The organism is Bacillus sp. TL12, assembly GCF_022625245.1.
In the GTDB taxonomy this organism is placed as follows: Bacteria; Bacillota; Bacilli; order Bacillales; family Bacillaceae_G; genus Bacillus_A.
In genome coordinates, this window is sequence record NZ_JAJJBY010000001.1 from 113,107 (window position 1) to 228,449 (window position 115,343).

Sequence of the window (115,343 nt, forward strand, 5' to 3'; positions counted from 1 at the left end):
CGTAATAACTGCTCTTCATAATAATAGAATCCAACTGTTCTCCCGCCGTTAATAACTCTTCAATTCGAGTGGCTTCACATTGAAAGAACGGGTGATGTTTTTGTTCAATCATTAACGTTAAAGCTTCGAGTACCGATAATCCGCCTTGTAATAGGCCGCTTAATTGAACAGAGAAATAATGAGAGTTTGTTAAAATAAGAAATGTTTTGATAAGGGGAATACGCACCATAATACTTACCCTTTGAATGGGAGGAAGCTTTCGTAGATAAAACACATATACGCATACTCCTAGTAAAATAACGAGAAAAAATCCGCCAATGATATATGGGAGCATTTGAATAAAGGACATAATTTGATCTGAAAAGGAAGCTGAAGTTGCACGTAAAGAACTGTACAATGTCTCAAATTGAGGAAGCAAAACAAGGTTGAATACAGCAAGAATTCCTAGTAAAAAAAGAGATAAAAAAATCGGATAACGGAGAACTTTCATCATATCCTTTTGATGCTTATCTTTCCTATAGAGGAGTACACTTCCTTGCTTTAAAGCAAAAGAAACATCACCATGTTGCTGGGCATAAAATAAATAACTTAATATGTCCGGATGAAACATCATTTGCTGAAAAGCATCATGTAAACTTTGTCCATTTTTCAATTCTTCGATAATATGCTGCAGTTGTAACTTTTTTGCAGAAGATAATTGAAACTGTAAAAATTCTAGCGCCTGTAAGAGCGGATAACCTTTTTCTAACAATTCACCAAGCCTTTTTAATAGCAAGACTTGCTCATGTAATCTCCACCCTTTTCGTTCAAACATAAACATCCTCTTCTAAAAATCCTAAGGCATACCCTTTTCTTACACACGATTGCAATGTTTCATAATGATAGGTTACATGCTCTCCATTCGCTTCACGAATCGCTTGTTTCAATTCAAGGCCATATAACAACTCATAAATGCTTGCTTGTCGCACTTTCCTCATCGCTTTACAAAGCGGCGAACATTTCCCTTTACAAAATGGACATTTCAATTCCACAAGGCGCTGCGCCGCTACAGCAAGCAATGATTGTTCAATTTCTTGCGGTGTAATTCCGAAATCCATCAACCGCAGTACAGCCCCTTTTGCATCGTTTGTATGTAGCGTTGTCATAACTAAATGTCCTGTTAAACTTGCACGCACAGCTACTTTCGCTGTTTCCTCATCACGAATTTCACCGACTAAAATAATATCAGGATCATGGCGCAAAATCGCTTTTAAACCTGTTGTATACGTGATACCTGCTTTTTCATTAATTTGAATTTGTAATAAACCATCCTTTCGCTTTTCAATTGGATCCTCCAGTGTAACAATGCGGCGCGTTTGCCCCTTTTTAGCTACCTCTAGCAAAGCATACATTGTTGTTGTTTTTCCAGATCCTGTTGGCCCAGTAAATACGAGTAATCCATGAGAATGATGTAAAAAAGAGAGAAGTGTTTTCGCCGAGCTTGGAAATAAAGAGAGATGGGAAAGTGGTTGAATCGATGCTTGCAAGTGTAAACGGATGACAAGGCTTTCGTGATATACAGTTGGAAGTGTAGAAAGACGCAAGTGAACTTCTTGCCCATCAATTTGTAAATACAATGATCCATTTTGTGGCTTGCGCCTTTCCCCTATATCCATAGACGCTAAAAATTTAAAATGCGAAACAAGTCTTTCTCCAAATTCTTTTCTAATACAATGCTTCGTTACTAAATCTTTTCCAATACGTAATTGTATAACTGCATCCTCTTGCCGCGGCACGATATGTAAATCGGATGCCTGTAATGCGCATGCTTCTTTCATAATTGTATTAGCAAAATGTTCAACACCATTCATCATTATCGCCCCCTCACTATGTTTATATCATGAAGAGGTGCGCAAGAAAAATCGCAACTTTCACGTTTTCTCTATCCGAAAAAGGAAAAATATGTTTGTGAAAATATGAACATTTTCTGAATTATTGACTAAAATTACCTATATGCAACTTTATCTGTATTATAATGTTAATATCTTGGATAAAGTGATAAAGGTGGAGATCCTCATGGAGCAAGCTTTAAAAATTACAGGTGTACTATCTGATCCAACTCGTTATTATATTTATAAATATATTTCTCAAAAGCATAGTTACGTAACTGTACAAGAAATTGCAGATGAATTTAATATCCATCCAAACGTGGCACGTCTACATTTATCAAAATTAGAAGATGTTAATATGCTACGATCTGAAACGAAGAAAACAGGAAAAGGCGGAAGACCAAGCAGGTTATATGTATTGTCTGAAGACTTAATTCAATTACAATTCCCATTTCGCGATTATCAGTTATTAGCGAAAATCGCTTTTAATTCATTACTGAGCCTTGGTGCAGCTGGTGAAAAGGCACTATATGAAACAGGCAAACAATTTGGTAAAGAATTAATGGAACAACATATGCAGCGTTTAAATGTTAATGAAAATTCATTAACATTAGAACACAAAGTTCAAATTGCAAAAGAAGCGTTATTAACTGCTGGCTTATCCCCTTCATTTGAATTAAGCACAGATGGCACACAAATTTTCTATGATGTGTACAATTGTCCATTTAAAGAAGTTGCTGTTCATCACCCTGAAGAAATTTGCAATATGCATAGCGATATGATGAAGGGGATTTTTGAAATCCTATTCCCGAACATGGAATTAACACGACATGATAACTTATTAGACGGATGTAAATCTTGCAACTACAAAGTTCATCTATAATTTCCTCATATGAAAATGTGTCAAAAAGAAGTCAATTATATTTGGCTTCTTTTCTTTTTTCGCAAATATTTACAATAATAAGAAAAATAAACTATAATGAAGAGAGGTTTACTTTTTTAGAAAAGGAGGGAGATTGCATGGAGCGCATGTTTCGCGTTCTCGGCTTCTGGACTGGAATTTTCTCAGTTATGTTTTACTTAGGGGATATGCATGCAACTGCACTATTATTTTTAGGACAAACAGGATTTTTCGTACTTTTAAGTTATTTAAAATTAACAGAGCGTATGTATATATACGTATTTGGGGCATATTTAACCGTGTTCTTCATTGGATTTACATACTATACAACATTCCTACTTGTCCCTGGGGCTGGACATTAAAAAGATGGCAATTGCCATCTTTTTTTATTTTTTCAATCGCCTAGTTGACTTATATGTTTTGTTTGAATATAGTTTATATAACAGATCGGAATTAGGGGGAATCGTCATGAATACACTGCTAGTTGGTATTAACGTTGCGGTCATGCTCATATTGGTTGGCATATTATATTATATGCAACGCAAGCATGTATCTTTTAATAAACGCGTATTTACTGCTTTAGGGGTCGGAATTACATTTGGTCTTATTTTACAATTTATCTATGAACCTACTTCTAAAGTTATTATCGATTCAAATAACTGGTTTAGCATAATCGGTAGTGGCTATGTAAAACTGCTACAAATGATTGTTATGCCACTGATTTTAGTTTCTATTATCTCAGCATTTACGAAGTTAAAATTAACAAAAAACCTTGGTAAAATTAGCGGACTTATTATCGGAGTTTTAATCCTTACAACTGGAATCGCTGCCGCTGTTGGTATTGCTGCAAGCGCAGGGTTTGATGTTCAAGCAACGGGTTTACAACAAGGTGATTCAGAAACAGCTCGCTTAAAATTAGTGGAAGAAAAATTTAGCTCCATTGAACAAACACCAGTTCCACAAAAATTATTGGAATTATTACCTACAAATCCATTTCTTGATTTAACGGGCGCACGTCCAACTTCAACAATTTCTGTTGTAATCTTTGCGGCGTTCATCGGAATAGCCTTTATCGGTGTGAAAAGAAAATATCCAGAACAAGCAGAGTTATTTAAGAAAATGCTTGATGCTGTTTATGCAATTGTAATGCGCATGGTAACATTAATTTTGCGCTTGACTCCATACGGTGTATTAGCTCTTATGACAAAAACAGTCGCTGGTAGTGACGTAAATGCCATTTTAAAACTTGGTAACTTTGTTTTAGCATCTTATGTAGCACTTATCGTTATGTTTGTGATTCACTTATTATTAATTGCTCTATCTGGTTTAAATCCGGTTCAATATTTGAAAAAGGTATTCCCAGTCCTAACATTTGCCTTCACTTCTCGTTCTAGTGCAGGTACAATGCCATTAAATATTGAAGCACAAAAAGAAAAGCTCGGTGTTTCTGAAGGAATTGCGAACTTTGCTGCTTCCTTCGGGGTATCTATCGGTCAAAACGGTTGCGCAGGTATTTATCCAGCTATGCTGGCTATGATGGTCGCTCCAACGGTAGGTATTGATCCATTACAGCCACAATTTATTTTAACTTTAATCGCCGTTGTCGCGATTAGCTCATTCGGCGTTGCCGGTGTTGGTGGCGGAGCAACATTCGCAGCATTAATCGTACTTTCTACAATGAACTTACCAATCGGAATTGTCGCTCTTGTTATCTCTGTTGAACCATTAATCGATATGGGTCGTACAGCTCTTAACGTAAGTGGATCAATGACAGCAGGTCTTATTTCTAGTAAATGGCTTGGTGAATTAGATCATGATACGTATAATCAAAATGATGTAAAAAGTGAGGAAGCTGCTTCATAAGAAGTGACCTTCATAAAAAAGGAATGCTAATTGATATAGCATTCCTTTTTTATTCCTTATACTTGTTTTAAAAATTTTAATACTATTTTAGGAACATCCTCATTTATTTGAATTCCTTGAACAGAACTTTTATCTACATCTTTTGCGATTATAATGTTATTTTTATCATCTATCCAGACTAACAAACTTTCTTTAGTATCATCATTAAAAATGACTTCCATATTAGCATGTACAGCATCCCTTACTTTTTTATCTAAAGATATTTTTTTAGATGTACCAGCTTTGATTGCGGTAACAATTTGATTTATTAGATCTTCACTATCCGTTCCTGCTTTAGAAATATTATCTTGATCTATCCTCACTAAATTCATTTCTTTTATTTGTTTTTTCTCAAATACTATTGATGTTTCTTTTTCCTCTTTTTGTTCAGTTGATGAAGAAATTTTTGAAGAACTTGCAATATTAGAACATCCAATTAAACTCAAAAACACTAGCATTATCATAAACAAGCACAGAGTTTTTCTCATTTCACTCACCCCTTCATACAATTTTCAATACTGAATATCAGTATAAATCGATTCCTCAACTCCCGGAAGAAATCTGTATACACTTATTCCGATTAACGCTTCTATTTCTTTTTTTATTTTATAAAATCCTTTCCAATGAGAAGAAGTATGAGCATTGGTGCCGTGTCTCAATCCAACTGAGATCAATCTTTTTTCAAGTGTAGTAAATCCTTTATCATCAGCTAAAGCATCACAAAGAGTAATAACTTTATCGTATAAATCATAGTTGCTGTTTTCATTTAATATCTCTATAAGCTTCACTTTCATGTTTAGAGGAACAAGCTCCCAAGCAGCTGCAACTTCTATGTCTTTATTCCCACAAGGAAATGAATGCGTTACACATTTAATCGCATTCCCTCTAAATCCTAATTGTTCTAAGTACATGTATCCATCATAAGAATGTATAACAGATTTTGTGAAACCTTTATACCTACCAATATCATGAAGCAACCCTGCATTGTAAGCCAAATCATGATTCACATCATATCCTTGTTTCATAAATTCTAAGATTATGTTTTCAGTAGCCTGGGCAACATGTATCGAATGTTTATACCAAGGGCCAGAGTTTTGTTTATATGCACGTTCAAGTAGCTCTCTTGCATATACTCTATCCATGATATATTCCATAACACCATCCCCTACAATCATTATTTTGCATAACTAATCTGTTTCTTTTGCTCTGAAAGATCCAATTCCGGAAATTGTTTCTCCACCAAAATCAATACTTCTTCGACTAATAATTCCAATTCCTTTACACTGTTTTCTGGATTTCCTATCAGGATATTGGTCATTCGCTCATAAAGGTTTTCAGGTTTTATTGTCATTCGTTCAATATTATAAGGCATCCATTTAAATGCAGGGTGATGTACATACATTTTATTAAGACCGAACAAAACACCAAGTACATTCTTCTGCACTTCGCAAATTACATCGTATAACATAAGCCAATCTTGGCGTGTTAAAAGTGCTTCGCGGTTATTCCATCGATTACTTAGTAAAAGATTCTCTGTAATCATCGGTTTGGAAAGTTCTAACGGATATTCTGCAATTCTATCTTTTAGCTTTCTAATTGTTTCTTTCCCATGCAAGCTCACACCATCCTGAACGGAAGCCACAATACATTGTTTCTCATAATCAATTTCATACTTGTCCACTACATCAGAAATAAAATGTTCAACTGTTATAGATAAAAAGTTACTTATTTCTAATTTAATCCCATCTTTCGTTGCATAAGATTCCGACCACTCTTCCTCTTCATACGGATGATACGCCAAAATGGTACCACCAACATTTTTAATAGGCCCTTCGCGATCTTCATCTTCTGGCGGTGCTGACCATAAAATATGCAACTCTATATCTGAATTTTTATCTTGCCAGTTTCTTGATACGGATCCTGCCAAAAGAATTGCTTCTACTTTTGGATTTTGTTTATAGATTTCTGCCATATCTATTGCTTTCTGCATTAGGTTCATTTGGTTTCCTCCATGTTTGATTGTCCATTTGAATATTTTATTGTAGCATTATTACACTGTTTCTACTTATAGATTAATGGAAATTTATTACTATATCAACTAATTATCTTTTATTTCTAAATATTATAAATAAAACTTTTATTTGTTACCAAATGTATAAACAGAAAAAGGATATATGCCCCTATATTGAGCATAATATCCTCATCATCATTCTCTATTATATAATTTTCAAATACATAATAAGAATAAAAGTTCCTCTTCACAGCCCGTCCCTTTTACAAATAGCCATTTTGCTCGCACCATTCATGAAATTGCCCTACATCTACTCCTACTAAAACGATATCTTTTAATTCTACATCGATTATTTGATCATCAATAACAATAATAAAACTCGTTCCTTCCGTTTTTTCTTTTTGCTTTACAATTCCAATTCGATTCCGATACGGTCCATCTTTTACATATGCTTTTTGTCCTGTAATATCAAAATTCAAGATTCTCACCTCTTTTACTACACTCAACTTGAAAATACGTTTCCTTTCATTGCACTATTTATGTATATATATGATGAAAAAGTAAAAGAGTCCTTCCTTTATTACAATTATTTTTTCTTTATTTCATTTTGATAAATTATACGTAAAAATTGTGCAAACAAACACTTGGAAGCGTTTTCTTAGTTTTTTTTCATGTTATAATAGAAAAGCAGAACTGCGTAAAGAGGGAGAAAAATGGATATAACAATTATTACAAAAGTAATCGAAGCATTAAAATCATACGGATTTCAAGATGTAACATACTGTGAAGAAACAAAACAATTTTCATTTCATAACCAAACTGATATCATGAGCGGCTATGCAGAAATAACATACAGCAGCCAATTTGAAAAATTTAACGTGCAAATTCATCCGATTGAAACCCACCATCAAGCAGAGTTACAAGAAGTTGAAAAACACATTCAATCTTGCATCCGAAAAGTCGAGTATTTAAATGCACTTCTTACAGGACAGAAGAAATTAACTGACAAAGTTATTATTATGTAAAAAAAGAACGTGATTATCTCACGTTCTTTTTCATTATTGTATATTCATCTTCTCTTTCAATTGTAAGCTCGTCACAGCTTCTAATACATCCATTGCTTCTCCAATTGTCATATCAAAAACTGTCTTATCCTCTATATACGGGAACTGTCTAAAACGTTTTTCCAGCATTTTTACTGCATCCGCTGAAAACACTGCACTATCTATACCAAATTCTGTTTCAAGAAGAACAATCCAATCTAAAATATGAAATCCTAATCCATTTACAAATGAAATGAGTTTTTCTTCCGGTTGCGAAGATAGAAATACATAACGTTCCATTTCACTAAAGAGTTCTTCACCTAAAATTTCTGCGAGTTCTTCATCATGTTCACGAGTTACAATTTCATCATATCCATAATCATCTGCAAGTTCTTCTACTTCTTCTCCGTCCGTACAAAGTAGCTGGCTACGCAGTGCACCTTTTTTGAATTCACTTTTTTGAACAACTTCTAAGAAGCTTGTTTCCCATCCTTGTTCTAAATTCATGTTTATAGCTCCTTTATATCTTTTTTATTTTTAAATATATATTTCACTAAAAACTCTCTTTCACTTTTTGATTGCACACCCTTACATATTTCAATAAACTAGATGCCTTATGTATTTTACCATTTATATAGACAGAGGAAGTCGTATTACCTCATTGACGCAGATCCTCTGAGTGTTTTCATGCAAAAAATACATTGAGCGCAGGGTAATTTTGTATAAATCGCAGGAATAATCAAAAGAATATGGAAAGGTAAAACAGAACTTATTGTAGTAAGTATTTTCCTAATATCAGATTGAGATCTATATTCCCTACAATAGTATGCAATTAAAAAGATATACTGCATACACTAAATCCAAAAGAACCGGAGGAAATATGCATGCTAGATAATTTTTTGGAAGGTCTAGTGACAATTTTAAACGGAATGCCCTTAGGTACAGATCAATATCCAACAGAAGAGAAAATTTCTGGGAATATAAAATGCTTACGGAATGAGCAATGGTTTAAGCCCATGTTTGCTGAACACATGACCCTCTTTTTAGAGAACTATGATATACGTCTTGTAATTGGAGCAGCTAAACTTGATATCATACTCGCTAACGAAAAAAAGAGGAAAGATTTCGCAGACACTCTCGCCTATCTCATTACACTCAAAAGTAAAAAAACAAAGTGATAATCTATGGTAATTATCTAGAATAAGATTTTTTCTTAATCTAGGCTATGTTTTCCCCCAGTATAACACAATTTCTTCTTCTACTTATATGGTTACCTTGTTTGACTTTTGTCAAACATTCCCTTTGTTATTAGCGATAGAAACCTGTCAGGTTAAAATTCCTTTTTAACATAATATTTTTTTGGTAATACAACTCGCAAATAGAATACACTTAAAAACACCGTTTGAACAGGTTCTCCTTTTATATACACTTAGCTCCTTATTTATGCAAACAGAAGGGAAACTCCTTTTTAGCGCTCACGATAATAATAGAAGAGGAATCTTGTAAAAAAGGCCCCACCTTCAAAACTTATTTTACGTTTAAGTGGTGGGGGGCCTGATGGTCCTCTTTTATTTTTTGTTTTTTATCACTTTCACCGGCTAACATTTCTAGCTCAGCTGTTATTTCCGATTTTTCTAAGTTTCGTTCTTGTGAAAATTTTCTTGAAATGTAAACAATAACACTACCAACATACAAAACAAAACATATAATCAGAGCAGTATTTTCAAAGAGACTTAGCTCCAACACAGTCACTCCTAATCCATTCGTATTTTCACGCTCAAAGAACTGGAATTTCCCTATTAAATCTCTGTTATTGTAACATAAATACAGCAATTCTTCGAACCTTTCATTCTACTTAAAAAGACATGATTTTTTAGAAATCATGCCTCTGTAATACATTTTATAATGGTCTGTACTGCTTCTTTCCCACTATACTTCTTTAATTCTTTTTTATACTTCACACAATTATGATTTAGCTCTTCTACATGCGCTAAAAGGGATTGTACTGTTATATCTTCTTCATATAAAACGGATGCATATCCTTGTCTTTCAAACGATTGTGCATTCAAAATTTGATCACCGCGACTTGAAGCTTTCGGTAATGGAATTAAAATCATCGGTTTTTGCAGTGTTAAAAATTCAAAAATTGCATTTGATCCAGCACGTGAGATGACAAAATCCGTTGCCCCTAATACATCTGGTAATTCACCGTGTACATATTCAAATTGTCTATACCCTGTCACGCCTTGTAACGTCTCATCTAGATTCCCTTTTCCGCATAAGTGAACAACTTGATAATTTTTAAGAAGATCTGGCAATGCTTCTCGTACTGTTTCATTGATTTTCTTTGCTCCTAGGCTCCCGCCCATAACTGTGATGACTGGTTTTCTAGCATGGAACCCTAGAAAGTGTAACCCTTTTTCACGATTCCCACGCAACACTTCTTCCCTCACAGGTGATCCCGTATACATCACCTTTTCTTTCGGCAAATGCTGCGCAGCTTCTTCAAATGTAACAAATATTTTCGAAGCAAAACGGAGTGCAATTTTATTCGCTAGTCCTGGTGTCATATCCGATTCATGTAACAAGACTGGAACACGATTTAGCCATCCGCCAATTACTACTGGTACAGAGACAAAACCACCCTTTGAAAAAATAACATCTGGTTTTAACTTTCGTATTCGCACATAGGCATCCATAACGCCCTTCATAACAAGAAAAGGATCTTTTATATTTTTCAAATCAAAATAACGGCGTAACTTTCCGCTCGCTATACTATAGTACGGGATTCCTTCGTTCTCGATAATTGTTTTTTCAATTCCTTGATGGGAACCAATATACGAAATATCCCAACCCTTTTCTTGTAAATGTGGAATAATCGCCAAATTAGGTGTCACATGTCCAGCTGATCCACCGCCTGTAAAGACTATTCTTTTCATACTCCTCCCCCTTCTACACTATAGTACACTAAAATACCGTGCTTCGGGGTGAGCAAATACCATTGCCGTTACAGATGCTTCCGGCTCCATCATAAATCCTTCTGTTAGTGAAATTCCAATTTCTTCTGGTTGAATTAAGCGAAATAGTTTTTCTTGATCAGCAAGCTCTGGACAAGCTGGATAGCCAAAAGAAACGCGAATCCCCTGATATTTCGTACGGAATCGTTCTTCCATCGTCATCTCCGGTGAATCTGGAATTCCAAAGCGATCACGAATTAACATATGTGTTTTTTCAGCAAGACCTTCTGCGAGTTCCAATGCTAGTGATTGGATAGTATGACTGCGTAAATAATCCCCTTTCTCTTTCCACTCCTCCGCAATATCACGAACACCTTGCCCAACTGTAACAGATAAAAAGGCGACATAATCCATTTCATCTCCGACTGGCCTTAAATAATCTCCTAATGTACGGTACGGTGCTTTCCCTTGTCTTGGGAATGAAAAACGCTCTAACACACGTGTATGGTCTTCTGGATTATAAATAATGATCGTTTGTCCATCACTTTGGGCAGGGAAAAATTGATAAACAGCTTTTGGCTTTAGCCAAGACTGCCCTTCTTGCAACAATTCATCAATTAAATTGTTTAATTCATGCGCCCTCTTATCACCTTCTTTTAATAACTTTTTCACATTTCCTTTTAAGCCAAGGTGATGTCCAATTAACATTTGTCTATTTAAGAATGGTGCAAGATGCGAAACTGGGATATCACGAAGTACGACCCGCTTTGTTGAATCTGGTATCATAACTTTCGCTTGTGGCAACGGTTCAATGACTGTTGGTATAACCTCTACTTTTTTCTTCTCTTCTTTCACAATATGAAGATGGCGATTTTTTTTATCCAACTTCATCTGTTCTCTCTCTTCTTCTTTTTGTAATCGATTGATCAGATCAAGCCCTGACATTGCATCGCTTGCATACATTACAAGTCCACCATAGGAAGGTGAAATACGATTTTCTGTAAATTTTCTCGTTAGCGCCGCCCCCCCAACAACAATTGGAATATCAATATTTGCCGCTTGTAAATCTTCAGCCGTTGCTACCATTTGTTGCGCTGATTTTACTAATAATCCAGAAAGCCCGATAATATCTGGTTTCTTTTCTTTCACTTCTTGAACAATGCGATCAGAGCGGACATTGATTCCTAAATTGACAATATCATAGCCATTATTAGATAAAATAATTTCTACCAGGTTTTTCCAATATCATGTACATCACCTTTTACAGTTGCTAGCAATACTTTTCCTTTTTTCGCACTATCACTAGATTCCATATAAGGCTCCAAATATGCTACAGCTGCTTTCATACTTTCTGCACTTTGCAAGACTTCAGCAACAATTAGCTCATTGTTATTAAACAAACGACCTACTTCATCCATCCCGGTCATAAGCGGACCATTAATAATATCAAGTGGCTTTCTTCCTTCTGTTAGTGCGAGACTTAAATCTTCATGCAATCCCTGCTTCGTTCCTTCTACAATGTAATTTGCTAATCTTTCATCAAGCGTTAATGTTTCTTGTATGACCGTTTCTTTTTTCTTCGCAACCCGATAAAAGTTTGTAAATTCTTCTAGTGTTTCTTTCGTTGTTTCGAATAAGAGTGCATCTGCGAGCTCTTTTTCCTCTTCTGGAATGGATGCATAGCGCTCTAGTTTTTCAGTATTTACAATCGCATAATCAAGCCCAGCCTTTGTTGCATGATATAAAAAGACCGAGTTTAGCACTTCTCGACCAGCTGGCGGTAACCCAAACGATATATTACTTACTCCTAAAATCGTTAAGCACTCTGGCAAAGCTTCTTTAATAAGGCGAATTCCTTCAATCGTTGCTGCTGCTGAACCGATATATTCTTCATCACCAGTTCCGACCGGAAAAACAAGCGCATCAAAAATAATATCCGATGGGCGTATACCGTATTTCTTCGTTAATAAATCGTAACTTCTTTTTGCGATTTCTAACTTTCTTTCTGCACTAACTGCCATGCCATCTTCATCAATCGTCCCAACTACAATTGCCGCACCATATTTCCGGAGAAGTGGCGTCACTTTCTCGAATCGCTCTTCTCCGTTTTCTAAATTAATAGAATTAATGACACCTTTCCCTTGTATGTACGTGAGAGCTTTCGCCATTACATTTTCATCCGTTGAATCTATCATAATGGGAACCTTTAATACTTTCGTTACTTCTGCCAAAAAACTCTCCATATCTTCCACTTCATCACGATCTGGATCAGCCATACAAATATCAATAATGTGAGCATTTTTCTTCACTTGCACCCTTGCAATCTCAGCAGCCTCCTCAAAATTCCCTTCAGCTACTAATCGTTTAAACTTTCTTGACCCAATAACATTTGTTCTCTCACCAACGAATAACGGCCTCATAGAATCATCATATTGCAATGCTTCTAAACCACTAATCCCATGACCTTCTCGCTCATGATTTTCACGTGGTTTGAGAGACTCAAGTGAATCTTTTATCGCTCGTATATGATCAGGTGTCGTCCCGCAGCAACCACCAATAATATTAATCCAGCCTTCTTCAGCAAACTGTTTCACCTTCTCTGCAAGTGAAGTTGGTGACTCATGATAATGTCCATCCTCGTCTGGAAGACCGGCATTTGGATAACAAGAAATATAACACTCTGAGAGATCTGATAAAGAACGAATATGTTCACGCATAAATTCTGGTCCTGTCGCACAATTTAATCCGACAGATAATGGTTTCATATGCTCAACTGATAAATAAAACGCCTCGATTGTTTGCCCCGCTAACGTCGTCCCCATCGGCTCAATCGTTCCTGAAATCATAAGCGGGACCGTATGATTCGCTTCTGTGAATGCTTGTTGTATCCCTAAATACGCCGCTTTCACGTTACGCATATCTTGGCTCGTCTCTACAAGCAATACATCAACGCCGCCCCGTAATAATCCCCTAGCTTGCCTAGTGTATGCCTCAATTAATCCTTCGAAGGTTACACCACCAGTTACACTAATTGCTTTTGTCGTCGGCCCCATAGCACCAGCTACATATATTTCTTTACCACACTCCTTTACCGCTTGTTTTGCTAGAAATGCCGCTCTTTCATTCAACTCTTCATCTAAATGAGATAACTCGTAATCATGTAATACAATATTCGTAGCACCAAACGTATTTGTTTCAATAATATCCACTCCTGCTTCAATATAAGCTTTATGGATATCTAAAATAACATCTGGTCTTGTTTTTACTAAGTATTCATTACATCCTTCATATTCTTCGCCGCCAAAATCTTCTGCAGTTAAATCTGCCTGCTGAATCATCGTTCCCATGGCACCATCTAATATTAAAATATCATTTTGTAATCTCTCTTCTATCGGTCTCATCAGTTGACTCCTTCTTTCACTTCTTGCTTTTCTTTTACATACTTAACGAGATTTTCTGTAATTTCATATTTCAAAAATGGTGTAATGAGATAAATACCGTTAAAGTATTTCATCGCAGCGTCAATTAACTCTTGTGAAATGCGAATCCCTTCTTCAATTGCAGATTCTTGCGTATCGTGTCCATCCATTCGTTGTCTCACTTCTTCGGGCAATGTAATGCCTGGCACCTCAAAATGAAGAAAGTCAGCATTCCGCTTACTTACTAAAGGCATAATACCAATAAAAATCGGCTGTTCTAAGTGATTTGTCGCCTCGTATACTTCTTCAATTAAATCTACATCGTAAATGGGCTGTGTTAAGAAATACTCTGCACCAGCTGCAACTTTTCTCTCCATCCGCTTCACCGCTGCTTTTAAATGCCTCACATGCGGGTTAAAAGCTCCTCCAACAGAGAATCTTGTCGCAGAACCAATCGATTTCCCTAAAATAGAACGTCCATCGTTCATTTCCTTAATCATTTTAATTAATTCAATAGAAGATAAATCATATACAGACGTCGCTCCTGGAAAATCACCAACACGAGCTGGATCACCTGTTAAAGCTAACACTTCTTCCATTCCTAAAGCTGATAAACCAAGTAAATGGGATTGTAGGCCAATCACATTATGGTCACGGCACGTTAAATGCGTCAGCACTGGAATATCGTGCTTCGTTAATAATGCCCCCATTGCCATATTTGAAATGCGCGGAGATGCTAACGAGTTATCTGCTAACGTAATCGCATCTGCTCCCGCTCTTTTCAATGCCCTTGCCCCTTCAAAAAAACGCTGCGTATCTAATGTTTTTGGGGGATCTAGTTCAACAACAACTGTTGTTTGCTTCTTCGCTTTTTCCGCAAGAGTAACATGGGTGCTAGCACGTTTTGTTTGCATAGGAACCACTTGTTGTCTTTGAGCGATTTGTTTTTCTGTAACAGGCGTTACATTTGTAATCGCACGCTTCATCGCTTCGATATGTGCTGGCGTTGTACCACAACATCCCCCTAACAAGCGAATACCTTGTTCAATAAATTTCGGTGTCATCTCTTCAAAATAAGCAGGACTTCCTTCATATATGTAACGCCCTTCTACATAGTTTGGAAGGCCTGCATTTGGATAAGCTGACAAATACCCATTTTTCGGAATCGATATCATTTTGAAAGCTTCCGTCATATGAAGCGGTCCTAACTGACAGTTTAAACCGACTACATTTGCACCGTAATCTAAAAGCTGTTTTAATATTTCATTTACATCATTCCCATTTTGGGTTGTGCCTGCTTCATGAAGAGCTAACTGTGCAATAATTGGAATATCTGTTTGTTTTCGCAGTACTTTCACCGCATGTAGCAATTCGAATTCATCATAAAATGTTTCTAATAATAATCCATCAACCTTTTCTTCTAATAATGCCTCGGCCTGCTCAAGTAGCATAAATTCCCGTTCCATATCAGTCGTTGTAACGGCTCCAATATGCTTCATACCACCAATCGTCCCTAAAATAGCATTCTTGTCTGTCACGGCTGCTTTTGCAAGCTTTACTGCTGCTTTATTAATTTTGGTAACCTGATTTTCTAAACCATACATGCGCAATTTTGCTTCATTTGCACCATATGTATTTGTTTGAATAATATCTGCACCGGCAGCTACATATTGTTTATGAATAGATATAATTAAATCTGGATCTGATAGATTTAATTCTTCAAAACTACTTTGCAAACCATGAGAATGTAATAATGTACCAACTGCTCCATCACCGATAATAATCCCTTTTGATAATAAATCTAGAATTTTCACTTGTCTCCCTCTTTTCTATCAATATAAAAACCCCCTCTTCACCTTGAAGAGGGGGACATCATCAATCCTCCTCTTATCATGCAAAACAAATTGTTCTGCAGGTATTAGCACCGTTTCAAACATTTCGTTTGAAGGTTGCCGGGTTTCACAGGGCCTTTCCCTCCACCGCTCTCAATAAGAGTTTATCTTAATTATTCATTTATTTTTTAAAAGGAAATACGTGTACCTTTTAACAATCTTTGTTAATTTTCTAATAAACTTATCATGGGACAAACTAAAAGTCAATGAAATTAAAAGGAAAATAAAAAACATTTAAAATAAAGTTGCAATTCAATTATCTTTTATTGTAAAGTTAAAAGCATAATAAAATTTCATACAAATTATTCTTATCTAGAGAGGTAGAGGGACTGGCCCTATGACACCTCAGCAACCATTAACATGTTCGTTAATAAGGTGCTAATTCCAGCAAATTGTGAAAAGATTTGACAGATAAGAAGAAGACTATATTCGCATGAAAGCCTTCTTCTTAGAAGGCTTTTTTTATTTTTTATCAAGGAGGAATTCAACATGTCAACAATTGAAACAAAACTAGCTCAAATCGGGAATCGAAGCGAAACGACTACAGGAACGGTTAATCCCCCTGTTTACTTTTCAACAGCTTATCGTCATGAAGGAATCGGAAAATCAACAGGTTTCGACTATTCACGAACTGGAAACCCAACACGCGGCCTTTTAGAACGCGCAATTGCTGATTTAGAAGAAGGGGAACAAGGATATGCCTGTAGTTCGGGAATGGCAGCGGTTCTTCTTGTTCTGTCTTTATTCCGGTCTGGAGATGAACTTATCGTATCAGAAGACTTATATGGGGGAACCTATCGGTTATTTTCAGAACATGAGGAGAAATGGAATATTCGATGTAGATACGTAAATACACAATCTATAAAACAAATAGAACAAGCCATTACTTCTCAAACGAAAGCTATTTTTATAGAAACTCCAACCAATCCATTAATGCAAGTTACTGATATCGCAGCTGTCGCAACTGTTGCCAAACGACACGGAGTCCTTCTTATTGTAGATAATACTTTCTACACTCCCTATATACAACAACCATTAACAGAAGGAGCAGACATTGTTCTTCATAGCGCCACAAAATATTTAGGTGGCCATAATGATGTATTAAGCGGACTTGTCATTGCAAAAGGTCAAGCGCTTTGTGAAGAACTTGCCCACTATCATAACGCTTCTGGTGCTGTATTAAGTCCGTTTGATTCGTGGTTATTAATTCGCGGGATGAAAACATTAGCTCTTCGTATGAAACAACATGAAGAAAATGCAAAGAACATCGTTTCTTATTTAAACGAGGAAGATGGTGTAACCGATGTTTTTTATCCAGGAAGAGGTGGCATGATTTCATTTCGTCTTCGCGATGAAAAATGGATAAATCCTTTCTTACAATCTTTATCCTTAATTACCTTTGCAGAAAGCCTTGGCGGAGTTGAAAGTTTAATGACATATCCAGCAACACAAACACATGCAGATATTCCAGAAGAAGTGCGTACAGCACGCGGCGTATGTAATCGTCTCCTCCGTTTTTCTGTAGGTATTGAAAATGGTGATGATTTAATTCAAGACTTAAAGCAGGCTATTAAACATGTAAAAGAAGGTGTGAGAATATGAGTTATTCTTTAGATACACTCTTACTTCATAACCACTATAAACATGATTCACAAACAGGCGCGGTTAACGTTCCCATCTATAATACATCAACATTTCATCAATTTAATGTAGATACATTTGGTAAATACGACTATAGTCGCTCTGGAAATCCAACACGTGAAGCACTTGAGGACATAATCGCTTTATTAGAAGGGGGAACAAAAGGATTTGCCTTTGCATCTGGAATTGCAGCGATTTCTACTGCCTTCCTCCTTCTTTCACAAGGTGATCATGTTCTCATTTCAGAAGATGTATATGGGGGAACGTATCGTATTGTAACAGAAGTTCTGTCTCGTTACGGAATTTCACATACATTCGTTGACATGACGAATTTAGAAGAAGTAAAACAAAGCATTAGACCAAATACAAAAGTCTTTTACATTGAAACACCATCTAACCCATTGTTAAAAGTAACCGACATTCGTGCCGTTTGCGAATTAGCAAAATCTTCCGGGGCACTTACGTTTGTTGATAACACATTTTTAACACCATTATTCCAAAAACCACTTGAACTAGGAGCGGATGTTGTACTTCATAGCGCAACAAAGTTTATTGCTGGTCACAGTGATGTTACAGCCGGATTAGCGGTTGTAAAGGATAAGGAACTCGCTCAAAAACTTGGTTTCTTACAAAATGCATTTGGCGCTATATTAGGGCCACAAGATTGTTCTCTCGTTCTTCGCGGCCTGAAAACATTACACGTACGCCTCGGACACTCAGCAACAAATGCAAATAAAATTGCTCATTACTTACAAAAACACTCAAAAATTCAAAATGTGTATTACCCTGGATTGCAATCACACCTAGGCTATGACATACAACAAACACAAGCCCAATCTGCCGGTGCTGTTTTATCTTTCACGCTTCAATCTGAAGATGCTTTGCGACAATTTTTATCTCAAGTTAAACTTCCTGTCTTTGCAGTAAGTTTAGGAGCTGTGGAATCCATCCTTTCTTACCCTGCAAAAATGTCACATGCAGCACTATCACAAGAAGCACGTGATGAAAGAGGGATTTCTAATTCATTGCTCCGTTTATCAGTTGGCCTTGAAAATGTAGATGATTTAATTGCTGATTTTGAAAATGCACTTTCTTATGTCGAAGAACCTGTGAATGCATAAAACAATTCCCAGCCAATATCACATAAAAAGGATAGACTGATTACATCCATCTGGTCTATCCTTCTTTATTACTTAATTCATATATGCGTCCTTCTGTTAAAGATAATACGCCATTAATATGTCATCTCCATAGGAACCGTCTTCATATTTCACTTACTTTCTCTGCCTACCTTCTTCTCTAAAACCCGTGCGCTCATAGACTTTAATGGCCCGATCATTAACGGAAACAACCCCTAAACAAATTTTCTCTAAACCTTCCTGCCTTTTTGCCCAATGAATAAGAAATTGTATGAGTTTCGTTCCGATTCCTTGATTGCAATATGTTTCTTTAATCCCCATTCCCATTGTTCCTGCATGTTGTAAGCGTTCTTGTTTGTAGCGACTAAAAATAAGAAAACCAACCACTTTATTCCCCATCTCAATCACTATATAAAGATTACCTTCTTCAACACTTTTCTGTATTTTTTCTCTTTCTTTGTTGATATTACGAGGATTTCACTTGGAGAAGATATAAAAAATTTTGTCGTAGCTGCCGATAAAATAATTTCTTTTCGAATATTAATAATTGATTCAGCATCAGATTGTTTCGCTAACGGTATCATATCATCACCACTTATCTTTTTTGTATATCTCCGAACAGGTTATACTAAAATATGCCTGCTTTCCATCCAAAATCTATGTTCTATATAAGAGTACAAAACCCTTTTTCTTATTATTTTAAAAATTTAGTATATTTATTTGAAAGAACAAAAAAATCATGATAAAATCGTGTTATAAATGTATCTGTATCTTCAAACATATAGTAATTTTTATCAAAAATTTCTTGTTACAAAACGTACAAATTTTGCGAAGTTATTTACATCACGTTCTCTTTTCTTACAATTTCTTTACTTTAGAACATTTTTTCTGCAACAACTATTTTCTTTTCTTTAGATTTTTGGTATTTATAGTATGGGTATAACAGCTCGCATGGAGGTGGAAAAAACATGTTAGAAACCTTTCAAAAGGAATTGGAACTGTACGAAAATAATGCAGAATTATTGAAAGTTCTTGCTCACCCTGTTCGTTTATGTATTGTAAAGGGATTAATCGAACGCGGTCCAAGCAATGTTTCGACAATGTACACAGGCTTAAATATGCCACAATCCACAATTTCACAGCATTTAGCAAAATTAAAAAGCGCTAAAATTGTGTCTAGTGAAAGAAAAGGATTAGAAATTTACTACAAAGTAGAAAATGAAACAATCATTCAACTTGTTCGTGTATTACTAGGTTAGGGATAACTAAACAGAAAAGGGCGTATTCTATATTTTCTATCTCATATCTTTAATATAAATATATATCATGAGAGAAAATATACAATACTACATATCCTAAAGTCGTATCAAAAAAACAAGACGCAGAACCATTCTGCGTCTTGTTTTTTTCTATATATGTAAATACCGCTTTACATCAAAATGTAACATTCCTTTTTTTTGCATAACAACATCAAACGCATCGCTCATCCCCCCATGTAAAATCATAGAACGAATCGCTCTGTTTTGTTTCTGTTTCGCAGAAAAAGGATCGGAATCTTGATGACTAGCAAGCTGTTCTAATATACCTGCTGCAAGTAAAAACTCCCTTTGTTTTGTATGCCACACTGTATGTAGAGCACTCTCTTCTCCTACTTCCTTCAATTCATCCCAATGAATATGTGTTGTTATATCCATTTCACCTGGATACTCGAGCGGATCTCGAATGAGTCTATGGTTATAATACCCTCTTAAACTCCCTTCATGATGCGCAGGGTGCATCCACTCCGCCATTGTATATCCATAATCAACCGTGATGAATAAACCTTCCTTGAGCCATCTTGCAACTTCTTGCACATAGCGTTCCATTGCTATTGGTACTTCAAATCGCTGTCTTTCAGAAAGCTGAATATGACGTCTCCGGAGGTAATTACTTATTCTTTCTCCTATCGGTCTTAATACTTCAGCAAGCTTTCCTTCCTCTGTATACGTAATCCGTACTTCATACAAACTTCCATCTCGCTTCTCAACCACTTTAACAGGAAATGCATCAAACAATTCATTTGAAAAAACAACTCCCGTAAAAGCCTCACCTAGCTCCTCATAGGACTTATACTGCGAAACATTTTGAAATGAATCAAGTTGACGTTTTTGCAACTTTCTATGGAAAGGACTCACTTCAACGATAGAATACTGCAAATCTGCAAAAGTCTCCGGTGAGAACTGCTTCCATTCTTGTAAAACAGCATAGGCAAGTCTCCCTGTCCCTCCACCAATTTCACAGATATTTGGAGGAATTTCTCCATTTTGGACAAGGCTAATAAAAAAACGTGCGAATGTCTTTGCAAATACAGAAGAAATATTACTACTTGTAAAAAAGTCACCATTTCTTCCAATCTTCTCACGTTCTTTCATATAGTATCCGCACTCCTCATCATACAGCGCAAGGTTCATGTATGTACTATATGAAATCGAATAATCCTGTTCTTTCTCCATCCATTTTCTTAAAATGAACTCCATCCCCATATGGCTCCTTATTGTAAAAATGGATTATTTTCTTTTTCGAAACCAATATTTGTTTCCGGCCCATGTCCGCATAATACTACTGTTTCATCTGGCAGTATAAATAATTTTTCTTCAATACTTCCAATTAATTCTGCAAAACTTCCTCCTGGTAAATCTGTTCGGCCAATACTCATTTGGAATAATACATCTCCTGAAAATACAGCATTTGCCTCTTTACAGTAATATGAGATACTACCTGGAGAATGTCCTGGTGTCTCAAACATTTCAAATGTAAAAGATCCAATTGTTAACATTCCTTCTCCTTCAATAATCTGATCAGCTGGTTTCGCTGTAATACTCCGATTCATCATAAAGATTTGTGAACCATTGATATTCCCATCACCTAGCCAATCCGCTTCCTCTTTATGTACATACACCGGAATATGAAAAGCATCTCTCACAGTATCAACTGCACCAATATGATCGAAATGAGCATGTGTTAATAAAATCGCTAATGGTTTTAATTGTTCTTCTTGTAAATACGTTACAAGCTTCTCTCCTTCACTACCTGGATCAAAAATAATACATTCTTTTTGATCATTGCTTAAAATATATGCATTTGTCTGTAATGGCCCTAATGGCATTTGTATCCATTTCATGTTTTAATCTCCTCCAGTTGTTAAACTTACTTTTATGATACAGCATTTCCTTCCCTTAGGAAAAGAAACGATGCTGTCTCGACAATCATTTCTAAAACATGTACAATAAAAAAGAAGAAATATTGCAAAAACTCAAACGAAAGAATGAGAGAGCAGAGGGGGATCATATATGGGTCTTGTTATCATTTTTGCGCTAGTCACTCTGTTAGCTGTATTCGCAACCCTTAGAACATTACGTGAAAAAAATCTACTTGCGGGCGGCTTTGCTATTGCAACCGTACTTGTTTTCGGATGGTTTACAATTATGACTGTCCTTAATAGTGGGTACCCACCTGCTACTTAATTCACTTACAGTTCTATTCTTCATCAAGATTATGCATAAAAAGAGGAAGGGGTCTCCCTTCCTCTTCTCATTATCGTACAAATATCGGTAGCCGCATCTTAATTTCGATTCGTCCTCACCGATTTTCTTCTTTTTATTTCATAACTTCATATTTATGCTTCTTCACAAGCCAAGCTCCGCCGATTACACCTGCATCATTACCAAGCATTGCAATCGCTAACTTCGTACTCTTAACAGCACGCGAAAATGCATATTGTTCAAAGTAGCACTGAATTGGCTGTAATAATGCATTTCCAGCCTTAGATACACCACCGCCAATTACAATCTTTTCTGGATTTAACGTACTAGAAAGATTCGCTACAGCTAGCCCTAAATAAGAAGCTACTTTTTCAACAATTTTCTCCGCTAAAGCGTCACCTTGTTCAAGTGCTTCAAACACATCTTTAGATGTAATACGCCCCTCTTCTTCTAACATTGAGCGAAGTACACTTGGTTCATCTGTATTTTGTAATTTTTGCATAGCAACACGTACGATACCTGTTGCAGATGCTACTGTTTCTAAACATCCAGATTTTCCGCAATTACAAGGGAATGCATTTTCTGTTTCGACTGTAATATGCCCGATTTCACCAGCAGCACCACTTACACCATGCACGATCTCACCATTTGCAATTACACCGCCGCCAACACCTGTTCCAAGTGTCATACAAATTAAATCTTTTGCACCTTCTCCAGCACCTTTCCACATTTCACCAAGCGCCGCTAAGTTTGCGTCATTATCAACCACAACAGGTAATCCTGTTTCTACTTCTAACAAATCTTTCAATGGATAGTTTTTCCAGCCTAAATTAACCGCTTCATAAATCATACCAGAAGCGACATGTACAGGCCCAGGAGCTCCCATACCAATACCAATTAACTTACTCTTTAATTCTCCTAGTTCCTCTAACTTTTTATCAATTGCTTTCGCTACATCTAATGTAATATGTTTTCCTTGTTCACTTGTATTCGTTGGGATTTCCCACTTATGTAAAATTTCACCGTACACATTAATAAATGCTAATTTAATCGTTGTCCCGCCAAGGTCAACACCAACTAACCACTTTTCTTCCATTTTTGCTAACCTACCTTTTTCTAATTCTTGCTTATCTCTTTTTGAATCTCTTGCTTCAATAAAAATAAAGCTGTTTGATAGTCTTTTGGCTCAATCAGCTGTGATTGATTTAATTCACGCAATTCATCTTGCATCAATTGTAAATCAGCGATTCGATCACCTGTGTAAATGATTGTTCCAAATTTTTTTAGCAATTGCTGAATATCATAAATCGATATCATTTTATCACCCTCTATGTCCACTTATTATGGAAATATAATAAGAAAACGTTCACATATTTTATTATAATCAACAAGAAAAAGTCTCGTCAATTTTTATTTGTCTATACAAGTCCATTTTAATCAATTGTTTCTTTTTCTGTAATAATTTTTTGTACGTTTTGATCAAAAGACTCTGTTGGAATATAACTAACAATTTGAAAATCAAAAGCTAATGATAGCGTTTTCCCTTCATACTGCAGCAAATAACGATCATAATAGCCACCGCCGTACCCAATCCGTTCTCCTCGTCTTGTATACGCAACTCCAGGCACAAAAAGAAGATCAATTTCATTTGCCTCTATTTCTACTGTTAACGCAGGAATGGGTTCACGCAAGCTCATATATACTGTTTCTAATTGATCGAAATTTGTAATTTGACGAAACGTCATTGTTCTTGTCTCTCTATTACACTTTGGTACAACAACCTTTTTACCTTCTCGCCATGCTTGCTCAATAATAACATATGTATTGACTTCATGTTCCATCGAAAGAGTAATCCCGATTGTTTTTGCTTCTCTCCACTCTTGTTGTTCATATAAAGAAAATACGATTTGTTCTGATAAAGTTTTGTGCTGTTCTTTCGATAAAGAATTCATTTGTTTTACTATTTTCTTACGTAAACGTACCTTCTCCTCTTTCACACGCTTTTCCCCCTATAAGATGATTCTTATGATCATAAAATGAATTACGTTCTTATGAACAGTCTATCATTTTTTACATGTAGCATCACTTTCAATAAGGAATATTACCATAGTAAAAAAAGAAACAGTAGGAAATATTCCTACTGCTTACTTTGTTTCACGGTGTAACGTAGACTTCTTGTCACGCTTGCAATACTTTTTAAGCTCAAGGCGCTCCGTGTTGTTACGTTTATTTTTCTTTGAGATATAGTTACGATCTCCGCATTCTGTACATGCTAGAGTAATATTCACACGCATTCTTATTTCCCTCCAGTCACTAATAACTTAAATCAGACTATACTATAATACCACTTTTAAAATAAAAATTCTACACCTTTTGATATTGTCTAATTTTTTCTATAAGAGTTTGCATATTTTCCTTTGCTATTACTGGGTTTCTCGCATGTGAATACACAAGAAATTTTGGATGTTTTGCATCAGAAACAATATAAGACCACTCTTTTTCTGTATATTTAAACTGGATTCCCTCTAATACTTCGACCTCCCTTTTTTCCATATCTTTCAATAACATTCCCATTACCTTCCCTTTCTCTTTCCATGAACAAACAACTTCATCACATAATAAGTAAAGAGGCGGTGATTGTTCTAACATCATCGACAAAGTGTTTCCTTGCCTAGCAGTTAGTTCGAATAATTTTCCAATTCGATATAAAGTATCTTGTTGCCATCTCATCTGAAAATCACTCTGCTCACTATACATATAAAAAAGAAGGTAGCACTCTCCTAATTTTAACGATAATGGATAAACATTTTCTGTTGTTTCAAATAATAAATCAGGCACATCGATTTCTTCATATTTTGTACTTCGGTAAATTCCACCATGAATATCATATAATTCAAATTTATTTCCGTGTTCATAGAACATAAGAGCCATATGAGCTCGACTGGATTTCATTAACAATTTAATATGCTCTTTTTGCTCATTAGCATAAACCCACGTAATCGTACAACCAAGTTTTTTCAAGAAGGATATAAGTACGGGCTGAATCATTTCATCTCTTTTATTAATGAGAAGGTGAAATGATTGCTTTCGTATCGTTTCGATATCTAAATGTGCTAAGACAGATTCAACATATTTTTCTAAACAAACATGTACCGTTTCATTTCGCCCCATGTCTTTATCATATACATAATGAAATGCTTCTGATGTATACAAATGTTCCAGTTCTTTTTGTTGTTTATACGATAGCCGTATACCACCCTTACCATATAGTTGCATGACAATTCCTTCTCCTTGTTCAAAGCGAATAAAAACGCCCCCTGCACACCCTAGTTCATGAATTGCATATTGAAAAACCGAATCATTCATTTCTTGACATTCCATCGTGTACAAGCCAACACCATGGATTGCATGTAGAAATAGCTTTTTAAAAATATCAACTTCTACACCTTCATATCCCCCAACCAATATGCGCTCCCCTTTTGAAAAAAGGGAACCATATGCCATTGCAACTTTTACAACAACTTGAGGTGTCATTTCTATATTTCCTCTACCTACTACCCTGCTTTTTTGTAACCAACCTGATGTTTTTTCATTTTCAGTAATTCCTGACGAAGCAATAATAGAATGACTATCAATCACTTTACCCGGCCATAGTTTTCCATTTTGTTGTATCACTGTGTTTTTTCCAATCTGGCAATAATCTGCTACCACACTTTTCTCATATAAAGTAACAGCATCTTTAATCATCACATTTTCTCCAACAGTCGCTTCTACTAATTCACAACATTTCCCTACATACGTATTGGCGAGAACAATACTTTTTTGAATGTGCGTATAATCTGATATAGTGCTACGCTTACCAATAATTGAATATGGCTCAATTATCGCCCCTGCTCCAATGGTCGCTCCTTCTCCAATGAAAGATGGCCCACGCATTTTTGTTCCCTTTTCAATCGTTACTCCTTCCCCCATCCAAACCATCGGTAGTACTTCCGTATATGAAATTGGTACCTGCACTTTCTTTGTAAGTAAATCAAACTGAGCCTGCCGATATTGATCTAACGTACCAATATCTAACCAGTATCCTTCCGCTTCATATCCAAAGAGCGCTTTTTTATTTTCTAACAAAGGAAATACATGCTGACTAAAATCAAAAAACTGTGCTGGTGAAATATAAGAAAAGACTTGAGGATCCATAATATAAATGCCTGTATTTACAGTATTTGAAATCACTTCATTCCAACCTGGTTTTTCCATATAACGTATAATTTCATGCTCTCTATTCATAACAACTGAACCAAATGACAGTGGGTTTTCCACTTCCTTCACAAACATCGTGACCAACCTATTCTTACACTGATGAAATTCAATTCCTTTCGATAAATTAAAATCCGTCAATGCATCCCCACTAATTACAACAAATGGCTCATCTAAAAACGCTTCTGCTTGTTTAATGCTTCCTGCCGTACCAAGCGGTGGTGAATCCTCGAAATAGTGTAATTTCACTCCCCATTTACTTCCATCACCAAAATATCGCTCGATAGCCGCACCCATATATTGAACTGTAATTGCAATCTCATAAATGCCATGCCGCTTTAGCAACTCAATATTGTATTCCATAACTGGTTTTTCAAGTAATGGTAACATTGGCTTTGGAAGATTACATGTTAATGGTCTAAGACGCCTTCCCTTTCCTCCAGCTAAAATAACCCCCTTCATATACATTCATCCTCCACTTTTATAATGTTGAACGACTTTGTATATCATATGTATGTCACTTATGTAGAAATTAACCTTTTCAATTCACTACGCCTTAATAGCAAACGCTTACTTTTTTATTTAATAACGAAAACATATATTATTAAAATTCCAGCATTCGGTATTCTTAAAAAAATAAATGACCCTTATATTGTTTTATTTTTCCATATTATGATACATCTTATCATCATAGATGAAACAAAACAACGAGGTTTTTTTGTCATGTTTTGACAAAAAAAGCAAGTGATATTGCATCACTTGCTCACATTTTCTTCTTATTCATTTAACAAATAATGTTTCCCTTTCACTAAATAAAAAACATTCTCGGCAATATTCGTAATGTGATCTGCTACACGTTCAATGTATCGTGCAATAAAAGATAATTGTGTAATTTGCGTAATCGCTTCAGGATGCTCAGGGATAGATGAAATAAACTCACGAATCGCTCTCCCGTATATTTCATCAACAGAATCATCCATCTCTGCAATTTGTTTTGCAGAGGTTAAATTTTCTTCTTGATATGCTTCTAACGATAACTTTAACATATTCGTAGCAATCGTAAACATTTGCTCTAAACTCTTTAAGTTGACAGATACATCTTTTTCTCCAAGCCGAATTGTTGATTTCGCAATATTTACAGCATGATCTGCAATACGCTCTAAATCTGTTGCCGTTTTAATCGAAACAAAAATTCTTCGTAAATCACTCGCAACTGGTTGCTGCTTTGTAATTAACATAAGTGCAAGGTCATTAATTTCTTCTTCTAAATTATCCATACGGTAATCACCATCAATGACTTCTAACGCTGTCTCTACATCTCTCTTCCGAAGTCCTTCCATAGAACGAGAAAGGGCTTCTCCTGCCAATTCTCCAAGTTCAATCACCTTTTGCTGTAATGTTTGTAAGTCATAATGAAATTGCCCCCTTACCACGTTGTTTCCCCCTTTAACTGTTGCGTATATATAAAGTAATAAAAGCCCCTTGCAAGAGGGGCTTTACTCCCAAAAATATTAACCAAATCGTCCTGTAATATAATCTTCTGTTCGTTTATCTGTAGGAGTCGTAAATAATTTATTTGTATCTGTATATTCAACAACCTCACCGCTTAGGAAGAAAGCTGTCTTATCAGAGATACGTGCAGCTTGTTGCATATTATGCGTTACAATGACAATACTAAAATCTTTCTTTAACTCTTGAATTAATTCTTCAACTTTTAATGTAGAAATCGGATCCAATGCTGATGTTGGTTCATCCATTAAGATGACATCCGGCTCAATCGCTAAACAACGAGCAATACATAAACGCTGTTGTTGTCCACCCGACAAACCATATGCATTATCGTGCAATCTATCTTTTAATTCATCCCAAATCGCCGCACCACGCAAACTTTTTTCAACAATTGCATCAAGTGTTTTCTTATCACGAATACCATGGATTTTTGGACCATAAGCCACATTTTCATAGATAGATTTCGGAAATGGATTCGGCTTTTGGAATACCATTCCAACATGTGTACGTAATTCTTCAACAGGATATGACTTATCAAAAATATTTCGATCACGATATTCAATTACTCCCGTCGTACGAACGATCGGTACTAGCTCTACCATACGGTTTAACGTTTTTAAATATGTTGATTTCCCGCAACCACTCGGTCCAATGATTGCCGTTACCTCATTCTCATGAATACTTAAATTCACGTCTTTTAATGCATGATCTTCTCCATACCATAAGTTTAAATTTTTTGTATCGAATACACCCTTCTTCGTTGCTGACTCAATTTTTGTTTCATTTTTCACCTGTACATTTACTACTGTTGCTACCATCTTGAATTCCCCTTTCATCCACTACTTACGATTTCGTAACCATAAGACAACCGCATTCATAATAAGCAACAATCCTAGTAAAACAATCATACCGGCTGCTGCCACATGTTGAAATTCCTCTTGCGGTCTACTCATCCAATTAAAAATTTGAATTGGTAAAACTGTAAATCTATCAAACATGTTAAATGGGATATAATTAGCAAAAGCGAGCGCACCAATGACTAATAGTGGTGCTGCTTCTCCAATTGCCCTCGATAACGCCAAAACACATCCCGTTAAAATTCCTGGCAAGGCAGTTGGCAATACAATCTGATACATCGTTTGCCATTTGGTAGCACCAACGCCATACGAGGCTTCTAGCAGAGAACTCGGTACCATACGAATCGCTTCTTGACTCGAAACAACAACAGTTGGTAATACAAGAAGACTCATTGTAAATGCTGCTGTTACGATACTCTCCCCTAACTGAAGACCATATACAAAGATGGTTAAACCAAGCAATCCAAACACAACAGATGGCACACCCGCTAATGTTTGAATATTTAATTCTATGATCCTTGTGAATACAGAGTGCTTTGCATAATTTTCTAAATAAAGAGCTGTACCTACCCCAAATACAAAGGAAACTGGCACTACTATGCTCATAAATAAAATTGTTCCTGACAATGCAGCGGCAATACCAGCTTGCATTGGATTACGCGAAGCAAAGTTCATAAAAAAATCTATTGAAAGATAACTTACACCTTTTTCAAATATTTGATAAAGCAATACAATTAGTATGCAAATAGAAAATAGCATTGTCATATAAGAAATCGACTTATATATTTGATCCTTCCAAAAACGAGATGCCATATTTTCTTTTATTTTCTTATGATTCAGCATTCGCATCTTATATCGCCTTTCTAAAACGGCGCATAATCTGCTGTGAAATCATATTCATCATGAATGTAAACATAAGTAACGTCGCACCTACAGCATACATGCTATAGTACGTAATCGTTCCATGAGGAGCATCACCTAAACTTACTTGCACAATATAAGCCGTTAACGTTTGAATAGAGTGCGTCGGATCTATCGATACATTTGGCGTTGAACCTCCAGCAATAACCACAATCATTGTTTCACCAATTGCACGTGAAGCCGCTAATAGAATTGCAGCCATAATACCGGTAAACGCAGCTGGAAATACAACCTTTCGCACAGTTTCAAAACGTGTGGCCCCTAGCCCAAGTGAGGCTTCTTTTATTCCTTTAGACACAGCTCCCATCGCATCTTCAGAAAGAGAAGCAATTGTTGGGACCATCATAATCCCTATAACAACCCCTGGACTAATCGCATTAAAAAACTGTAAATCTGGAATGATACGCTGCAGGGCTGGTGTGACAATTGTTAAAGCAAAAAAACCATATACAATTGTAGGAATTCCTGCTAGTAGTTCTAAAATGGGCTTTAACACTTTTCTAACAAAGTGTGAAGCATATTCATTTAAAAATATGGCACATCCTATTCCAATTGGAATTGCCACTATCATAGCAATTGTTGTTACAAGTACGGTCCCACATATGAGAGGAAGTATTCCAAACTTCGGCTCTTCAAAAAATGGTAGCCATTCTTTTTCAGTGAAAAAAGAATATATTGATATTTCATGAAAAAACATAATCGTTTCATTCGCTAACGTAACAATAATTCCGATTGTTGTTATAATCGATACGCTAGCAATTGCCTTTAATAGTAACGGAACCATTCGATTGATTCGCTGCGTTTTTTTTCTTTTGATTGTATTTCTTTCAATCAAATGTTGCACAGAAAATGTAATTTGACTTTTGTCATTTCGAGCCAAAGATGAAAACCCCTTTCCACCCTGACATTATCTTTTTATTTCTGTTAACATTCGCAGCTGTTCATTATATTTTTGTGGGGGTAACTTAACATATCCGACTTCTTCAGCAAGTCTGCCCGCATGTTGCATCATAAATGTCACATACTCTGCCACACTGCTTTTATTTCGAATAGAATCATGATTTACATAAGCAAATAATGATCTTGACAATGGCTTATAGGCACCTGATTGAATGGTTTCTTTCGTTGGTCGTACACCATTTACTTTTATGGCCTTTACCTTATCCTGATTTGCCATATAATACGCATATCCCACAAATGCAATTGCATTTTTATCATTCATTACCCCTTGCACAATGACTTGATCGTCCTCAGATAAAGAAACTGTTTTTGCAAGACGATTGTTTTGCAAGATAGCACTTTGAAAATAATCATATGTGCCAGAATCCACACCCGGCGCATAAAATTGTACTTTTTCGCGTGGCCACCCTGGATGAATATGTGACCATCTTTTCGTTTTTCCATTTTCACTCCATAATAGACGTAATTCCTCTGTCGTCATATTATCTGCCCATGTATTTTGACGATTCACAATGATTGTGAGACCATCATAAGCAATTTCAAATGGTGTAAACTGGATGGAGTTTTTTCTCATAAAGTCTTCTTCTACTTGTTTCACCTTTCGTGAAGCATTATTAATGTCTACTTCACCTTTTCCAAAACGGTGAAATCCTCCCCCTGTCCCAGATATACTAATAGAAATTTTTACACGCGGATCTTTTTTTGTGTACTCTTCCGCTATCGCTTCCATAATGGGAAAGACGGTTGAGGATCCATCAACTCTCACTTCCCTCACATCATTAGCAGCAGATGTAGTAGACGCATACGAAAACGCAAGGCATATCGATATTGCGAAAATCTTGATACATTTCCTTGTCCACTTCACGTGTAGTTCCTCCTAGAAGTATCCCGAAGTAACAGGATTACAGATATAAGAATACTGCCGAACTATTAATCCGGTTTTAATAATTTGTAAAAGTTTTGTAAAGTTCAACTTAACATGAAGGAATACGATGCTCTTTTCTCATTTTCACTTCTCTTCTCAAAAGTAAATATATGACCGGTCAGACTATGAGAGTGTTCATTTTTTCAGCATTTCATTTTTCGCATATGATACGCTTGTCCACAATTACTATACTCTATGCATAAAATACAAAAAAAGCACACTATCTTTTGAGATAGTGTGCCAAATTTACATATTTTTTATTCTTCTTTTTTACCTTTTTCGTCCTTAGGTGCTTCCCCTGTAATTTCTTGTTTCTTCAGTTCAAAGTAAGCATCCGTAATGGCACGACCGATATCTCCGTTAACTCCAGACTTATCGTTGTGTACCCATGGAACAACAACAGAGAATGCAACTTCAGGGTTATCAAGCGGTGCATAACCTACTAATGTTAAGTTATAAGTTGGTACAGGCTCGCCTTTTGCATTTCTTCCGATGTCTTTATTACCGCCATAAAATGTTTGCGCTGTCCCTGTCTTTCCAGCAGCTTTATATGGTGCGTTACTAAAGTATTTTGCTCCTGTACCACCTGACTCATTAAATACTTGTCTAAATCCTTCTTGAACACGTTTGATTTGATCTTCAGGCATATCAACACGATTTAACACTTTCGGTTCCATCGATTGAATCACTTTTCCAACTTCATCTGGTTTAGATGTCGGTTGACGAATTTCTTTTACAATTTGTGGTTGCATACGATAGCCACCATTTGCAATTGTTGAAACATATTGTGCAAGTTGAAGCGGTGTATACGTATCATATTGTCCAATCGATAAGTCTAATAAGAAACCTGGTTGGGATCCTAATCCCCTCTGACCGGATATTTCATTTGGTAAATCAATTCCTGTTTTCACTCCAAGTCCAAACTGTCCAAAATAATAACGCATCTCATCGAATGCTTTTTTCTTAATATCTAATGTACCACCTCGAACATATGGTACTCCAGCAATATTCATAGCTGTTTTAAACATGTATACGTTAGAAGACATTTTTAAGGCAGTGAGGTCATTAATATAACCCATCGTTTTCCAAGAAGCTTTTACTGGTGTACCTTTCAATTTAATCGGCTCATCCAATAATGTTGTCCCAGGCTGAATTGCGCCTGTTTGATATCCCGTTAGTATCGTAGCACCTTTCACGGTTGAACCCATCGGATATGCACTTGTCATCGTTCCTAGTGCGTAGTCTTTTATCTCTTTCGTTCCATTTTCCTCTACGATTTGTTTCCCAGCCATAGATAAAACTTCACCATTTTTCGGATTCATCATCACAACAAATGCTCTATCTAAAAGTGGCTCTGATCCTGCATATTGTTTTAAACTCTTTGTAAGAATTTCTTCTACACGTTTTTGCAGTTCCATATCAATTGTTAAATTCAGGTCGTTGCCTCGTTGCCCTTTGGATACATTTATCGTTTCTAAAATATTTCCGTCTTTATCTGTAATATTTCTCACTTCTGCTTTTGTACCGTGAAGTGTATCCTCATATTGCTGTTCAATATAACTTTTACCAACGCGGTCGTTACGATTATAATCTCGAACAAGGAAATAATCTAATCGTTCCCTTGGTAACCCTTCATCTGAGCTTGTCACACCACCAAGTACACTGCGGAACATATCATCATAAGTGTATTTACGATCCCAATCAACTGTCGTATCGATACCTGGTAACAACGCTAAGTTTTCACTAATGATTGCATATTCTTCTGGTGTTACATCTTTTTTTATGATTTGCGGCGTCATTGCATATCCGCCGTCCATCTTACTCTTAATTGCAAGTATTTCTAAATCTTCCGCTGTTAATTGATTGATTTCCGCCTCTGTCACACGATTACGCTGACGCTCTGCAATTTCTTTATCATCAATTTTCTTTGCTTTAAATTCTGCTTGGTCTTTCTTTGTAATCTTTTCTTTCGCTTCCTCTTCATGTAACGAAAGCCAATAATCTTTTTTATCACGTTCTGTTAATTTATCTGGCGATACTTCAATTAGCTTTGCCAATTTTTTCGCCGTCTCTAAACGTTCTTCTGAAGTTGAACCCTTCATTCTTGTAAACGTAATTGTACGAACCGGGTTATTATCCACAACAGCTCGACCATATCTGTCAAAAATTTTCCCGCGTGGAACCGGATTGCTTACTGTTGAGTTTTCCTTTTTTTCAACCTCATTTTTATAATCTTCACCATGTACAATTTGTACCATTCCAAGCTTCACAATGATTGCTGAAAACATTAAAAACACACAAAAAAACAACACGTTAAGCCGGAACGGAACGTGGGTCTTCTTTTTTTTCTTCTTTTTACTCATACGAACCCCCTCTACCAACAGCTATGTAATAGGAAAGGGACACCTAGTTACAGGTGTCCTCACTGCTGTTTTACATGTCTTTTTATTCTAGCATAAAACCCGGAAGAAGTTAACCTTCTCGTTCGGTATGATTTTGTGTTGTTTCAGGTGCTGGAATCCTTGTTTTATTTGGATTCCCTTCTCCATATTTGACATTTCTAACAGCAAAATAAATAAGTAAATGTCCAGCTCCAAGAATACATAATAAAACAGGTAAGCTTTTTTCTGGTGGAAAAAATGATACTGCACATAAGAAACTTAAAACAGAACATATTCTCCCGCTGTTCAGCCATAGCTCTCGTACAACAATATACTCAACACGCCACTCTCTGGCTTGCTTTGCTCTTCCAATTACATCATATGTCATAGAACCATATGGAACGAGTAAAATTGGGTAAGCAATAGCGATACATGCTGCATAAATGAGTAATTTTACATATGTAACGTGAAAAATAACTAAAAATACGACGACATACAAAATAATCCCACCAAGTAAAATCGCTTTTTTTCTCCATTCCTTTCTTAATATACGCGCAACCAAATAGTAGCATATAAAAGATACAGCTGAATTGACTAAACTATATTTCCCTAGCCCAAATTCACTTCCTGATGCTAAATAGACGTATACAGAAATAACAAAAACAAACGTTCCTTCTCTCAATCCTTGAAAAAAATGTGCGCGTGTAATCCTTCCCCAGTTTTTATCGATCTTACGTTCTTTCAAAACTTGAACAATTTCATAGCGTCCTTCACATTCTCTTTTCGATAAAAAGAAACTTATGACAACAGCAATTGCAAATAAAGTTAATGAAAGAAAAAAGATAATCGTATACCCAGTCCACTTCTCCATACGCGAAATCGTATACCCAGCTGCTATTGGCCCAATCATTCCAGAGAAAGATGTTAACAAACCGAGAAAACCGTTAAAAAAGTCACGTGTTTCAGGCTCTGTAATTTCAAACGTCAACAAATTAAATGCCAGCCAATAAAAACCATATCCAATTCCTAGAAGACCACCAAGTAATAGAATATAATGTGAAGCACGTGTTCCTGCGAGTAAAACAACAACAAAAAAAGTCGCTAATGTTCCTACACCAATTCGCAGTAAAATAGCACGATCTATCCGCTTTGCCAATTTCCCTGCAAAAAGAAATGTTAATGGCTGCAATACAACGCTTGCTAAATTATACACTCCAAGGTTCACATAATTTTGTGTTTGTTTCCATAAATAAATGTTAACAAACGTGTTGGATAAAGAAATCGCGAGCGTATATAATCCCCCCATAACAAGTAACAATACTAAATCACGATTCACCTCGACATCGCCAATTACATGTTTCCACTTCATACATAACTCTCCTTTACTTCATGTTCTAGTCTTCCAAAGACCGACGCAATTATGTAAAAGAAAGCATACAAAAAAGCTAGGAGAATATTCCCCTAGCTTCTTCAATATCGACTTAAATAAAACGGAATAAGCGATATTACTTAGCTTCTTGGTAACGTTTTTCAGCCGCGTTCCAGTCTACAACGTTCCAGAATGCACCGATGTAGTCAGGACGACGGTTTTGGTAATGCAAGTAGTACGCATGTTCCCAAACGTCTAAACCGATAACTGGAGTTTTACCTTCTGTTAAAGGAGAATCCTGGTTTGGAGTGCTTGTTACTTCTAGCTCACCATTGTTTACTACTAACCAAGCCCAACCAGAACCGAAGCGAGTTGCACCAGCTTTTGCGAACTCTTCTTTGAATGCATCAAAGCTACCGAATTTCGCTTCAATTGCAGCTGCAAGTTCACCTACTGGTTGTCCACCACCATTTGGAGATAGAATTGTCCAGAAGAAAGTGTGGTTCACATGTCCGCCACCATTGTTACGTACTGCAGTACGAATTGCTTCTGGTACTTCATTTAAGTTTGCAACTAATTCTTCAACACTTTTGTCAGCTAGTTCTGCATGACCTTCTAACGCAGCATTTAAGTTTGTTACGTAAGTGTTGTGGTGTTTTGTATGATGGATGTTCATTGTTTCTTTATCAAAATGAGGTTCTAAAGCATCATACGCATAAGGTAAATTTGGTAATTCATGTTTTGCCATTGTTACATTCCTCCCATTTTATGTATTGCCAAAATAATTTAGCATACAACTTCATTTTACCCTAATTGCCATAGGGTGAAAACAAATTAAATCACATTGTCTTGCTATCACTAACGTAGCAAAATTCCCATTTCTTTTCAAACAAAATGCTCATATATTTCGTAAAAAAAAGCTCCCTTCTACAAGGAAGCTTTTCGTCTACATGATAAACATATGAAATGGATATGGACCCTGTAGGACTCGAACCTACGACCGGACGGTTATGAGCCGTCTGCTCTAACCAGCTGAGCTAAGGGTCCAAAATTATGTATATAGCGGTGATTAAAATTCAGATTCACCACCAAATCTCCAAAGAACATTCATAAAAGCTGAAAACTGTAAGATATATCAATTAAGAAATGTAAGATAAATTTACCATATAAAAAAGAAAAGTGTCAATTATATTTTTACCTTTCTGCTACGCAGAACAAAAAATAGCCTACACTCATTTCCTCCCTTTGTTTTCATTTCGCACAGGGCAGGAAAAAGATTTAATCGCTTCAGACGGATGCTCTCCCCACCTAAATTTATAAGTAATAAATCCTCTATACAGTCCAACTACCAGAACATTAACCTTATTTCATACGATATAGCTTGTGATTCACTAGATGCGTACGTTACAATGACTTTATGCATCAATCTATCATACATATAGCAAAGGAAGTGAATAGATGTCCATCTTTACACAACTAATAAAAAGTTTATATTCGCCAAAGGATATGGCCCTTTTTCGTTTTCAAAAAATGGGAAAAACAATTCTATACGTCATGTTATTGTGTTTCATCGCAACGATCCCTAAAACTTTCATATTCGGAAACTTCGTACAAGATGTTGTTTCTTCTGTACATCAATCCATTGAAAAAGATCTCCCCGATTTTAAAATTGAGAATGGTGAACTTCACGCTGACGTCAAAGAACCTATTATAAAAGAAGATGGAAATTTTGTTTTTGTATTTGATCCTAATGCAACAGATACGAATGCGTATGCAAATAAACAAGGTGTATTCGTTTTAAAAGATAAAGTTGTATCTATGAATAACAATCAAACACAAAGTCAATCTTACAGCGACTTCGGTAATGGGACATTTGAGAAAAAGGATATCCAAGGCATTGTATCAGCCATTGATAATGTCTATCCATTTCTCATGTTTGGTGTTGGAATAGCCATCTACCTGTTCCAATTATTCATTTCGTTCTTAGGCACAACTATTTTAGCCTTTATCGGTTCAGCAATGGTTGGTCAGCGAAAAGTATCTTACAAACAAGTTTGGACATTAACAGCTTACAGCTATACGATTCCAACTATTTTCTTTATGATTATGAATGCATTAAACATAAATGTGCCAGGAACATTCTATCTGTACACTGCCATCATTTTAATCGTGCTGTATTTAACAATTAAAGAAATACCAAAACCTAAAGAAAAACACGAACTATAAAAAATGCCATTTTGGCATTTTTTTTTTGGACAAGCATATATTTCCTAACAAAGGAGTGAGGAATATGAAGAGACTTGGTGCACTCTTACTTGTGCTTGTTCTCGGTTACGTGTTTTATTACGATATTAAAATTGGTACTTTACCAATGTTAAGTTCATACAAAAAAACAACAGCTGCCCAAACTGTAAAAAAAGAAAATGTTGATACAAAAGCAAAAAAAGAAACAGATGTACAGTATAAAGCAATTGAAGTAAAAACAGGAGATACCGTTTTATCGATTACAGAAGCGATTAATAAGAAAAAAATTCCTTCTATTGAAAAGGTCATCGGTGATTTTAAACAGTTAAATAAAGATACGTCTGCAACAAAAATACAGATCGGAAAATCTTACAAATTTCCGTTATATCAATGAGCAATCACTTAATCCTTGTCAATTACATAAAGGCGCTGATACAATAGTAAAAGTGAAACCGAGCATATAGGTTTCTATTGCTTCATATCACATATACTATATTTGATATGAAACACAAAATAAGAAACTTCTTTTATAAGGAGAGCGATCTATTCGTGAATGAAATGACTCATCGTACAAAAACACGTCCTGTTAAAGTCGGTAATTTAACAATTGGCGGTAATAATGAATTAATTATACAAAGTATGACAACTACAAAAACACATGATGTGGAAGCAACTGTTGCTGAAATCAAACGTTTAGAAGAAGCGGGTTGTCAAATCGTCCGCGTTGCTGTTCCAGACGAACGTGCAGCAAACGCAATTGCTGATATTAAAAAACAAATTAACATCCCACTTGTTGCTGATATTCACTTCGATTATCGCCTTGCATTAAAAGCAATTGAAGGTGGCATTGATAAAGTACGTATCAACCCAGGCAACATCGGGCGTCGTCATAAAGTAGAAGCTGTTGTAAACGCTGCGAAAGAACGCGGTATTCCAATTCGTATTGGTGTAAATGCTGGTTCATTAGAACGTCATATTTTAGAAAAGTATGGATACCCTACTGCAGATGGTATGGTTGAAAGTGCTCTTCATCATATTAAAATTTTAGAGGACTTAGATTTCCATGATATTATCGTATCAATGAAAGCCTCTGATGTTAATTTAGCAATTGAAGCATATGAAAAAGCAGCTCGTGCTTTTAATTATCCACTGCACTTAGGTATCACAGAATCCGGAACACTATTCGCCGGAACAGTAAAAAGTGCTGCCGGTCTTGGTGCTATTTTAAGTAAAGGTATCGGAAATACACTTCGTATTTCATTAAGTGCTGATCCAGTTGAGGAAGTAAAAGTGGCTCGTGAATTGTTAAAATCATTCGGTCTTGCATCGAACGCTGCAACACTTATTTCTTGTCCAACATGCGGTCGTATTGAAATTGACCTTATCAGTATTGCAAATGAAGTAGAAGAATATATCTCTACGCTGAAAGTACCAATCAAAGTTGCCGTACTTGGCTGCGCTGTAAACGGTCCTGGTGAAGCTCGTGAAGCCGATATCGGTATTGCTGGTGCACGCGGAGAAGGTTTATTATTCCGTAAAGGAAAAGTCGTTCGTAAAGTACCGGAAGAAACAATGGTAGAAGAACTGAAAAAAGAAATTGATGTAATTGCTGCTGAAATGGCTGCAAATCAAGAAAAAGAAAAACAAGAGCAAAAATAATAAAAAGCTCGTCAGTTTCATAACTGGCGAGCTTTTACTTTACACATTTTGGGCAACGCCCATATATTTCAAACTTATGTCCTGTTACTTCATATCCCTTAAAATCTTTATTCATAAAATCCATTGGACAGGAAGTAATTTCTTTTGTACCACCACAATCCAAACAAATAAAGTGATGATGATGTTCCATAATAGAGCATGTAAAACGAAAATGCTTTTCTCCATTTAATTCAGTTTGCTCCAAAACACCAATTTCAGCAAATACGGTTAAATTACGATAGATGGTATCAAAACTTAATCCTGGATAATCATCCTTCATATGCTCTAAAACATCTTTTGCAGTTAAATATCGATTATGGGCTGCAAATAAACGTAACATTTCTTCCCTTTTTCCAGTGTGTTTATAGCCTTTTTCTTTCATAAGGCGTAAAGCTTCTGTCAGATTCATAACTATCCCTACTTTATGCAGTTTTTTTCTTCTTCCATAAGATTGCACCGATTAAAATAAGAACCGCTAGCATAACAATTGTACCACCTGGAGCTAAATCAAGCTGATAAGAAGCGAACAGCCCACCTATCACGGAAATTTCACCAAATAAAATGGAAAAGAAAATCGTTTGTTTAAATCCTTTTGCAATGCGGATACTTGCTGCAACTGGTAATGTCATTAAAGATGACACGAGAAGAACCCCAACAACACGCATAGATATCGCAATGACAAGCGCCACTAAAATAATGAAAATAAAGTGAATCCATTTTGTACGAAGCCCTGTTGATACAGCATATTCTTCGTCAAATGATAATAAAAATAACTCTTTATATAATAAAATAATTGTTGCAATAACGACGATTGCTACAATACCAATAAGAATTAAATCCGTACTCGTTACAGCGCTCACGCTACCAAATAAATAACTAAATAAATCCGTATTAAATCCATTAGCAAGCGAAATGAAGATAACCCCTATTCCCATTCCTGCTGAGAGAATAATCGGAATCGCCAACTCTTGGTAATGTTTATATACAGTACGCAACTTTTCAATCAATAGCGCCCCGCCCATTGAAAAAATCATCCCCATATATAACGGATTTAAAAATCCACCAGTAAAAATCGTTTTTTCAAGTAACAAACTTGCGGCAATTCCTGATAATGTCACATGGCTTAAAGCATCTGCAATTAGTGACAAACGGCGAATAACAACAAACACACCGATTAACGGCGCAACAAGCCCTATTAAAATACCAGCGTATAAAGAATTACGCAAAAAGTCATATTGTAAAAAATCCTGTATCATTATATCCTCCCGTGATGCTCATGGTCATGCTCTAAACGATGAACATGATGTCCATATAAAATCGACATTTCCGCATCTTCTAACTCTCGGAATTTCTCAACATTTCCATGGAAATGTAAATGCTGATTTAAACATGCAACATGCGTCACCTTCTCTGTTACAGCTCCCATATCATGTGTAACCAAAATCAATGTGATCCCTAGTTTTTTATTTAAATCTTCTAGTATCTCATAAAAGCTCTCCACACTCTTTACATCAATCCCAACTGTAGGCTCGTCCAAAATCAATAATTCCGGGTTACTTACAAGTGCACGTGCAATAAATACACGTTGCTGTTGTCCACCGGAAAGCTCTCCTATATTACGATTTTGAAATTCGCTCATTCCTACATCTGCAATTGCCTTTGTAACCTTTTCTTTATCCTCTTTCTTCAAGAAACGAAATAGGCCCTTTTTTGAAACAAGTCCCATTGAAACAACTTCAAAGACAGTCGCTGGAAAACCAGAATTAAAACTGTTAGCCTTTTGTGAAACATAACCAATTTTATTCCACTCTTTAAATTTCTTACTATCAATATCAAATAACCGAATACTTCCTTTCTTCGGCTTCAAAACACCTAATATACACTTTAATAAGGTCGATTTACCAGACCCATTTGGCCCAACCAAACCTAAAAAAGCCCCCTTAGGAACTTGCAAATTAATATTTTCTAACACATTTCGATCTTCATACCGAAATGTCAATCCTTCTATTTCTAACATATTTTTCATAGTATCTCACCTATTTTAATTCAGAATGATTCCGATTTACTTCTATATAAATTATAGTATAGCTTATTATAGTTGTAAACCAATCTGCCTAAAATATATTCTTTATTTAAAGCAACCTTATTATTATAACAAAAAGCAGAGAAAATCTCTCTGCTTTTTAAGGATATTCAAAAATCACGACCAAGATAGCTACCACAACTCTTCGCGCATCAGAATTGATCGCCTCTCTTTATCTTCTTTTTAAACATATACTTTTAATGAATAGCTGATTTAAATTTACCACCATTTGTTTCTTGCGTATTCATAATTGTAACAAAGGCGTTTTCATCAATTTCATGGACAATTGATTTTAATTTCGTTACTTCAAGACGTGTAACGACTGCATAAATTACCTCTTTTTCTTTATCTGTATAACCACCTTTAGCAACAAGTTTCGTTGTCCCACGACCGAGGCGGTGTAAAATTGCATTTGATACTTCTTCATATTGATCTGATACAATTAATACTGCTTTTGTTTCATCCAACCCTTGAATAACCGTATCAATCGTTTTAAAAGCAATATAGTATGTCATAACAGAATACATCGCTTGCTCGACACCAAATACAAATGCTGCCCAAGCAAAAATAAATAGATTTACAAACATCACGAATTCACCGACAGAAAACGGTAATTTCTTTGTTAATAAAATCCCCATAATTTCTGTACCATCCAATGAACCACCATGACGAATAACAAGCCCTACACCAAGCCCTAAAATAAGACCACCAAAAACTGTTGCTAAAATAGGCTCTGTCGTAAATGGTTTAAAGGTATGTAATGTTGACTCAATAAACGCTAAAGCCACAATTCCAAAAGCAGAAGATAACATGAATGTTTTCCCGATTTGTTTATAACCAGAATACATAAACGGGATATTGAGGATAACAACCAAAGTAGAAAAACTCAACCACCAAATGTTAGGAGTAAGATAATCTAGTATGAGGGAGACACCAATAATTCCACCATCAATAATTTTGTTCGGCATTAAAAACAGTTCAATTGCTACCGCCGCACATGCCGCTCCAAAGACAATCATCACCAAACGATACAATAGATGGATAACACTTTCTTTTCGATGTTGTTTCTTCTCCATAAGCCCTCCTTATATTCTCTATATAATTTTGTTCTTTTATTATAACATACTCCTCTTTTCATCATGGAAAAAAACACCTGGTATACGAATATATACAAGCACCGCACACATATATTTCGATATAAGAACGCCTGAAGGAGGATTATATCGTGAACCTTATCAAACATATTGTAAATAAAAAATTAAATCATATGACCACAAAAGAATTATTGAAATATAGTAAAGAATATGAAGTTCCTATTACAACTGAACAAGCTGAGCAAATTGTCCCTTTACTAAAAGGAAAAAATGTCAATATTTACGATACAGGAGAAAGACTAGAACTTTTAAAAAAAATCGCAAAAGTAACCTCTCCATCTACTGCTCAACAAATAAATACATTATTTCAGAAACTATTAAAATAAGGAGGGGAATTCCCCTCCTTATTGTTCTTTAATCTTCTCAAGAAGACCTTCATCAAATGAACCACTCTTTAACATTTCAATTTCAAATTTATATGGTGGTTTTTTATCTTTCTTATCCTCGCCCACATAAGGTGTTTCAAGAATTTTTGGTACATGCTGTAATTGCGGATGGTGCACAATATGATGTAACGCTTTGTACCCAATATGGCCAAAACCAATATTTTCGTGACGGTCTTTTCCGGCTCCACGTACATTTTTACTATCATTAATATGCAACACTTGCAAACGATCAATCCCAACAATTTTATCAAATTCGTTTAATACACCATCAAAATCATTCACAATATCATAACCTGCATCATGTGTATGACATGTGTCAAAGCATACAGATAATTTTTCGTTATATTTTACGCCATCAATAATTTTTGCAATTTCGTCAAAACTACGTCCGCACTCTGTTCCTTTTCCAGCCATCGTTTCTAGTGCAATGTTTACTGTCTGTTCTGGCGTCAACACTTCATTTAGCCCTTTAATGATTTGCTGGATACCAGCTTCAGCTCCTGCCCCAACGTGAGCACCTGGGTGAAGTACAATTTGCTTCGCTACCCCTAACGCTGACGTTCTTTCAATTTCCATACGAAGGAAATCCACACCTAGTTGAAATGTTTCAGGTTTTGTCGTATTCCCAACATTAATAATATAAGGCGCATGGACGATAATTTCCTCAATACCATTCAGTTCCATATGTTTTCGTCCAGCTTCTATATTTAACTCTTCAATTGGTTTTCTTCTCGTATTTTGCGGTGCACCTGTATAAATCATAAACGTTGTCGCACCATATGAAACAGCCTCTTCACTCGCTGCTAATAACATCTTCTTACCACTCATAGAAACATGAGATCCAATCTTTAACATATAATCACCTCTTCAATATACAATAGCTATAATGATAGCATAATTTGTAGAAATATGTAGTGAATTGTTTGTTCCTAAAAGAATATATACAAACACAAATTGAAAAACCGGGTAAAAACCATTCTTTTCAGGTCGGAAGAGAGCGTCCGGCCATGGATAGAAGCGGTCAGTTCCCTTTTTGCCCCCATATCAAGTAAGAACAAAGGGAGAAAGCGAGTGGAGAGCTTCTTTTGTTTTCATAGCAGCGACTTATATGTTGGAAAATCAAGATGGATATATACAACAATAAGCTCATTACTCTTTCAACATGAGGAGATAAAAAAAGATAAGGGATCTCCCCCTTATCTTTTCTTATTGCTATATTTTCTCTTCACTTTTTCACGTTCAGTGGCAAGTTTTTTCTTATAACCTGGCTTAACCTTTTTCGGCTTTTTAACAACTTTTGTTGCCATAATATCTAATTCATCATTTGGTTTTTTACGACTTTTACGACGACGACGCTCACCTAAATCTGCCCATTCGTCTCCACGTAAATCTACATGTTTGAATGTAATATTACGTTGTTTTTCTAAGCTATCTAACGCTTCTTCGTTTGCTGGATCATAAATTGTCACTGCGATACCAGAATAACCAGCACGTGCTGTTCTTCCAACGCGGTGAACGAAGAAATCTAAATCCGAAGGGATTTCATAGTTAATTACATGGCTTATTCCTTCGATATCAATACCACGTGCCGCTAAGTCTGTCGCCACAATATATTGAAATTCTAAATCACGAATTTGCTTCATCATTTTTTTACGATCACGCGGAGTTAAATCACCATGGATTCGTCCAACTTTCAATCCACGCTCTGCTAATCCATTCGCCACTTCATCTGCCATTTTTTTCGTATTTGTAAAGACGATTGCTAAATATGGCTTAAATTGAAGTAACATATTTTTTACTAATTCGATCTTATTGCGATGTCTAGAAGGTACTAAATAATGCTCAATATTTCCTGCCGCAACTTGTTTCGGATTAATATGAATATGCTCTGGATTCTCCATGTACTTCTTCATAAACGGCTTTAATTTTTGAGGGATCGTTGCAGAGAAAACAAGCATTTGCAAGTTTTTTGGCATGCGTGCTGCAATTTTATCCACATCTTGAATAAATCCCATATCAAGCATTAAATCTGCCTCATCGACAATAATAGTAGATGCTGTATGAACAAATAGCGCTTGTTCTTCTACTAAATCTTTAATGCGCCCCGGTGTTCCAACAACGACATGAGGTTGCTTTTTCAGCTTTTCAATAGAGCGTTGTTTGTCCGTTCCGCCAATTAAACAACGTGCTGTAATCATTTGATCTTCCGCACAAAACTTTGTTAACTTCACAATCTCTTGATAAATTTGTTGTGCTAACTCACGAGTAGGCGCTGTAATAACAAGTTGTACTTCTTCACGTTTTGCATCAATTCTGTTTAAAGTTGGAAGTAAGTATGCATGTGTTTTCCCAGAACCGGTTTGAGACTGTCCAATTACACTCACACCTTTTTTTACAACTGGAAAAATTTTCTGTTGAATTTCTGTCGGCTCCGAAAAGCGTAGTTCACGAACTGCATCTATTAAAAATGGTTGAAAATTATACTGCGTAAATGTTTGTAGTGTCATAAGTTACACCTTCTTTCTAAAATTTCTACTGCGCGCACAAATCAGTCAAGTCTACATTATATCGAAATCTAATAGTAAAATCCATCTTTAGTTTAGGTTTTCACTTCAAAAACTAACCTTATTCCTTTTCATTGCATATTGTATGTGTATATACCTAACTGAAGAAAGGAGGGTTTCTATTATGTATCCGAAACCCCCTATGGGGCAAATGTATGCAAGACAGCAACAACCATACACCCCATATCCCATACCTAATTTACCGCCTATGATGCAAAAAAAGAAAGGATTTCTCGCTAAACTATTCCAAAAGCAAGATCCGACTCATGCCTTTATGCAGATGGTTCCTCCCTATCGACAAATGGAGGGACGACCGATGATGCATCAACATCAGCAGCCCTATATACAGCCACCACAACAAATGATATCGCCTCAAATGAATGACCATAATGAAATACGTGGCTCAGCACCGGTGACACCTAGCGCTAGCAGTGGTATTGGTAGCTTCTTTTCCAATCTAATCTCCAATCCTACTGGCATGTTAAATAATATTGAAAAGGTTGCTCAAGTCGCTCAATCTGTAGGACCTGTCGTCCAGCAGTACGGACCCATTGTGCGTAGCATACCAAGTATCGTAAAAATTCTCACTTCCGGAAAAGGTGCTGCTGAAGAATCAACAGAAGAGACGGAAGTAATCGCTGCACCTTCATCACTTTCAACAAAGAAAATAAAGAAGAAAATAATTTTAGAACCCGTTATTGAACAAGACCTTCCGAAAGAGGATATCCCGCGTATGGCACCAAAACCGAAACTATATGTCTAACAATCCTTTGTTTTCTGTCCACTCCTCCTTTATAATAAAAAAGACTATGTACAAAAAGGATTCCTTGTTTAGAAGGAGAGGATTACTCACATGAAAATTGTTAAAATTTCCCCTCGTGGTTATTGCTACGGTGTTGTTGATGCGATGGTCATTGCACGCAATGCCGCACTAGATAAAACGTTACCGAGACCAATTTATATTTTAGGTATGATTGTTCATAACAAACATGTAACAGATGCTTTCGAAGAAGACGGCATTATTACATTAGATGGTCCAAGTCGATTAGAGATTTTAGACAAAATTGATTCTGGTACCGTTATTTTCACAGCACATGGAGTTTCTCCAGAAGTTAAAAAACGTGCAATAGAAAAAGGATTAACGACAATCGATGCAACATGTCCAGACGTTACGAAAACACATGACCTCATTGAAGCAAAAAAAGCGGAAGGATACCATGTGATTTATATTGGTAAAAAGGGGCATCCGGAACCAGAAGGTGCTGTTGGTATCGCACCTGATATCGTCCATCTTATTGAAAGGGCAAATGATTTGGAAACACTAGAAATCCCAACAGAGAAAATTTTAGTTACAAATCAAACAACAATGAGCCAATGGGACGTTCAGCACCTGATGGAAGACATTCAGAAAAAATTCCCAACAGCTGAATTTCATAAAGAAATTTGCTTAGCAACACAAGTTCGTCAAGAAGCCGTTGCTAAACAGGCTGATGTGGCTGATTTAACGATTGTTGTTGGTGATCCTAAAAGTAATAACTCAAACCGTTTAGCTCAAGTATCACAAGAGATTGCTGGTACAAAGGCATACCGCGTTGCAGATGTAAGCGAAATTCAATTAGAGTGGCTACAAGGTATCGAAAACGTCGCTGTTACTGCAGGAGCATCTACACCAACACCGATTACAAAAGAAGTAATTGCCTTTTTAGAACAGTATGATCCGATGAACCCAGCAACTTGGGAACGTAAACGAAACGTACCACTTCAAAAAATCTTGCCGCGTGTAAAGGCAAAAAAACAACAATAAAAAAATCCGTTGCTAATTCGCTAGCAACGGATTTTTTATTACACTGTTTATCCCGCACTAACGTGCAGTAATACTCCCACCTCAAAATTCGGTGCAAGCAATGTCCAGCTCTAGCGGCTAGAATCTCCGGTCGTTTCGCCCCCTCGGACGAGGCAAAAAGCGCCTCTCTGTCGTGTGCTCCAACGTCCTGCGATTCTGAATGAGCCGCTTCCGCTTTTCTAAAGAAGTTAGGTGGGAGATAAACTACCCGTAAAGGCCCGATTGGTGAGGACTGAGAATCAGTGAAGGATGAGGAACCCCCCCACTGATTAAAGTTTCACTTTATACAAAAGTAAACGGATCTGTATGTAACCTTGAAGCATGAATTTGCACAGCAAATTTTTTCTCATCCACTTTTTGTTGCAACTGCTTTTGTACACCATGTTTCATTACTTTTTCCACATTATGTCCTGGGTCAACAATATTTAATCCGAGCATCATTGCATCGTGTGCAACATGATAATACATATCACCTGTTACATATGCATCTGCTCCTTTAAATTTCGCTTGCGTAATATATTTATTCCCATCACCGCCAAGCACTGCTACTTTCCGCACTTTATCGTCTAAATCCCCAACAACTCGTGCGCCTTGTACATCTAATGCAGATTTCACATGATCAGCAAACTGACCTAATGTCATTTCTTCTTGCAAATATCCAATCTTACCAAGCCCTAACGTTTCTCCCTTATTATCAAGTGGATACACATCATAAGCAACTTCCTCATATGGATGAGCTATTAACATGGCTTTTACGACTTTTCGCTCTAGTGAAGCTGGAATAATCGTTTCAATCCTTACCTCTTCTACACGCTCTAACTGCCCAGTTTCGCCTATATGAGGGTTCGTCCCCTTTCCAGGCATAAATGTACCTATCCCTTCGCTATTAAACGTACAATGGCTATAGTTACCGATATAACCTGCTCCAACATCCCCAAGTGCTTTCCGAACTTCTTCAGCATGCGTTACGGGTACAAATACAACAATCTTTTTCATTTCTTCCGAGTATGTCGGAACAAGTACTTCTGTATTTTGTAATCCTAACGCGTCAGCAAGTAAATCATTTACTCCACCTTTTGCTACATCGACATTTGTATGTGCCGCATAAACAGCGATATCGTTTTTGATACAAGTTTCAATAATTCGCCCATAAGCCTTATCTGTATGAATCGCTTTTAATGGATTAAAAATAAGAGGATGATGAGCAATGATTACATTCGCTCCTATTTGAATCGCCTCTTCTACAACTGCTTCTGTAACATCTAATGCGATCAATACATGCTGAACCGGCTTATTTAATGCCCCAATCTGCAAGCCAATCTTGTCACCTTCCATCGCAAGATGCTTTGGATACATACTTTCAAATAAAGAAATTATCTCATGCCCATTTGGAATTTTACTCATGATAAAACCTCTCCTATCATTTTCATTTTCTCTGCTACTTCATCCCGTTTCGCTTTTGTGTCTTCCGAATTTGCTGCACGTTCTAGTTGCTTCAAGATATTTTGAAAGTTTTTTGATTCACCTTCCCATTTCTCAATAAAAGCATCATTCTTTTCTTTCATCAAAAACGGTCCAATAAATAGCTCAGCTTGTTTATTTTCAGAGTAAGGTGCTAAAGGATTTCCTTTTTCTCCAACTAAAATCTCATAAATTTTGCCGTCTTCTTTTATAATTTTTTCATGAATAAGCTCCCAACCATTTTCAATGAACCATTCACGAATATGATGCGCGGCAATATTCGGTTGTAAAATTAAACGCTTTACACCATTTAGTTTTTCTTTTCCGTTCTCTAAAATATCACGAATTAACGCGCCACCCATACCAGCAATCGTAATCACATCAACCTCTCCTGGTGTAATGACAGCTAACCCATTCCCTTTTCGAACATCTACCTTTTCTTGCAAGCCACTTTCTGCTACTGTAGCCTGCGCAGAACGAAATGGTCCATCTACCACTTCTCCTGCTACTGCCTTTGTAGCAATATGATTTATAATTGTATAGCACGGTAAGTACGCATGGTCAGAGCCAATGTCTGCAACTGTAGATCCTACCGGAATTTCCCGCACTACTTCTTCTAATCTTTTTGAAAGCTTCACTTCATTCATTTATTCCCATTGCTCCTTCTCTTGTCAGTCTGTCTCCATGATAATGAATTTACAGTCCTTGTTGCAAGTAAAGAAACAAAACAATTTATTTATTTCATCTGATTTTAGGATAAAAGAAAAAACAAGCTCTCCGCCAATAAGCAAAGAACTTGTTTTTTGGTCGTATTCCACTACATGCGAATCATACAATTCTCACAGATTAAAGGTTCACCCTATTTTTTCTTAGCTAACCAATCGGCTACTTTAGAAGCTTGATCAGCTGGAATTAAATTTGGCGGCATATTCCCTTTCCCTTTTACAATTACTTCTTTAATTTCATCTTTAGAAAGTTTTCCACCAACCTTTTGTAAGCTAGGCCCTACTGCACCTTGCAACTGATCACCATGACAGCTCGCACAACTCTGCTTCACAATATCTTCTGGTTTCGATGCCGTTTGCGCTGGTTTCCCCCCATTTTTCGCATCGGCCAGCTCTTTAGATTTATATAACCCCTCAAACGAAAATACAAACATAATAACAATCCCTATTACAGCAATGAGTGCAAACGGAATCAATGGATTACGTTTCATACTTCTTTCCCCCCTCTACGCCCCTAATAGTTAGATGATTCAGTTATTTCCATTGTACTTGAAAACGCTCTATCAGAAAAGACAAAACTATCAGTTGTTAAAAATATTCCATAAATTCAGTTTATTGATTATCTCTCTTTTATCGCATATTATTTTGATAAATATCAACGCTTCTCATCATATTTTTTGTTTTTCTACATATATTTTTGTATAGAATAAACGAAATTAATCGAAAAATCGAAAAATGAGCATTTGCAAATCAAAAGACAATTCTGTAAAATAAATTACAAGAATTGTAATCGTTACTCACAGCTAAATTTTAACAAAAATTAACAAAATAAAAAAGTTTACTTCACAAATGTGAAGTAAACTTAAAAAGAACCCTATTCTAAGAAATCTTTTAGACGTTTGCTACGGCTTGGATGTCTTAATTTACGAAGCGCTTTTGCTTCAATTTGACGAATACGCTCTCTCGTTACGCCGAATACTTTCCCAACTTCTTCAAGCGTACGAGTTCGTCCATCATCTAAACCGAAACGAAGACGTAAAACATTTTCTTCACGATCTGTTAGTGTGTCTAACACATCTTCTAATTGTTCTTTTAGCAACTCATACGCTGCATGGTCCGCAGGTGATGTTGCTTCTTGGTCTTCAATAAAATCGCCTAAATGCGAGTCATCCTCTTCACCAATTGGTGTTTCAAGAGAAACTGGCTCCTGTGCAATTTTTAAGATTTCGCGTACTTTTTCTGGAGCAAGATCCATTTCTTCTCCAATCTCTTCTGGAGATGGTTCACGCCCTAAATCTTGTAACAATTGACGCTGTACACGGATTAATTTATTAATTGTTTCAACCATATGAACTGGAATACGAATTGTTCTCGCTTGGTCTGCAATGGCACGTGTAATCGCTTGACGAATCCACCAAGTTGCATACGTACTGAATTTAAAACCTTTACGATAATCAAACTTTTCAACAGCTTTAATTAGACCCATATTTCCTTCTTGAATTAAGTCTAAGAAGAGCATACCACGGCCTACATATCGTTTTGCAATACTTACAACAAGACGTAAATTCGCTTCCGCAAGACGGCGCTTCGCTTCTTCATCACCTTCTTCAATGCGTGTTGCAAGTCGAATTTCTTCTTCAGCGGATAGTAGGTCGACACGACCGATTTCTTTTAAATACATTCGAACAGGGTCATTGATTTTCACACCTGGTGGCACACTTAAATCATTTAAATCGAATTCCTCTTCGGTCTTTGTGATTTGGTGATTATTCGGACCTTCATCGTTGTCGCCAACTAAATCAATTCCTTGTTCACCTAAATATTCATAATATTCATCCATTTGATCGGATTCAATTTCAAATCCATTCATGCGTTCTGCAATCTCTTCATATGTAAGAACGCCACGTTTTTTTCCGAGCTCAGTGAGTTGTTCTTTCACTTGCTCAAGAGTCATATCAGTTTCAATTTGTTTAGAACGAGCTGGTTTATCAGCCATTTGTTCCCCTCCTTACGCGAGATACAAACATTCATTATAATAAAATTTTATACAAAAAGCTATCTTCTTGCTTTCTGATTTTGTAAATATGCTGCATAAAATTTTGCAGCTTCTACTGGATCTGTTTTTTCCATTTGCTTTACTGCAAAAATGGTTTCCATTTTTTTAAGCTTTTGCTTGTGGCGGCTTAGCGCCTCTAAGTGACCTTGCAATACCTCGTCTGTGTATTCTGGATTAATGAATTCATCCGTTGAAATATTGGTAATAATATTTTTCAATTTCTCATCAGAGAGCCAACTCAAGAAATTCCCGACTGAAGGTTCATTTCCCTTTTCATAATATGCGTATAGTTCATATAAAATCCCTTTATGTTCTTCCGTATGAAAATCTTCTATATGAGGTTCAATACGGAAAGCAACTTCTGCACTTTGTAGCATATGGTAAATGAGCTCTCTTTCTGCTCTTTCAAAACCTGAAAATTTCGGTTTTGCCTGAACGATTTGAGGCGGCTTAGAAATTTGCTTTGTTTGTTTTTGCTGTATCTTTTGTTCTTTGCGATATTGGTGTAATTGGCCTAAAAGTGTTTCCATTGAGTAAGCAAATTCTTGCGATAATGATTTTAAATATGACTCTGCTTGCATTGCATCTTGCAATAATGCTAGCTCCTTTAAAACACTTTTCACATATTCTTCTTTACCAGACTCATCTTGCAAATTTTTCCCTAAACGCAAGTAATTTATTTTGAATCCAACAAAACTTATACTAGCCTTTACAAGATTTTCAAACGCCGCTGTTCCATATTGTTGCACATATTCATCAGGATCAAGCTTATCTGGCAATGAAGTAACCTTGACGTGACAACCAACTTGCAATAACAATTGCCCTGCTTTCATTGTCGCTTCTCGTCCTGCTTTATCACCATCATAGCAAAGAACAACAGTTTCAACATTACGCCGCAGAAGTTTCGCCTGTTCTTCTGTTAGAGCTGTTCCCATCGTCGCAACTGATTCCTCAATCCCACTTTTTACAGCAGCTAATACGTCAGCATACCCTTCAAATAGAACAACTTGCCCTCGTTTTCTGATAAACGACCTTGCTTGATGGAAGTTATACAGCAACTTACTTTTGTGAAAAATAGGTGTTTCTGGGCTGTTTAAATATTTCGGAGTATCATCTCCCAATGCCCTGCCACTAAACGCTGCTACTTTCCCTTGTAGTGTGTGAATTGGAAACATGACTCTTCCTCGAAAACGGTCATGATGACTGCCATCTCTTTCACTCCGTACAAGTAAGCCAGCTTGCTCCATGGTTGATAGCGAAAAACCTCTTTTTTGTAATATTTTTGCTGCTGCATCCCAAGCTGGGGATGCATAACCAATTTCAAACTTTGCAATCATCTCTTTTGTAATACCTCGATTTAGCAAATAGGAAAGAGCTTCATTGCCCTCTTCTGTATTCACTAAAAGATGGTGATAGTATTTTTTCAAAAGTTCGTGAGCCTGTAACATAATGACACTGTCATCAGATATGTTCTCTTGTTGTTCTTGTCCCGATGTATAATCTACAACCGAAATATTATTTCTTTCTCCAAGCTTTTGCACAGCTTCTATGAAAGAGAGTCCTTCCATCTTCATGAGAAACGAAAAAACATTTCCTCCCTCTCCACATCCGAAGCAATGAAAAATTTGCTTGTCTGATGAAACAGAAAATGAAGGCGAATTCTCACCATGGAATGGACAAAGGCCAAAATAATTGCGCCCTTGCTTTCTGAGCTGAACATACTCACCAATCACTTCTACAATATCAGATGATGTCCGAATCTGTTCAACAACTTCTTCGGGAATTCTGTTCCCCATAACTCCATCTCCGTGTCGTATTTTGTATTCGATACAAATTAAAGGATTCCTTTATAATTCGACAATATTTTTTCTAAATTTGTTAAAAAGCATTGTCGATCGTGCGTTGAAAATGATTTTGGACCTTTTGTATACGTCCCTTGTCTGCGTAACTTCGCAGATACATATCTACTATATAAAATTGTATCCATTTGCTCATCAATCACAAATGTACCTCTTGGAGATAATACATATACTCCTTTTTTTACAAGAAGACCAGCAAGTCCCATATCCTGTGTGATCACGAGATCTGAAGCTTTGGCGTGTTTATAAATATAAAAATCCACCTCATCTTGCTCAGAATCTACATATATCCAATTTCCTTGCTGTTTTCTCGAACGATGGGCGTAGGATGCAACAAACAAAATTTCGACATGAAATTTTGTTCCAACTCGCACAATTTCATCCTTCACAGGACATGCATCTGCATCAACTAGAATCTTACTGATGTTTTGCATATTTCTGTATTCTACATCCCTTCTGTGAATCCTTCCATAATGTGCGTTTTCTTGTCCGGATTTTTGTCGATTTTACGTAAATGTATACCTTTTCCGTAAATCCTATCCCTAGTTTATTCTGAAAAATTAAAGTCTAAACGTAAAATGTACCTTTTTATCACAATTTTTTATTATAATATATTTTCTCTAACTTCGCTACATATCCTTTAAAATTTCACCCAGCTATTTATAGGTAGTAGTACTCCACTTCAAAATCCAAGTAGAATAAAAAAATTAGACGAGAAATAAACTGGCTTTACAAGCCCGATTGGCAAAAGCTAATAATTAGTGGGGATGAAAAATACTGATTAAAGTTTCACTTTATCTCGAGCGAAAAAAGCACATTCACCTTTAGTAAATGTGCTAAAACATTTTTTGGTTTTGCACTGCATTCACAATAATATTTGCTGTTTCCTCAATCGCCTTATTTGATACATCAATAACTTGACAATTTATTCTACTTACTACTTTCTCAAAGTGATCAATTTCTTCTTTAATACGATTGATGTTTGCATATGTCGCTCCATCACTTAATCCAAGTGATTTTAATCGTTCTTTTCGAATATGATTTAACTTATCCGGTGTAATTTTCAAGCCGAAACATTTTTCTTTCGCAACTTGATATAGTTCTTCAGGCGGGTCCACTTCTGGTACAAGTGGTACATTCGCAACCTTCAATCGTTTATTATGAGCTAAATATTGTGAAAGTGGTGTTTTAGAAGTACGTGATACACCAATCAATACAATATCGGCTTTCAAAATTCCACGTGCATCTCTACCGTCATCGTATTTAACAGCAAACTCGATTGCTTCAATCTTTTTAAAATATTCTTCATCTAATCTACGTACAACACCAGGTTCATACCTTGGAACTTGTCCTGTGATTTCCTCAATTTGATCGATAAGAGGACCAATAATATCATAGGCCTCTACTCCCTCTTTTGCCGCTTCTGTTAGCATATATTGACGCATTTCTGGTTTTACTAATGTAAAACAAATAAGTGCTTGATTACTCTTTGCAATTGAAATTACTTCTTTTAATGTCCCTGCATCTTCCACATAGGGTACACGTCTAATATCAGGAGCGAATGGAAACTGTCCCATTGCAGCTCGAACAACTAAATCAGCCGTCTCTCCAACAGAGTCAGATACGACATATACGATTTTATTATCCATTACATTACCTCACTTTAAACAAATTACACTTATTCATTGTTTACTAAATTCACAAATGCACGCGTAATATTTGTTTTTGTAATTCGACCAACAACTTCTAGTCCTTGTTTCGTATCTTTCACAACTGGTACAGCATCAATCTGTCTTTCTATTAATTCCATCGCAACATCATATAGAGGATCCTCCCTACGGCACATTGCGATATTCGGCATCCTTGTCATGATAATATTAACCGGAAGCGATGTTAAATCCTGCTTTCCTAAGCTTGCACGTAATAAATCTTTACGAGAAACTACCCCAACTAGAAGCGTCGCTTGCTCTACAACAAACAAAGTACCAACATCTTCTAAAAACATGGTACAAATCGCATCGTATACGGAAATATTTTTATCAACTACGACCGGCCTAGATTGATAATCTTGAACCTTAACTTTCTTAACAGCTTCTGATAACAACTGCCCTCCAGTTTTTCCTGTATAAAAATAGCCGACACGTGGACGTGCTTCTAAATAACCTGCCATCGTTAAAATCGCTAAGTCAGGTCTTAACGTTGCACGCGTTAAATTTAATTGTGCCGCAATTGATTCTCCTGTAATAGGACCGTGATCTTTTACAATCTGAATGATATGTTCTTGCCGTTTATTCAGTTCTATGATAATCACCACCTTCAATGCACAACGAAAAAAGTTATACTATCTCTTAAATATTATATACTAAATATGCTTTTCGAAAAAGAAAGTATGTAAAAAGGACCTGTATATGGTCCTCGTTATATTTGAAATTTATCAAGTTGCTCAAGAAAACGCCTTGATTTCAAATAGATTCCACAATATTCATCATAATATGTATTTAATACTGTACGCATTTGCCGCTTCGTTCCATCCTTGACAGATACATTACCAAGGCGAGCTAAATCAAAATGATAAAAGAGACGTAACAATTTATGAACAGCCTCTCCTACCGGAATACGGTATGGATCTTGCTCTGCATGGCGCGAGCACAGAAAACCGCCTTCTCGGACAGAGAAGGCGACAAAATCTGCTTCATGGTGACAAATTGCACATGTATCAAAGTATGGATGCATCCCGAGTACTGGGAGCATTTTCGTTTGATAAATTAATGACAATACTTCAGGATCAACACCCTCGCACATATAGTGTAACGTTTGATATAACATTTCAAATAAGTACGGATTATGTTTCTTATCTTCAGTTGCTTTATCAGTTAATTCAACGATAAATGATGCATAAGCAGTTAAAAATATATCTTCACGAATTTCTTTCATAGATGAAATTATTTCACCTTGTTGCAAAGTGCCAAGTCCAGACCCCATTTGGATCAGAAAGTGACCAAGTGTCATAAGTTGCGAAATAGATGCTAACCTACTTTTCGGTTTTTTCGCTCCTCTTGCCATTGCACTTACTTTCCCAAATTCACGGGAGAATATCGTAACAATTTTATTCGTTTCTCCATAATCAGTTGTCCGGATAACAATTCCCTCAACTTTTTGAAACATGTTCGTCACCATCCAAGGTTTGAACAAAACGGGTCAAGAAATTGGAGAATCTAGGTGTGCTAGCTCCTCTTCATGTTGATCCATCTCATCGTTTACGTCTTTTTCCATTTCCTTCAAAAGCAAATACGTCTCAATGCTTCCTGTCTTGGAGAAAAACTTCCAGGTAAAATCTAGCATAAGAATCCACCTTTCTCAGTAAGCGTAGCATATAAACCAATTTCTTTTGTTGTTATTAAAATGACCCATTTTGTCCATTTTCATGTGAGAAAAATTTTTCCTAATTTCTATTAATACTCATCTTCACGGAAACCAAGATCGCGAAGCTGTGACATTTTATTACGCCAATCTTTTTGTACTTTTACCCATACTTCTAAGAATACTTTTGAACCGAGAAGTGCTTCAATATCAAAACGAGCTCGCTTCCCAACTTCTTTTAGCATCTTCCCTTGTTTCCCGATGATGATTCCTTTTTGTGATGGGCGCTCTACAATAATTGTTGCATTTACATAGACGGCTCCGCCTTCACGCTTTTGAATCGCATCGATCACAACCGCCACCGAATGCGGTACTTCCTCACGTGTTAAATGAAGCACCTTTTCACGAATCAGTTCTGCAATAATAAATCTCTCCGGATGATCTGTTACTTGGTTGTCCGGATAGTATTGTGGCCCTTCTGGTAAATACTTTTTAATCGCTCCGATTAACGCCTCAACATTATTACCATCCAGAGCAGAAATCGGTACAATTTCTGCAAACTCATGCAACTTACGATATTGATCGATTAATTCCAGTAATTGTTCCGGGTGAACTTGGTCAATCTTATTGATTACTAAAAATACTGGTTGCTTTGTTTCTTGTAGTTTTTCAATAATAAATTCTTCACCACGACCAAAACCTTCAGCTGCATTGACCATAAATAACACAATGTCAACTTCTTTTAATGTCGTTTGTGCCATTTTCACCATAAAATCGCCTAGTTTATGCTTTGGCTTATGTATTCCTGGCGTATCAATAAAGATGACTTGTGAATCATTCTCCGTATATACACCTTGAATTTTATTACGTGTTGTTTGTGGTTTGTCGCTCATAATGGCAATTTTTTGACCGATAATACGATTTAAAAATGTAGACTTTCCAACATTCGGTCTGCCAATTATAGAGACAAAACCTGATTTATAACCTTTTCTATTCATGTAAATCCTCCGCTAAAAATGCTCCTGGTAACAATTCTCCGACCGTCGTCTCCTGAATGTCACCATGTAAATTTGATAAGTATACTTTCGTATCCTGTTTACATAATTCTATCATAACTTGACGGCACGCTCCACAAGGAGGTACTGGACGGTTTGTATCCGCTACAACCGCTATCGCTACAAATGTTTTATCTCCTTCAGAAATCGCTTTAAATAAAGCCGTTCTTTCTGCACAATTACATAATCCATATGATGCATTTTCAACATTACATCCACGGTATACTTTTCCATCTTCCGTTAATAATGCTGCACCTACTTGAAACTTAGAATATGGTACATACGCCTGTTTACGCGCTTCGATTGCTTCTTGAATTAATTCTTTGCTGTTCATGCCCTCGCATCCTTTCCGCTTTCAATTGTGAAAAGATAAAATGAAACTTTCATTAACGGCGTTCTTACCGCTACCAAAGCATAATAAAAGCTTTGGAATGCAACTATACCATATAAGGTAAAAAGATAATAGCACCAATTATGACAGCTATAACAGTAAATAATAGCACTGCACCTGCAGCAACATCCTTTGCAATTTTCGCAAATGGTTTAAAATCCGCTGTGGCTAAATCAACCGTTTTTTCAACTGCCGTATTGACCATTTCCAAACTCATTACAATTCCAATTGTAATGAGTAATATGAGCCATTCCGTTATCGTTACATGGAAATAAAAGCCGCAGCATATAACAATAACTGCGGCCCAAAAATGAATTTTCATATTGCGTTCGTGACGAAGACAAAAGTATATACCAGCTATAGCATATCCAAAACTATTTATAAGTTTTCCTTTTTTCATCTACCTAATCCAAATGCCTCTAAAATTTCTTTTTGTTTTCCAAACATTTCTTTTTCATCTTCATCAGTCATATGATCATAACCAAGTAAATGCAGGAATCCATGTAACGCTAAAAACCCTAGCTCACGATCAAAGGAATGGCCATATTCTTCAGCCTGTTCTCTCGCTCTTGGAATGGAAATAATGAGATCACCTAGCATACGCGGCATTTCCGCGCCAACGATTTCCATCTCTCCTTCTCCCATATCCTCCATTGCAAAAGAAATAACATCTGTCGGTTGATCTTTATCGCGATAATCACGATTAATCTCTTGAATACGTTCATTATCAACAAATGTAACAGAAAGCTCTGTTCCGTCTTCTACGTTCTCCATTCGCGCAGCTTGCTCTAGAAGATCGCGAATCATACTCACGTATTCTTCTTTCACTTCTTCTGTTTCATCAAAAAAATCTATTAATAAACTCATTCTGTCACCTTTTCTTCCGGTGGTTCCGGATATTTAATACGAGAATGGAAAATACCATTTAACGTTTCACATAAAGTTTTCCCAACAATTTGTAATTCTTTAAATGTCAAATTACATTCACTAAATTGCCCGTCCTGCAAACGATCTTTTATTATACTTTGTACTAAATTATTAATTTGTTCAGGCGTTGGATGATTCATAGAACGTACTGCCGCTTCGACACTATCAGCAATCCCAACAATTGCAGACTCTTTTGATGTCGCTTTTGATCCCGGATAACGAAACATTTCTTCTGTATATTTCTCTTTATCTTCTTTCATTGCTTTATAGTAAAAATATTTAAGTAATGTCGTTCCATGATGCTGTCCTGCAATATCAATAATTTCTTGGGGAATATGATATTCTTCCAACATCTTTACTCCATTTGTCACATGAGCAATAATAATATCTCTACTCGTTTCAGGATCTAATTTATCATGCGGGTTTTCAATTCCCATTTGGTTTTCTATAAAGAAATGAGGCTGCAGCGTTTTCCCAATATCATGATAATACGCACCAACACGCGCTAAAACTCCATTTGCTCCAACAGCCTCACAAGCTGCCTCAGAAAGGTTAGCAACCATAACACTATGATGATACGTTCCCGGTGCTTCTAGTAAAATTTTACGAAGGAGCGGATGATTTGGACTTGAAAGTTCCATAAGCTTCATACTTGAAACAATTCCAAGACCTCCTTCTAAATACGGTAAAATTCCCATCGCTAAAATGGACGAGATAATACCAGAAGCTGCGGCCATTAGTAATTGAGATCCAATTTCAAGCGGTGAAAAATTACCATTACGTAAAAGTAACAACGCCGCTAGTACAACTACATTTAAAACAGAGACCAGTATACCTGCTTGTAGAATCATTGTACGTCGATTTTTTTCTCTCAAAAAGATACTAACTGATAACGAACTTAATAAAACGTAAATACCCACACTATAATTAAGCGTACTCGTTACACCTTCGTTAAACAAAATACTACCGCATACAGAAAAAATCATACTCGTAATAAAAACAAAACGATCACCAATCATTAACTTTACAAGAATAGTCCCCATTGCGACCGGGACAATATATGCAATACCAGCATATTCTAGCTTTTGGAATAAACTAATGATTTTCATTAAAACAACTGTAATCGCCACAATTGTAGTATAGGCTAAAATATATGGTTTTTCTTCTCTTTTCAATTTCAAAAACGTTTCAAATTGTTTATGCATAAAAAACAACAGTACACCGATGAAGATTGCCAATCCTACAAACGGCTGGAATGTATTTCCTTGTTCAAGAAGTCCGACTAATTTCAACTGATCGTATATTTCTCTTGTAATTGTATCTCCTTCTTTAACAAGAATTTGCCCCTGCAAAATATACACTGTTGCTATTGCATCCATCGCCTTTTGTTTTTGTTCTTTTGTAGCAACTGAATCGTAGAAATAGTTCGCTTCAATCGCATATTTTCCAAGCGTATTAAGCGCTTCTTTTAAATCGCTATTCACATTCACATTACGTATTTCATTGATAAATCGCTCTTTCGCATCATTCTCTTCATTCATTTTAATGTGCGTGCTCATAATATTATTGATTGCTGTTACCACAGCATCTCTTGCCAACGTCAATTGATCTGGTTCAGCATTTACAAGCTGTAGCAACACAGAATCAGATAAGCTTTTTGTTAAGTCAGTAGGCAATTTCTTTTTTAGCTTTTCTAATCGTTCCGCAGCAGAAACCTTTTTCTGTTCATCAGGATCAGCAGCCTTCGTCTCAGCTTCCACTTCTTTTATCGCCTCAAAGACAGAGTTTACAATTTCCACTTTATTTTGTTTATATTCACTTCGATATGTATATTGGTCTTCAACCTTTTGAGCAGCTTCCCTCTTCTTCTTATCAGTTGTTACTTTATCTTCGATTTTGATAGGAGAGTGGATTGTTTGTTTAGAAATAGATAGCATTTTAACATCTAGTTGCTCTGGTTTCACATTGTTCATAAGTGCAAAAAACAGTACCGCTCCTAATAAAATATAAGAAATCCAGCTTAATTTTTTCGAATGCTGTATGTTACGAAACCACCTAGAAATTTCTTGAGATCTTGACATGATTTCAATACCTTCTCCTCTCCAGACATAAAGTGAAACTTGAATCAATCGAGAGTTTTCTTCAGCTCTACTAATGATTCACACTCACAAATACATAAATCTACTTGTCCATCCTCTAATGATAGTAAAAAACAGGCTATTCGCCAACCCTTTCATCTACCTCTATCATACAAAAAGAAATGATCCTTATAAATAGGATCATTCCATTTTATCATATGCCTCGATAATCCGCTGCACAAGTGGGTGTCTTACAACGTCAGATTGGTCTAATTTAACAAATGAAATCCCCGATACACCTGATAAAACATGCGCAGCAACTGAAAGTCCTGATTTCACACCCTTCGGTAAATCAACTTGCGATGGATCACCTGTGACAACCATTTTTGAACTAAAACCGAGGCGAGTTAAAAACATTTTAATTTGAGCACCCGTTGTATTTTGTGCTTCATCTAAAATAACGAAAGAATCATCCAGCGTTCGCCCTCTCATATACGCAAGAGGCGCAATTTCAATCGTCCCTCTCTCCATCATACGTTGCGTATATTCTTGTCCAAGAATATCATGAAGCGCATCATATAAAGGACGTAAATAAGGGTCTACTTTCTCTTTTAGGTCCCCTGGTAAAAAGCCCAGACTTTCACCCGCTTCTACAGCTGGTCTTGTTAAAATAATCTTTTTTACATACCCTTGTTTTAAAGCTCGCACAGCCATTACCACAGCTAAATAAGTCTTCCCTGTACCTGCAGGCCCTATTCCAAACACAATATCGTTCTTCTTTAGCGCATGAATATATTGCCTTTGGCCCATTGTCTTCACACGAATTGATTTCCCTTTTGCTGTTTTAAAAATTTCCTCTTCATATAACTCTTCAAAATGAGCTATTTTCCCTTGACGACCAAGCTGAATTGCATATGCAACATCTCGTTCAGAGATCGATACACCTTTGCGAATAACAGCAAGTAATTGCTGTAAGATTTTTTCTACGAGCGCTACAGCTTCATCCGTTCCAGATACACGAACAGCTTCTCCTCTAGTTACAATTGATACACCAAGTTCTCTTTCAATTACTTTTAAATGAGCATCATTTACTCCAAAAAGAGCAATTGCTTCGTTGTGATTTTCCAATTGTTGGTTCATTTCTACTAATTGTTCTGCCATTACTCAGTCTCCTTGAATATCGGATTCAGATATTGGTTGTGGTTCTGCAATATTTTCAATCACCGTATAATGTAATGTGACTTTTAGATGCCCCACCTCAACCTCTTTACGCAAAATCTCATCACTTACAATCATAGCATGTTCATCCAATTTTTTCTTCAGTTCTTTTTCGGCCATTTCTTTTGCAACTTTCATTGCCTGCTTTTCTGTATATTCACGATTCGCCTCTTCTTCTTCTCGGACAATTTCTTTTTCATAAGCAATTGGTAATGTAAATCCAAACAATTTCACATCATGCTTCACACTTTCAGTACGAGAGCGTTTATATTTATCATGTTGAAATCCCCATATTTTTATTTTAACACTTCCAAATCGCAGAAAATGTTCATTATACGAATTTCCTGTGTATACTTGAAATCGAGTATTTAATGGAACATTCACCTCAGATTTATACCATGTTTCTCCATATACAATTCCTTTAGCAGAAACAATTGTTGGATTATCTTCCTTTCCAAACATCCCTGACACAAGAAGTTGTCCCTTTTGCACATAATCGTTTTTCATTACAACCGGCTTCCCAGTTTCCACAAATGTTTGTTTTATTATCGCTTCTTTTTTTGCAATTAAATTTTGTGGTTTTCGCTCTTGCTCTTTCTCTGGCTCATTTTTTTCAACAATTTTAAAACGGTATGTTGTCCCCTTTATTTCCAAACCAGCCCACGTAATTGCATTAATATTATCTGTTAAATGTCGCTGAACATCCTCGACGCTCGGCATTTGAAATTGCAGCCTTCCTTTTTTAATCCCCATTTTGTCCAATTCTTTCATCAAAATATATTCCGTTTCTGGTTTCGCTCCTGTAATCTCAATTTTCCAAACCATATTGGATAAAGCAATCATGCCGAAAAAAAAGATAAGAAATCCAATTAGAAAGCCACTGTTTTTGAGCAAACGCTTATTCCAAAACGGAAAACCGAAACGTCCAATAAAATATAGCTTGCATTCATTTTTTCGATAGATTGGTCTCAACCGCTTCACATCGCGAAGCAACATACAAAATACTAATGTATCTTCTGTAATCTTTTTAACATCCCATACAAGCAAATTTCTACGGACACACTCATTAATAAAGCGTTCCACTCCTCTACCTTCGATTCGAACTTTCACATATCCAACCCACCGTGTAAACCATTGATTTTTCATCGTCCGCCCCACTACCTTTCTCAAAAAGCACAGGTGTTACGTCACTATTCTAATCAGTGCTTTCCTCACCTTTTATCCTTCAAATAGCTCGTACGAAACGAAATAAGAAGAAAACTTCACTTATGGAAGTTTCACTTCATTTTTCTTTTTTCTCATTTTCTAAAAATGTTACTTGTTCAATGATTCCTTCAAGTAAAAGTTCTTCTGGAAGAATTGTTTTAATAACAAATGATTGCCCTTTGATTAATAATTGACCATGTTTTAATAACAACCGCACCTCTTTATCCGTAAATACTAATAACCCTCGATGATTTTCTATATAAATATGTACTTGCCCGACAAGGGTAATACGAGGTAGATCCATTAGTACATCCACTGGAAGGTCTATCTGCTTTGTTAGCCAATTTTTCATTTGTAACAATTTCTTCATCTCCAAGACCCCCTCTCATCCCATATGTATGAAAAAAGGGCTTGTAATATCACGTCCAAACAGAAAAAAGCATAAAAAAGCGTCTCATTTCCCATGAGACGCTTTTTTATGCTAATAGCTGTGCAACCAGCTTATTCACTTGTGACCCGTCTGCTTTACCTTTTACTTTCGGCATAACAGCACTCATCACCTTACCCATATCCGCTTTAGAAGCAGCACCAACATCAGCAATCACTTGCTTAATTACGTTCGCAAGCTCTTCCTCTGTTAATTGCTCCGGCAAATACGTGTTTAAAATCTGAATTTCTCTTTGCAGTTTATCAACAAGGTCATCACGACCAGCTTTTTTAAATTCAAGGAGGGAGTCCTTATGCTGTTTTACTTCACGAGCTAAAACTGTTAATTCCTCTTCTTCAGTAAGAGTATGTTGCAGTTTAATACCTTCATTTTGCAAAGCAGCCTTAACCATACGAATGACGGTTAATTTTTCTTTTTGTTTATTCTTCATCGCTTGTTTCATATCATCGTTTAAACGACCGAGAAGACTCATAACTTACACCCTCTCTTAGAATTTACGCTTTCTTGCCGCTTCAGATTTCTTCTTACGTTTTACACTTGGTTTTTCATAAAACTCGCGCTTTCTTGCTTCAGCAAGTGTACCAGTTTTAGAAACCGATCTTTTAAAACGGCGAAGTGCATCCTCCAAAGACTCGTTTTTACGAACGACTGTTTTTGACATTCTCTTTCCCTCCCTCCGAAACATCACACTTACATACTAACTTCAGCATGCAAAAAGAAACACTTCTTCAGCATGTCTTTTACGATTATAATACATTTTGTCACTTCAGGTCAACTATTTGACAGAATAAAAGAAGAGTAGATGCTCTTCCTTTTTCCAAAATCTATTTAAATTACATGTTACAACTATTATTTTTTTACTTGTTAAACGGATAAATTCATAAAAGAATACCGAACACTTTACCCCTTGGTCGAGGCAAAAACACTCTCCGCCTAGTACTCCAATGCCCAGACCCTTGCGGCAAATAACCTTCCGCACAAGAAAACAAAAAGCGCCTTCTGCGTGAAAGAACCTTAACCGACAGGACTAAACAGTCGGCTCTGTACGAAAGAACCTTTGCCATTCGGGTCTAAACAGGGCACTTCCACTTTTATATCAATAATCAGTTGTTGCTGTTTTTCCACTTACTAGGGCTACACCTGCACTTGTACCGATACGCGTCGCTCCCGCTTCTACCATTGCATCCATGTCTTGTCCGTTACGAACACCACCTGAAGCTTTTACGCCGATTTCTGGTCCGACTGTTTTTCTCATTAACGCTACATCTTCTACTGTTGCTCCTCCCGTTGAGAATCCAGTTGATGTTTTTACGAAGTCTACGCCTGCTTTTACAGATAATTCACAAGCTCGAACTTTTTCTTCTTCTGTTAATAGACATGTTTCAATAATAATTTTCACAAGCGCTTTCCCTTTGGCAGCTTCTACAACCGCACGAACATCGCGCTCTACTAATTCATCATTTTTATCTTTTAGTGCACCAATGTTAATTACCATATCAACTTCTGTCGCACCTTTCGCAATTGCATCTGTTGTTTCAAACGCTTTTGTTTCTGGTGTACTTGCCCCAAGTGGAAATCCGATTACTGTACAAACTTTTACATCTGTACCCTTTAATAAGTCAGCAGCTGTTTCAACCCAGGTAGGGTTTACACATACAGATGCGAAGTCATGTTTCTTTGCTTCTTCACATAATGTAACAATCGCTTCTTTTTTTGTATCTGGTTTTAATAATGTATGGTCAATTAATTTTGCATAGTTCATTTTTTATATGCCCCTTTCTTCACTACACGGTTGTCTGACAAATATAACGGTTAGCATTATAACATGAAATATTACAACTTCATATCTTAACTTATCCCCCAAATAAAAAAGCATGCAAACCTTTTCGTTTGCATGCTTTCATATTACGCACTTGCTGATTCTTTTTTTACATCCTCTTCAAGAACACGAACAAATTGTGCTTCGTTATATGGGTAACCAGCTTTTGTAATTTTCACTTTCACTAGTTTTCCAATTAATTCTTCAGATCCTTCAAACACAACTTTTAAGTAGTTATCTGTATAACCTACATATAATCCTTCACGATCTCCGTCTTTGAAAGGCTCTTCTGGAATAATTTCAAGAACTTCTCCTTCAAATTGAGAAGCATATTCTTTCGCTAACTGATTCGACAATTCAATTAAACGATGAACACGATCATTTTTCACATCTTCAGGAATTTGATCATCCATACGAGCTGCAGGTGTACCTGTTCGTTTTGAATAAGGGAAAACGTGCAGTTCAGAGAAACGGTTTTCTTTAATGAAATTGTATGTTTCCATAAATTCTTCTTCCGTTTCACCCGGGAAACCAACAATTACGTCTGATGTAATCGCAAGACCTGGCAGTGCTTCTTTCAAACGATCTAAGCGCTCTTGGAAAAATTCCATCGTATATTTACGGCGCATACGTTTTAATACAGTGTTAGATCCTGATTGCAGCGGAATGTGCAAGTGGCGCACAACTACTTCAGATTTATCTAATACTTCAATTACTTCATCTGAAATTTGGCTCGCTTCAATGGAAGAAATACGAAGACGTTTTAAACCATTTACTTCAGCTTCCATGTCGCAAAGTAATCCAGCTAAGTTATAATCCTTCATGTCTTCACCGTATCCACCCGTATGAATACCAGTTAAGACGATTTCTTTATAACCTGCATCCACTAATTGCTGCGCTTGATGAATAACTTCTTTTCCATTACGAGAGCGCATTAAACCACGTGCCCAAGGAATAATACAGAACGTGCAGAAGTTATTGCAACCTTCTTGTATTTTTAAAGATGCACGTGTACGGTCAGTGAAGTATGGTACATCTAACTCTTCATATACACGCGTTTTCATAATGTTACGGACAGCATTAATCGGCTGACGTTCTTTACGGAACTCTTCGATATACCCTAGCATTTTCTCACGATCTTGCGTACCCACAACGATATCCACACCTGGGATCGCCATGATTTCTGCTGGAGACGTTTGTGCATAACATCCAGTTACACAAATAACAGCGTCTGGATTTTGACGTACAGCACGTCGAATAACTTGGCGGCTTTTTTTATCTCCAGTATTTGTTACTGTACATGTATTGATTACATACACATCAGCTTTCTTTTCATATTCAGTTCTATCATAACCACCTTGTTTAAACAATTGCCAAATCGCTTCTGTTTCATAGTGGTTTACTTTACAACCTAACGTATGGAACGCAACAGTTGCCATTGATCATCACTCCATCAATTCAAAATGATAAGAAGCAGCACTTAACGCATAAAGCGGCGCTGTTTCTGTTCGTAAAATCCTCGGTCCTAAACTACATGGTACAAATTTATGTTCACGAAGCGCAGAAATTTCTTCCTCAGATAAACCACCTTCTGGGCCAAATACAATCAACAGTTTTTGACCTCGTTCAAGTGCCGTTAAAGCCTTCGCAAAATTAGCTTTTTCACCTTGTTTTGCTTCCTCTTCATACGCCACAAGACAAATATCATAATCACCGCTCATCGCAAGCAATTGTTTAAATGATGCCGGAGCATGCACATCTGGAATCTCACTTCTATGTGATTGTTCCGCCGCTTCTTTCACAATTTTTTTCAAACGCTCAACTTTTTTATCTGCTTTTTTCGCATCCCATTTTACGATAGAACGAGATGCTTGAAATGGTAAAAACGCGGCTGCTCCAAGCTCAGTTCCTTTTTGAAAAATTAACTCTAGCTTGTCTCCTTTTGGCAGTCCACTTGCAATCGTCACAAACACTGGCAGTTCGCTTGACGCCTCTACCCATTCTACAATAGTACTATCCACAAATTCACTGGTAATTTCAGCAATTGTACACATTGCTGTTTTACCGTTTACACAGCAATAAATGTGGTCACCAGCTGACATACGCATCACTCTTGCGATATGATGCACATCATCACCTATAATACGAATACTTGCATCATTTACATACTTCTCTTCTACAAAATAACGTTGCATCTCATCACCTTAGCAAAGTTTCGTTCCTTTCGTAAGTCCGCACTTACGAAAAGAACGAAACGTTATCATTTTAATATAACAAACGGCAAGTCCCTCACCTTTATAGCGAGAGACTTCTCCATTCATTATAATCATAAATTATATATTACGCATTTCGTGCAATGATTGCTACCCAATCTTCCATTCTTAACACTTCTTCAATTATAAATCCAGCTTTTTCTAGAGCTTCAGAAATTGTTTTTTCTTTTGCTGCAATAATACCAGATGTAATAAATAGCCCACCCTGTTTTACAACTCGCGCCGCATCTTCAGGGAATAAAAGAATTATTTCCGCAAGTAAATTTGCTACAATCAAATCTACCGGACCTTCAATACCTTCTAACAAACTATTTTGTCCTACAGATACAACATCGTCCGTTTTATTTAAACGAACATTCATCTCTGCACTTTCAACCGCAACTGGATCTAGGTCATATGCCTGAACAGATGCCGCACCTAATTTTGCTGCAGCAATACTTAATACACCAGAACCTGTTCCAACATCAATGACTATATTACCTGGCTGAACCGTTTTTTCTAGCGCACGAATACACATCGTTGTTGTTGGATGTGTCCCTGTACCAAACGCCATACCTGGATCTAACTCGATAATTTTTTCCTTTGGAGAAGCAGGTGTATATTCTTCCCATGTTGGCACAATTGTGAATGTATCAGAAATTTGAACTGGATGATAATATTTCTTCCAAGCAGTCGCCCAATCTTCTTCATCGACTTCATTAATCGTAATATTTCCTGTACCAATTTCGATGTCGAAAGATGGAAGTACATCAATAGATGATTTTACACTTGCAACTGTTTCATGTAAAGAATCCGTTTGCGGGAAGTATGCTTTTATTAACACGCCATCCTCTGGATATTCAGATGGATTGAGTGCATAAATTTCACCATACTGTTGCTCACGCTCTTTTGTTAACTCTGCCGGATCTTCAATCGCTACGCCGCTAGCACCTGCTTCGTGTAAAATATGAGAGACAGCTTCTACTGCTTCCTCTGTTGTATGAATACTAATTTCTGACCATTTCACAATTTACCAACTCCATTTTTTATTTCCATTATTCCCCTTTGAAAGCTCGTTTAAGCTTTCCGAATAAGCTATCATCTTGATCTTCTTGTCCCGCAAATTCACGCAATAATTCTTTTTGATGCGATGTTAATTTCGTCGGTACAACAACACGAACGACTACGTATTGATCACCTTGACCATATCCGCGTACATTTGGAGCCCCTTTTCCTTTTAAGCGGAATTCTGTTCCAGTTTGTGTTCCTGCTGGAATTTTTAATTTCACTTTTCCATGAACAGTTGGAACTTCTACTTCAGCACCAAGTGCTACTTGCGCGAATGTTAATGGCATTTCACAAATAATATGATCCCCATCACGCTCGAAGAATTCATGATTTCTCACATAAACAACAACATATAAGTCCCCAGCCGGGCCACCGTTCACACCCGCTTCACCTTTACCAGACACACGGATTTGTTGGCCATTATCGATACCTGCTGGAATTTTAACGTTAATTTTTTTACGTTTACGCACTTTTCCAGAGCCGTGACATGTTGTACATTTCTCTTTAATCATTTGGCCAGTTCCTGAACAATGTTTACACGCTTGACGATTTACAATACGACCAAATGGCGTATTTTGTTCTACACTCACTTGACCTGTTCCTGAACAATGTTTACATGTTTCTTTTGAAGTTCCTGGTTTTGCCCCACTGCCATGACATGTATCACAAGGGTCTTCTACTGGAATTTCAACATTTAATTCCTTACCAAAAATCGCCTCTTCAAAGTCTAAAGTAACTTGATATTGCAAGTCAGCACCTTGGCGCGGCGCATTTGGATCACGGCGTCTACCGCCACCTCCACCAAAGAATGAGCTAAAGATGTCTTCAAATCCGAATCCACCACCAAAGTCCCCACCGCCGAAACCGCCAAAACCTTGATTTGGATCTGCATGACCAAACTGATCGTACTGCGCACGTTTTTGATCATCACTTAATACTTCATATGCTTCTTGTACTTCTTTAAACTTTTCAATTGCATTTTCTTCTTTACTTACGTCTGGATGGTACTTTTTAGCCAAACGACGATAAGCTTTTTTAATTTCATCTTTAGAAGCGCCCTTGCTAAGTCCAAGCACCTCATAATAGTCTCGTTTATTCATAAATTTGTAACCCCCGAATCTTTCACATAAACGTAATTTTAACACCGAAAGAAAGTGCTTTGCAACAAAGTTTCCTCACTTACAATATGCAAAGCCTAAAACTTAAGACCTTCTCAAGAATGTCTTAGCACAAATAACCACTTTTTCTTATTCGTGAAAAAAGCCAAAGCCAAGGCACGCTTGACTTTGACTTTTTGTCATCTTACTTATTATATTTTACTGTATTACTTGTCTTCTTTTACTTCTTCAAACTCAGCATCAACTACATTGTCTTTTTTCGCGCCAGCGTCTTGTGCTCCTTGTGCACCTTCCGCTTGCCCTGCAGCCGCTTGAGCTTGCTCATATAGTTTAACAGTTAATTGTTGTACGATTTCTTGAAGAGCATCTTTTTTCGCACGGATTTCATCAAGTTCGTTTTTCTCGATTGCCGCTTGTAATGCTTCTTTTGCTTCTGTTGCTTTCGCTACTTCAGCCGCATCTACTTTACCTTCTAAATCTTTTACAACTTTGTCTGTTTGGAATACAAGTTGGTCAGCTTCATTACGAAGTTCAACTTCTTCCTTACGTTTTTGGTCAGCGTCAGCATTTGCTTCTGCTTCTTGTACCATACGATTTACTTCTTCATCAGAAAGACCTGAAGAAGATTGGATTGTAATAGCTTGCTCTTTGCTTGTTCCTAAGTCTTTCGCACGTACATTAACAATACCGTTCGCATCGATATCGAATGTTACTTCGATTTGTGGAATACCACGTGGTGCTGGCGGAAGATCTGTTAATTGGAAACGACCTAGTGTTTTGTTATCAGCTGACATTGGACGCTCACCTTGTAATACGTGAATGTCTACTGCAGGCTGGTTATCAGCAGCTGTTGAGAATACTTGTGATTTACTTGTTGGAATTGTAGTGTTACGCTCGATTAACTTTGTGAATACGCCACCCATAGTTTCAATACCTAAAGAAAGTGGAGTTACATCTAATAATAGAACGCCTTCTACATCACCAGTAAGTACACCACCTTGAACTGCAGCACCTAACGCTACAACTTCATCAGGGTTTACACCTTTATATGGCTCTTTACCAGTTTCACGTTTAATTGCTTCTTGTACAGCTGGGATACGAGTAGAACCACCAACAAGGATAACTTTATCTAATTCACTTGGAGCAAAACCAGCGTCTTTTAATGCACGACGAGTTGGCTCTAATGTTCTTTCAACAAGACCTGCTGAAAGCTCTTCGAATTTTGCTCTTGTTAAATTTAATTCTAAGTGTAATGGACCCGCAGCTCCAGCACTAATGAATGGTAATGAAATTTGTGTTTGTGTTACACCAGAAAGATCTTTTTTCGCTTTTTCAGCTGCATCTTTCAGACGTTGAAGCGCCATTTTATCTTGGCTTAAATCAATGTTGTTTTCTTTTTTGAATTCAGCTACTAAATGATCGATGATAACTTGATCAAAGTCATCTCCACCAAGACGGTTGTCACCAGCAGTTGAAATAACTTCAAATGTTCCGTCTGCTAACTCAAGGATAGATACGTCAAATGTACCGCCACCTAAGTCGTATACTAGAATTTTTTGTTCTTCATCTTGTTTTTCTAAACCGTAAGCAAGTGCTGCTGCCGTTGGTTCGTTAATAATACGTTCTACTTCTAAACCAGCAATGCGACCAGCGTCTTTTGTTGCTTGGCGCTCTGCATCGTTGAAGTATGCTGGAACTGTAATAACAGCTTTCGTTACTGTTTCACCTAAGTACGCTTCAGCAGAAGCTTTTAAGTTTTGTAAGATGATTGCAGAAATCTCTTGAGGTGTGTAATCTTTACCCTCAACTTCCACTTTGTAGTCTGTACCCATATGGCGTTTAACAGACATAATTGTATTTGGGTTTGTAATTGCTTGACGTTTTGCAACTTCCCCTACTTGACGCTCTTCATTTTTGAAAGCTACAACAGAAGGTGTTGTACGGTTTCCTTCTGGATTTGGGATAACCTTTGGTTCTCCACCTTCCATAACAGCTACACAAGAGTTTGTTGTACCTAAGTCAATACCGATAATTTTACTCATGGCGAATCCTCCTACTTTTATGTAAATTATTGATTTACTTTTACCATTGATGGGCGAATCACACGGTCTTTTAGTTTATAACCTTTTTGGAATTCTTCCACAACCGCATTTGATTCAAACTCGCTGTCTTCTACTTGCATAACAGCTTGGTGTTCATGAGGATCAAACTGTTTACCAACAGCTTCAATCGCTTCAACACCTTCTTTCGTCAACGCTTCTAACAATTGACGATACACCATTTCCATACCTTGTAATAAGGACTTCATTTGCTCGTCAGTTGCTTCTACTTGCATCGCTCTTTCAAAGTTATCAAGAGCCGGCAAAATATCTGAAACAAGACTTTGTGCTCTATATTTTTCAGCAGCCTGTTTATCCATTTGAACACGGCGCTTATGATTTTCAAAATCAGCTTGTAGACGTAGCTTTTGACTTTCCGTTTCCGTCAGTTTCGCTTGCAATTCGTCTACTTTTTCTTGTAAAAGAGCCGCTTCACTTTTTTCTTCTACTACAGTTTCTTCATTGTTTTCTGCTGTAATAGTTTCTTCAGTTTGCGCTTCTTTCGCTTCTTCAACTACTTGTTCGTTACGCTCTTCCACAACTTTCACCTCCTTAAAAGGAACTAGAGCTCACACTAGGCATGAGCATCCAAGCATAAATTTTATGTTACACACCAGCAATGATCCTATTCATTACTCGAGCAAATTTATTATTTTGATTTATACACTCCGTTTAAACCATCTGTAAATTGTCTTGTAAACAATTGTAACAAACTAATTACACGAGAATATTGCATTCTCGTTGGGCCTAGGATTGCAATTGTTCCAAGCTGTTCTTCTCCAATGGAATATGTTGCAGAAATTAAGCTACAATTTTCCATAGCAGTCGCAGAATTTTCTCGACCGATTTTCACTTGAATACCGACTTGTTTATGACGCAAAATATCATAAAATGCGGCTTCATTATCGATCATAGTCAGCAAGGAGCGTACCTTTTGAATATCGTGAAACTCCGGCTGCGAAAGCATATTAGCTTTTCCGCCAAAGTATATCTTTTCCGATAAAGGCACTTGAAATGTACCATCTAGTATTTTTATTGCACTATCATAATTATGGACGTAGCCACGTAGAACTGTCACAATCTCTTTTAAAATTTTATTGTGTAATTCTTCCATCGGTACACCAGATAGCTTTTCATTTAAAATATTAACCATCTTTTCTAAATCTGATAAATCAACAGATTCCGGAACGGTAATCGTTTTACTTTGTACATGCCCTGTATCCGTTACAATAATCGCGACTGCTGTTTGATGATCAAGCGGAACAATTTGTACATTTTTAAGCTTATTTGTACTCACTTTCGGCCCAAGAACTATCGCCGTATAATTTGTGAGTTCTGATAAAATTTGAGCTGATTGCTGGGCAACCTTTTCTGCTTCAAAAATTCTTTCAGCAAATAAATCCTTAATCTGTACAATCTCCTCATTGGGTAAGTTTTGTGGTGCTAAAAGATGATCTACGTAAAATCGATATCCTTTTTCTGACGGAACCCGTCCAGAAGAACTGTGCGTTTTTTCAATAAATCCTAGTTCCTCTAAATCAGCCATTTCATTTCGAATGGTAGCTGAACTAAACGTAATTTCATCTTTTTTAGCTAACGTTCTTGACCCAACAGGCTGTGCTGATCCAATAAAGTCATCAATAATTGTTTGTAAAATTAAGAGCTGACGTTCCGTAAGCATCTCATCATCACCTCTGTTAGCACTCTTTATCTTCGAGTGCTAAATCTATTACTAACTTACCAAAATTGACATTCAATTGTCAACGGAAACGTCACGAAATAGTGAAACTTTTTCACACCAACTAGACATTATATTAATCAATTAAAAATGATTGAAATACTTCATTCCCTAATAACTTACCTTGTCTCGTCAAACAAACATAGTCATCTTTGTTCTGAAGCAATCCATGTTCTTTCCCCTGTAACAACTGCTTCGCAAAGATTTCATCCATTTCTACACCAAACTTCTTCTGAAACCCTAGTTTAGACACACCCTTTGTTTTCCTAAGTCCTAAAAATAGCTCTTCTTCCATTCTTTCCTTTCTCGTCACTTCATGAACATCTAGATGAGGGAACCCAATTTCATCAATTTTAGAAAAGTATTGTTTTAATGGACCAACATTTTGGATTCGTTCTCCATTTACATAACTGTGAGCACCAGCTCCAAAACCATAATACTGTTCATTATTCCAATATGTGAGATTATGCCTACTTTCATATCCTTCTTTTGAAAAGTTACTAATTTCATACTGATGATAACCATGTTTTTCCATATCATCCATTACCATTTCGTACATCTTCGCCTCATGATCTTCACCAGGAAGCCTTAATTTTCCTTTGTTCATTAAATTGTAAAAAACCGTTTTCGGCTCAACAATTAAAGAGTACGCAGAGAAATGTTGAACACCAAGTGTGAAGGCGATATTTAACGTTTCTTTCACATCTTCAATCGTTTGTCCTGGCAATGCATAAATTAAATCGACATTAATATTCGTAAAACCAACTTCCTGCGCTTCACGAATTGCTACAAATGCATCTTCTCTCGTGTGCTTACGTCCAATCTTCTCTAACAGTTCATCTCGAAACGTTTGCACGCCAAAACTAATTCGGTTCACACCGCCCTCTAATAGAAGATTCAATTTTTCTTTCGGTAAATCTCCAGGATTCGCTTCAAACGTTAATTCACAATTCGGAGCGAACGGACGTAAACGACGATTAATAATATCAAGAAGCTTTTTCGTCTGCTCCATATTTAATGCTGTTGGTGTCCCGCCTCCAACAAAAATTGTTTTCATATTTTCAAACGGTACCTTTTGCACTGTATTTATTATCTCTTTTTCTAAATACTCCAAATATTGAACAACAGGCTGGCGTTCAATAAATACTTTATTAAAATCACAATAGTGACAAATATGCTGACAAAACGGAATATGAATATATGCTGCTTGTACCAAAATATACTCCTACCTTTCTAAAAAGAAAACCTCCGCACTTTCGGAGGCTCTTTTACTTCTGTAACGTGTTACGAATTTGTTCCATTCGCATTTTTCCCCAATCATACATCATTTCGACGATTGGTAAAAGTGTCATACCTAGTTCCGTCATAAAGTACTCTACACGAGGAGGTACTTCTGGATATACTGTCCGACCAATAATTCCATCTTCAGTTAATTCTTTCAATTGATTCGATAAAACTTTATGAGAAATATTAGGAAATAATCGTTGTAATTCACTAAAACGGTGCGGCCCTTCGACTCCTAAATGCCATAAAATCACAACCTTCCACTTCCCGCTAATAATAGAAAGTGTCAATTCCTTTTCACAATTAAAATCTCCGTTTTGTATTTTTTCTTGAATATCTTTTCTAATATTTTCAGACATCAATAGTCTCCTAACTCTGTATCCATGGTTACTGTTGTTGCTTACAATAAAAAGCATCCTCCCCATTGTAAAGGAGAGATGCAAAGATGTCTAAAAAAGGAATCCTACGTACAAAAAGAAGCCGTAAAAACGGCTTCTTTCTTATTAGTTATCATCCATTTTCAATACAGCCATGAATGCTTCTTGTGGTACTTCTACAGAACCAACAGACTTCATACGTTTTTTACCTTCTTTTTGTTTATCAAGAAGTTTACGTTTACGGGAAATGTCTCCACCGTAACATTTTGCAAGAACGTTTTTACGCATCGCTTTAATTGTAGAACGTGCTACTACTTTGTTCCCAATTGTTGCTTGAATTGGTACTTCAAACTGTTGTCTTGGAATTAATTCTTTTAATTTTTCTACGATTACTTTACCACGGTCGTACGCTGAATCACGGTGTACGATAAATGATAAAGCATCAACTTGTTCAGAATTTAAAAGAATATCCATCTTCACAAGTTTAGATGGTTTATAACCGATTAACTCGTAGTCAAATGATGCATATCCCTTCGTATTTGATTTTAGTTGATCGAAGAAGTCATATACGATTTCAGAAAGCGGGATTTCATATGTTAACGTAACACGTGTTTCATCTAAATATTGCATATCAATAAACGTACCACGTTTACCTTGGCAAATTTCCATTACAGCCCCAACATAATCATTTGGAACCATAATTGCAGCTTTTACAAATGGTTCTTCTACACGATCAATAGACTGCGGATCTGGCATGTTAGATGGGTTATCTACAATAAGATCTTCACCGCTCGTTAAATATACTTTATAAATAACGCTTGGTGCTGTTGTAATTAAATCAATCTTGAATTCACGTTCAATACGTTCTTGAATAATTTCCATATGAAGTAGCCCTAAGAATCCACAACGGAAACCAAATCCTAACGCTTGAGATGTTTCTGGTTCAAACTCAAGAGCAGAATCATTCAATTCAAGTTTTTCTAATGCATCACGTAAATCGTTATAACGTGCAGAATCGATTGGATATAAACCACAGAATACCATTGGGTTTAATTTACGATAACCTGGTAATGGTTCTGCTGCTGGACGTTTCGCATGTGTGATCGTATCACCAACGCGCGTATCTCCCACGTTTTTAATAGATGCTGCTAAGAACCCTACATCACCTACTGTCAATTCTTTACGTTGTGTTGTTTTCGGTGTGAATACACCTACTTCTGTTACTTCGAACTCTTTACCAGTTGCCATCATACGTACTTTATCGCCAACTTTTACTGTCCCGTTTACAACACGGATATATGCGATTACTCCGCGGTATGGGTCATATAAAGAGTCAAAAATCATACATTGAAGTGGCTCTTCTGGGTCACCTTCTGGAGCTGGTACTTTTTCAACGATTTGTTCTAAAATGTCTTCAATACCGATGCCAGCTTTTGCAGAAGCAAGTACAGCTTCTGATGCATCTAAACCGATTACATCTTCTACTTCTTGACGAACACGCTCTGGATCAGCACTTGGCAAGTCGATTTTATTAATAACCGGTAAAATCTCTAAATTATTATCAAGCGCTAAATATACGTTCGCTAACGTTTGCGCTTCAATACCTTGCGCTGCATCGACAACAAGAATTGCACCTTCACAAGCCGCTAAACTACGAGATACTTCGTACGTAAAATCGACGTGTCCTGGCGTGTCGATTAAGTGAAGAATATACTCTTCACCATCTTTTGCTTTATACGTTAATTGAACTGCATTTAATTTAATTGTAATACCACGCTCACGCTCTAAATCCATAGAGTCAAGTAATTGAGCTTTCATTTCGCGCTGTGTTAACGCATTTGTTTTCTCCAAAATACGGTCTGCCAACGTTGACTTTCCGTGGTCAATATGAGCAATGATGGAGAAATTACGAATTTTGGACTGTCTTTTTGCTCTTTCTTCTTTATTCATCTATGTTCTCAACTCCTAATAGTCTCGCCAATATACACTAGCACTGATTATATCAATAGAGCAGCAAAGATTCAATGAAAACTCGCGCTGCTTATAAGACAAATCTTCCTCTCTTTATCTTATGCGAGCAAAGCAAACGAGACAAACCTTTTTATAACAAAAAAATGGCTGCCTTACAAAATGTTAAGACAACCTTTCTTTATTACCCCAATTGGTGAAAAATATCTTTTATTTTCCCAATTACTATATCTGTACTAAACTTGGCAAGGCCTCGAGTAAATTCCGCGATCCCCATTCCCAGTCCTTCTACAACATTAAAACTTCTGAGACTTTCTAACTGCTTTTGTTTTTCACGTGCCGAAAATATGCCCCCTAAAATTTCCGGATCAATATTCCCACTCCCAGTTCCTGTCATCTGGGCAATTTGTTCATACGTTGGCTGCCGATAGCCTTTCATGCTTTTCAAGCCATGATTAGCAATCCCAATTCCAATTAGCATCAAAAAAAGAAACAGAACAACACAGCTTATACACTGGAGCGTAAACCGACTCAACTTAGTCTATCCCTTCTCATCAATGTGTATATGCACCTGTATTATCTTGATCAATTTGATGGTGAAGCGCTGCATTTAACCCACTCGCTATTACATTTGCCATGTCTTCAATAAATGCATCTACTTCTTTCGGCGTTACCATTAAATTATGACCAAGCGGAGCTAATACCTCATATATTAATTTTCGCTTTTCTTCATCTTCTAATGTACCTACCGCTCCTAAAAACATATTACGGCTTTTTTCATCTGGCATATCTTCCTCTGTTAACTTCTTCTTTTCTCCGAATGTAAAGCCGGCTGGCAATAAAGAGCGAGACGGTTTATCACCCTCTCTCATTTCACGCCCAAAATGCTTTAAAATAAAATCAATTGTATCACTCGTAATAGAAACAGCATCTACAACCGTTGGAACACCAATCGCAATCACAGGAATTCCAAGCGTTTCTTTGCTTAGTTCTTTTCGTTTATTCCCTACACCCGATCCAGGATGAATTCCTGTATCTGAAATCTGTATTGTACTATTTACTCTCTCAATCGACCTAGCAGCAAGTGCATCAATCGCAATCACAAAGTCAGGTTTTGTCTTTTCAATGATGCCATAAATGACATCGCTCGTTTCGATCCCTGTAATCCCCATTACCCCTGGACGAATTGCACTAACAGGACGATATCCATCTTCTACACTTTCAGGCTGTAATTTAAAAAGGTGACGCGTTACAAGCACATTTTCTACAACGATTGGGCCAAGAGCATCTGGTGTGACATTCCAATTCCCTAATCCGACGATTAAACAGCTTGCCTCTTTAGAAATTCCAATTTCTTCTAATAAATAAGAGAATTCTTTCGCAAAAATACGCTCTACTTTTTGTTGCAATTCTGTATCTTGCTGACGAATCCCTTGCACTTCAAGCGTTAAATAATTCCCAGGTTTTTTACCCATCGATTCAGAAGCAATTTCATCGATTATCACTTTCGTAATCGTAATCCCTTCTTCTTCACGCTCTTTCACAACAACACCTTGGATTCCTGTCTGTTCTTTTTGACGTTCTTGTAACATTTGATGAGCTTCTACTGCAAGGTCTGTTCTAACACTATATTTACTTAAATCTAATGGTTCTTTCATCCTATCTCCTCCGTAATTCATAGTAAATATAGTTAGATTCCCCTAAATTATATAGGGTCATTCTTTCCTTTACATGAAATTTCATTGATCTCGCTATTGCAATTCTCTTCTCTGTTTGATAGAATATCACTTGTTCTATGTAAGTATCGAGTCACTCGATCGCACCAGGGAGGTGAAAAGTATGGCAAACATCAAATCTGCTATCAAACGCGCTAAACTTAGCGAAGAGCGTCGTGCACATAACGCTTCTATCAAATCTGACATGCGTACAGCTGTTAAAACTGTAGAAGCTTTAGTTACTAATAACGATCTTGAAAATGCTAAAGAAGCTTTCAAAACTGCTTCTAAAAAACTTGACAAAGCAGCTCGTAAAGGTCTTATCCACCAAAACGCTGCAGCTCGTCAAAAGTCTCGCTTAGCGAAACAAGTAAACGCGTAAGGCGTTTAAAAACGATCCATTCGGGTCGTTTTTTTATATACGAAAAAAGTTCATGCGACGAATGGCATGAACTTTTTTGTATTTTATTCAGCTATAACTTCCACTTTTATTTATCCAATATGATTTAAACGCATTAAAAAAAACTCTAAGACAAGTTTCTTATCCATTTTTCCCGTTTTCATACTATAGTCAGCTTCAGCTAACTCTAAAATAACTTTTTTCAATTCTTCAAACGAGAAAAACTTCGTTTGATTCATCGCTAACTTTACTCGGTACGGGTGAACACCAATGTGCGAAGCAATTTGATTTTGTCCATATCCACGTTGCTGTAATTCTTTTACTTGGTTGAGCAGACGAAATTGACTCACTAATAACGCCAACAATTTAATTGGTTCCTCTTGCTGCGTAAATAGCCCATCTAAAATTTTCATAGCCCCAGCAATATCTTTTTTTACTACCTTTTCTGTTAACGCAAACACATTTTGTTCAACCGATTTTGGCACAAGTTCTGTCACAAGCTCTGTTGTAACTTCTCCACCCACCCCAACATAAAGGGTCAACTTATCCATTTCCGTGGCTAACATCGTCACATTGCTTCCTACAAGCTCTAGCAGCAAGCTAATCGCCGCTTCTTCAATATATACATGTACTTCATCTGCACGATCCACAATCCATTTACGAACGTCCTGTACTTGCATCGCATTAGCTTCTACTACATCTGCTGTTTTCTTTAATAATTTTGTAATTTTTTTTCGCTCATCTAATTTTTCATAAGGAGCTACAAATACAACAATTGAAAATGGTGATGGCTCTGCAATATACTCCTCTAAAATCTTTATATTTTGTTCTAATTTTTCTTTTTGTGATGTCAAAAACAATGGAGATTTAATTAATAAGATTTTACGTTCTCCAAAGAATGGAAGCGTTCGTGCATCTTCTATTACATCTTCCAAATACGCTTCTTCTAAATCATACGTTACAACATTAAACTCACGATCTTCCTCAGCTAACACTTCCGTTGTTATAAGCTTGATCGTTTCATTTATAAAATACGCTTCCGTTCCGTATATTAAATAAAGCGATGCAAACTGTTTCTTCTTAATCTTTTTATGTATATCACTCATACTTTTTCCTACTCCCTAACTTGGCAATATACCTCTATACTAATGCGGCATCTTTTGTTTTACAAGTACAAAGGAACAGGCTTAAGAAACCCGTCCCTTTATCTATATAAAACGCCACGCAATAAGTCCCGGGTTTCTTATTGGTGTGCGGTAACCACCTTACCGTTATTATTCGCAACTGCTGGATAAGTATAATTGTTAACTGTTAACATGCTTGGAAATCAAATTTCCACCTTCTACTTGCATAAGAAGTAGCACCTGTTTCTACAAAAATATCCTCTATTTATCTTCATATGGAAATTGTAGATTTTTTTCTGACAATACCTTATACTAAAATGGAATGTTGGGGAGGGATTCTAAATGAATGAATTTGAACAAAACGTTCAAAGTAAACGCAATGACGCTATTGATTCAGGGGTAGGCTTTATCGTCTCATTTGGTTTTTTCGCAACACTTTTCATTATTGCAACAATTATTAAATTTATTGGTTCTTAAAGGCTGCTGCTTGCGGCCTTCCTTTTTCACTTCATCTTTTCTGTGCTTCATCATATGTCAGTTTACTTCGAAACGTTCCTCTTTTGCCTTCAAAAACATACAAAACCCCTCCTTGTTTATCCGTGCGCCATATTTCAATATCAAGCTCTAACAAACGCTCTAGCACTTGTTGGTGCGGATGCCCATATCGATTACGCTCTCCAGCTGAAATAATGGCCTTTTGAGGCTGAATAAGGCGTAAGAAGGCAGGTGAAGACGACGTCTTACTACCATGATGTCCAACCTTTAAAATATCTGCTCGTAACTCTGGATATTGCTTTATGATTCGCTGTTCACCTTTTTCTTCTAAATCTCCAGTAAACAGCCAGGTAAATCCCCCTAACTTTGCCCACAATACAATAGATGAATCGTTATCCCCATTCTCCTCTCCCTTTGGCGATAGCACTGTAAATGCCGCTTCGTCTACTTGCCATCTATCCCCTTCTTCCACGATGTTTACCCTTATATTTTTTTGTTTTGCAATTTGTCTCAATTCTTTTTCGAGCACAGTATCTTCTCGTTTCTTTCCAAATACAATTTCCTCTACAACAATGGTAGATAACAATTCTTTAGCCGCTCCCATATGATCTGTATCACCATGCGTCACAATTAACTTATCAATTTTCCGAATACCTTCTTTTTGTAAAAACGGAATGAGAATATCGTGCCCAACAGAAAACTCATGTTTTTTCTTCTCCCACACTTCCTTTTTTAAAGGGATTGTCCCCCCTGTATCAATGAGGTAGATTCCCTTGTCATACGGAAGACGAATCAAGATTGCATCCCCTTGTCCAACATCAATAAAAGCCACACTTCCACTGGCACGGAAATAAGGTGAAACATAATGACCAATACATATAAAGAGGAAAAATCCAGCAGCTATGGATAAAATACATTTTTTGACCGCTTTTTCCCACACAACAAATGTACCAATAATACTAAAACTATATAAAACAACAAGGAATGAAGGCGTTTGCCCAAAAGTAAGACGAAGAAATGGGAGGTTTTCACAATACCGAAGAATCTCATTAGAAAACATTAAACATAATGATAATCCATGCGCCAATCCTACCGATACAAAAGGAACAAATAACATAAAAAGAAAAATAACGATGCTACATGGTAGCACAATAAAAGATAGAAACGGAACATATATAAGATTGAGGAAGATACTATATGGAGAAAAATAACCGAAGTGATATAACAAAATAGGAATACTAGCAAGTTGTGAAATAATAGAAAGATAGATTGTATTTTGAATGAGACCATTGTCACGATGCAAAAGACGATTTGCCGATAACAAAAGCGCAAAACTACCAACAAAAGAAAATTGAAATCCTATATCGAATACCATATAAGGATCATATACAAGCATCAATATAGCTGTCATACTAAGCGCATCTACACTTGAAATACGAATAGAATGCATGAGTGCTAGCAATACCATAACACCTGTTACAGAAGCCCTTATGACAGATGGAGACGCTCCTGCTAAAAACATATAGAGTGGAATACAAACAACAAGACATATTGTCGTCATTTCCCTTGTCATTCCGATTCGAAGTAAAATAAAATAGCCAATTGCCATTAATAATACAATATGGGATCCAGAAATCGCTAATAGGTGGATAAGGCCCAATTGCTGATATCGTTCTTCTACTTCAAATGTCATTAGTTGCCGATCACCAAACAACAATGCATTCATAAATGCCACAGATTGTCCAGGAAACATTTCTACGACTTTCGACACCGCATTTTGGCGCAATAAAAAGACCCACTGTATAAACGTTAAAGAATTTTGCGTACAATTTGAAATCTCTTTCGCTTCAAATAAAAAATGAATCTTTTGCTTATGTAAATAGTCACGATAGTCAAAACCATGAAAATTCCGTGCTTCTGATGGCACTTTCATTTCTCCTTGAAATGCACAAGTCATACCAGCATGTAATTTCCGCAACTGTTCTTTTTGTTCAGCTGATTGAATTTTGTACATCAATTGCAATGTATCTTGATTAGCGACTTCTATTTGAAAAGAAAGTCGATCTCCATTTATAAGTGGCGTAGTTTGAATCACACCTTCTGTCATTTCAAAGTTTAATCCTTTTGAAGGCTGATTTTCCCGTTCAACATATGATGTATAGATGTAACTACTAGCGCATGTTACTATACAAAGAACGAGTACTTGACGTGAAGTACGATATATACAAAATAAAATATAACAACCAAATACACTAACAGACAACAACTGAAACGAGGAACAGGCGATTGCAATCCCTACAACAAACGAGATTGCAATATAACCCCATTGACCACGCAACTTATACTCACTCCTTATAGCGGATGTTCAAAAAGTCCGGTAAAGATAGCTGTCACATTTCTTCGTTATGTCGCCAGTCCGGTACTCATGTAGTTCCATCTACGCTCCGTATCCTCCTGGCTTCCGTGCCTCGAACTGCTCGGCTCTCTTTATCCTCCTTTTTGAACAAACACTTATAGCATCTCTTTTGCTTTAGCGAATACCTCTTGTAATTCATTCATTGTTAAATCAGCTTTTTCTAAAGATGAAAACAGTTCTTTTAATTGTAAATTACGTTCTTGTTGCTCTAACAATGTAATATCGTATTCGAGCGGAACATGTTTCACTGTTACATTCGCTTGCTCAAATAATTCTACAGCGTACGGATGATTTTTATAATCTCGCGCATAATAGACAGCTGTAATACCACTTTGAATAATGGCTTTACAACATTGCAGACAAGGAAAATGCGTAACATAAATCTCTGCATCTTCTGTTTTCACACCAAATTTTGCACATTGCAACAACGCATTCATTTCAGCGTGAATTGTACGAACACAATGATTATCAATGACGTAACAACCATCGTCTATACAATGAACACCACCTTTGATAGAACCGTTATAACCACCCGCGATAATTCGCTTATCACGGACAATCGTCGCTCCTACTGCAAGTCTCGTACACGTGCTACGTAGTGATAATAAGTGACTTTGCGTCATAAAGTATTGATCCCAAGAAATTCGTTCCATATCTTCACCTACTTTTTCATCTACTTGTAGTGTAGCGAAAGAAGAAAAAGTTCGTCAATCCTTACGGAATAATTATTTTATCTTTTATTTTTTCAAGCGACTTCTCTCCAATACCATCCACCTCCAGTAAATCTTCCATTTTTTGAAATGGTCCATGTTCTTCTCGATATTTCATAATATTTTCTGCTTTTCGAGGTCCAATTCCCGTTATTTTTTCGAGTTGCTCTTTTGATGCAACATTAATTTGAATTTTCTCCTCCTGCCCTGAAGGTAGATTAGCCCCCTGCACTTGCTCTCCTTTTTTCGGGACATAAAGAAGCATTTGGTCTTGCATGAGCTGCGCTAAGTTCACTTTTGTTATATCAGCTTCAGGTAAAAAACCACCTGCTTTTTCAATCCCATCTTTTACGCGTGCGCCCATTCCCATCTCATATACACCCTCACGATGCACAGCTCCTTTTACATCAATCACTATTGTTTTTTTCTGTTCTTTTGATTCTATTGCTTTTAATTTACTTTTGTTCTCTTCACTCTTCACATTTGGATTCACTCTCACATCCGGTTGCTCAGCTTGCTGCTTTGTCTGCCATATAAAGAGTATAAATACAACTCCAATAGCCCCTAATAAAGCGAGCCACTTCTTTTGAAAATTCTGCATGATTTTAATACCTCCAATTCATAAATTCACAACATAGTTCATATTGTTTAGGAGAAAGATGTTACGAAGGAGGGATGAAACATTGAACATAGGAATTATAGGGACAGGAAACATGGGGAAGATACTAATCGATGCATTTTTAGAAACCCGTGCTGTCAAACCTTCGTGCCTTACTATTATTAATCGTACGCCTGCCAAAGCATATCATATAAAAGAGAAGTATCCTTCTATTCATATAGCAAAGACAGTGCAAGAGGTAATTGGACGCTCTCAGCTTATTTTCATTTGCGTTAAACCCTTAGACATCTATCCAATTTTAAAAAAACATGCCACTCACTTTACTGATGAAAAATGTTTAATTTCTATTACAAGTCCTATATCAGCAAATCAATTAGAAAAGGTTGTATCTTGCAACGTCGCACGTATTATTCCAAGTATCACAAACCGAGCATTCTCTGGCGCCTCACTATTCACATTCGGAAAAAACTGTTCGAGAGAATGGGAACAAAAGTTACTTCGTTTGTTTAAAAATATTTCTACACCTATTGTGATCGGGGAAGATATTACAAGAGTCTCATCTGATATCGCAAGCTGTGGCCCTGCATTCTTTAGTTACTTACTGCAACGTTTCATTGATGCTGCTGTAGATAAAACAAATATTACTCATGAGGAAGCAACTACTTTAGCAAGTGAAATGATTATCGGAATGGGGAAATTACTAGAAAAAGAAATTTTTACATTACCAACTCTGCAAGAGAAAGTATGTGTTAAAGGCGGTGTTACAGGAGAAGGCATTCGGATTTTAGAGGATCACGTTGGAGATATGTTCCATAAATTATTCGAGCAGACACATGAAAAATACGATGAAGATTTAGAAGGCGTAGAGCAACAATTTGATAAGCACACATAAACAATACGCCACAATGATACAAAATCCTCTTAAAACTTCTTATCTTTTTCTGATCCTATTTTTTATCAAACTTTATTTTTTATATTTTATAGATACTACTTTTCTACTTTTCTATCAATAAAATATTGTATTCTAAACAAAACAAAAGCAACCTAATCGGTTGCTTTTGTTTTTTAGCCATTCTTTTTCGCCATAAAAAAGATACGTTCCGTTTGTTCAGTTACTTCCATTCGTTCAAAGTCCCCCGTTACACGAAGCACTGTAAAACCAGCTTCTTCAAGCCATTCTGTTATTAATTCGACTGAATAGGCACGTTGTATATGACATTCATCAAAACGATGGTATACACCTTCCTCTGGATCCTGTACAAAGAATGACAAATCATGTTCTATACTATTTGACTCTTCGCCAGGGAAGCAGTTCCAAATAAGAGCTATCTCTTCTCCATTGACTGTGTACGTTTCATTTTGAAATACATGATGAATTTTGTATAAAGAATGTACATCAAACAAGAATAGACCATCTTGACGCAAATGGTGGAATACTCGTCTGAATGTCTCTTGTATTCCTTCTTCTTCCAGTACATAATTTAATGAATCACAAAAGATTGTCACACAATCAAATTCACCTGGAACATCCAGGTCTCTCATGTCTTGTTGGTAAAAAGGAATGAAATGCCCTTCTCCTCCAAGTTTTTGCTGGGCGACTGTTAGCATTTCCTCCGAAAGATCGACACCAATCATGTCATAACCTTTTCGCACAAGCGGAAGTGTTACATTCCCCGTCCCGCACGCTACATCAAGAATTTCCGCCTCTTTCAAGCCTGCCTGCTGCAGACTTTCCTCAGTGAATTCTACCCATTTATCATATGGGACATCATTCATGAGTTCATCATACAACAATGCGAATTGCTCATATCTCATTGGCTTAACTCTTCTGTAATATCTTCACGTGGCACATCGCCCCATAGACGCTCTAAATTATAATGATCACGCTCATCTTTATGGAAGACATGCGCAACCACATCACCAAGGTCCACTAGAACCCAACGAGCTTCATCGAAGCCCTCCATACGTTGTACGTCAATTTGGAACTCATGTGCCTTCGCTTTAATTTCACGTGCAATCGCTTGTACTTGTTTATCAGAATTTCCGTGACAAATAATAAAATAATCTGCAATCGGTGAAATACCTTGCATGTTTAGTACAACCATATCTTCTGCTCTTTTATCATCAGCTGCTTTTGCTGCTAATACTAATAACTCTTTATCTTTCATTCAGTAATTTCCTCCTTCAAGATTGCATTATATGTTTGAAATGTTAACGGATAGATTGTTTGATCCTTTTCCATTAAAAATTGAATCGTACGTTTTAATGCAAATAATAAAGCTTTATTTATATCTTCCTGTGCTAATCTCCGCGCTTCTTCCACACCTGGAAATTTACGGCCAGGTTCAATATAATCTGCCACATAAATAACTTTATCAAGCATTGTCATCTTTTCATGACCACTTGTATGATATGTAATAGCTTGCAGGATTTCATGGTCCGTAATGCCGACTTCTTTTTCTACTAAGTATGCCCCAACTGGCGCATGCCATAACTCTTTGTTGTAGTGAAGTAAATCTTTCGGCAGCTCTTCCTGCTTAATAATGTCTTCCATTTCTTGAATCGGTCTACATTTTGCATAATCATGAAATATAGCAGCCATTTCTGCTTTTTTTTCATCCACGCCATATAGCTTAGCAAGTTCAATTGCTGTTTCCATTACACCAATTGTATGTATATAACGTTTTTCATGCATTTGTTGTTTTACAATCTCAAGTGCTTTCTCACGATTCATACAACCCATTCCTCTCGATATATACCTGTACTTGTTCTGGAAGCAAATATTTGCACGTTTTCTTCTCCTTATACCTCTTTCGTAGTAAGGAGGATGAAACAGCAAATTCCGGAATCTCTACCGTGACGATTTCATAAGGCGTATTTAGTGTGTACCCCGGTCTTGCAACTCCAACAAAAGTTACAAGCTGAAGTAATTTTTCAATGTTATACCATTTTGGTAAATACTCCACCATATCTCCACCAATAATAAAATAAAAATGCACATCCGGATGCTTCTTTGTCAATTGTAACATAGTGTCATATGTATAGGATGGACCTTCTCTTTTTAGCTCTTCTAAACAAACCGAAAAACTCTCCTCTTGCCCAATTGCTAACTCTAACATGTCTAATCGATTTTCCACACCTGTAATATTGCGATCCTGTTTATGAGGTGGAATTTGATTCGGCAAAAACCATATTTCATCAAGCGCAAGTGCATCATACACCTCATTTGCAATTAACAAATGTCCATAATGAGGCGGATCAAATGTGCCGCCAATGATTCCGATTTTTTTCAAACGAAACGCCCCCTTTAGTTCACAAGCAGTAATCTTCCCGAAATAATATATGGAAAGATTACTGCCCGTAAAAGCTCAATTGATCTAAACCCTATTAGCAAGAACTACCCCAAACATAGCGGGCATAAGCTATGGAAACGACCTATATACATCTGAGCAAAATAAACTGCTATTATGGAAGTTTGATTTGTTTATTTTCTCTTGATTCTTTATATAAAACAATTGTACTTCCAATTACTTGAACGATTTCTGCTCTTGCACCTTTAGCCAGTTCTTCTGCAACTTCACGGCGATCAAATTCACAGTTTTGTAGCACGCTCACTTTAAATAACTCACGAGCCTCTAATGCGTCTGCAATTTGCTTTACCATATTTTCATTTACGCCGCCTTTTCCAACTTGAAAAATCGGTGTTAAGTGATGTGCTTTTGCACGTAAAAATCTCTTTTGTTTTCCTGTTAACATATAGTTAGCCTCCAAGCTTTCTCATTACTAGTTGTTTCATTCTTTCGATATTTGGCATACATCCTGTCCACATTTCAAATGCAAGTGCTCCTTGATAAACAAACATATCGATTCCATTTTGCACAATTGCCCCTTTCGCTTTCGCATCTTGCAAAAGCTTTGTCTCAAAGGGATTATAAATAATATCCGAAACAATCGTTCCTTGTTTCAAAGCCCGAATTTGCAACGGTGTATTTTGGACATGTGGATGCATTCCTATCGTTGTCGTATGAATGATAATATCATAATTTTTTTGTTTTTCTGTTGCTTGCTCTAACGAAAGAGCATGCGATGTAATCTTCGCTTGACACCCAGCAATAAGCTGAGTTGCCTTTTCCACTGTGCGATTGGCAATATCAATTTCTTTTACTCCTGCGTCTATAAGAGAAAAATAGATAGCGCGGCACGCTCCACCTGCACCGAGTAATAAAATACGCTTTTGATCAAGTGGATCTTTACTAATTGATTGTAAAGAACGAACATACCCAATTCCATCCGTATTATAACCAATCAGTTTTCCACCTCTATGAACGACCGTATTCACAGCACCAATTTGCTTCGCTAACGGATCAATTTCATCTAAATATTTCATAATTGAAACTTTGTGCGGAGTTGTAACATTAAATCCTGAAACTCCTAATGCCTTTAAACCCGTCACCGCTTCCCCTAATGTGTCCTCTTCTACAAGAAACGCATGATAATGAGCATCTATATTTGAGTTTTCAAATGTATCGTTATGCATAAGCGGCGACAATGAATGTCCTATTGGATTCCCGATTACACCATATAATTGTTTCATAAATCCCTCTCCATATTAAATTAAAGATTTACGTAGTGAAACACTAACTCCTTTTGGTACATGAGCCACAATCTTTGCCCCAGACTCATTTACAGTAACCCATCCTAAACCAGAAAATACAACATCTGTTTTTGGCTCACGAATATTAAATTCATACTTCACAAGCTCAGGCATATTTTCTCGTTCTTCTGGAGTTGGTGGGTTTAATAATTCCCCAGCATGTTTTTCATACAATTCGTCAGCCTTTTCAAGCTTTGTACGATGAATTGTTAAACGATTTGAGAAATGACAAGTGAACGCACGACGCCCACCACTCACATAGTCAAAACGTGCTAATCCACCGAAGAATAATGTTTGTTCTTCGTTTAATTGGAATACCATCGGCTTGATTTCTTTCGTAGGTGTAATCAGCTTTAAGCTTTGCTTCCCAACGTAATGTGCCATTTGATGGTGATTAATAATTCCTGGTGTATCATATAAAGAAGATGTTTCATCTAATGGAATATCAATTAAATCAAGTGTCGTTCCTGGGAAATGAGATGTTGTAATCACGTTCTCAGTTTCTTCACTAAATTCTTTAATCATGCGATTAATAAATGTAGATTTACCAACATTCGTACAGCCTACAACGTATACATCTTTACCGTCGCGATACTGTTCAATCGCCTCCGCAAGTTCACCAATACCTTGTCCTTTTTCTGCACTAATTAAGAAAACATCTTCTGGTTTTAAACCGAGCTGCTTCGCACTATAACGCATCCAATGTTTCACTTTATCGTGTTTTACCGACTTCGGAATTAAATCCGCTTTATTTCCAACAAGCAATACTTTATTATTTCCTACAAAACGATGTAAACCTGGTAACCAGCTACCATTGAAGTCAAAAATGTCTACAATTTTGACAACAAGCGCATCTGATTGACCAATTCCATTTAAAATACGAAGGAAATCATCGTCTGTTAAAGACACATCTTGAATTTCATTGTAATGTTTCAAACGAAAACATCGCTGACAAATCACTTGTTCTTTCTCTAAAGATGAAGCTGGTGCATACCCAACTTCATTTTTATTCTCTGTTTGAATCTCTACACCGCAACCAATACATTTAATTGTTTCAGTCAAACTTTATTCCTCCCAGTTAATTAAACCTTTTTTCTTCATATTTCTCATAATTCTTCGTTCAATCTTTCGATTAAAGCGTGTTACTAATCCATCTGTTTGAGCCACTGGTACGACTAAAATTGTATATAAGCCAACGCGATTTCCACCCAGTACATCTGTTAACAATTGGTCTCCAATAACAACTACTTCATCCGCTGCTAAATTCATTTTTCGTATCGCACGCTTAAAAGCACGAACAAATGGCTTACGTGCGCTATGGATAAACGGAATGCCTAGCGGATCTGCGAAATCCTTTACACGTTGCTCATTATTATTCGAAACGACCGTTACTTGAATGCCTTGCTCTTTCATTTTTAAAAACCATTGCTCTAGCTTAGGTGTTGCATTCGGACGATCCCATTCAATTAAAGTATTATCTAAGTCAGTTATAATCCCTTTAATCCCGCGTTTTTTTAAATCTTCTGGTTGAACATGATATACGTTTTTTACGTATTCATTTGGTAAAAACAATTTCAATTTCTTTCACCTCTTTGAGGAGTTTTCATAAAATTTTTCGACAACATTTTTCGATAAGTCACTTGTGGATAACATTGTACACATTTTCCACATTATTTTTTCAGTCAATTCTTAATTTATTAACAATCCACACACATTTTATCCACGGCTATATGTGGATAACCAGTCATTTGTGACTATCATATTTTTTTGATACAGTAGATGCAACAAAGAACCTATCCTTTTTATCGGAGGTGACTCACCTTGAAAACAAAACATATGGAACAGTTATCTACTGAGTTACTCACTGAGTCTTATTATAAAGCAAAAGAACTAAAATTAAATCCTGACTTCATTTTACTTATAAAACAAGAAATCATCCGGCGATCATTAGAGGACAAGCTTGTCAAATCGTCTTGAGTATATAGATTACTGCTTCACCTGTAAAAAGAGCCATCCTCAAGATGGCTCTTTAAATAAAATGAAACTTTCCTCAATAGGAACTTTTCACTTAGCACGTAAGCTCATCTAACTTCTTAGTGCCCTCACAATTTTGCGATAGAACTTTTACTGTTCGCTACCATCAGATAAGCGAGTTGCAATTTTTTCACCAAGGCGAAGTTCTTGTCCACTCATTAACGTTGGAACAACTTTAACCATTCCTTTTTCAAACAGTAAAACGACTGTTGAACCAAAAGTAAAGTATGCCATTTCTTCACCTTTTTGAACAGCATTTCTTTCATGAAGTAACTCAATACTATTTACAAACATAGCTCCTACTTTTACAAGTGCCATATGTTGTCCTTCACTATCAACCTCTGTAATAGAACGATAATTCTTTGACAACGGTTCTTTTCCATATTTCATCCCTGCTGCATTCACCGGGTATGATTTCCTTCCAAGTACAAACCGCTCTGTCACAGTGCCTGAGAGAGGACTATGAATACGATGATAATGACTTGGACTTAAATAAATAACCATATATGTACCGCCGGCATAACGCTTTGCTCGCTCTTCATTACCTAGCATATCCACAATTGAATAACGCTTGCCTTTAATATGAAATATTTTCGTTTCTTCAATAGGGCCATAATCAGCAAATACCCCATCAACTGGACTAACAACACTTGATGCCGCTGCATCTATTTCTCGTTTTCCTTCTTTCAATTTACGTGTAAATAATTCATGAAGCGTCTTGTACTCCTTTAAATCCTTTTCCATCTCATCCTGATTCAGTTGAAACACTTTGGCATAGGACGAAATAATAATAGAACTTAAACGAGATTGTGCAAATTTACGTAATATATAAGAAGTAAAACGACCGTTTGTAAGTTCGATCATGAATCGATATAATGTACGTCGCAAACCGCGAAACCTCCTAATAATTCTTAATGCAACAATTAAGTTTAGCTTTCCCCTCTTTTCTTTCTATATCATACAGTAAAATTCTTAAAAATGTTTTTTATGTTCAATGATTATAAAGCAAATCCACTATGTAAAAAGAAAGAATAGGTACTATTTCATCCTTAAATTCGTTAGCACCTTCTAATATTACAGATAGAACTCGGCATTTTCAACAGTGAACGGTATATTTCTTCATATAGTTTCTTGTTTTATTCCCTTTTCGTCAAAAGAAAAAACGGCTGCACTCGAACGACAGCCGCCCCACACACCTTATGCTTTCCCCTTCTTCTCCTTCTCTGCTCGAACAAATTCATGAAACATTTTCATCAGCGCTCGTTTCTCAATCCGTGACACGTAACTTCTTGAAATCCCTAATGCTTTCGCAATTTCTCGTTGCGTTTTTTCCTTATCAAGACCAAGTCCGAACCTTTTTACAATGACTTCTTTCTCTCGTTCATCTAAAATATCGATATACTCCTTAATCTTTTCTAATTCCATGCTGAGCTGGATCATATCAATTACATCTTCTGATTCGGATTTTAATATATCAATAAGCGATATTTCATTCCCCTCTTTATCTTGCCCGATCGGATCATGAAGTGAAACATCTTTTTTTGTTTTCTTCAGTACACGCAAATGCATTAAAATTTCATTTTCAATACAACGAGCCGCATATGTCGCCAGCTTCGTCCCTTTCCCTGCTGAATAACTCTCAATTGCTTTAATGAGCCCAATCGTTCCGATAGAAATTAAATCTTCTGCATCTTCACCTGTGTTTTCAAATTTCTTAACAATATGAGCCACAAGCCGTAAATTATGTTCAATTAAAAGATTTCTCGCGTGAGCATCACCTTGCTCCATCAGCTCTAAGTATTTTTTTTCATCATCTGATGACAACGGCTGTGGAAATGCGTTATTTTTAACATAGGAAACAAATATAAACACTTCGCGAATCATGTATCCAATTGCGGCGAATAGACTCAAACTCTTCACCTCCGCCAAAATAGTGGTCTTTACTATGTGTATGTGGGCGGGTGGTCGTTTGTGTCTGTACCCATTTAAGAATAGAAACGCATAAAAAAATTTTTGTGGCATAACCACAAGAATCTCTTAAAATTTGTCCTATTTACTCCAAATTGCCTCTCCCGTATGTGCATCTATATAGCGAATTTCTCTTCTCATGAAAAAATCAATATGATACGTTTCACTACTCTCAGTTGTCGTTTGTTTATAAATCAAGTCATATTTCGGTGTATCTATATCGTTATTTTCATGCCACTGTAATTCAACACGAAGGGCATTTCTATAGATTGCTAATGCTTGTTCTTTCCGCACCCTTGCGCTGGTTTCATAAGTAGATAGCTCTTCTATTACACGTGGTAATATCCCGCTATACATTAAAACTTCCCCCGTCTCTGTATCTATATTAATTATACCTAACGATACTTCAACCGGAATTTCATTCACATACACCTCAAAGAAGAACCTACCTGGGCTCTCCTCTTCGTCATAGTTATCCCAAAGTCTCAAATGCTCTTCCATATTTGGAATGACTTGTGTTAAAAATTGGAGTGCTTTTTCTAAACATTCTTCTCGTGACAATATTACTTTTCGCTCTCCCCCAGAAGCCAAATTAAAATAATCGAGCAATGTACCTGACTCTTTATCACTTTCAATTAGCATCGGGTTCTCATATTTCATCATAGGGGAATGTTTTTTATAAAAACCCTTCATTAAGTAAGTCTGATTCTCTTCTTGTTCGTTTTCCAATTCTCTTTTTTGAACAAATTTCATCCTTATCTTATTATCACTCTCATCTTCAAATATTTTCACAAATTGTTTCTCATCCAAAGCAAGTAAACGAAAAACAATTGTTTCTTGCTTATCCTTATTTTCAGGTACACTTACCGCTACTGCGGGAGGTGATTGATAGTGTTCTGGTCCATGTAAATCTTTTCCTGTAGATGCATCAATAAACGCTACACTCGGCTCCGGCTCATAGACGAGACGGTATCCATTTACCTCTTTTCCATTCTCATACTGACATAGCTCAGGAAGTAAATGAGCAAATACAAGTCTCATATTCTGCCTACCTTTTAACTCTTCTAAAACAATCTTCTCATCAACAATTGACTCTGGCCATATTGGCTTTTCTTTTAATCCATGATAATGCTGAAACGCTACAACATTACCTGATGGATGAACACGGACAACACACTCTGTATTCGGCAATGGATATCCATTTACTTCTTGTAAATAATGGACCGCTGGCATTCCACACCAATCTCGCACATACACGTATGTATAATCCGCGTATTCATTTGGGATATGTTTCCTTACAAACAAATGAGCAATTTCTTTCGCCTTTTCTTCACTTATTCCTCCATCCTGAATTTGGAAATAACCCTCATCCTCGATATCCAATTCAATTAGTTCGCCTGTATGTCTATTTACGGAAATCTGTATATTCTTCTCTGCATCATCTTGATGTTCCCAAAACAATACATGGAATGGATCATCTACTGTCTTTTGATCATCTACAACAAGATGATACTCATCCGGAATTTCGATAATATGTGCGGCTTGTTTCCTTCTCTCTTCATTTTTTGAATTCATCCAGCCTTCCCCTTTTCCAGTTTTACCCATCATAACATCTTTCTCAAAAAGATTGCTTGATTCCAAACAAAAACAGCTAGATTTCTCTAGCTGCTTTACTTCGTTTCACGATGCAACGTCACTCGCTTTAATCGTGGACAATATTTTTTTAGTTCAATACGTTCCGGATTATTTCGTTTATTCTTCTTCGTAATATAATTACGATCACCGCATTCTGTACAAGCTAATGTAATGTTTACACGCATATGTAAGCCTCCTTTTCTTCAAAGATCGCAACTAAAACGTAATGATTACGATTTATATATTAAACGCTATTATTTCTTTTGTCAATTGTGCAATTAAAAATATATTCCCCACTCCATTCAAAAGAAGTTTATCCTATATTAATGGCCGTAGTACCACATTTTTTACAACCACTCTAAAAAGACAAAAAACCGAAACAATTAGTTCATACGAAGTTCACATCAATCTATTACTATTAGAATTGTACATAATCAATTTACTAACAATCCAATTTATTGATATATGAATTTTAAATTAGAAAGGAGAGAAAAAAATGAAACCTAAGTACCGTTTTATGATCTCATCATTTGCAGCATGTGCTTATATGATTTGGTATTTAGTATAAATAAGCAACCTTATTTGCAAATATGAAAAGGTGTGTATATAAATGAAATATAATCAATCAACGGTTAACTATTGGAAGGCATTTGTATTACCTTATACATTCGCTTTAGAAGAGTTGAAAACAAAATTTGAAATTATGAACCGGGAAGCTCAATTTTTAGAGGACTATAACCCGTTTGAACATATAAAAACACGATTAAAACAACCTGATAGCATCGTTAAAAAACTTGAACGCAAAAATTTAGCACCAACAATTGAAAACGCGCAAACACATTTGCAAGATATTATTGGCATCCGGATTACCTGTTGCTTTGTGGAAGACATTTATCACTTAAAACAAGTCATTGAAAATCGTGAGGATATGGAAATTATAGAAGTAAGAGACTACATCGCTAATCCAAAGCAAAATGGATATAAAAGTTTGCATATGATCATTAAGTATCCACTAGCGTTAAATTCTGGTACAAAAGAAGTATTTGCAGAAATTCAATTGCGTACACTTGCGATGGACTTTTGGGCAAGTTTAGAACATAAACTTTATTATAAATATGAAGGGAATATTCCCGATTATTTGAAAGATGAACTTCATGATGCTGCCATGAAAGCTGAAGAGCTTGATAATAAAATGGCAACCATTCGCCAAGATATCGATGAAATTGAAGCCTGTTCAAGCCAAATTTTACTTCCATTATAAAAAAAGGTTCTCCTCCTGCGGGAACCTTTTTATTTCCTTTCTATCGTTCGAACTTCTTCAATTTTCCAATGCTCATCTTCTTTTCCAAGTGCATATTGCACCTTTTTTTGAAGGGTCCTTCCACTATCTATCTCTTTTTCTTCTGTTTCCACAATAACAAAATCACTTTTTGAGTCTTTGATTTGAACATGATTCAGTTCGATTTTCTTGCTTTCTTTTTGAAATGAAGCTTCTTTTTGTGTTCGTAAATCTTCAGCACCAACAATTTTGTCCGAAAACAAAGCCATATGTTGATTAAAATTCTTTTCATTTGTTGTTTGAACAAACGCCTCAATTACATTTCGAACTTCTTTTTCATCTTCCGGTGTTACTTGTATCTTTAGTTCCTGTTTCACCGTGACTTCTTTTTTCTCTATCTCTTTTTTCTGTGTTTCTTGATGAGATTGGCATCCTATTAACAATAATCCAACTATAAGGGCAAATCCTATTTTCTTAATGAAATTTTGCATTCCATCTTCCTCCCAAAAAGAAAAAGCAAGGCGAAATGCCTCGCTTTACTTCATAAAACTATTGTCTGCCTTTATTAGGGTCACCGCCACCAACAATATCGAAGACACGTTTTGCTAAGTTTGTATTTTCTTGAACGCCAGAGAATAGATATTTACCTGGTCCAAATGCATATACGTTCACATCTTCACCAGTATGTCCACCTGTTGTCCAACCTGTAAATGAACGTTTATTGAAGATTTCTTCAATTGCATTATCAATTTTCGTTACATCTTTTAATGGTGCAATATCATTTACAGATTTGATTTCTTCTGGTGTTAATTGTAAATCAATATATTTTTTCAATGTTTCTTCCACATTTGCACCTTTTGCAATTTCATTTGCCATAAAGTCTGGTGTACGTTTCGCCGCTTTAATTGCATCTGCATTAAAGTTATATTCACCGTTTACACCTAGAGAGAATCCACCAGTAGAATGGTCAGCTGTTGCGACAACTAGTGTATGCTTATCTTTCTTCGCAAATTCAATCGCCGCTTTAAATGCTTTTTCGAAGTCTTCCATTTCACTCATAGCACCAACAACGTCATTATCATGTCCAGCCCAATCAATTTGACTACCTTCTACCATTAAGAAGAAACCTTTATCATTTTTGCTTAAACGATTGATAGCAGCATTTGTCATCTCTTCTAATGAAGGTGCTTTTTCATTACGGTCAATCATTTTATCTAAGCCACCTGGTGCAAATAAACCAAGGATTTGATCATTTTTATCATTTAATAATTGCTCACGATCTGTGACATAGCTATAACCAGACTTCTTAAATTCTTCTGTAAGATTGCGATCTTTTCTTACAAAGTTATTCACACCGCCGCCGAGAAGAACATCTACTTTATGCTTTCCATTTACTTTCTCGTCAAAGTAATCATTTGCAATTGCATCCATGTTTTTACGGCTAATATCATGTGCACCAAAAGCCGCTGGCGTTGCATGTGTAATTTCAGAAGTCGCAACTAAGCCTGTTGATTTCCCTTTTTCTTTTGCTTGTTCAAGTACTGTTTTTACTTCTGTCTTATCATTATCCACCGAAATTGCCGCATTGTATGTTTTCACACCTGCTGCCATCGCTGTTGCCGCTGATGCAGAATCTGTAATATTTTGATGTTCATCCTCTGGATATGTCTTTTGTGCTCCTACAAGATGTTTATCAAATTCTGTTGACTCCATTTCAAACGATTTTGGATTATCTTTCATATAACGATGAGCAGTCATATACGAAGGTCCCATGCCATCCCCAATTAAAACAATTACATTCTTAATTTTTGGATCACTTGCTTTTCCGTCCGCTTTAATTACATCCGAACGTGTCACGCCCCACGTTACTACTGAAGTAAGTGCTAACGATGTCACAACCGCAAATGGCCATGCTTTCTTCATAAACTTTTTCACTTTTTATGTCCCCCTACTAGGTTATTAAGTTCCCAATACCCAATTTAAAGGAAAACTATTAAGGAAAAGTTAGTGCTATGTAAACATTTTGTTAAGTTATGTAAATTAAAGTTATAATTTGTATATCTTTGTCTTATATTATCAAGCTTGATTACCTTTACAAAACAGAAGGAAGTTCGTGTGGATTTTTCAAAACTTTAAGTTATGACTTTATATTTCCGCTACTTATAACTGAATATTTATTTTTTCGTGATACAATATTTCTACTAAATTTAAAGTGTGGTGATTCAATATGCAAATACACAAACTAAATGAATCTAGTATTTCACAACTCATTTCTCTTTGTGAAGCTGTTGGATGGTTACAGCCTCGATTATTTATGCAAAAGCAATTTGAAATGTACTTATCAATCGGAAGTTTATTCGGCTATACACATAACGAAAAACTAATTGCTACTGGCGGGGGATTCCCTTCCGAATCCGGATTTTCTTCTATTGGTATGCTGGTTGTTCATCCTAATTTTCAAAAACAAGGAATCGGTCGTACCTTACTCAATATTTGTGTAAAGCACGCACCACCTTCTCTTCCTGTTATGCTCATCGCAACCGATGCCGGCGTACCTTTGTACCAAACATATGGATTCACGACAATTACAACAATCCATCGCTTCGAAAAATTTGTTACCAATCCATCTATGAATTCCCCTCATTTGAAGGAAATTAGACAACATGATCTTCAATCTCTCATTAGTCTTGATCAAACCGTAACAGGAGCACGTCGTCCAATGCTCTATTCAATACTAATAGATAGGGCAACACTCGCATTTAAAATAGAAAGAAACCATAAGATAGAATCTTTTGCATTATGTATACAAAAAGGAGATACACTTTGCATTACCCCTCTTATCGCTAAGCATGAGGAAGACGCAATTCAATTATTACAGTCTATTTGCACGAGCTGGAATGGAACAATCCGTATTGATATTCCACACTCACAATTTACATTTCGAGCACACATGGAATCGCAGGGATTTCAAGAAGTACTTATTTCACCACTTATGATAAAAAACGGAAACCATCTACCTGGAAATCGCGACCATTTATTTGCTATGATGGATGCAGCGTTATGTTAGAAAGGGGACACCTATTTGAAGCGGCTAAAATATGTTATGGTTAGTTGCCTTGCTCTCACATTATTAGTAAGTTGCAACGCTACCGAAAAACCAGTAGAAAAAGTGAAACAAGTAAAAAATACAATTGCAACAAAATTAAGTACAGATGAAAAAATGGTTGAGATAGACGGACAAACTATTTATTTCAAACAAATTGGGGAGAAAAAACCACCTTTACTTATGCTTCATGGGTTTGGCGGATCTTCCAATGGTTTTAGCGATATTTATTCAGACTTAGCAAAAGATCATACAATCATCTCTGTTGATATTTTAGGCTTTGGTCATTCATCCAAACCGATGGATTTTTATTATTCTTTTCCAAATCACGCCAACCTTTACTATAAGTTAATGAAAAAATTAGGCTATGATACATTTGCAGTACTTGGTCACTCCATGGGAGGAGAAATTTCTCTTAATTTAACATATCTATATCCAGCTGCAGTTACTCATCTCATTTTAACTGATGCTACAGGGGCTATATCATTAACGAATAAAAACGCTTCACCTAAACCCCAGTTATCAAATGATTTACATACTGTTTCTTCTATTACAGATTATGATGAAAGCAAAGTGAAATTTAAACGCGACGATACAGAACATTATAACCAAATGAAAATGTGGCCTAGGCGTCTTCGCATTAATGCTAGTGAAATTAAACTCCCCACTCTAATTATTTGGGGTAGAAATGACAGTAGTGTATCATGGAAAGAAGGCGAATCTTATCATCAACTTTTAAAGAATAGTACCTTCCATATTATCGAAAAAGGTTATCACGCACCCTTCCGCCAAGAACCGAAAGAATTTATGAGCTATGTAAAAGAATTCTTTGACAAGAATCCAGTTGAAACAACAAAGTAACAAAAACGGGTATCTCATCTTTGAGATACCCGTTTCATATATTAAGCAGCTTGCTTCTGCCCTTTTTTCGTTTTTGAGCCTAATAGTTTAGGTACAATCCAGCCATCAAGTCCAATTTTCCCAGCATTCATGCCAGCAACTAAAACGAACATAGATAAAATAACCATTTGTGGATTTACACCTAGAGACCCACTAAACATATAGGAAAAGTTCATTACAAGGCCAAAAAAGACAGCTGTTTTTGTTAAACAACCTACAATTAAACCGATTCCAACTAGAATTTCTCCCCATGTTACAAGTGTGTTGAATAGATCCACATTCGGAATTGCAAAGTCTTGTAAAAATGATGCCCACCAAGACTGCACCGCTGGTTGTGCTCCTTTTGATTTTTCAATAGCCCCTTGTAAGTATCCCGTTGCGTCAAATCCTTTTCCCTGTAGTTTACCGATTCCAGCCATTAGCCATGTGTATCCAAGATAAACACGGATAACCGCTAACACAAAAGAAACTGCTTTGTTCTCTCTTAAAAATTGAATAGCCATATCTTCCTCCTAAAGGTGTAATTAATTTAGTTACAGGTAATATAATAACATTAGTTACTTATTTTTCAAATGTAAATTATGAATAATTTGTGACAATCACATAAAACGTTAAAAACTAATATTTTTATAGTTACTTTTATTACCTGTAAAAAAACTTGAAAATATCATATCATAATTGATAATCATTTTCACTGTTTTTTATAAAAAAATTGTGTGGTAGATGTGAAACGTGCTTATCCTATATTCGGATAAACACGTTCAATTTTACTTATATAATTGAAAGGTATGAGTCTCATCATCTAACAAGTTTGCATCCTGAAATGCATTGTCCACAGTTTTTTGATGATTAATAAGACCGTAAAATAAACGGATTGTAAACATAAGTGCCGCATTTCCATCCACATAATCTGTTGAGCCTATATAAGCTTTTACACCATTATTTAAAAATGCTGTCGCAAGTTTTGGATCTCCTAAAGTACATCCGCTATTGATAATATACTTGTTATGCAATTTTGCATATTGTTTAATTTCAGTGACACCAAAGTTTCCTCTCGGTTCATCTTTCTCATAGACATCTTCTCCTAATTCTCCCATTACAAATTCCCCTTCTTCACCATGAAAGCAAAAAATAATATAATCTATATCTTCATATAAACTTTTCCCTGAAAGAACATCCATCAAATCCCGAGGTCGACCAATCCAATATGTAATAACTCTTGCTCCAAAATACTCAAGCACCGCTCGAAGCGATTGTGCTTCTAAATCTGAATTATGGCCAACTACTAATGCAACATTCAAATAAACTCCTCCACTCATTCATACATTCATTTCATATATACCTGTTTCTTCTAAAAAATCCTCTCTTGTTAGCACCTGCTTTTGTAAATACTGTCTATATGCCGTAATCGTTCCGTCATGTGAAACAATATAGACTCTTTCCGCCTGTAATGTACAACACCAATTGATGAACGCATCCGCTCTATTCTGAAATTCCTTCTCTGCAACCGTATTTATCCCTTCATTCCATAACATATCATTTAAACTTTCCTTTAAAGAAAAACTAGGAAATAACTCTTGAATTACCTTTGTATCTAACAACCTGTCACATGGTAATGTTCTTGCTCCTTCACGATAAGGAAAAATACGAGGAGAAATATATGGATGAGTTATTTTACGGCAAATTACTTGCGAGCTCCATATTGCAGCAGTCTGTAATGTTCGAAACGTGGGACTTGCAAATAATACATCGCTCTCTTGTAGTGGTAAACTACTTTGGAGTAACAGCGCTTGTTGTTCGCCTTCTTTCGTCAAAGGTGGATTCTCTAATTGCAAACTCCTCGGTAAATCCTTTGTATGTTTGCCTTCCCCATGCCTTATAAAAATAAGCTTCATAGTTTCCCCTTCCACTACAAAATGAATGTGTATATTTTTTTACTATTACTTTTTTCATAGTCTCTACTTTTCTCTATCTTCTTCTCAATTCCTTCTACCATTCCTGTAAAAAAGTTTTGATATGTAAATTGAAAATCATTATTACAATATATGTAAAAAAATTTTTGCATATATTGTCTTTAAAAGAGGGAACTCAAAATATGAATTGGGTAATTTATTTTATTGGTATGATAATATAGGGATATATAAATAGTTTCTTTACAAGTGATAAAACTTCTGCACCTTGGATGAAAGCTGAAGAGTCTATCCGAAGTTATACAACTTTTTAATTTACATTCATGATTCCATCCTAAATGGTTATAGTAAAAAAGGATACAACGAAACTTTGAGGAGGATTCATCAATGAGTAACTCAAATGATTTTTTAGACACAATACACGAAAAACAAGCAAAGGACGAGCAGAACAGAAAACATCAAGGTAAAGGCAATCCAGGGAAAAAGAAACCAAATAAAACGCACAAATAATCATTACACACTCTAAACAGAAAAAGCCACCTAAAAGTACATTTTAGGTGGCTTTGTTAATCCTCTTTTACGGAAATAACATCCTCCCAATTCCACTTTTCATAATACGGCTGGGGTACATCTATATTTTCAATCCATTTCTTCGCTTTTGCTCCATCCCCATTCGCCAACCACATATTTGCCTTTTTACGGTCAGAACGCACCCATGTCAATTGATTTTCACTTTTTATATAAACTGGATTGTAATCTCCATATTTTTTTGATGGAGTTGTAATTTCACGTTGCCGATTTGTTTGAATATTTACTTGGTATAAAGAAGGTAATGACCTTTTTTCTTCTTCATTTTCCCACTCCATTTCTTTTGCTCTTGAAAGGGTAATTAGTTTGTCGTTATGCCATGTAAAATCCCAGTCGACATATCCTTTCGGAGTAAATTTTTCTTGCTGAAGAGCAGGTACTTCTTTTATTTTCAAATGTTTATTTTCTATCGCAAATCTTCCGCTTCCTTCAATATAAGCCAATATATTTCTCGATGGGGCCCATTGTATCCACTGGCTATTTAATAACATTTGATCTACTTTTTCAAAATAACTTCCATCCGCTTTCAACAGACAAAGTGTATTACTATCCGCTGACCACGAAGCTGTTGGAACAGCTAAAAATGCAATCCACTTTCCATTTGAAGACCACTTGAAATTGCTTGCAACATAAGCAAGAAAATCCTCCTGCATACTCGGTAATGTATACAGGTGTTTCATTTTATTAGGATTCATTCCAGCATCCTTTTGTACTTCGTATAGCTGCGCTCCTGTCCAACCTGTTGGAAGCAACTGAGCCTCAGACGAAACAAGAAACCTCTTTCCATCCGGATACCATGCATAATCACCTACACCTGATGATACATTTTCAAACGTTGCATTCTTCTTCTCGGCATCAAATGTATTTAGTGTACCTGTAAATTCAAATGCAATTATATTTTCTACTGGTGACCATTGATAATTCGTTGCTTCTGTTTGAGAAGGAACAATTTTTTTCCCATCCACAACTTGGTACAATTCGAGCTCTTTTTGTTCTTCGCCTTTTGCATATGCAATCCACTTTCCATCATATGACCATTTAGGTTTTGTTATGTACTCTCCTTTTGTTATTTGCTTTTCTTTTCCATCGATTTTTATCCAAAGATCATGGTCACGAATGAAAGCAACTTGAATCGCTGTACTCTCTGCGCTACTAACTGACATCATTAGAAAAAATAGAATTACAGATATAAAGCAACTAGCCATCATTTTTTTCACGATGTAATCTCACCTCTTCCCCTTTTTCATAGCATCCCTCGCATTTAGTCTGTTATATACAAAACCCATAAAAACCTAACAAATCAACCTATATTTTTACATTTTTATCAACAAAACCATAAGAGTATTTTGAATTTTTGAAGGTTTTGTGATGTTATGTCAAATTTATGATGTGGCCAACATTCATGTTGTTTTGTACAAACCAATACGGGAGAATTATCGATACATTTTGAGAAGGTTGGCACATTTTATTAGCGGGAGTTTCAATGAAAAAAACTACAACTGCATTACTAAGTGTGGCACTCGTTTTTTTCAGCTTTGGCGCATTGAGCGCACATGCCGAAACGCTGCAAAAGGAAAAACAATTTAGCCCAGAGCTAAAGGCAAATATTTAGCAGTAGGGTGAAAATAAAATTGCAGCAAATGTCGATACGAAAACATCAAAAGAAATAATTGATTTAGAAGTAAAGTAACTGAGAAATAAGTAAATTCTTGCCTACAACTAGGGTGATACCACATTTTTTCGCCCATATCGGATTTTCCGATATGGGCTTTTTTCTGTTTCTCACAAAACAAATGTTAAATAATTCCGAATCTTATGATAAAATTTTATAAGCGCTTACAATATTTGAAAGGAGGTGATATATGTAAAAAAGAACGATAGCATTTTTTTAGATAAAAAAGGAGGATGTATCTAATGACAAGGAAAACAGAAATCCCATCGCATTTAAAACCATTTGTATCCACGCAGCATTACGATCAGTACACACCAGTTAATCACGCTGTGTGGCGTTACATTATGAGACAAAACCATAACTTTTTAAAAGATGTTGCTCATCCGGCCTATGTGAACGGACTTCAATCATCTGGTATTAATATAGATGCAATTCCAAAGGTGGAAGAAATGAATGAGTGCTTAGCACCGAGCGGTTGGGGCGCAGTAACAATTGACGGCCTGATCCCTGGCGTAGCGTTCTTTGATTTCCAAGGGCATGGCTTATTACCGATCGCAACAGATATTCGTAAAGTGGAAAACATTGAATATACGCCGGCTCCTGACATCGTTCATGAAGCAGCTGGACATGCACCGATTTTACTTGATTCTACATATGCAAAATATGTAAAACGCTTTGGACAAATTGGGGCAAAAGCATTTTCAACGAAAGAAGAGCATGATGCTTTTGAAGCTGTTCGTACTTTAACAATTGTAAAAGAAAGTCCAACCTCTACACCCGAAGAAGTTGCAGCGGCTGAAAAAGAAGTTTTCGAAAAACAAAAGCTTGTTTCTGGCTTATCAGAAGCAGAACAAATTTCTCGTCTTTTTTGGTGGACAGTCGAATATGGTTTAATTGGAGATGTGGACACCCCTAAAATCTACGGAGCTGGCCTGCTTTCTTCTGTCGGTGAAAGTAAGTATTGCTTAACAGACGCCGTAGAAAAAGTTCCATTCTCAATTGAAGCTTGTACAAAGACAACTTATGATGTTACGAAAATGCAGCCTCAGCTATTTGTATGCGAGTCATTTGAAGAATTAACAGAAGCACTTGAGAAGTTCTCTGAAACAATGGCTTTTAAAACAGGTGGTGCAGAAGGATTAGAAAAAGCAATTCGTTCTGAAAACAATGCAACCGCTGAGCTAAGTAGTGGATTACAAATTACAGGTACATTTGTGGAAATGATTCAAAATGATGTTGGTGAAGTCATTTACATAAAAACAAATACACCGACAGCGTTAGCACTAAATTATAAGCAATTGCCAAATCATTCTACAGCTGTACATCAAGATGGCTTTGGTACACCAGTTGGCTTATTACAAGGCAATGTTTCACTCGAGGATTGCACAGATGAGAAGTTACAATCACTAGGCATTATCATCGGTAATCGCGCGGAATTATCCTTTGCCAGCGGTGTTCATGTAAAAGGAACAGTAACGGATATTGTGAAAAACGATGAGAAGATCACTCTTATTTCATTTACAGATTGCACAGTGGTTTACAAAGATCGTCTATTATTTGATGCTTCATGGGGAGCGTTTGACATGGCTGTTGGAGCAAAAATCTCTTCCGTATTCCCAGGTGCAGCAGATGCAGCTGCATTCTTCCCGGTAGATGAAGAAGTAGAAGAAACACCGGAACCACTTACATTAACGGAGCTTGATCGTATGTATCAAACAGTTCGCGGCATTCGAAATGAAGGCGTGTTACAAGATTCACACGTAGAACAATTAGTAGCCATTCAAGAAGTACTAAATAAGTTCTATACAAAAGAATGGTTACTTCGCCTTGAAATTTTAGAATTACTTTTAGAGCATAACAAAGGACACCAAGCATCTACTGCATTACTAGAGCAGCTCTCTATCTTTACAGAAAACGAATCTGTACAACGCTTGATTAACAATGGTCTTGCTCTACTTCCAATAAAGGATGTGAAAAATAATGCAACGCCTAACAGATGAAGAAGTACAAGAAGAATTAACAAAGTTAGATAAATGGACAGTAAAAGATGAAAAATGGATTGAAAGAAAATATATGTTTTCCGACTACTTAAAAGGTGTCGAATTTGTCTCTGAAGCTGCCAAACTATCAGAAGAACATAATCACCATCCATTTATCCTTATTCAGTATAAGGCAGTCATTATTACTTTGTCATCATGGAACGCAAAAGGTTTAACGAAACTTGATTTTGAGCTCGCAAGGCAGTTTAATGAACTTTTTTTACAAAATGAAAAAGCAATTATAAGAAAGTAAAAGAGAGAAGCCTTAATTAGGCTTCTCTCTTTGTAATGAAGTGAATACAGTGACCAAACGGATCTTCTACTTGTAATACTCCATCTTTGTACGTCGCAACCGCGCCAATATATTTTAAGCTTTCACATACTTGCTCTTTTTCTTTTTCATCTGCTAGTACAATTGTGAAATATTTCAAGCCGACAGAATTTTGCATTTGGGGCGGCACACCTTCACCTTGCCATGTATTTAAACCAACATGGTGATGATAACCACCTGCTGAAACAAATAACGCACCGTTTCGAGCTGGGATCGTCACTTCAAATCCAAGCCCATCTACATAAAAACGTTTTGCTTCTTCTAAATCAGCAACATGTAAATGAATATGTCCCATTACTGTTCCGCTTGGAAATCCATTCCACTCATTTCCTTGTTGTAATAATCCTTCACCATCTAATGGGTTGCTAACAAACGGCAGCTCTCCCTTTTCATCACGCCACACTTCTCTTTGACGATCGTGATAAATTTCGATTCCATTTCCATCTGGGTCAGCTAAATAAATCGCTTCGCTAAAGTAATGATCTGCCCCGCCGTGTAACGGATATACTTTCTGCACAAGGTGACGAAGAACATTTGCTAAATCTTGTCTACTTGGTAGTAAGATTGCAAAGTGATATAAACCAGTGCGACTTCTTTGTTTTGGAAGAGCATCTTCTTTCTCCTCTATTATAAGAAGTGGTTCATTATTTTCATTGCCAAGTGTAGCGATATTCTCTTCTTCTTTTACCACTTTCAGTCGTAATACATCCGTATAAAATGCTAGAGACTGTTGTAAATTCGATACATATAAATGAACCAAACCAAGTGTTGTATTGGGATGAAGTTGAAAGCTCATATTGTTATGCCCCCATTTCGATTAGTCTTTTTTGAATACAGTTGCTTTTAAGAAATTATCTACAAAACCTTCAGCTTTAGCAACAAATAGGTAAAGTCCCATTGCTAATAATGCAAGATCTAATTCGTATCCTGGATTCTTTCCATCTCCTAATAGACCAGCAGACCATTTTACTTTTACAATAGCTCCGACTAAAATAAGTGCGAATAATAATCCAATATAACGTACACCTAAACCGATAATCAATAATAGACCACCAACTAATTCTACTGTCGCTACGCCGTATGCAAGAGCTCCAGGTAGACCAATACTTGTAAACCATCCTGCAATATTATCAATGCCCGATTGGAACTTTGCCAAACCATGCATAAAGAATGTTACTCCTAATACGATACGAATAATTAAATTACCAATATGTTGATTCATTTTATTCTCTCCTTTATAGTTTTGTTATACAGAACTTTTATTTACATTACAAAACATACAATAAATTTTTTTATTCGTCAATTCATTTTTCTTGAGAAAAAATGAAAAATATTTGCTATGATACAAATAGTTGTCTACAAAAAGGAGCTTGATTCGTATGAATATCGGTTCTGCAATACGTGAAATTCGCCAACGCAGAGGTATAACGATCGCTCAAATTTGCGAAGGAACAGGGCTTTCTAAAGGTTTTATGAGTCAAGTCGAGAACAACAAAACCTCTCCATCTATCTCAACTTTAGAAACAATTTCTAATTTTTTAAATGTCCCTCTTCCTTACCTATTACTTGAGCAAAAAGATCGCATGAAAATTGTTAAAAAAGAAGAACGAAAATACAGTGTATATGGAAAAGATGAACAGAAGATTGAACATGTCGCTGAACAAGGTGGCCTTCGCTTATCTTTAGTAGAAATCCCTATCGGTTTCCCGAAAGAGAACACACCGAATGCTCATGAAGGTGAAGAATGTCATCTTGTTTTACGCGGGAAATTAGAAGTGCAGCATGGAGAAGATATCGCAATTGTCGAAGAAGGAGATTCTTTTTCTTGGAGCGCATGCGTACCACATATTGTACGTAACATTGGTGATGAGGCTGCATTATTACTTATCTCCAGCCATGCTGAAAATCGAAAACGTGTATATTAAAAAACAATGCAAAAAGCCTGTTTTTCAGTTTTGAAAACAGGCTTTTTGTATTATTCTCGTATAATTCCATAGCTTGATCCTATTAATACCTCTTTTCCATTTTGATTACGATACACCGATTCTATCGACACCTTTTTATATCCTTCCATTTGTTCCATACTTATAAGAGTTACATCACAAGTAATTGTATCTCCAGTAAAAACAGGCCTGATGAATTCACTTACTAGTTCTCTTGCTATATAATGCAAATCCCCACCGATTTTCGTTCCTATACTTGCAGTCAATAAGCCATGAACCATTAAACGTCCTTGCTCGTCATATTCCATATGATGTCTCCCTTTATCACCTGTAAGGTCTGCAAACTCGAGAACTTCTTCTTCTGTAAATGTTCTTTCATACTGCAATGTATCGCCTACTTTAATATTCAATTTTATCCCCCTTTTTTATTTTTTGAATTTTCTATATAATTCTACCACAAAATGAATAGTCCTTCATTTTAATCACTAAAGCACCGTTATAAAAATGTTAATAATTAACATTTTTATGTTATTATTTAAGTATCTTTGATGAAATTGGAGGTCTTAACAATGACATTTGAATTAGTTATTAGCATATTATTAGCAGTTTCATTACTCTTCTATTCCACATTAGAAGTTTGGCTTGCTCCCAATAATAACTCCTTCTTTAAAGATTTGAAAAAGAAAATGATATTCCTACTCCCCTTGTTTACTCTCTCATTCGCAGTCCACTATTTCTTTTTTGTACAATAAAATATTGTATCTGTATAAACGAAAAAAGATTGCTATCGCCTAGCAATCTTTTTCTACACTCTTTCTATTATCTAATGATGCTATCGATGCCCCTCTTTTTTTGCTTCGTTATAACCGTAATAAGCACACGTCCCATTTTTTGATAAATCTCGCACCTCAAACCCACAACTACGATAAAAATCAAAGTTATTAGCAGAAGTATGAGCAAACCAATCTCCATGTGGTAGTTTCTGCAAACAAAGGGAAACGAGCTTCTTTCCTAATCCCTTTCCTCTATATTCACACTTCACAACTAAGTCCATAATATTGGCAGCCATGATCTGATCAGAAATCACGCGAACCATTGCAACCATTTCTTCATCATCCCAAATTGTAAAAGCCCATGTAGAGTTTTCAAATGCTATCGTAAATTTTTCAATTTGCCAAGATGGGATGCTATTATTACTCCAGCCTGCATCTTCAAATAAACTTTTAATCGCATAAGCTGGTACGCCTGTCGTTCCTTCTCGAATAATGAGTCCGTTATGATAAATATACAATCCCATTCCCCCTTTTATTGTTATATACTATTCTTTAAGATTTAGATATTACCTTTTAAAAAGGGGGAAAAGATGGAGAAATTTTCATCTTGCTCTCTTAATAGCATATACAAGAACATCTACCCCATGAAATGATGCTGTTTTTTCATAACTGAGTCCTGTTTTTCTAGCAACAAAAATAGAAGCAGGATGATTGGGATTAATAAGAGAAATGAGCTTGTTTAACCCTAATGCCTGGAAACCATAATCTCGAAAAGCTGATGCCGCTTCCTTCGCATACCCTTTTCCCCAATATTCAGGAAGAAGCCAATAACCAATTTCAATTTCCTCTTTACCATCTACTTGTTGCCGAATAAGACCTGCGTGACCAATTGGTGTATTTGTATCCTTTTCAATCATTAAAAATAGTCCTAAGCCGTTTTTATAACTAGGAAGAACCCAGCTTTCAAGGCTTTTTTTACATTGTGTATATGTTTTAGGAGTGCCATTCCCAATATAGCGCATCACTTTCTCATTTCCCCATAAAGAAGCGTAAAAATCTAAATCGGTCATTGTATATTTGCGAAATTGTAAACGATCTGTATGGAACATATCCCCTCTCCCCCCTTTGCCTACATACATTCCAGAATGTAAAATATATGGTAACTTTTACATCTATTATAAAGTGAAACTTTAATCAGTGGGGGGTTTTCTTCATCCCCCACTGATTATTAGTTGAACCAATCGGGCTTTTACGGGCAGTTGATCCCCCACCTACCTTCCTCGTTTCTCTCTGAATCTTGAGGTGGGGGTCTTACTGCCCGTTAATGCGGGATAAACGAGGCAACAGACAATGCAGAAAAATTTCGCAATAAAAAAGACAGTAGACAAAGACTTGTCTACTGCATCCATATCATAACTAGTATAAAGAAAACTACAACTGAGGGGGGTGTAGGCTTTTCATTTCTATACTAGGTATTTATCCCGTTCTAACGGGCGGTAAACCTTCCAATCTTTCAAGTGAAGGGTTTACCACCCATAAGAACAATCTGTGGTAATTTAAGTACGAGCTGCTAAATATGTACCTGGTGCTCCGTAAACTAACAATGCTTTTACATCGCTCTTTTTCTCATATTTTTTCATTTGATCATTTATTTTTTGATTTAATTCTTTTGCTTTATCTTCTTTCTGCATTAGCGTTCCATATATGTTAATACTCTCCTGAATATCTTTTACGGAGTTTGCAGAGGAAATCATTACTTTTGTACCTTGCCCCTCAACCGTTGGGATATTTTTTTGAAATCCGTTATTTGCTACAAGAAGATCTGGCTTTAAGCTAGCAATTTGCTCAAAGTTTGGTTGATGCGCATTCCCAATTACTTGTGCTTTCTTTAATTCATCTGAAAGAGGTAACTTCGTATCTGGACGACCAATAATGTTGCCACCTAATGCATGAATGATATCCATATCTCCCACACTCAGTGTAGCAAAACTTTTTGGCGCTTTCTCAAATGTTACTTTTCTGTCTGAGAAATCTGTAATCTCGATTGGTTTTTTTCCTTTGTCTGTTTTTGTTGCAGACGCTTTTTCGTTCTCTTTTGAGCTGCAACCAATCAGTAAGAAAAAAATAGAACAAATCACTGTAAACAGTGTTATATACTTTTTCATTTCTTCACCTCTAATTGATAAGGATTATCATTATCAATATCGAGCGCATACATTTTCTACAAAACTTTATTTATACAAAAAAACGCTACTTGCAATTATATTTAGGTCATAGATGTTAAACTCAATAAAATCAAAGGTAGGAACATATTTGATATGTACAAAATGTTTCTGCCTTTTTATTATGCGGCGAGACTCCACATCCATCAACTTAAGAATTTTTTAACCCCCCTAAAACAAAAAAATGTACATTTTCACCAGGAGATGTCAATTTTCTCGTTTTGGGGTACTTGCTTTTCTTAGCTTGATGGGCATTGGGTACCGTCAGCATTTTGGAAAAAAACGCGCTAAATTTATAAAAGAATTTTCTATCTCCACCGCCCCAAAAGGTACAGATTTAGTACTACAAATACTATCCTGGCTTGCAGAAGAGGAACAAATAAAAAATAAGATAAGACAAAGGCAAGGAATTGAACTAGCACAAAAAGAAGGTGGACTTTTAGGAAGAAAACCAAAGGAGATTCCAGAAGAATTTTATGAAGCATATCGTTTATGGAAAGCTTGTAATATGAAAAAAACTCATTTTTATAAAGTTGTTAAAGAATACGAGGGGCAATAAAAAAAATAAAAGGAATGTTTAAATCAAGTATATTCATGAAGGTAAGGTAAAAATAAATTAAAATATCTCTCCAAGGCGTAGAATTAGGCATATAAAAAAGAGGACTATTTTTTATATGCCTCTTTTCGTTTGTTTTCTTTTTCATCGATTTATTAACGTAACTTTTCACTAATATAAGTCTCTTGATATTCATTCCCTATACGAACTAACATCAATGTATTTTTTAAATCAGAAATATTGACTGGGGATGAAGGTTTTGATATGCCTGTCAAATAAGCAATGACAGCTTGACTTAGTTCAAGTGAGAAATTAATAAATTGTTTTATCTGCTCTCTTCTTAACGGATTTTCTTCAAACAATTTGTCCATGTTTTTCATAGCCTTCTTAGTATTATGACTATATATATTATCTCTTTGAGTATACAACCAGTCTAAGCTGTTATTTTTTTCAAATTGTTCATATTCCTGTTTTTTTGATTTAAAAAAGGCTTCTGGTGTTGGTCCAATTACTGTCAATTCAGTTGAAAATTTTTTATACTCCATACATCGATCAAGAAATTTTTTAACGCTAATTGCATTTTTGTTTGTAGTTTTATCATACAATTTGGACACGACTGCAAACGTTGAAACTACTAATGAATTATTAATGAAATGATAAAAAGCAGAGGAAGCTCTCATCTCATTAAAATATTCCACTTTTTCTCTTTCCAATTGCATCATTATTTCATAAAAGTTATTTGCCTCAAATGACTGTTGGTAAATTTCTTCCGCAAGCTCTAGTAACTGCTCTTCTGTCATAACGTCCCCTCTATACCTATCTTTTATTTTCATTATATCACAATTTAAAACCCTTCTTCCCAAACCGTTCCATTACGGGGTAGCACCACATGCCCATCAAACTAAGAAAACAGATTAACCCCAAAACGAAAAAATATGCTTTTTTGTTTTATATTAATAACAGATAATTTATTATTAATTCTTTAATCCTTATTTTTCCTGTATAATTTACTTATTGTAATTATCTGACGATAAAGGAGATAAGGATTAATATGAAGTTGCATTCTATTTGTATTGAAGGTTTTCGTAGACATACTAAAACAGAAATTTTATTTTCAGACACTACTTTTTTGATAGGATCTAATAATGTTGGTAAAAGTTCAATTTTAAAAGCTTTAGATTATTTACTGACAGATAAGAAAAAAATTTCAGAGCATGATTATTTTTGTATTTTAAATGAAAATAAAGAAAATCAAAGATTAACGGATGAAGTTGTAATTACTGCTGAATTTAGAAACGTACCCATTGAAGCCGTAGAATGGAAAGGATTTAATAGACAACGTTTATTTGAGTATGATGTTCCTGAAGATTCTAATGAAACAGGCTTAAAAATCTATTATCGTAAAACATATAAATTAGGATCTCAGGCTCCTATAATAGAAATGCAACAATATAAACTTGAATTGAAAGCACAATTTTTAGATTGTAGTAAAGTTCAAGATTACATAGATGCTGGTTTAAGTGAAGAAGATGCTGAAAAATTTTTCATTGGAAAAACTAAAAATCAAAAAATTACAGGTAGTGTGTTAAAAGATTTAGAAGATATTGCTCCTGAAGAGTTGTTTGATATAAATAAAAGTGAAACGATATGGTTTGAAAATCCAGGAGGGATTTCTGGGAATGTACTAACTAAATTACCTAAATTTTTGTTAATACCTGATCAAGCTAAAACTGAGGAACTTTCAGGGAACAAAGGTGCTTTGATAACAACCTTGAATAGTTTATTTGAAGATGTAAGAAACTCATCTTCAAATTTCGAGAAAGCACAATATTATTTAGAGGAATTAGCAAAAGAATTAGATCCTAAAGATGAAGAAAGTGAATTTGCTCAAATGCTTTCTGGATTGAATAAGGTGGTTGGTGATGTATTTCCAGAGACAACTTTTCTTGCTCAAGCAAATCTTTCTAATCCTGATGAAGTTATAACTCCTAAATTTGATATTCAGTTAGGAAGTAATGTAAATACTAGTGTTGATAATCAAGGTGCTGGTGTTATTAGATCTTCAATCTTTGCAATGTTAAGATATAGAAGTATGAGGGAAAATAATCTTAAACGTCAAAATAAAGAGTATGTGAGACCTTTATTAATTGCTTTTGAAGAACCAGAGATTTATTTACATCCTAAAGCTTCTCAACAAATGAGAGATACTATCTATGAATTGTCATCTGATCTTAATAATCAAATTGTGGCGACTACTCACTCTCCTTATATGATTGATTTAAGTAAAAATTCGTCTCAAGTTTTA

Annotated in this window: 119 protein-coding genes, 1 tRNA gene, 5 pseudogenes and 2 riboswitches (2 of these 127 only partly in view); of the genes and pseudogenes, 29 read left to right on the forward strand and 96 right to left on the reverse strand. The window is 36.3% G+C overall.

Going from position 1 to position 115,343, the window contains the following annotated elements:
* Together comGB and comGA are read right to left on the reverse strand one after the other, a co-directional pair.
* A protein-coding gene (gene comGB / locus LOK41_RS00680; protein ID WP_277818421.1) for a competence type IV pilus assembly protein ComGB crosses the window boundary here: on the reverse strand, positions 1-820 show its 5' portion. The gene continues 221 nt to the left of window position 1, outside the view; the window shows 820 of its 1,041 coding nt (coding positions 1-820); the start codon lies at positions 818-820; its stop codon lies off the left edge, out of view.
* On the reverse strand, positions 807-1,850 hold the full coding sequence (comGA, locus tag LOK41_RS00685) for a competence type IV pilus ATPase ComGA (RefSeq protein ID WP_241814765.1): 1,044 nt from the start codon (positions 1,848-1,850) through the stop codon (positions 807-809). Before comGA ends, comGB begins: the two co-directional genes overlap by 14 nt.
* A 205-nt stretch (positions 1,851-2,055) precedes the next feature.
* Between comGA and LOK41_RS00690 the strand changes: the two genes are divergently transcribed.
* The 3 genes from LOK41_RS00690 (at position 2,056) to LOK41_RS00700 (ending at position 4,632) form a co-directional block, all read left to right on the forward strand.
* A complete protein-coding gene (locus LOK41_RS00690) occupies positions 2,056-2,751 on the forward strand; it encodes a helix-turn-helix transcriptional regulator (RefSeq protein WP_241814766.1) in 696 nt (231 codons plus the stop codon).
* Positions 2,752-2,888: 137 nt separating this feature from the next.
* Complete coding sequence (locus LOK41_RS00695; protein ID WP_006096019.1) at positions 2,889-3,131, forward strand: DUF2626 domain-containing protein; 243 nt, start codon at positions 2,889-2,891, stop codon at positions 3,129-3,131.
* 106 nt (positions 3,132-3,237) lie between these two features.
* Positions 3,238-4,632 carry an L-cystine transporter gene (locus LOK41_RS00700; RefSeq protein ID WP_241814767.1) on the forward strand — a complete coding sequence of 465 codons (1,395 nt, stop codon included), beginning with the start codon at positions 3,238-3,240 and terminating at the stop codon, positions 4,630-4,632.
* Between the two features lie 56 nt (positions 4,633-4,688).
* Here LOK41_RS00700 and LOK41_RS00705 read toward each other — a convergent pair whose 3' ends face one another.
* The 4 genes from LOK41_RS00705 to LOK41_RS00720 form a co-directional block, all read right to left on the reverse strand.
* On the reverse strand, positions 4,689-5,159 hold the full coding sequence (locus tag LOK41_RS00705; RefSeq protein WP_241814768.1) for a hypothetical protein: 471 nt from the start codon (positions 5,157-5,159) through the stop codon (positions 4,689-4,691).
* A gap of 24 nt (positions 5,160-5,183) precedes the next feature.
* Positions 5,184-5,825 carry an HD domain-containing protein gene (locus LOK41_RS00710; RefSeq protein WP_241814769.1) on the reverse strand — a complete coding sequence of 214 codons (642 nt, stop codon included), beginning with the start codon at positions 5,823-5,825 and terminating at the stop codon, positions 5,184-5,186.
* A 20-nt stretch (positions 5,826-5,845) separates the two neighbouring features.
* Positions 5,846-6,670, reverse strand: coding sequence for a DUF4037 domain-containing protein (locus LOK41_RS00715; protein ID WP_241814770.1), 825 nt, complete (start codon positions 6,668-6,670; stop codon positions 5,846-5,848).
* A gap of 275 nt (positions 6,671-6,945) precedes the next feature.
* The gene (locus LOK41_RS00720) at positions 6,946-7,161 is read right to left on the reverse strand and encodes a DUF3912 family protein (RefSeq protein ID WP_241814771.1); all 216 of its coding nucleotides are present in this window, start codon (positions 7,159-7,161) and stop codon (positions 6,946-6,948) included.
* A 234-nt stretch (positions 7,162-7,395) separates the two neighbouring features.
* On the opposite strand from LOK41_RS00720, the gene LOK41_RS00725 reads away from it, so the two are divergent.
* Positions 7,396-7,707, forward strand: a complete 312-nt coding sequence (locus LOK41_RS00725; RefSeq protein ID WP_174099012.1) for a hypothetical protein — start codon at positions 7,396-7,398, stop codon at positions 7,705-7,707.
* Positions 7,708-7,740: 33 nt separating this feature from the next.
* Here LOK41_RS00725 and LOK41_RS00730 read toward each other — a convergent pair whose 3' ends face one another.
* Entirely contained in the window at positions 7,741-8,232 is a 492-nt protein-coding gene (locus LOK41_RS00730) for a hypothetical protein (RefSeq protein ID WP_241814772.1), read from the reverse strand.
* A 377-nt stretch (positions 8,233-8,609) separates the two neighbouring features.
* Here LOK41_RS00730 and LOK41_RS00735 point away from each other — a divergent pair, with 377 nt between their 5' ends.
* Positions 8,610-8,903, forward strand: coding sequence for a hypothetical protein (locus tag LOK41_RS00735; RefSeq protein ID WP_241814773.1), 294 nt, complete (start codon positions 8,610-8,612; stop codon positions 8,901-8,903).
* A gap of 349 nt (positions 8,904-9,252) precedes the next feature.
* On the opposite strand, the gene LOK41_RS00740 is transcribed toward LOK41_RS00735, so the two are convergent.
* The 4 genes and pseudogenes from LOK41_RS00740 to LOK41_RS00755 form a co-directional block, all read right to left on the reverse strand.
* The gene (locus LOK41_RS00740) at positions 9,253-9,555 is read right to left on the reverse strand and encodes a DUF3966 domain-containing protein (RefSeq protein WP_217447890.1); all 303 of its coding nucleotides are present in this window, start codon (positions 9,553-9,555) and stop codon (positions 9,253-9,255) included.
* A gap of 50 nt (positions 9,556-9,605) precedes the next feature.
* A complete protein-coding gene (locus LOK41_RS00745; protein WP_241814774.1) occupies positions 9,606-10,664 on the reverse strand; it encodes an undecaprenyldiphospho-muramoylpentapeptide beta-N-acetylglucosaminyltransferase in 1,059 nt (352 codons plus the stop codon).
* Between the two features lie 18 nt (positions 10,665-10,682).
* Positions 10,683-14,083: pseudogene (gene metH, locus LOK41_RS00750) on the reverse strand (methionine synthase).
* Positions 14,083-15,915, reverse strand: a complete 1,833-nt coding sequence (locus LOK41_RS00755) for a bifunctional homocysteine S-methyltransferase/methylenetetrahydrofolate reductase (RefSeq protein WP_241814775.1) — start codon at positions 15,913-15,915, stop codon at positions 14,083-14,085. The pseudogene metH and the gene LOK41_RS00755 overlap by 1 nt, the downstream one beginning before the upstream one ends.
* Positions 15,916-15,985: 70 nt before the next feature.
* Positions 15,986-16,096: riboswitch (SAM riboswitch) on the reverse strand.
* 202 nt (positions 16,097-16,298) lie between these two features.
* Positions 16,299-16,411, forward strand: a riboswitch (SAM riboswitch).
* Positions 16,412-16,482: 71 nt separating this feature from the next.
* On the opposite strand from LOK41_RS00755, the gene LOK41_RS00760 reads away from it, so the two are divergent.
* Together LOK41_RS00760 and metC are read left to right on the forward strand one after the other, a co-directional pair.
* Positions 16,483-17,595, forward strand: a complete 1,113-nt coding sequence (locus LOK41_RS00760) for a methionine biosynthesis PLP-dependent protein (RefSeq protein WP_241814776.1) — start codon at positions 16,483-16,485, stop codon at positions 17,593-17,595.
* Complete coding sequence (metC, locus tag LOK41_RS00765; RefSeq protein ID WP_241814777.1) at positions 17,592-18,755, forward strand: cystathionine beta-lyase; 1,164 nt, start codon at positions 17,592-17,594, stop codon at positions 18,753-18,755. Before LOK41_RS00760 ends, metC begins: the two co-directional genes overlap by 4 nt.
* A 153-nt stretch (positions 18,756-18,908) precedes the next feature.
* Here metC and LOK41_RS00770 read toward each other — a convergent pair.
* Positions 18,909-19,357: pseudogene (locus LOK41_RS00770) on the reverse strand (N-acetyltransferase family protein).
* A gap of 384 nt (positions 19,358-19,741) precedes the next feature.
* Here LOK41_RS00770 and LOK41_RS00775 point away from each other — a divergent pair.
* Positions 19,742-20,032, forward strand: a complete 291-nt coding sequence (locus LOK41_RS00775) for an ArsR/SmtB family transcription factor (protein WP_000894376.1) — start codon at positions 19,742-19,744, stop codon at positions 20,030-20,032.
* Between the two features lie 150 nt (positions 20,033-20,182).
* Here LOK41_RS00775 and LOK41_RS00780 read toward each other — a convergent pair whose 3' ends face one another.
* Entirely contained in the window at positions 20,183-21,295 is a 1,113-nt protein-coding gene (locus tag LOK41_RS00780; RefSeq protein WP_241814778.1) for a class I SAM-dependent methyltransferase, read from the reverse strand.
* 8 nt (positions 21,296-21,303) lie between these two features.
* The gene (locus tag LOK41_RS00785) at positions 21,304-21,933 is read right to left on the reverse strand and encodes an MBL fold metallo-hydrolase (RefSeq protein WP_241814779.1); all 630 of its coding nucleotides are present in this window, start codon (positions 21,931-21,933) and stop codon (positions 21,304-21,306) included.
* A 169-nt stretch (positions 21,934-22,102) separates the two neighbouring features.
* Between LOK41_RS00785 and LOK41_RS00790 the strand changes: the two genes are divergently transcribed.
* A complete protein-coding gene (locus LOK41_RS00790; RefSeq protein ID WP_000524848.1) occupies positions 22,103-22,276 on the forward strand; it encodes a DUF2759 domain-containing protein in 174 nt (57 codons plus the stop codon).
* A gap of 133 nt (positions 22,277-22,409) precedes the next feature.
* Here the strand turns inward: LOK41_RS00790 and glcK are convergent, their stop codons facing one another.
* The 14 genes from glcK to LOK41_RS00860 all read right to left on the reverse strand — a co-directional run bounded on the left by glcK (position 22,410) and on the right by LOK41_RS00860 (position 36,520).
* Positions 22,410-23,390, reverse strand: a complete 981-nt coding sequence (gene glcK / locus LOK41_RS00795; protein ID WP_241814780.1) for a glucokinase — start codon at positions 23,388-23,390, stop codon at positions 22,410-22,412.
* Positions 23,391-23,410: 20 nt separating this feature from the next.
* Complete coding sequence (locus LOK41_RS00800; RefSeq protein ID WP_174099000.1) at positions 23,411-23,611, reverse strand: YqgQ family protein; 201 nt, start codon at positions 23,609-23,611, stop codon at positions 23,411-23,413.
* Positions 23,612-23,727: 116 nt separating this feature from the next.
* Entirely contained in the window at positions 23,728-24,291 is a 564-nt protein-coding gene (locus LOK41_RS00805; RefSeq protein ID WP_241814781.1) for a 5-formyltetrahydrofolate cyclo-ligase, read from the reverse strand.
* A gap of 147 nt (positions 24,292-24,438) precedes the next feature.
* Positions 24,439-24,588: a 50S ribosomal protein L33 gene (rpmG, locus tag LOK41_RS00810; RefSeq protein ID WP_001265618.1), complete on the reverse strand. Its 150-nt coding sequence runs from the start codon at positions 24,586-24,588 to the stop codon at positions 24,439-24,441.
* A gap of 70 nt (positions 24,589-24,658) precedes the next feature.
* Positions 24,659-27,013, reverse strand: coding sequence for a sugar phosphate nucleotidyltransferase (locus LOK41_RS00815; RefSeq protein WP_241814782.1), 2,355 nt, complete (start codon positions 27,011-27,013; stop codon positions 24,659-24,661).
* Positions 27,014-27,327: 314 nt separating this feature from the next.
* Positions 27,328-27,984, reverse strand: coding sequence for a phosphate signaling complex protein PhoU (phoU, locus tag LOK41_RS00820; protein ID WP_241814783.1), 657 nt, complete (start codon positions 27,982-27,984; stop codon positions 27,328-27,330).
* A gap of 78 nt (positions 27,985-28,062) precedes the next feature.
* Positions 28,063-28,878, reverse strand: a complete 816-nt coding sequence (pstB, locus tag LOK41_RS00825) for a phosphate ABC transporter ATP-binding protein (RefSeq protein ID WP_241814784.1) — start codon at positions 28,876-28,878, stop codon at positions 28,063-28,065.
* Positions 28,879-28,899: 21 nt separating this feature from the next.
* Positions 28,900-29,766, reverse strand: a complete 867-nt coding sequence (pstA, locus tag LOK41_RS00830) for a phosphate ABC transporter permease PstA (RefSeq protein WP_241814785.1) — start codon at positions 29,764-29,766, stop codon at positions 28,900-28,902.
* 1 nt (position 29,767) lies between these two features.
* A complete protein-coding gene (gene pstC / locus LOK41_RS00835; protein WP_174098994.1) occupies positions 29,768-30,718 on the reverse strand; it encodes a phosphate ABC transporter permease subunit PstC in 951 nt (316 codons plus the stop codon).
* 27 nt (positions 30,719-30,745) lie between these two features.
* Positions 30,746-31,663, reverse strand: a complete 918-nt coding sequence (locus tag LOK41_RS00840; protein WP_241814786.1) for a PstS family phosphate ABC transporter substrate-binding protein — start codon at positions 31,661-31,663, stop codon at positions 30,746-30,748.
* Between the two features lie 317 nt (positions 31,664-31,980).
* Positions 31,981-34,086 (reverse strand): peptidoglycan D,D-transpeptidase FtsI family protein, encoded by a 2,106-nt coding sequence (locus LOK41_RS00845; RefSeq protein ID WP_241814787.1) that lies wholly within the window; start codon positions 34,084-34,086, stop codon positions 31,981-31,983.
* Between the two features lie 109 nt (positions 34,087-34,195).
* Positions 34,196-35,473, reverse strand: coding sequence for an MFS transporter (locus LOK41_RS00850; protein ID WP_241814788.1), 1,278 nt, complete (start codon positions 35,471-35,473; stop codon positions 34,196-34,198).
* Between the two features lie 136 nt (positions 35,474-35,609).
* Positions 35,610-36,221 (reverse strand): superoxide dismutase [Mn], encoded by a 612-nt coding sequence (gene sodA, locus LOK41_RS00855; RefSeq protein ID WP_174098990.1) that lies wholly within the window; start codon positions 36,219-36,221, stop codon positions 35,610-35,612.
* Positions 36,222-36,446: 225 nt separating this feature from the next.
* A tRNA-Ile gene (locus LOK41_RS00860) sits at positions 36,447-36,520 on the reverse strand.
* Between the two features lie 411 nt (positions 36,521-36,931).
* On the opposite strand from LOK41_RS00860, the gene LOK41_RS00865 reads away from it, so the two are divergent.
* The 3 genes from LOK41_RS00865 (at position 36,932) to ispG (ending at position 39,376) form a co-directional block, all read left to right on the forward strand.
* Positions 36,932-37,699 carry a DUF1189 domain-containing protein gene (locus LOK41_RS00865; protein WP_174098989.1) on the forward strand — a complete coding sequence of 256 codons (768 nt, stop codon included), beginning with the start codon at positions 36,932-36,934 and terminating at the stop codon, positions 37,697-37,699.
* Positions 37,700-37,763: 64 nt separating this feature from the next.
* Positions 37,764-38,111 carry a hypothetical protein gene (locus LOK41_RS00870; protein WP_241814789.1) on the forward strand — a complete coding sequence of 116 codons (348 nt, stop codon included), beginning with the start codon at positions 37,764-37,766 and terminating at the stop codon, positions 38,109-38,111.
* Positions 38,112-38,275: 164 nt separating this feature from the next.
* Positions 38,276-39,376 (forward strand): flavodoxin-dependent (E)-4-hydroxy-3-methylbut-2-enyl-diphosphate synthase, encoded by a 1,101-nt coding sequence (gene ispG / locus LOK41_RS00875; RefSeq protein ID WP_174099303.1) that lies wholly within the window; start codon positions 38,276-38,278, stop codon positions 39,374-39,376.
* A 34-nt stretch (positions 39,377-39,410) separates the two neighbouring features.
* On the opposite strand, the gene LOK41_RS00880 is transcribed toward ispG, so the two are convergent.
* From LOK41_RS00880 to LOK41_RS00895, 4 genes are all read right to left on the reverse strand, one after another.
* On the reverse strand, positions 39,411-39,824 hold the full coding sequence (locus LOK41_RS00880; protein WP_241814790.1) for a Fur family transcriptional regulator: 414 nt from the start codon (positions 39,822-39,824) through the stop codon (positions 39,411-39,413).
* Between the two features lie 13 nt (positions 39,825-39,837).
* On the reverse strand, positions 39,838-40,671 hold the full coding sequence (locus tag LOK41_RS00885) for a metal ABC transporter permease (RefSeq protein ID WP_174098986.1): 834 nt from the start codon (positions 40,669-40,671) through the stop codon (positions 39,838-39,840).
* Positions 40,671-41,441 (reverse strand): metal ABC transporter ATP-binding protein, encoded by a 771-nt coding sequence (locus LOK41_RS00890; RefSeq protein WP_241814791.1) that lies wholly within the window; start codon positions 41,439-41,441, stop codon positions 40,671-40,673. The genes LOK41_RS00885 and LOK41_RS00890 overlap by 1 nt, the downstream gene beginning before the upstream one ends.
* Before the next feature lie 254 nt (positions 41,442-41,695).
* Positions 41,696-42,574 (reverse strand): YitT family protein, encoded by an 879-nt coding sequence (locus LOK41_RS00895; RefSeq protein ID WP_174098984.1) that lies wholly within the window; start codon positions 42,572-42,574, stop codon positions 41,696-41,698.
* Positions 42,575-42,723: 149 nt separating this feature from the next.
* On the opposite strand from LOK41_RS00895, the gene LOK41_RS00900 reads away from it, so the two are divergent.
* The gene (locus LOK41_RS00900) at positions 42,724-42,978 is read left to right on the forward strand and encodes a DUF2624 domain-containing protein (protein WP_174098983.1); all 255 of its coding nucleotides are present in this window, start codon (positions 42,724-42,726) and stop codon (positions 42,976-42,978) included.
* 18 nt (positions 42,979-42,996) lie between these two features.
* On the opposite strand, the gene LOK41_RS00905 is transcribed toward LOK41_RS00900, so the two are convergent.
* Entirely contained in the window at positions 42,997-43,893 is an 897-nt protein-coding gene (locus LOK41_RS00905) for a deoxyribonuclease IV (RefSeq protein WP_241814792.1), read from the reverse strand.
* 341 nt (positions 43,894-44,234) lie between these two features.
* Positions 44,235-45,545: a DEAD/DEAH box helicase gene (locus tag LOK41_RS00910; protein WP_241814793.1), complete on the reverse strand. Its 1,311-nt coding sequence runs from the start codon at positions 45,543-45,545 to the stop codon at positions 44,235-44,237.
* Positions 45,546-45,726: 181 nt separating this feature from the next.
* Here LOK41_RS00910 and LOK41_RS00915 point away from each other — a divergent pair, with 181 nt between their 5' ends.
* Both LOK41_RS00915 and LOK41_RS00920 read left to right on the forward strand, forming a co-directional pair.
* Positions 45,727-46,365 carry a YqfQ family protein gene (locus LOK41_RS00915; RefSeq protein WP_241814794.1) on the forward strand — a complete coding sequence of 213 codons (639 nt, stop codon included), beginning with the start codon at positions 45,727-45,729 and terminating at the stop codon, positions 46,363-46,365.
* A gap of 90 nt (positions 46,366-46,455) precedes the next feature.
* Positions 46,456-47,406: a 4-hydroxy-3-methylbut-2-enyl diphosphate reductase gene (locus LOK41_RS00920; protein ID WP_241814795.1), complete on the forward strand. Its 951-nt coding sequence runs from the start codon at positions 46,456-46,458 to the stop codon at positions 47,404-47,406.
* Positions 47,407-47,727: 321 nt separating this feature from the next.
* Here LOK41_RS00920 and LOK41_RS00925 read toward each other — a convergent pair whose 3' ends face one another.
* The 33 genes from LOK41_RS00925 to gpr form a co-directional block, all read right to left on the reverse strand.
* On the reverse strand, positions 47,728-48,849 hold the full coding sequence (locus LOK41_RS00925; protein WP_241814796.1) for a Nif3-like dinuclear metal center hexameric protein: 1,122 nt from the start codon (positions 48,847-48,849) through the stop codon (positions 47,728-47,730).
* Positions 48,846-49,553: a tRNA (adenine(22)-N(1))-methyltransferase gene (locus LOK41_RS00930; RefSeq protein WP_241814797.1), complete on the reverse strand. Its 708-nt coding sequence runs from the start codon at positions 49,551-49,553 to the stop codon at positions 48,846-48,848. The genes LOK41_RS00925 and LOK41_RS00930 overlap by 4 nt, the downstream gene beginning before the upstream one ends.
* A gap of 212 nt (positions 49,554-49,765) precedes the next feature.
* Entirely contained in the window at positions 49,766-50,122 is a 357-nt protein-coding gene (gene cccA / locus LOK41_RS00935; protein ID WP_174098976.1) for a cytochrome c550, read from the reverse strand.
* A 383-nt stretch (positions 50,123-50,505) separates the two neighbouring features.
* A complete protein-coding gene (gene rpoD / locus LOK41_RS00940; protein ID WP_003200669.1) occupies positions 50,506-51,627 on the reverse strand; it encodes an RNA polymerase sigma factor RpoD in 1,122 nt (373 codons plus the stop codon).
* A gap of 59 nt (positions 51,628-51,686) precedes the next feature.
* Complete coding sequence (gene dnaG / locus LOK41_RS00945; RefSeq protein ID WP_241814798.1) at positions 51,687-53,483, reverse strand: DNA primase; 1,797 nt, start codon at positions 53,481-53,483, stop codon at positions 51,687-51,689.
* A 38-nt stretch (positions 53,484-53,521) separates the two neighbouring features.
* Complete coding sequence (locus LOK41_RS00950; protein WP_241814799.1) at positions 53,522-53,980, reverse strand: YaiI/YqxD family protein; 459 nt, start codon at positions 53,978-53,980, stop codon at positions 53,522-53,524.
* Between the two features lie 402 nt (positions 53,981-54,382).
* Positions 54,383-55,195 carry a pyruvate, water dikinase regulatory protein gene (locus LOK41_RS00955; RefSeq protein WP_241814800.1) on the reverse strand — a complete coding sequence of 271 codons (813 nt, stop codon included), beginning with the start codon at positions 55,193-55,195 and terminating at the stop codon, positions 54,383-54,385.
* Positions 55,196-55,224: 29 nt separating this feature from the next.
* Positions 55,225-55,857, reverse strand: a complete 633-nt coding sequence (gene ccpN, locus LOK41_RS00960; RefSeq protein WP_241814929.1) for a transcriptional regulator CcpN — start codon at positions 55,855-55,857, stop codon at positions 55,225-55,227.
* A 107-nt stretch (positions 55,858-55,964) separates the two neighbouring features.
* Positions 55,965-56,711 (reverse strand): DNA repair protein RecO, encoded by a 747-nt coding sequence (recO, locus tag LOK41_RS00965; protein ID WP_241814801.1) that lies wholly within the window; start codon positions 56,709-56,711, stop codon positions 55,965-55,967.
* 33 nt (positions 56,712-56,744) lie between these two features.
* Positions 56,745-56,888: a YqzL family protein gene (locus tag LOK41_RS00970; protein ID WP_000883924.1), complete on the reverse strand. Its 144-nt coding sequence runs from the start codon at positions 56,886-56,888 to the stop codon at positions 56,745-56,747.
* A gap of 110 nt (positions 56,889-56,998) precedes the next feature.
* Positions 56,999-57,904: a GTPase Era gene (gene era, locus LOK41_RS00975; RefSeq protein ID WP_018765845.1), complete on the reverse strand. Its 906-nt coding sequence runs from the start codon at positions 57,902-57,904 to the stop codon at positions 56,999-57,001.
* Positions 57,897-58,295 carry a cytidine deaminase gene (locus tag LOK41_RS00980; protein WP_241814802.1) on the reverse strand — a complete coding sequence of 133 codons (399 nt, stop codon included), beginning with the start codon at positions 58,293-58,295 and terminating at the stop codon, positions 57,897-57,899. The genes era and LOK41_RS00980 overlap by 8 nt, the downstream gene beginning before the upstream one ends.
* Positions 58,296-58,398: 103 nt before the next feature.
* A complete protein-coding gene (locus tag LOK41_RS00985) occupies positions 58,399-58,752 on the reverse strand; it encodes a diacylglycerol kinase family protein (RefSeq protein ID WP_241814803.1) in 354 nt (117 codons plus the stop codon).
* Entirely contained in the window at positions 58,749-59,219 is a 471-nt protein-coding gene (gene ybeY / locus LOK41_RS00990; RefSeq protein WP_241814804.1) for an rRNA maturation RNase YbeY, read from the reverse strand. The genes LOK41_RS00985 and ybeY overlap by 4 nt, the downstream gene beginning before the upstream one ends.
* The gene (locus tag LOK41_RS00995) at positions 59,216-61,360 is read right to left on the reverse strand and encodes an HD family phosphohydrolase (protein ID WP_241814805.1); all 2,145 of its coding nucleotides are present in this window, start codon (positions 61,358-61,360) and stop codon (positions 59,216-59,218) included. The genes ybeY and LOK41_RS00995 overlap by 4 nt, the downstream gene beginning before the upstream one ends.
* A gap of 198 nt (positions 61,361-61,558) precedes the next feature.
* A complete protein-coding gene (locus LOK41_RS01000) occupies positions 61,559-62,518 on the reverse strand; it encodes a PhoH family protein (RefSeq protein WP_174098967.1) in 960 nt (319 codons plus the stop codon).
* Between the two features lie 3 nt (positions 62,519-62,521).
* Entirely contained in the window at positions 62,522-63,721 is a 1,200-nt protein-coding gene (yqfD, locus tag LOK41_RS01005) for a sporulation protein YqfD (protein WP_000795989.1), read from the reverse strand.
* A 136-nt stretch (positions 63,722-63,857) separates the two neighbouring features.
* Positions 63,858-64,151: a sporulation protein YqfC gene (gene yqfC, locus LOK41_RS01010; RefSeq protein WP_241814806.1), complete on the reverse strand. Its 294-nt coding sequence runs from the start codon at positions 64,149-64,151 to the stop codon at positions 63,858-63,860.
* A 106-nt stretch (positions 64,152-64,257) separates the two neighbouring features.
* Complete coding sequence (locus LOK41_RS01015) at positions 64,258-64,701, reverse strand: GatB/YqeY domain-containing protein (protein WP_000054564.1); 444 nt, start codon at positions 64,699-64,701, stop codon at positions 64,258-64,260.
* 15 nt (positions 64,702-64,716) lie between these two features.
* The gene (rpsU, locus tag LOK41_RS01020; protein ID WP_000048061.1) at positions 64,717-64,890 is read right to left on the reverse strand and encodes a 30S ribosomal protein S21; all 174 of its coding nucleotides are present in this window, start codon (positions 64,888-64,890) and stop codon (positions 64,717-64,719) included.
* A gap of 435 nt (positions 64,891-65,325) precedes the next feature.
* Positions 65,326-65,991 carry a deoxyribose-phosphate aldolase gene (deoC, locus tag LOK41_RS01025; RefSeq protein WP_241814807.1) on the reverse strand — a complete coding sequence of 222 codons (666 nt, stop codon included), beginning with the start codon at positions 65,989-65,991 and terminating at the stop codon, positions 65,326-65,328.
* A gap of 143 nt (positions 65,992-66,134) precedes the next feature.
* Complete coding sequence (mtaB, locus tag LOK41_RS01030; RefSeq protein ID WP_241814808.1) at positions 66,135-67,487, reverse strand: tRNA (N(6)-L-threonylcarbamoyladenosine(37)-C(2))-methylthiotransferase MtaB; 1,353 nt, start codon at positions 67,485-67,487, stop codon at positions 66,135-66,137.
* Between the two features lie 6 nt (positions 67,488-67,493).
* The gene (locus LOK41_RS01035) at positions 67,494-68,243 is read right to left on the reverse strand and encodes a 16S rRNA (uracil(1498)-N(3))-methyltransferase (RefSeq protein WP_174098962.1); all 750 of its coding nucleotides are present in this window, start codon (positions 68,241-68,243) and stop codon (positions 67,494-67,496) included.
* A gap of 145 nt (positions 68,244-68,388) precedes the next feature.
* Positions 68,389-69,327 carry a 50S ribosomal protein L11 methyltransferase gene (gene prmA / locus LOK41_RS01040; RefSeq protein ID WP_241814809.1) on the reverse strand — a complete coding sequence of 313 codons (939 nt, stop codon included), beginning with the start codon at positions 69,325-69,327 and terminating at the stop codon, positions 68,389-68,391.
* Between the two features lie 28 nt (positions 69,328-69,355).
* A complete protein-coding gene (gene dnaJ / locus LOK41_RS01045; protein WP_241814810.1) occupies positions 69,356-70,468 on the reverse strand; it encodes a chaperone protein DnaJ in 1,113 nt (370 codons plus the stop codon).
* A gap of 224 nt (positions 70,469-70,692) precedes the next feature.
* The gene (gene dnaK, locus LOK41_RS01050; protein ID WP_174098960.1) at positions 70,693-72,528 is read right to left on the reverse strand and encodes a chaperone protein DnaK; all 1,836 of its coding nucleotides are present in this window, start codon (positions 72,526-72,528) and stop codon (positions 70,693-70,695) included.
* 26 nt (positions 72,529-72,554) lie between these two features.
* Positions 72,555-73,124, reverse strand: a complete 570-nt coding sequence (gene grpE / locus LOK41_RS01055) for a nucleotide exchange factor GrpE (RefSeq protein ID WP_174098959.1) — start codon at positions 73,122-73,124, stop codon at positions 72,555-72,557.
* A 110-nt stretch (positions 73,125-73,234) separates the two neighbouring features.
* Complete coding sequence (gene hrcA / locus LOK41_RS01060) at positions 73,235-74,266, reverse strand: heat-inducible transcriptional repressor HrcA (protein ID WP_241814811.1); 1,032 nt, start codon at positions 74,264-74,266, stop codon at positions 73,235-73,237.
* A gap of 133 nt (positions 74,267-74,399) precedes the next feature.
* Positions 74,400-75,539 (reverse strand): radical SAM family heme chaperone HemW, encoded by a 1,140-nt coding sequence (hemW, locus tag LOK41_RS01065; protein ID WP_241814812.1) that lies wholly within the window; start codon positions 75,537-75,539, stop codon positions 74,400-74,402.
* A 52-nt stretch (positions 75,540-75,591) separates the two neighbouring features.
* On the reverse strand, positions 75,592-75,966 hold the full coding sequence (locus LOK41_RS01070) for a winged helix-turn-helix transcriptional regulator (RefSeq protein ID WP_174098956.1): 375 nt from the start codon (positions 75,964-75,966) through the stop codon (positions 75,592-75,594).
* Positions 75,967-76,110: 144 nt separating this feature from the next.
* Positions 76,111-77,934 carry an elongation factor 4 gene (lepA, locus tag LOK41_RS01075; RefSeq protein ID WP_174098955.1) on the reverse strand — a complete coding sequence of 608 codons (1,824 nt, stop codon included), beginning with the start codon at positions 77,932-77,934 and terminating at the stop codon, positions 76,111-76,113.
* A gap of 202 nt (positions 77,935-78,136) precedes the next feature.
* A complete protein-coding gene (locus LOK41_RS01080; protein WP_277818423.1) occupies positions 78,137-78,487 on the reverse strand; it encodes a DUF3679 domain-containing protein in 351 nt (116 codons plus the stop codon).
* A 19-nt stretch (positions 78,488-78,506) separates the two neighbouring features.
* The gene (gpr, locus tag LOK41_RS01085) at positions 78,507-79,610 is read right to left on the reverse strand and encodes a GPR endopeptidase (RefSeq protein ID WP_174098953.1); all 1,104 of its coding nucleotides are present in this window, start codon (positions 79,608-79,610) and stop codon (positions 78,507-78,509) included.
* A gap of 181 nt (positions 79,611-79,791) precedes the next feature.
* On the opposite strand from gpr, the gene rpsT reads away from it, so the two are divergent.
* The gene (rpsT, locus tag LOK41_RS01090; protein ID WP_001274013.1) at positions 79,792-80,049 is read left to right on the forward strand and encodes a 30S ribosomal protein S20; all 258 of its coding nucleotides are present in this window, start codon (positions 79,792-79,794) and stop codon (positions 80,047-80,049) included.
* 110 nt (positions 80,050-80,159) lie between these two features.
* On the opposite strand, the gene holA is transcribed toward rpsT, so the two are convergent.
* A complete protein-coding gene (holA, locus tag LOK41_RS01095; RefSeq protein WP_241814814.1) occupies positions 80,160-81,173 on the reverse strand; it encodes a DNA polymerase III subunit delta in 1,014 nt (337 codons plus the stop codon).
* A 360-nt stretch (positions 81,174-81,533) separates the two neighbouring features.
* Between holA and LOK41_RS01100 the strand changes: the two genes are divergently transcribed.
* Positions 81,534-81,668, forward strand: a complete 135-nt coding sequence (locus LOK41_RS01100) for a YqzM family protein (RefSeq protein WP_001001652.1) — start codon at positions 81,534-81,536, stop codon at positions 81,666-81,668.
* Between the two features lie 31 nt (positions 81,669-81,699).
* Here LOK41_RS01100 and LOK41_RS01105 read toward each other — a convergent pair whose 3' ends face one another.
* From LOK41_RS01105 to LOK41_RS01115, 3 genes are all read right to left on the reverse strand, one after another.
* Positions 81,700-84,024, reverse strand: a complete 2,325-nt coding sequence (locus LOK41_RS01105) for a DNA internalization-related competence protein ComEC/Rec2 (protein WP_241814815.1) — start codon at positions 84,022-84,024, stop codon at positions 81,700-81,702.
* A gap of 173 nt (positions 84,025-84,197) precedes the next feature.
* Entirely contained in the window at positions 84,198-84,755 is a 558-nt protein-coding gene (locus LOK41_RS01110) for a ComE operon protein 2 (protein ID WP_241814816.1), read from the reverse strand.
* A 61-nt stretch (positions 84,756-84,816) separates the two neighbouring features.
* Positions 84,817-85,416 (reverse strand): helix-hairpin-helix domain-containing protein, encoded by a 600-nt coding sequence (locus LOK41_RS01115; RefSeq protein ID WP_347269281.1) that lies wholly within the window; start codon positions 85,414-85,416, stop codon positions 84,817-84,819.
* 79 nt (positions 85,417-85,495) lie between these two features.
* Between LOK41_RS01115 and comER the strand changes: the two genes are divergently transcribed.
* Positions 85,496-86,323, forward strand: a complete 828-nt coding sequence (gene comER / locus LOK41_RS01120; RefSeq protein WP_174098948.1) for a late competence protein ComER — start codon at positions 85,496-85,498, stop codon at positions 86,321-86,323.
* Positions 86,324-86,496: 173 nt separating this feature from the next.
* On the opposite strand, the gene LOK41_RS01125 is transcribed toward comER, so the two are convergent.
* The 8 genes from LOK41_RS01125 to LOK41_RS01160 all read right to left on the reverse strand — a co-directional run bounded on the left by LOK41_RS01125 (position 86,497) and on the right by LOK41_RS01160 (position 91,663).
* Positions 86,497-87,246, reverse strand: coding sequence for a class I SAM-dependent DNA methyltransferase (locus tag LOK41_RS01125; RefSeq protein WP_241814818.1), 750 nt, complete (start codon positions 87,244-87,246; stop codon positions 86,497-86,499).
* Positions 87,243-87,599 carry a ribosome silencing factor gene (gene rsfS, locus LOK41_RS01130; RefSeq protein ID WP_016116389.1) on the reverse strand — a complete coding sequence of 119 codons (357 nt, stop codon included), beginning with the start codon at positions 87,597-87,599 and terminating at the stop codon, positions 87,243-87,245. Before rsfS ends, LOK41_RS01125 begins: the two co-directional genes overlap by 4 nt.
* A complete protein-coding gene (yqeK, locus tag LOK41_RS01135; protein WP_241814819.1) occupies positions 87,596-88,165 on the reverse strand; it encodes a bis(5'-nucleosyl)-tetraphosphatase (symmetrical) YqeK in 570 nt (189 codons plus the stop codon). The genes rsfS and yqeK overlap by 4 nt, the downstream gene beginning before the upstream one ends.
* Entirely contained in the window at positions 88,155-88,724 is a 570-nt protein-coding gene (locus tag LOK41_RS01140; RefSeq protein WP_241814820.1) for a nicotinate-nucleotide adenylyltransferase, read from the reverse strand. The genes yqeK and LOK41_RS01140 overlap by 11 nt, the downstream gene beginning before the upstream one ends.
* 172 nt (positions 88,725-88,896) lie before the next feature.
* Positions 88,897-89,187, reverse strand: coding sequence for a ribosome assembly RNA-binding protein YhbY (gene yhbY / locus LOK41_RS01145; RefSeq protein WP_017150751.1), 291 nt, complete (start codon positions 89,185-89,187; stop codon positions 88,897-88,899).
* Between the two features lie 4 nt (positions 89,188-89,191).
* Positions 89,192-90,025 (reverse strand): shikimate dehydrogenase, encoded by an 834-nt coding sequence (gene aroE / locus LOK41_RS01150; RefSeq protein ID WP_241814821.1) that lies wholly within the window; start codon positions 90,023-90,025, stop codon positions 89,192-89,194.
* 15 nt (positions 90,026-90,040) lie between these two features.
* Positions 90,041-91,147 carry a ribosome biogenesis GTPase YqeH gene (gene yqeH, locus LOK41_RS01155; protein WP_174098943.1) on the reverse strand — a complete coding sequence of 369 codons (1,107 nt, stop codon included), beginning with the start codon at positions 91,145-91,147 and terminating at the stop codon, positions 90,041-90,043.
* 3 nt (positions 91,148-91,150) lie between these two features.
* Positions 91,151-91,663 carry a YqeG family HAD IIIA-type phosphatase gene (locus tag LOK41_RS01160; protein WP_174098942.1) on the reverse strand — a complete coding sequence of 171 codons (513 nt, stop codon included), beginning with the start codon at positions 91,661-91,663 and terminating at the stop codon, positions 91,151-91,153.
* 243 nt (positions 91,664-91,906) lie between these two features.
* Between LOK41_RS01160 and sda the strand changes: the two genes are divergently transcribed.
* Entirely contained in the window at positions 91,907-92,062 is a 156-nt protein-coding gene (gene sda, locus LOK41_RS01165; RefSeq protein WP_000850094.1) for a sporulation histidine kinase inhibitor Sda, read from the forward strand.
* Positions 92,063-92,209: 147 nt separating this feature from the next.
* Here the strand turns inward: sda and LOK41_RS01170 are convergent, their stop codons facing one another.
* From LOK41_RS01170 to rpmG (LOK41_RS01185), 4 genes are all read right to left on the reverse strand, one after another.
* On the reverse strand, positions 92,210-93,007 hold the full coding sequence (locus LOK41_RS01170) for a phosphatidylserine decarboxylase (protein WP_241814822.1): 798 nt from the start codon (positions 93,005-93,007) through the stop codon (positions 92,210-92,212).
* 309 nt (positions 93,008-93,316) lie between these two features.
* Positions 93,317-94,030 carry an RNA polymerase sporulation sigma factor SigK gene (sigK, locus tag LOK41_RS01175; RefSeq protein ID WP_026589857.1) on the reverse strand — a complete coding sequence of 238 codons (714 nt, stop codon included), beginning with the start codon at positions 94,028-94,030 and terminating at the stop codon, positions 93,317-93,319.
* Positions 94,031-94,168: 138 nt separating this feature from the next.
* The gene (locus LOK41_RS01180; RefSeq protein ID WP_241814823.1) at positions 94,169-95,662 is read right to left on the reverse strand and encodes a YcdB/YcdC domain-containing protein; all 1,494 of its coding nucleotides are present in this window, start codon (positions 95,660-95,662) and stop codon (positions 94,169-94,171) included.
* A gap of 95 nt (positions 95,663-95,757) precedes the next feature.
* Complete coding sequence (gene rpmG / locus LOK41_RS01185; protein ID WP_001265619.1) at positions 95,758-95,907, reverse strand: 50S ribosomal protein L33; 150 nt, start codon at positions 95,905-95,907, stop codon at positions 95,758-95,760.
* Between the two features lie 425 nt (positions 95,908-96,332).
* Between rpmG (LOK41_RS01185) and LOK41_RS01190 the strand changes: the two genes are divergently transcribed.
* On the forward strand, positions 96,333-96,983 hold the full coding sequence (locus LOK41_RS01190; protein WP_241814824.1) for a GTP pyrophosphokinase: 651 nt from the start codon (positions 96,333-96,335) through the stop codon (positions 96,981-96,983).
* Positions 96,984-97,012: 29 nt separating this feature from the next.
* Here LOK41_RS01190 and LOK41_RS01195 read toward each other — a convergent pair whose 3' ends face one another.
* Together LOK41_RS01195 and LOK41_RS01200 are read right to left on the reverse strand one after the other, a co-directional pair.
* Positions 97,013-97,492, reverse strand: a complete 480-nt coding sequence (locus LOK41_RS01195; protein WP_241814825.1) for a Cif family virulence factor — start codon at positions 97,490-97,492, stop codon at positions 97,013-97,015.
* Positions 97,493-97,550: 58 nt separating this feature from the next.
* Positions 97,551-98,936, reverse strand: a complete 1,386-nt coding sequence (locus tag LOK41_RS01200) for an alkaline phosphatase (protein ID WP_241814826.1) — start codon at positions 98,934-98,936, stop codon at positions 97,551-97,553.
* A gap of 292 nt (positions 98,937-99,228) precedes the next feature.
* Here LOK41_RS01200 and LOK41_RS01205 point away from each other — a divergent pair, with 292 nt between their 5' ends.
* Both LOK41_RS01205 and LOK41_RS01210 read left to right on the forward strand, forming a co-directional pair.
* Positions 99,229-100,068, forward strand: a complete 840-nt coding sequence (locus LOK41_RS01205) for a GNAT family N-acetyltransferase (protein WP_241814827.1) — start codon at positions 99,229-99,231, stop codon at positions 100,066-100,068.
* Between the two features lie 15 nt (positions 100,069-100,083).
* Positions 100,084-100,965, forward strand: a complete 882-nt coding sequence (locus tag LOK41_RS01210) for an alpha/beta fold hydrolase (RefSeq protein WP_241814828.1) — start codon at positions 100,084-100,086, stop codon at positions 100,963-100,965.
* A 41-nt stretch (positions 100,966-101,006) separates the two neighbouring features.
* Here the strand turns inward: LOK41_RS01210 and LOK41_RS01215 are convergent, their stop codons facing one another.
* From LOK41_RS01215 to LOK41_RS01225, 3 genes are all read right to left on the reverse strand, one after another.
* A complete protein-coding gene (locus tag LOK41_RS01215) occupies positions 101,007-101,507 on the reverse strand; it encodes a DoxX family protein (protein ID WP_174098934.1) in 501 nt (166 codons plus the stop codon).
* Between the two features lie 264 nt (positions 101,508-101,771).
* Positions 101,772-102,323 (reverse strand): delta-aminolevulinic acid dehydratase, encoded by a 552-nt coding sequence (locus tag LOK41_RS01220; protein WP_241814829.1) that lies wholly within the window; start codon positions 102,321-102,323, stop codon positions 101,772-101,774.
* The gene (locus LOK41_RS01225) at positions 102,324-102,899 is read right to left on the reverse strand and encodes a histidine phosphatase family protein (protein ID WP_241814830.1); all 576 of its coding nucleotides are present in this window, start codon (positions 102,897-102,899) and stop codon (positions 102,324-102,326) included.
* A gap of 402 nt (positions 102,900-103,301) precedes the next feature.
* On the opposite strand from LOK41_RS01225, the gene LOK41_RS01230 reads away from it, so the two are divergent.
* Positions 103,302-103,424, forward strand: coding sequence for a DUF4023 domain-containing protein (locus LOK41_RS01230; RefSeq protein ID WP_000071859.1), 123 nt, complete (start codon positions 103,302-103,304; stop codon positions 103,422-103,424).
* Between the two features lie 56 nt (positions 103,425-103,480).
* On the opposite strand, the gene LOK41_RS01235 is transcribed toward LOK41_RS01230, so the two are convergent.
* The gene (locus tag LOK41_RS01235; RefSeq protein ID WP_277818445.1) at positions 103,481-104,710 is read right to left on the reverse strand and encodes an eIF2A-related protein; all 1,230 of its coding nucleotides are present in this window, start codon (positions 104,708-104,710) and stop codon (positions 103,481-103,483) included.
* Positions 104,711-104,985: 275 nt separating this feature from the next.
* Between LOK41_RS01235 and LOK41_RS29210 the strand changes: the two are divergent.
* The 3 genes and pseudogenes from LOK41_RS29210 to LOK41_RS01250 all read left to right on the forward strand — a co-directional run.
* A pseudogene (locus LOK41_RS29210) lies at positions 104,986-105,111 on the forward strand (serine protease); the annotation flags it as partial.
* A 305-nt stretch (positions 105,112-105,416) separates the two neighbouring features.
* Positions 105,417-107,174: an aromatic amino acid hydroxylase gene (locus LOK41_RS01245; protein ID WP_241814832.1), complete on the forward strand. Its 1,758-nt coding sequence runs from the start codon at positions 105,417-105,419 to the stop codon at positions 107,172-107,174.
* Entirely contained in the window at positions 107,152-107,466 is a 315-nt protein-coding gene (locus LOK41_RS01250) for a 4a-hydroxytetrahydrobiopterin dehydratase (protein ID WP_241814930.1), read from the forward strand. Before LOK41_RS01245 ends, LOK41_RS01250 begins: the two co-directional genes overlap by 23 nt.
* Positions 107,467-107,482: 16 nt before the next feature.
* Here the strand turns inward: LOK41_RS01250 and LOK41_RS01255 are convergent, their stop codons facing one another.
* Complete coding sequence (locus LOK41_RS01255) at positions 107,483-108,340, reverse strand: VOC family protein (protein ID WP_241814833.1); 858 nt, start codon at positions 108,338-108,340, stop codon at positions 107,483-107,485.
* Positions 108,341-108,361: 21 nt separating this feature from the next.
* Positions 108,362-108,766: a DoxX family protein gene (locus tag LOK41_RS01260; protein WP_174098928.1), complete on the reverse strand. Its 405-nt coding sequence runs from the start codon at positions 108,764-108,766 to the stop codon at positions 108,362-108,364.
* 157 nt (positions 108,767-108,923) lie between these two features.
* Here LOK41_RS01260 and LOK41_RS01265 point away from each other — a divergent pair, with 157 nt between their 5' ends.
* The gene (locus LOK41_RS01265; RefSeq protein WP_174098927.1) at positions 108,924-109,469 is read left to right on the forward strand and encodes a helix-turn-helix domain-containing protein; all 546 of its coding nucleotides are present in this window, start codon (positions 108,924-108,926) and stop codon (positions 109,467-109,469) included.
* A gap of 50 nt (positions 109,470-109,519) precedes the next feature.
* Here LOK41_RS01265 and LOK41_RS01270 read toward each other — a convergent pair whose 3' ends face one another.
* The 4 genes and pseudogenes from LOK41_RS01270 to LOK41_RS01285 all read right to left on the reverse strand — a co-directional run.
* Entirely contained in the window at positions 109,520-109,897 is a 378-nt protein-coding gene (locus tag LOK41_RS01270) for a MaoC family dehydratase (protein WP_241814834.1), read from the reverse strand.
* A 422-nt stretch (positions 109,898-110,319) separates the two neighbouring features.
* A complete protein-coding gene (locus tag LOK41_RS01275) occupies positions 110,320-110,778 on the reverse strand; it encodes a GNAT family N-acetyltransferase (RefSeq protein WP_241814835.1) in 459 nt (152 codons plus the stop codon).
* Positions 110,779-110,862: 84 nt separating this feature from the next.
* Positions 110,863-111,369, reverse strand: a complete 507-nt coding sequence (locus tag LOK41_RS01280; RefSeq protein ID WP_241814836.1) for a GNAT family N-acetyltransferase — start codon at positions 111,367-111,369, stop codon at positions 110,863-110,865.
* A gap of 456 nt (positions 111,370-111,825) precedes the next feature.
* A pseudogene (locus LOK41_RS01285) lies at positions 111,826-112,425 on the reverse strand (ABC transporter substrate-binding protein); the annotation flags it as partial.
* 388 nt (positions 112,426-112,813) lie between these two features.
* Between LOK41_RS01285 and LOK41_RS01290 the strand changes: the two are divergent.
* A pseudogene (locus tag LOK41_RS01290) lies at positions 112,814-113,041 on the forward strand (recombinase family protein); the annotation flags it as partial.
* Between the two features lie 152 nt (positions 113,042-113,193).
* Here LOK41_RS01290 and LOK41_RS01295 read toward each other — a convergent pair.
* Positions 113,194-113,838, reverse strand: a complete 645-nt coding sequence (locus LOK41_RS01295; RefSeq protein WP_241814837.1) for an AbiU2 domain-containing protein — start codon at positions 113,836-113,838, stop codon at positions 113,194-113,196.
* Positions 113,839-114,089: 251 nt separating this feature from the next.
* Here LOK41_RS01295 and LOK41_RS01300 point away from each other — a divergent pair, with 251 nt between their 5' ends.
* Positions 114,090-115,343, forward strand: partial view of an ATP-binding protein gene (locus LOK41_RS01300; RefSeq protein ID WP_241814838.1) — the 5' portion only. The gene runs 333 nt beyond the window's last position; 1,254 of the gene's 1,587 nt are visible here — the first part of the coding sequence; its start codon is at positions 114,090-114,092; the stop codon falls past the right edge of the window.

Coding starts and splice junctions, on each gene's coding strand:
- LOK41_RS01015 (WP_000054564.1), bottom strand. CDS start 64,701: ATGAGTCTTCTCGGTCGTTTAAACGATGATATGAAACAAGCGATGAAG.
- LOK41_RS00815 (WP_241814782.1), bottom strand. CDS start 27,013: ATGAAGGGGGTTATTTTAGCTGGAGGAAAGGGAAGGCGTCTTAGACCA.
- holA (WP_241814814.1), bottom strand. CDS start 81,173: ATGAGTGATATACATAAAAAGATTAAGAAGAAACAGTTTGCATCGCTT.
- LOK41_RS00915 (WP_241814794.1), top strand. CDS start 45,727: ATGTATCCGAAACCCCCTATGGGGCAAATGTATGCAAGACAGCAACAA.
- gpr (WP_174098953.1), bottom strand. CDS start 79,610: ATGAAAGAACCATTAGATTTAAGTAAATATAGTGTTAGAACAGACCTT.
- LOK41_RS00735 (WP_241814773.1), top strand. CDS start 8,610: ATGCTAGATAATTTTTTGGAAGGTCTAGTGACAATTTTAAACGGAATG.
- rsfS (WP_016116389.1), bottom strand. CDS start 87,599: ATGAAAGATAAAGAGTTATTAGTATTAGCAGCAAAAGCAGCTGATGAT.
- deoC (WP_241814807.1), bottom strand. CDS start 65,991: ATGAACTATGCAAAATTAATTGACCATACATTATTAAAACCAGATACA.
- yhbY (WP_017150751.1), bottom strand. CDS start 89,187: ATGTTAACAGGAAAACAAAAGAGATTTTTACGTGCAAAAGCACATCAC.
- LOK41_RS01215 (WP_174098934.1), bottom strand. CDS start 101,507: ATGGCTATTCAATTTTTAAGAGAGAACAAAGCAGTTTCTTTTGTGTTA.
- LOK41_RS00705 (WP_241814768.1), bottom strand. CDS start 5,159: ATGAGAAAAACTCTGTGCTTGTTTATGATAATGCTAGTGTTTTTGAGT.
- LOK41_RS01220 (WP_241814829.1), bottom strand. CDS start 102,323: ATGAGTGGAGGAGTTTATTTGAATGTTGCATTAGTAGTTGGCCATAAT.
- LOK41_RS00930 (WP_241814797.1), bottom strand. CDS start 49,553: ATGAATGAAGTGAAGCTTTCAAAAAGATTAGAAGAAGTAGTGCGGGAA.
- glcK (WP_241814780.1), bottom strand. CDS start 23,390: ATGGAAGAAAAGTGGTTAGTTGGTGTTGACCTTGGCGGGACAACGATT.
- LOK41_RS00800 (WP_174099000.1), bottom strand. CDS start 23,611: ATGATATCGATTTATGATATTCAGCAATTGCTAAAAAAATTTGGAACA.
- rpsU (WP_000048061.1), bottom strand. CDS start 64,890: ATGTCAAAAACAGTCGTTCGTAAAAACGAGTCTTTGGAGGATGCACTT.
- LOK41_RS01110 (WP_241814816.1), bottom strand. CDS start 84,755: ATGGAACGAATTTCTTGGGATCAATACTTTATGACGCAAAGTCACTTA.
- lepA (WP_174098955.1), bottom strand. CDS start 77,934: ATGAATAAAGAAGAAAGAGCAAAAAGACAGTCCAAAATTCGTAATTTC.
- LOK41_RS00870 (WP_241814789.1), top strand. CDS start 37,764: ATGAAGAGACTTGGTGCACTCTTACTTGTGCTTGTTCTCGGTTACGTG.
- metC (WP_241814777.1), top strand. CDS start 17,592: ATGAGTTATTCTTTAGATACACTCTTACTTCATAACCACTATAAACAT.
- LOK41_RS01000 (WP_174098967.1), bottom strand. CDS start 62,518: ATGGCAGAACAATTAGTAGAAATGAACCAACAATTGGAAAATCACAAC.
- LOK41_RS00865 (WP_174098989.1), top strand. CDS start 36,932: ATGTCCATCTTTACACAACTAATAAAAAGTTTATATTCGCCAAAGGAT.
- LOK41_RS00845 (WP_241814787.1), bottom strand. CDS start 34,086: ATGAGTAAAAAGAAGAAAAAAAAGAAGACCCACGTTCCGTTCCGGCTT.
- hrcA (WP_241814811.1), bottom strand. CDS start 74,266: ATGCTTACGGAACGTCAGCTCTTAATTTTACAAACAATTATTGATGAC.
- LOK41_RS01195 (WP_241814825.1), bottom strand. CDS start 97,492: ATGCAAAATTTCATTAAGAAAATAGGATTTGCCCTTATAGTTGGATTA.
- comGA (WP_241814765.1), bottom strand. CDS start 1,850: ATGAATGGTGTTGAACATTTTGCTAATACAATTATGAAAGAAGCATGC.
- LOK41_RS00690 (WP_241814766.1), top strand. CDS start 2,056: ATGGAGCAAGCTTTAAAAATTACAGGTGTACTATCTGATCCAACTCGT.
- LOK41_RS01125 (WP_241814818.1), bottom strand. CDS start 87,246: ATGAGATATGAGCAATTCGCATTGTTGTATGATGAACTCATGAATGAT.
- pstA (WP_241814785.1), bottom strand. CDS start 29,766: ATGCGAATGCTGAATCATAAGAAAATAAAAGAAAATATGGCATCTCGT.
- mtaB (WP_241814808.1), bottom strand. CDS start 67,487: ATGGCAACTGTTGCGTTCCATACGTTAGGTTGTAAAGTAAACCACTAT.
- LOK41_RS00745 (WP_241814774.1), bottom strand. CDS start 10,664: ATGAAAAGAATAGTCTTTACAGGCGGTGGATCAGCTGGACATGTGACA.
- LOK41_RS00790 (WP_000524848.1), top strand. CDS start 22,103: ATGGGTCTTGTTATCATTTTTGCGCTAGTCACTCTGTTAGCTGTATTC.
- yqeK (WP_241814819.1), bottom strand. CDS start 88,165: ATGAATCGTGAGAAAGCACTTGAGATTGTAAAACAACAAATGCATGAA.
- LOK41_RS00920 (WP_241814795.1), top strand. CDS start 46,456: ATGAAAATTGTTAAAATTTCCCCTCGTGGTTATTGCTACGGTGTTGTT.
- dnaJ (WP_241814810.1), bottom strand. CDS start 70,468: ATGAATAAACGAGACTATTATGAGGTGCTTGGACTTAGCAAGGGCGCT.
- LOK41_RS00780 (WP_241814778.1), bottom strand. CDS start 21,295: ATGGGGATGGAGTTCATTTTAAGAAAATGGATGGAGAAAGAACAGGAT.
- rpmG (WP_001265619.1), bottom strand. CDS start 95,907: ATGCGTGTAAACATTACATTAGCTTGTACAGAATGCGGTGATCGTAAT.
- LOK41_RS00925 (WP_241814796.1), bottom strand. CDS start 48,849: ATGAGTAAAATTCCAAATGGGCATGAGATAATTTCTTTATTTGAAAGT.
- ybeY (WP_241814804.1), bottom strand. CDS start 59,219: ATGAGTTTATTAATAGATTTTTTTGATGAAACAGAAGAAGTGAAAGAA.
- dnaK (WP_174098960.1), bottom strand. CDS start 72,528: ATGAGTAAAATTATCGGTATTGACTTAGGTACAACAAACTCTTGTGTA.
- LOK41_RS00730 (WP_241814772.1), bottom strand. CDS start 8,232: ATGAATTTAGAACAAGGATGGGAAACAAGCTTCTTAGAAGTTGTTCAA.
- LOK41_RS00970 (WP_000883924.1), bottom strand. CDS start 56,888: ATGCTAGATTTTACCTGGAAGTTTTTCTCCAAGACAGGAAGCATTGAG.
- LOK41_RS00905 (WP_241814792.1), bottom strand. CDS start 43,893: ATGTTAAAGATTGGATCTCATGTTTCTATGAGTGGTAAGAAGATGTTA.
- LOK41_RS00710 (WP_241814769.1), bottom strand. CDS start 5,825: ATGGAATATATCATGGATAGAGTATATGCAAGAGAGCTACTTGAACGT.
- LOK41_RS00910 (WP_241814793.1), bottom strand. CDS start 45,545: ATGACACTACAAACATTTACGCAGTATAATTTTCAACCATTTTTAATA.
- yqfC (WP_241814806.1), bottom strand. CDS start 64,151: ATGAAGAAATTGTTACAAATGAAAAATTGGCTAACAAAGCAGATAGAC.
- LOK41_RS01035 (WP_174098962.1), bottom strand. CDS start 68,243: ATGCAACGTTATTTTGTAGAAGAGAAGTATGTAAATGATGCAAGTATT.
- recO (WP_241814801.1), bottom strand. CDS start 56,711: ATGTTTCAAAAAGTTGAGGGAATTGTTATCCGGACAACTGATTATGGA.
- LOK41_RS00985 (WP_241814803.1), bottom strand. CDS start 58,752: ATGAAAAAAGGAAAACTTATAAATAGTTTTGGATATGCTATAGCTGGT.
- ispG (WP_174099303.1), top strand. CDS start 38,276: ATGACTCATCGTACAAAAACACGTCCTGTTAAAGTCGGTAATTTAACA.
- era (WP_018765845.1), bottom strand. CDS start 57,904: ATGAATAGAAAAGGTTATAAATCAGGTTTTGTCTCTATAATTGGCAGA.
- rpmG (WP_001265618.1), bottom strand. CDS start 24,588: ATGCGTGTGAATATTACTCTAGCATGTACAGAATGCGGAGATCGTAAC.
- rpsT (WP_001274013.1), top strand. CDS start 79,792: ATGGCAAACATCAAATCTGCTATCAAACGCGCTAAACTTAGCGAAGAG.
- LOK41_RS01260 (WP_174098928.1), bottom strand. CDS start 108,766: ATGAATCAACATATTGGTAATTTAATTATTCGTATCGTATTAGGAGTA.
- LOK41_RS01225 (WP_241814830.1), bottom strand. CDS start 102,899: ATGAAGCTTATTTTTATAAGGCATGGGGAAGGCAAACATACAAAGGAT.
- sodA (WP_174098990.1), bottom strand. CDS start 36,221: ATGGCAAAACATGAATTACCAAATTTACCTTATGCGTATGATGCTTTA.
- LOK41_RS01245 (WP_241814832.1), top strand. CDS start 105,417: ATGACAAGGAAAACAGAAATCCCATCGCATTTAAAACCATTTGTATCC.
- LOK41_RS01180 (WP_241814823.1), bottom strand. CDS start 95,662: ATGAATTCAAAAAATGAAGAGAGAAGGAAACAAGCCGCACATATTATC.
- LOK41_RS00715 (WP_241814770.1), bottom strand. CDS start 6,670: ATGAACCTAATGCAGAAAGCAATAGATATGGCAGAAATCTATAAACAA.
- LOK41_RS00950 (WP_241814799.1), bottom strand. CDS start 53,980: ATGCAAAACATCAGTAAGATTCTAGTTGATGCAGATGCATGTCCTGTG.
- LOK41_RS01190 (WP_241814824.1), top strand. CDS start 96,333: ATGAAATATAATCAATCAACGGTTAACTATTGGAAGGCATTTGTATTA.
- LOK41_RS01070 (WP_174098956.1), bottom strand. CDS start 75,966: ATGTCTGAAAATATTAGAAAAGATATTCAAGAAAAAATACAAAACGGA.
- LOK41_RS01230 (WP_000071859.1), top strand. CDS start 103,302: ATGAGTAACTCAAATGATTTTTTAGACACAATACACGAAAAACAAGCA.
- LOK41_RS01265 (WP_174098927.1), top strand. CDS start 108,924: ATGAATATCGGTTCTGCAATACGTGAAATTCGCCAACGCAGAGGTATA.
- dnaG (WP_241814798.1), bottom strand. CDS start 53,483: ATGGGGAACAGAATTCCCGAAGAAGTTGTTGAACAGATTCGGACATCA.
- LOK41_RS00775 (WP_000894376.1), top strand. CDS start 19,742: ATGTTAGAAACCTTTCAAAAGGAATTGGAACTGTACGAAAATAATGCA.
- LOK41_RS00850 (WP_241814788.1), bottom strand. CDS start 35,473: ATGAAGTGGAAACATGTAATTGGCGATGTCGAGGTGAATCGTGATTTA.
- LOK41_RS00955 (WP_241814800.1), bottom strand. CDS start 55,195: ATGGATAATAAAATCGTATATGTCGTATCTGACTCTGTTGGAGAGACG.
- pstB (WP_241814784.1), bottom strand. CDS start 28,878: ATGGTAGCAACAGTAGTAAATGTACAGGTGAAAAATGAAACAAAAATT.
- yqfD (WP_000795989.1), bottom strand. CDS start 63,721: ATGAAAAATCAATGGTTTACACGGTGGGTTGGATATGTGAAAGTTCGA.
- LOK41_RS00980 (WP_241814802.1), bottom strand. CDS start 58,295: ATGAACAGCAAAGAATTAATTCAAGAAGCAATCGAAGCGCGTAAACAG.
- LOK41_RS00885 (WP_174098986.1), bottom strand. CDS start 40,671: ATGATACAGGATTTTTTACAATATGACTTTTTGCGTAATTCTTTATAC.
- LOK41_RS00700 (WP_241814767.1), top strand. CDS start 3,238: ATGAATACACTGCTAGTTGGTATTAACGTTGCGGTCATGCTCATATTG.
- LOK41_RS00760 (WP_241814776.1), top strand. CDS start 16,483: ATGTCAACAATTGAAACAAAACTAGCTCAAATCGGGAATCGAAGCGAA.
- rpoD (WP_003200669.1), bottom strand. CDS start 51,627: ATGGCTGATAAACCAGCTCGTTCTAAACAAATTGAAACTGATATGACT.
- aroE (WP_241814821.1), bottom strand. CDS start 90,025: ATGAAACAATTATATGGTGTAATCGGGAATCCAATAGGACATTCATTG.
- cccA (WP_174098976.1), bottom strand. CDS start 50,122: ATGAAACGTAATCCATTGATTCCGTTTGCACTCATTGCTGTAATAGGG.
- LOK41_RS01100 (WP_001001652.1), top strand. CDS start 81,534: ATGAATGAATTTGAACAAAACGTTCAAAGTAAACGCAATGACGCTATT.
- LOK41_RS01235 (WP_277818445.1), bottom strand. CDS start 104,710: ATGATGGCTAGTTGCTTTATATCTGTAATTCTATTTTTTCTAATGATG.
- LOK41_RS01205 (WP_241814827.1), top strand. CDS start 99,229: ATGCAAATACACAAACTAAATGAATCTAGTATTTCACAACTCATTTCT.
- LOK41_RS01280 (WP_241814836.1), bottom strand. CDS start 111,369: ATGTTCCATACAGATCGTTTACAATTTCGCAAATATACAATGACCGAT.
- LOK41_RS00880 (WP_241814790.1), bottom strand. CDS start 39,824: ATGAATCTGACAGAAGCTTTACGCCTTATGAAAGAAAAAGGCTATAAA.
- LOK41_RS01295 (WP_241814837.1), bottom strand. CDS start 113,838: ATGACAGAAGAGCAGTTACTAGAGCTTGCGGAAGAAATTTACCAACAG.
- LOK41_RS01255 (WP_241814833.1), bottom strand. CDS start 108,340: ATGAGCTTTCAACTTCATCCCAATACAACACTTGGTTTGGTTCATTTA.
- LOK41_RS00890 (WP_241814791.1), bottom strand. CDS start 41,441: ATGAAAAATATGTTAGAAATAGAAGGATTGACATTTCGGTATGAAGAT.
- LOK41_RS00995 (WP_241814805.1), bottom strand. CDS start 61,360: ATGTCAAGATCTCAAGAAATTTCTAGGTGGTTTCGTAACATACAGCAT.
- LOK41_RS00695 (WP_006096019.1), top strand. CDS start 2,889: ATGGAGCGCATGTTTCGCGTTCTCGGCTTCTGGACTGGAATTTTCTCA.
- LOK41_RS00725 (WP_174099012.1), top strand. CDS start 7,396: ATGGATATAACAATTATTACAAAAGTAATCGAAGCATTAAAATCATAC.
- LOK41_RS00785 (WP_241814779.1), bottom strand. CDS start 21,933: ATGAAATGGATACAAATGCCATTAGGGCCATTACAGACAAATGCATAT.
- LOK41_RS00895 (WP_174098984.1), bottom strand. CDS start 42,574: ATGGAGAAGAAACAACATCGAAAAGAAAGTGTTATCCATCTATTGTAT.